We start from the raw sequence: 82297 nt of genomic DNA, 5'->3' as shown, positions 1-82297 counted from the left end.
ACCCCGCCATCCCCCCCCCCGCCGAGAGGTATTCCCCCAAGGCCCCGGAAAAAATCAAGGCCCCGTAGGAAATGGCCCGAATCACGCCGATTAACCCCGTCACCAACCCGGCGGTAATACTGGGGATCAAAATATTCGGTTGGAGGGTGGGAAAGGGGGCAGCGGTTTGGGTTTGGGGGAGGGAAGGGGAGGTCATGGTTTGGGGGAGGGGGGGTAGAGCCAGCGATCGCACCAGGCCGTCAACCAGGGCATGACGGGATAGGCCATTAGGGCAGAAACAAACGTGACGGAAATCAGCAGTGCGAGGCGGGGAGGCAGAAAACGAAAGAAGGGATCAATCACCTGACCCGCCAGCAAAATTAAGGGATACACCGCCACCACCCCGATAATCACCTTTTTGTAATAGGCGGGCTGAGGCCCGTTGTAGGGGTGATGGCGATGGAGATTAAACCAAATTTCTAAGCCTTGGGGCTGGTCTTGGTAGATGCGATCCATAATGAGGGGGCGCGATCGCTCCACCCAAGTCTGATAGGTGTCAGACTGCATCCATTGCCGCAGGTGGTCATAGCTGGCAAATTTGACAATCACCACATATTCCGGATAGTGGGAATCGCGGGGGCGAATAATATCCACCCCTAAAAACCCCGGTGCATTCCGTGCGGCGCTATTAATGCCCTTGCTCCAAATTTCATATTCTGGAATGCGATCGCGCTCGACAATCTCCGCAATCACCAGAGTGACAGGACTAGGGTCAGAAGCGTCAGAGACCATGGATTCCAGGGTAAAGGAGGGATGAGAGAGGCGATCGCGGCAGATTGAGCAATGGTACAGGATTGCGAATTCCCTCTCCCCATTTTACCCGCCTCTGCCCATCGCAACGCTATACAGGCTACAGAAGATTGGGCTATACTGAGTGACCAATCCGCCGCCGTTTGCTTGAATCATGCACAACTTTTTGCCCACCGCTTACCTGCAAGGCCAGTTCGTCCCCTTCAAAGACGCAAACATCTCCATTGCCACCCATGCCCTCCACTACGGAACCGGGGCCTTCGGCGGCCTGCGGGGCTTACCGGATCCCAACAACCCCCGGCAAATTCTCCTCTTTCGCCTCGATCGCCACTGCCAACGCCTCAGCCAAAGCGCCAAATTTCTCCACTTCGATCTCCCCGCCGCCAAAATTGAGCAGGTGATCACCGAATTTGTTCAAAAAAATCATCCCACCGTCCCCTTTTATATCCGCCCCCTCGTCTACACCTCCGACCTCGGCATTGCCCCCCGTCTCCACAACATCGAAAAAGACTTTTTCGTCTACGGCTTAGAACTGGGCGATTACCTCTCCCCCGATGGCGTGACCTGCCGGATCAGTTCTTGGTATCGCCAGGAAGACCGCAGCCTCCCCCTCCGGGGCAAAATCAGCGGCGCTTATATCACCTCTTCGTTAGCGAAAACCGAGGCGGTGGAATCTGGCTTTGATGAAGCCATTTTAATGAATTCCCAAGGCAAAGTCTGCGAAGCCTCCGGAATGAATATTTTCCTGATCCGTAACGGTCAACTGATCACCCCCAGCTACGATCAAGACATCCTCGAAGGCATCACCCGCGCCAGCGTGATCACTTTGGCTCAGGATATGGGTTTAACAGTGATTGAGCGCCAAGTGGATAAATCGGAGCTATTCATCGCCGATGAAGTGTTTCTCAGTGGTACCGCTGCCAAAATTGCCCCCATCAAACAAATCGAAAACTACCACCTTCCGGTAGAAAAACCAATTACGCAAAAACTGCAAGCCAAGTTAATCGCCATCACCGAAAACCGTGATTCTGATTATCAAGATTGGGTCTTTAAAATTCCCCTTTAAATTTACAACCCTACTCAGGCGATCGCAATTTCTCCACCCATGGGGTACAGTCTACTAAAGCCAATCCCCCTTTATTAATTCAGTAATCGATCACGAATCAACATAGGGGCGAAAAATTTTTCGCCCCTATTCATTATCTTTCAGATGATCAGTCACAAACCGATGAGCATCAATAATCGCGTTTTAACTTTTGATTTTATGCGGGCTTTAGGGATTATTATTATCCTTTTACATCACTTACCCGAATATACTTTCAATTACTACAATCTTAACTTTTTGGGAATTCCCCTCAATCTCTCCCCTCTCAATGAACTTAATCGTTATTTAGGATTGGGTTTATTTATTTTTCTATCGGGCTACTTACTCAATCTTAAAAAACCTAGATTTAATACTCTTGAATCGGCAAAAACTTTTTTACAAAAACGGTTTATGCGTATTTTTCCCCTCTATTATCTTGCACTACTTTTCTTTTTCTATATCCATGATTTTTGGAACCCTCTTCATATTGGCATTTATCTTTTAGGACTTCAAGGAATTATCAATGCACCGATTCCATCACCATTGCCCACATTATGGTTTATCGGCTTACTGGTTGCTTATTACAGTTTTTTCGTCCTCTTAATGGCTAAAAAATGGACAGAAACTCAACAAATTATCTTGGCTTTATCTAGTGGAATCGGCATCTTTATCATTAATCAATTTTTCCCAGTCGCCGACTTTCGATTAATTTTGTATATTTGGGTATTTCTTTTAGGTATTTACAGCGCAGAGTACAATATCTTTCAAACCAAAGTTTGGCTTAAATTCGGCGGATTAACCGTTCCGCTATTTGTAAGCACATTACTGATCCTTTTTCACATTGAATCTCAACAATCCATCGTGATTGAGTATTTACCTGGGTATCTACTGATTAATTTTTTAATGGTGACGTTTATTTTAAGCCTTTATTATTGCGCTGAACGCTTTTGTCAAAAATTTCAACTACCACCCTGGGTAATGTCAATATCCTATAGTTCCTATTGTGTTTACCTGTTCCACCGCCCCTTACTTTGGTTCATGGATGGTCTATTACATAAAGTTTTGGGAGACAACAATGAGCGATTAATTTTTTCATTACTGTTGACCGTAGGTATAGGCATTATTTTTATTGCTGCTCATTTACTGCAAAGCATTTATGATTCCTACGGTTTACCCTACCTCTCCGGGAAAAAGTAGGGGCGAAAAATTTTTCGCCCCTCCGCCTATTAATTTCGCAACCGGATTCCATATTAATTACTTTAAATGATCCTCAGGTTCATAGAGATGAATGCCGGAATTAGGCATGATGCCTTGATCGCTGGGGGGTTGCCAATGGTGTACAAAAGAACCCCAAGGGGTTGCGAGTTTGGGTTGAGGTTCTAGGGTAATTTGGATCATTCCACAGGGGCGAAATTCCTCCTGATTCTCAAGCCCTTGGGAAGAATTTTCAACCAACACATGGTGAAATTGGGGCAGGGTGGGAAATCTTGATCGACTCAAGGCCCAAAAGGGATATTCCCAATCATCTTCTCCGAGTTTTAAGCCCAGGCGATCGCACCCCTGCCCCGCCAAATAATCCATCGTTTCTTGATAAGCATGGCGATAGGGTAACATCATGAAATATTGCCCCTCGCGGGGGATGTTAAAAATATTTTGGCTGGAAAAAACGGGTTTGGTATCACTCCAAAATAGCCACAAGCTGGAAAAGATGAGCAAAAACATCGCCACAAAGAAAGAGAGACGTGGCTGAACATAGGCTTCTAGGGCAGAGCCGATGAGGGGGGCGATCGCCACAAACAAGGGCAGATGTAAACGACTATGCCAGACCTGCCATTGTAGCAATCCTGAAAACAGCACAAAGCTACCCACAATCCCCAAACCATAGCGGATCATCTGCCAAGCAATCCGACGATCATTGAGCGATTTACCACAACTGATCTTAAACAGTAATAGGCTGAAAATTGTGAGGATTAAATACAAATGGAGGGGGTTGCCAGCGTCAGCCTCGGAGGTAGAAAAATGTGTCGTAAATGGAGAGCCTTGCCAGTTGAGCCGGGGATCATCGGCAGAAATGCCTAAAATGTGGTGTAATGCGGTGATTAATTGATTAACGAGGGGTACGGTGTTATAGGAAATGGGCAAATGCAAAGCAATATTCTTACTGAAATTTGATAAAACCGCGATGGGTGTGGATAGACTATTGATTAATTGATGGTCTCCTGTCGCAAAGGGAGAACCAAACAGTTGCCAATTGCGGAGATAGTGGCCCCCAGGAATCAGTAAAGGCAAGCCTGCAAATAAGCCCAGGGGAGTCGCTAAACTGCGCCGATGTTTCCACAATAATGCCAAAATCCAAGGCAGGGCAAAAAGATAACCCGTACTTTTAGTGAGGAATAGGAAACCAAGGCTAGCACTGAGCTTGAGTAAAATTCTCGCGGTGGGCCGAGGTTGTCGCCCAATAATCAGCGTGAAATAAATCACACACAGGAGCCAAAAACCACAAAGATAATCATTTTTGGTGCTCGTAGCTTGGAGGATGCCCATGGGCAGCGTGGCGGCAAAGACAACGCTGTAAAGTTGTCCTTTTAAACCGGCTCCTAACTGGTGGGCAATTAAAGAAATGGCGATGAAACTGCCTACCATGCTGCCCCATTGAACAAAATTGAGCAGAAAATCCCCCCCACCCAAAGCATAGAGGTGGAGCATGGCGTATTCTGCGCCGGGAGCTTGATAGAGTTGCCGTAAATTAGCGGTGGGGTAGTGGGCTAAACTGTCCTGCTGGAGCCAGTGCATGATCCGGGGCAGGTGGTAGCTCATGGAATCCCAGGTATTGGGAGGGGCAACCCCGGCAATCACCGCCAGCATGAGCGCAATCAGAGCCACGCCACCGAGCAACACCTGATCCTCTAGCCGCCAACCCCGGAATGGGAGGGGAAATCGCAGGAGAAACCCCCGATTTTGCCAACCATAACCGATCAATCCCAACAGAAAGAGGCCCCAAGCTGCGGCAATACCTCCCCTATTCAGTTGATGGATCAGGCTTAACCCTTCTGTTGTTAGCACCAACCAAGCCCAAACCCAAAGGGCCAGATCAAGGCTAGCCTGCCGCCAAGCTCTCACCCCTACAACGCCCCGGCCGCTGTGGTATCCAAAATCCCAGAGCCTAAATAGGTGGTGAGGTTGAGGGTTTGGATGATCGGTTCACTGCTCGCCCCTTGGGGATAATCAATCACCGTGACCGCCCCATTGCCCTGCTTAATCGCCCAAATATCCTGAGGTGCTAACCCTAACAACGCACAGAGAATACATTTATTCACGGCATCATGGGCCACCACGAGGAGCGTTTTCGCCTCCCCGCTACTGTAGCGCTCCACCATCGCATCCCAGGCGGTCATCACCCGATCCCACACCTGTTGGAGATTTTCCCCCTCTGGCATTTGCACGGTTGCCGGGGCGGTTTTCCATTGGGCCAGCAAACCTGGATAGGCCGCCTCAATTTCCGTTTCTAACTTGCCTTCCCATAAACCATGGCCAATTTCACAAAACTGCGGCTCTAAGGCTAATGCAACGCCGGGATGGTGTTCAAGAATAATCTCGGCGGTTTCCTTGGGGCGGAGCATCGGGCTGCTCACCGCTGCGTCAATCTGTACGGTTTTTAAATAATCGGCGGCTTTACCCCCTTGGGCGCGGCCGTTGTCATTGAGGGGAATATCTTGAATCCCTTGGAAACGACCCTCACGATTCCAATCCGTTTCCCCATGGCGCACAAGGAGGATGCGGAGTTGATTGTGGGGGGGGCGGGGGTCGGGGAGGACAATACCCATGTGGGAGAGTTGATTGAGGGATTCCGCTTGGACGGGATCCCCCCAGCCACCGCTGAAGTTGAGGATATTAATGCAGCAGTTGGACTGTTGAATGGATTGATAACGGGCTGCATCCATGCCTAGGGCGCTCATGATTAGGCAGCGATTGATGCCATTGTGGGCGACGATCAGCACTGTTTCCCCTTGATGTTTTTGGAGGAGGGTTTGCCAAAAGCTTTGGGATTGGGTGTAGAGCGATCGCACCGGATAATGAGCCTCCCCATTGACCATCATCGAAAATTCACCGGGGCGATCGTGCCATTGTCGATAGCCTTCCGGGTCTTGGGCCAAAACCGCTTCCCGGCTCAAACCTTCCCAGAGCGGTAGATCGACTTCAAGGAGTTGAGGAGAAGGCGTGCGGGGACAATCGAGGTGGAGATGTGTAGCGATGATCTCAGCGGTTTGGGCAGCCCGTTGGAGGGGGCTATGGTAGAGAGCAGCAATGTCCACCCCTCCCAACGCCGCCGCCACCCGTGCCGCTTGCACTTTGCCCTTTTCCGTCAAGACCGAATCATCACACCGCCCTTGAATGCGTTTTTGAGCATTGTAGGTACTCTGCCCATGGCGCACAATAATCACTCGTGTCGTCACGCTCCCTTCTCCCTCATCGTTACTTTAAGGCGTTCATTTGAAAATTTGAGTTGGCAATGTTGGCAATGTTGGCAATAAAGAGGGGAGCGATCGGTGATAGCGTACCTATCACCCGCTCCCCTTCGGGGTTTACCGGACTTTAAACCCTACACGCCCACCGCGCTTTTCACCGTGGCAGTCAATTCACCCGAAGCATACTTCTTGGCGAAATCATCCAGGGTGATTTGCTTGATCTTGGTGGCATTACCCGCTGCACCAAACTGTTGATAGCGCTCAGAGCACACTTGTTTCATGTACTTGATCGAGGGCTTCATGAAGTGGCGGGGGTCAAAGTTGGACGGATCTTTCATCGCCGCTTCGCGGATCGCCGCCGTGATAGCTAAACGGTTATCGGTGTCAATGTTCACCTTCCGCACGCCGCTCTTGATCCCTTTTTGGATTTCCTCAACGGGAACACCATAGGTTTCAGGAATCTTACCGCCGTATTGGTTGATCATGTCTAACCACTCTTGGGGAACGGAGGAAGACCCGTGCATCACCAAATGAGTGTTGGGCAGACGGCTGTGGATTTCTTCAATGCGGCTGATGGCCAACACTTCGCCCGTGGGTTTGCGGGTGAACTTATAAGCACCGTGGCTGGTACCAATGGCAACCGCTAAGGCATCCACTTGGGTTTGCTCCACAAAGGCCACCGCTTCATCGGGATCGGTGAGCAATTGGTCTTTGCTGAGAGTCCCTTCAAAGCCGTGACCATCTTCCGCTTCACCGGCTCCGGTTTCCAAAGAACCGAGACAACCCAGTTCCCCTTCCACACTGGCCCCAACAGAGTGAGCCACTTTCACCACTTCAGCAGTCACACTGACGTTGTATTCAAAGCTAGCGGGGGTTTTCGCATCAGCTTCGAGGGAACCATCCATCATCACACTGGTGAAACCATTGCGAATCGCAGAGTAGCAAGTTGCCGGGCTGTTGCCGTGGTCTTGGTGCATCACCACGGGGATATGAGGATAGGTTTCCACCGCTGCCAAGACGAGGTGACGCAGGAAGTTTTCCCCCGCGTAGCTGCGGGCACCACGGGACGCTTGCAGAATCACGGGGCTGTTGGTTTCATCTGCCGCTTGCATGATCGACAGAATTTGCTCCATGTTGTTGACGTTGTATGCCGGAATACCATAGCCGTTTTCAGCGGCGTGATCCAACAGTAGCCGCATGGGTACGAGCGCCATAAATGATCCTCCTATCGTTTTTCTTTATGTAAAAATCGCGTTTGCTTCTCACGCTGAACGCAATTATGAACGGAATCTTAAGTTAGTTTACCAGAGGATCAAATCTTTTTGCCAAGACGGCGAGAAGAATCGCCTAATCGTTAAAAATGGGTCGCCTGGGACTCGAACCCAGAACAAATCGGTTAAAAGCCGAGTACTCTACCATTGAGCTAGCGACCCATGGGGGTGTTGTGTTTTTAACGCACGATTATTAAAGATAGCAAGATATCTTGAGCCTGTCAACCCCTTTCCCCCTGACCAATTAAATTTTCCGTGGCATACTGAAAACAGGCTGTTTAGCGGCGTGGGATCCGCGCTACTTTAACCCATTGCCCCCACCATCCCACCATGGTTAAAACGAAAAAAAAGGGGAAAGGGAAAGCATCGCAACCCCATGCTCCCACCCTCACCCCCAAAGAAATTGCCGCCCAAAAACGCGCCGCCAAAGCAGCCCGCCAGAAGATCATCCAGGTGAATGGAGCCTGCATCGGGTTCTTACTGCTCATCGGTCTCCCCCTGATGCTGATCAATGAAAAAATCGGTTTGGCCTTAGGGGCTGGTGTGCCGGTCATGTACTGGTCTTATATGTTCCCCCGCTCGGCTCTCTGGCTGTTCCTGCTGTATATGCCCTTTAGCGGTACGGTGATTTATCAGCTTGTGGGGGGCAATGCCCTATTTAACCTCGCAAAAGATGCTTTCTTTATCCCCGCTTGTGTTGCTCTGATTCAAGAATGCAAACGGGAAAAGAAGCCAATTTTCGTCAATAAAGAATTAATTCCCGCCCTCGGTTTGCTCACCCTCTGCGCCACCCTGACGCTCTTGGTGGTCAATGGGTCGATGCAGTTTGTTCTCCCCTTGTGTGCCAATCTGCCCAACGATGGCCAGGGAGTCCTCTGTAAAGATGGTCAACCCTTGCTCCAGGGGGTTTTGGGGTTAAAAGTCTTGATGGGCTATATTCCCCTCGTTTTTTGTGCTTTCTATTTTGTCCGCAATAAAAAGCAACTGCTTTGGTTGTGCCGCATTCACCTCCTCCTTGCCTTACTCTGCTGTGGCTTGGGCCTGGTGCAATATCGGATGCTCCTCAGTGGAGCCTGTGAGGGAACCCGCAATGAAGTGGGGGATGCGCTGTTTAAAGCCAGTGTGGAAGCAAAATGTTTGGTGGGGGGTTCCCTCGGCTATAGCCCTTCTCAAAATTTTGTCCGCCTGCCGGGAACGTTTGCCTCCCCTTGGCATTGGGCTTGGTTTCTGATTTCCAACAGTGCGATTACGTTTACGACGGCTTTTTGTGATACTTCGCTGTGGTGGCGGTTGGGGGGGTTGGTGGGGATGGCGTTGGTGTTTTTTAATGCGGTGATTTGTGGCCAGCGGATTGCTTTGGCTCTTGTGCCGGTGGTGACGATCGCCCTCTTGATCCTGACGGGTCAGGTGGCGAACTTAAAGCGCTTTCTACCCATTGGGGTGGGGTTAGGGGTGGTGTTAATGGTGGTGATGGCGCAACATCCGGAGATTATCCAGGAGCGCATTGAGAGTTTTCAAAGCCGGGCGGAAGCTGCCCCCCCTGAAGAGTTTATTCTTGGGCAATTTGAATGGGCGATGAAAGAGCAACGGGGGTTTTTGGGCCGGGGTTTGGGCAAAGCCACTAATTCCACCCGTGTTTTTGGGGCTACGGCTTTGACGGAAACCTTTCACCCGAAACTCCTCTACGAAATGGGCTATCCGGGGATGCTCGCCTTTATTGCCCTCACCAGCAACATTAGTTGGGTGGCCTTTAAGGTGATGCGATCGCTCAAAACCCCCAGCGTCCGTAACTTCGCCTCTAGTTTTTGGGTGTTTATCCTGATCATTAGTTTTTTCCCCTACTGGTATCCCCTCGATACCGATCCGGTGGCGGTGTATTACTGGCTCTTTATCGGGGTTCTCTTTGCCCTCCCCAATATTGATGCCCAAGAGCAGGAGCAACTCAAAGCCGCAGAAGCGGAGGAGTTAGCGAGTAAGAAGGGCAAGCGAAGGCGACCCTAAGCAAACCTTAGCAAAATTTTTCCCGTCGGTATCAGGAATCAGGGCGGATCAGCTTGAAGCCTATCCTCCTGTGGGTTTTTTTGGGGAACAGTGGGGAGGGCAATCGGTACGCGATCGCGGCTCGCCCTCAAACCACCCCAAGTGTTGAGAGCTTTCAAATTTTAAGGAGCAATGCTGTGGCGTTACCTTCGATCTCGGTGATTATTCCCACCTATGGCCGTGAAGGCCCTTTAAAAAATTCGATCGCCGATGTCCTCAAGCAGGATTACCCCGACTTTGAAGTGATCGTCGTGGATCAAACCCAACAGCATACGCCCCGAGTAGAAGCCTATTTGCGTCAGCAGGCAAATTTGGGGAACATTCGCTGGTTTTGCGTGCGGTGGGCCAATTTACCGGGGGCGCGGAACTATGGGGTACGACGGGCGAAGGGCGATATTCTCCTGTTCATTGATGACGATGTACAAATTCCCCCTGACTATTTAGCGGCCCATGCCCGTAACTATCAACGGCTGGCGGTGGGGGCAGTGGCGGGGCGGGTGTTTGATCGCATGAAATTAGCCGATGCCAAACCAGGGTTAGAAATTGAGGATTTACCCCCAGAGGCGAGCGATCCCGGCATTGCTTGGTATCACTTGGATTTAGTCCATACCGTCAAACCCCAGCGGGTGATTTCGGCTAGGGGTTGTAATATGTCCTATCGTCGGGAAATTTTCACGAAATATAATATTTGGTTTGATGAGCGGTTCCGGGGATCGGCGGTGCGGGAAGAATCGGATTTTTGCCTGCGGATTCGCAAAACCGGCTATCAAATTTGGTACGATCCCGAGGCTTCTCTGGTGCATTTGGGAGAAGAAACCGGCGGTTGCCACGATATCACGACGCGATCGCTCCAATACCAAGTGACGTTTTATCACAATCACTTTTTAATGGCGCAAAAAAACCTCACCTTTGATGAACAACGGCGGCTCTATGTCAAGTTGTTTGATTGTCATGTGCTGGGCCATCCCCCCTGTTATAAAAGCGGTTCCCCGCTCAAAGTGTTTGTGCGGGGCATTTTTTATGGGATCGGTTTCCTCGATGCGTTGAAAACACGGTTGAAAGAATTGTTCAACCCTGGCCAGATTTATACCCAACTGGATCATGAACTCACGAGTCAGGAGGGGGCGATCGTCTCTTAAGTTTTGAATCAAGGCCACTCCTCCCCTCCCATCGCTTTTAGCCTACAATCCCGCTCTAAAATTGAGGGCCGTAAGGGCGAAAAATTTTTCGCCCCTACTTCCCACTTCCCACTCCCCACTTCCCCAATGCGCATCCTCATCGCCAGCCACTCCTACATCGTTGATCTCAATTGCGAAAAATTGCGGCAACTGGCGCAACTCGATCCCCAGAATCAAGTGATGGTGGTGGTTCCGCAAACTTGGCAACCGGGGGGTGTGCAAAATCGCACCATTAACGCCCCCCCTTGGCAAGATGGCAACTTTCAGCGGTTGCCGGTGGCAAATGTTAGCAACAACAACCAAGCGATGCTAATGTTTGGTTGGCCAATTGTGAACATTTTGCGGCAATTTCAACCGGATATTATTCAAGTGGAGCAGGGGGCAAAATCCCTTGCCTATGCCCAACTGATTACGTTGAGCAGATTACTCAGACTCAGGGCAAAACATTGCCTGTTTACCTGGTGGAATTTACCCTATGAAAATAAATTTCCGATTAATTGGCTCGAACGATATAACCTTGCCCATACCGATGGTTTAATTGCGGGCAATCAGGATGGGGTGGATATTTTGCGCGACCATGGTTATCAAAAATCTGCCCTTGTGATGCCCCAATTGGGGGTAGATGAAACGCTGTTTAAACCCCAGCCTCAGCCGGAGTTGCGATCGCAACTCCAGATCAACCCTGAGCAATTTGTCGTCGGGTTTGTGGGGCGGTTTGTGGCGGAAAAGGGGATTTTAACGCTCTTGGATGCCTTGGCGGGGTTGCGGGATCAGGATTGGATTTTGCTGTTGTTGGGGCGGGGGGAATTGCAAGCCACAATCCAAACCAGGGCGGCGGAATTGGGGATGTCTGAACGCCTCCGCTGGGTGGAATCTGTCCCCCATGATCAAGTGCCGGACTATATCAACGCGATGAATTGCCTGGTGTTGCCTTCGGAAACAACACAACAGGTAAAAACCTTAACGGCGGTGGGCTGGAAAGAGCAATTCGGCCATGTGCTGATTGAGGCGATGGCCTGCGCTGTGCCGGTGATTGGCTCCGATTCGGGGGAAATTCCCCATGTGATTGATGAGGCGAGGTTGATTTTCCCGGAAGGAAATAGCAGGGAATTGGGCGATCGCCTCCGCACCCTGATCACTGCTCCCGATACCGCCAAAACCCTAGGGCAACAAGGCTATCACCGCGCCCTCACCCACTACACGAACCGCGCTCTCGCTGAAAAGCAATTGCTGTTTTATCAACAATTGTAGAGGCGAAACAATTTTCGCCCCTACCTCGTTACTTAGCTCTGGCGAGTAATGCCATCCCGGAGGCTCTGCCTCCTCCATCTCGGGGGGGGCAGAGTCGGCCTATGCCATGGCACGGGGTACAGTTATGGCAAAAGATAGGGTTTTCTCGGCAACTTTTATAAAATCATAAAAAGCCTTTATTGCTCATGGATCAATCGAGATATTACCTCGCCTCGAATTTAGCTTGGCTACTGTTCAGCCTGCCGCTACCAGTTGCCAGTCAGCCCCTCCCCCCCCAAACGCCAGAACCCCCCTCGCCTATTCCTCCTAACACTATCCCTTTACCCGCGCCTCCTGCTTTAGAGAAACCTTCTGAACCGTTGGATTCTCCCAGGGCGCAATGTGTGGTGAATACAGCCACGAATCCCCAAACTTTGTTAGGCCCCATCCCCACTGATCAAACCGTGATGACTGGCTCGGAACATCGGCAAACCCTGCCACCGTTGCAGTTTGTGGGCAATCGCGTTTTTAGTAACCAGGAACTTCAGGCTGTTCTTGGGGCGGATCTTGTTGGCGCGGAGGAATACAGTTTTTTGGATCTTTTGCCCCTCGCTCAAAAAATTACCACCCATTACAATGAAGCGGGCTATATCAATAGCTACGCGACGATTCCCCCTCAGGTGGTGGATGAGCGGGCGGGGTTGGTGATCTTGGTTATCGAGGGGGGGCTGGGAACGATCCATCTTTATTCCCCTCAGGGGGGGCGGTTGGGGAAACGCTATTTGTGCGATCGCCTGATCGGGGCGGCCCGTCCCCTGCGCCTCAGTCACCTTTTGGATGCCCTGCGGCAGTTACAGCTTGATCCCCTGATTGGTGAAATTCAGGCGGAACTGGTTCCCACAGCCCGCCCGGAACAACATGATCTCCATCTAACGATCCGGGAAGCCCCTAGTTTTACTGCCAGGTTTGGCCTCGATAATGCCCGCCCGACGAGCATCGGTACTTACCGCCGCCAAATTCAACTGACGGAGGGGAATTTATTGGGGTGGGGCGATCGCCTCACCTTCTTGTTTAGCCAAACCGACGGCAGCACCAACTTTGATGGCAGCTATAGCCTCCCCCTCAATCCCCAAAATGGCCGCCTCACATTCAGCCTCGGTGAGGGGAAAAGCAAAGTGATTGAACCGCCCTTTGATGCCCTCGATCTACGGGGGGAATCTCGCTCCTGGGATCTCACTTGGCAGCAACCGATTCCCTTAGGGAGAGTCACGACTTCCCCCAACCTCACCCCCGCTACCCAGCGGGAACTGGCCCTAAGTCTCAGCCTCAACCACCGCCAAAGCCAAACCTCGATTTTAGGGTTTGATTTTCCCCTTTCCCCCGGAGCCGATGCCCAAGGGCGTTTAGCGGTGTCTCGCCTCAGTTTTGGCCAGGAATGGACGCAGCGGGGCGATCGCGATTATTTACAATTGCGATCGCACTTCAGCCTTGGCCTCAATGCCTTTAACGCCACGATCAACCCCACCGGCCCCGATTCGCGCTTTTTCCATTGGCAGGGCCAAGGGGTTTGGCTCCACCGTTTCCCCCATCAGGGGCAATTGTTGGTGAATGGTCGGCTGCAATGGAGCGATCGCCCCCTTTTGGGAGCGGAACAAATCACCCTCGGCGGCCTTGGTGCTGTCCGGGGCTATCGTCAGGATTTGCTCAGTCAGGATCAAGGGGCGTTTTTTTCGGTGGAATATCAGCATCCCCTGATCGGCAAATTTAACCACCCTGGCGGCATTGTCCGCATTGCCCCCTTTTTCGACTGGGGGCGGGTGTGGCCAGCCTCAAGCGCAACGGGTCAAACGGGGGCAACCTTGGCATCCGTGGGCCTGGGGCTATTGTGGACAATCCCCCAAGGTTTTGATCTGGGCCTCTATTGGGGTCTACCCTTAACATTTCAGGATCAAGGGAGTAGTCAACGTTACCGCAACGCCACATTTCAGGAAAATGGCTTTCACCTCTTCCTTCAATCCACCCTTGAGTTTTGAACAATTGCCACAATTCACGATCTAGACAGCGAAAATTTGGTGGAGGGCGAAAAATTTTTGTGCCTCCGGCAGGCTTACGCCAACGCCCCTACGGAATCCTGAATTAAACCCATTCCCCATTCCCCAAGCTACGATATTCCTACCCCTTACCCCTCTATCCATGCTGGAAACCCTCCAAACTCAGCTTTATACCCTCTCCCAATACGCCAATCAATTGGTCACAGCCCAATTGGATCACATCACGATCTTGAGTGTGTCGCTGATTTTTTTAGCGGGACTCTTAACAAGCCTCACCCCTTGTATGCTCTCCATGTTGCCGATTACGATCGCCTATATTGGCGGCTATGAATCCCAAGGGCGAGGAGTGGCGTTGGTGCAATCGGCTTGGTTTGCCCTGGGGTTGGCGACGACGTTGGCGGGGTTGGGGATAGCGGCGGCGGGTTTGGGGCGGGTTTATGGCCAGGTGGGGGTGGGGTTGCCTTTGGCGGTGAGTGCGATCGCCATTCTCATGGGTTTAAATTTACTGGAAATTATCCCCCTGCGCTGGCCCAATTGGGGCGGGGGGGCTTGGATTGGGGAGCATCTGCCGACGGGGGTGCGATCGTACCTCTTGGGGCTAACGTTTGGCTTAGTAGCCTCTCCCTGTAGCACGCCGGTTTTAGCCACATTATTAGCTTGGGTAGGGAGTCGGCAAAATTTAGCCCTGGGTGCAGTGTTGTTGTTAGCCTATGCCTTGGGTTATGTGTTGCCGTTGGTGTTAGCGGGAACGTTCACCGGGACGGTGAAGCAATTGCTCAGTTTACGGCGGTGGTCGGGGTGGATTAATCCGGTAAGCGGTGTGGTTTTAATTGGTTTTGGCGTGTTTTCGCTGTTATCCCGTTTGGTTTAAGCCTCAGCCGCGAGACGATGGCGGGGGATGCTATGGGTGAGAAAATCCTTGGCTAGAAATGTATTGGGAAAAATTGCTTGGGCTTCGGTCAAGAGATCCCCCAATTGAATCGGGTTGCCGGGGGCATAGCGGGGGCTGAAATGGGTGAGGATTAATTGCTGTACTTGGGCGAGGTAGGCCACTTGGGCGGCCATGGTGGAAGTGGAATGGAGGCGATCGAAGGCCATCTGAGCATCCTCATGGGCAAAGGTAGCCTCATGGATCAACACATCGGCCCCTTTGGCCAGTTCCACGGCATTGTCACAAAACACAGTATCAGTACAGTAGACCATGCTCCGCCCCGTTTCCGGCAGATCACACAAATCCGCACCATTAATCCGGCGGCCATCTTCGAGGGTGACGGTTTTGCCCTGTTTTAATGCGCCGTAGAGGGGGCCGGGGGGAATGCCGAGGGCGGTGGCCTCCTCAACCCGAAACCGGCCCGGGCGGTCTTTTTCCGCCAGTCGGTAGCCGTGGGCAGGGATACGATGGGTTAACAGAGCGCAGGTGACTTGAAATTCTGCATCTTCATAAACTAGCCCTGGTGTAACTGGATGGACATTCACCCGCCGGCCAATATCCATATAGGAATATTTGCTGGCGGTGGCAATGTAGTCCTTTAAACCGGGGGGGCCGTAAATGTCGATGGTTTGGCCCGTACCGGCCAGGCCACAACTGGCGATTAAACCCATCAGGCCATAGATGTGATCCCCATGCATATGGGTGATGAAGATGCGGCGGATTTGGGAGGGGCGGATATCGCTGCGCAGGAGTTGGTGCTGTGTGCCTTCGCCACAGTCAAAGAGCCACACCTCGGCCCGTTGGGGCAGACGAACGGCAACGCTAGAAACATTGCGCGATCGCGTCGGCACACCGGAACTGGTTCCTAAAAAGGTTACATCCACAAGCTTGAGTCTATCTTTGAGCGCAATAGTCCCATCATCCCCTGATCCTTCCCTCTTCGACAAGACTGCTGACAGTGGGGGGGAGTTGGGTTAAAATCACATTGATGTCAACGATACATCTTTGCATCTGCCCATTGTCTGAATTTTTCTCCCTAAATATGCGGAGAGCCGATGTGCTTTTTGCTACCGGCTCTTTTTCAGAAAATCGCCAAATTTGCGGTCTTTTTTTTTGGTGAGAGCTTTTAAAATAGAGTTGTTAGGATTTTTTAACAAAGTTCACAAAATCTTCCTGCTCCCCCCCACGAATCATGTTACAGCGAGCACTTACCCCTAACCCCCTCTTTCGCCCGACACAGGTTCTCAACCAACTGCGGAGCGGTCAAGTTTTTTATGTCAAGGCAAGGAAGGGCAATGGCATGATTATTTGCCATCCTCATTATGCGGAAGTGGTGGGCCCCGGTGCGCTGGTGGGGGGGGTGGTGGATTTGGACTGTGCGCGTTTAATCCCGTTGGGGAATGTGGCCCTCACCTATCCTGAAAATTTCCAGCGCAAGTATCAAGCGTTTCATGCCCGGAGTCAGTGGATTGAAGCGACGCGCAAGGCGGTGGATTGTCCCGTTCCGCTCAAGCGGGGGCGGCGGATTGTGGTGATGATGCAGCAATATTTTGGGGGGCGGGCGATCGCCGAAATTCCCGACGAAGTATTAGGTAATATTGTCGGCGTTTTTCCTCAAACTATCGCTATGGCCCGCCAGAGTCTTCGCCGCAGCCAACGCCCTGCCCCGCCGGCCCCCCGGCCCCTGGCAACCAATAATATTCGATAAGCATAAATACTCACTTTGAAAAGTGTCTTTGTGATAAAGATCACGCCAACATTTTTCCGCAATTTCTGCCTGTGGGGAAGGCCCCCTTCCCCCTATAATACTCAGTTAATGATGCTGTAATTCAGACTATTTCCGGTCTGGAGGAAAAACGTAATGGGAAAAACCTTGGTCAATAGGACTCACCTGTTGGTGCAAGATGATATTGAGTATATTCTTGCCGAGCAGCCCAAACCTGTCCAAGAACGCTTTCGATCCTGTAATTTAATCCCGGATCTCCTCGCTTACGTTTTAAGCCGGATTCCCAATCTCTACGCTGTTTGTGAAGAGAATGAACCTTTGGGTTTTTCGCCCATTACCCACGAATCCGCCCAACGAAAACTCCAACGAGAAGCACTGATTTATCAGGGGATTTATTGTGTCCTGGAAAAAAGTCACTCACCCCAAATCTCAGAACCTGCTCAGAATCAAATTGCCCAATCTCCCCACCGTGTCTACGGGAAAAAACTCTTATAGAATCCTCAAGGGTTAAGATAGGGAGCCGTTGGCTCCCCATTTTTTAGGGGTTTAAGCGAGGCATGGGGGCTAACTGGCGGTTGCGGGTTTTTGGCTGGCGGGACGGGGTGTATTGAGGGAGAGTTGGTTCGTATTTGCTTCTTCTTCTAAAGGCACAAATTCGATGTGATTTAAGAGGGTGGTGACGAAGGCGAACACCAAAAAGGGCAACGACAGCACCACAATAATCCCCATGGTTAGAAAGGCATAGGCTTGGCGGGTACTGCTCCAGATGGCGAGGGTGGTGGCCAGGGAGATAAAAATGACAATGAGCCAAATAATAATTTGGCCATAAATATCACCAAAGGTGAGGGTGCATCGCATCCGGTAGACTTGTTGTTCGTTATCCATGGAACTCCTATATGAGGTGAAGGCTTGGCCGATTAAACCCTATTGTGAGGCGATCATCCCCGATTTTAAAGGGCTTTTAAGATCATTTTACATTCAGTCAAAACTGAAATGGCTCGCTCTGCACATCTAGGGGGGTTTAGGCAACCACAAGTCGCCATTCATGGAGTTCGTAGCGAACGCATTGATGGAGGATCAGGGGGTCTTGGGCGGCGATCGCCTCTGCTTCAGCGCGGGATTTAGCCCAAAACAGGAGCATTCCCCCCCCGTATTCTGCCCAGTAGCCGGTTTTGGCCTGATGGCCTTGGGCGATTAACTGCTCAACGTAGGCGCGATGGGCGGGAACGTATTGATCGAAGGTGGGGCGATCGACGATTCCCTGTTCAATTTTGACAAACCAAGGCATAGGAGGATGGGTAATTTCGGCATATTCCCATCATACCCAAGGGGGGGATGGGGTGCGTCAGTTGTGATGCTGTTGGTTTTTGTCATGCTGCGAATAGACTTTCGGGGTAGCGTTGATCTGTGTAGAGGCGTTGGCGTAAGCCTGCCGGAGGCACAAAAATTTTTCGCCCCCATGCCAATTAATGCGATGACTCATTTTCTAGTTGATAAAGTTTTTTAAACCAAGTCACAAATTTTTGAGCATCAGGATTTTGCGGCGTGAGGATGCGCTGTTTGATAGCTTGATGGAGTTGCCGCCCTGGGGGATTTTGCCAAGCCAACCAACTGTAAATTTTGGCTTTATCCTCATGCACTGCTTTAAATTTCGCTCCTTTTGTTTGGGCTTCACGGGTTACAGTTTGGGCAAATTGCCACAGTTCTTCGGCTGTGGAGGGAATCATATAAGCGATGAAGGTTTCTAGCATCCCGCATATTTTGTTATCGGGCATCATCCAAATTCCAAAACGAATGCCTTGAGCAGTTATGTGAATCAAGCCTTCTTCTGGTAAAGATTTGGGTAAATCTGGAATATTATTTAAGCTTGCATTTCTAATACTTTGCCAGCGTTCTTCGGGGTTCTCATCAGCATCAATGATGATCCCTAATGCCAAAAGTCCAGAAGCTTGTAACCAGGTAGCAATCAGGTCTGGATTCACTAAATTATCATAACCGTTGCAGGGATCAATGAAAACGACGGGTTGTTTTGCTTTTACCCACGGCACACCATTGGCTTCGATCAATTTGGGAATAATGCGAAGATCTTCTACTCCCTCGACAAGCAGGATTTTAGAGTGGTTTTTGTTGATCATTTAGCGCACCTCAATATCATGTTCAGTAGCAATAATGATCTGTTTTTCGGTAAAGACAACGCTGTGATTTTTTTCCTTTTCAATGCGGTGAATGATAATGTTAGACTCAGTGGATTTTTCATGATCAGCAATGGTGGCAAGGCTTCGCCAGCAATCATTGTTATGGGTTGTAGCGAAAACTTGAACATTGAGGCGTTTAGCAGTTTCGCTCATTAATCGCCACATATCCGACATTGTACTATAGTGCAATCCAGTATCAATTTCATCTACCAATAGAACGCCATTTCGAGCATTAACCATGGCTAATGTGAGTCCTAGCATTCGCCAGATCCCATCTCCCATGCTACCGATGGGAATGCGTTCATCACTATCTTTGAGTTTAGCAACAAAACGAGTGGTTAAACCAGATTGATCTGGATTTGCAGAAACAAGAGATGCAATTCTATCAATGTTCGGCTCAACAATCTGTAATGCTGCTGTGATGATTGTTTCTTCAGGAGTCAAAACAATATCATTGAAAAATTCGACCATTTTTTCGGTTGTCAATGTGGAGGATGTTAGCCACTGGATAATGGTATTCAATTGCTGAAGGTTTGGATCGATTTCTCTAAAGTGTTTAAGGGGTAAGCTTGTGGAGGTTAATGGTATTTCAAAATGGTGTTGGCTTCCTAGCCAATCAATGGATAAAATTAAATCTTGAAATTCTTCAAATAAGTTAAGTTGTGGTGATGATTCTACAAGAAAATGAATAGCTTCTTGCTGATCCTGACTATTAGCGGATATTGAAAAATAGCTATTTTTATGGATTTGATGACCATGAAAAAGATGGCGAATATCTAATTCTCGACGGTTGTTTCGTCGCTCATTTAGGATATATTCGCCACGGTTGAGCATAATTTGCCGGAGTGGTTCGAGGTTGGATCGAGATTTAAGCAGTTGAATGGCTTCAAGGATGGAGGTTTTGCCGCTGTTATTTTTGCCGACGAGTAGGTTAATTTGACCCAGTTGTTGAAGCTCGAAGTTTTGGAAGCAGCGAAAGTTTTCAATTGTGAGTGATTTAAGCATGGGGGATTATTTGGGAAGTTGGTGGGTTTTGCGGGCGGACTTTAGGTGTTATTACATATACTCCTCAAAGTCTTCGAGGGGATCGTCGAAGTCGTCGGGTAAGGGTAAAACAAATGTGCCTTTAAGTATGCCCGATCTGCGTTTTTTTTGATGACCATCGACGGGGTTAGATTTTGAGTGGTTTTCTAGGAGTTGGCGGGCATGGTTTAAGATTTCTTGTTTTAAGGGTTCGGGGAGTTTGGTAAAGATTCGGAAAAGTTCGGTTTCGAGGTTCATGGGTTTTGGGGGTTATTCGGTGGGCATGGTTTGGATGATTTCCATGGTGCGGAGGCTGACGGTGCAGACGCGCTGGAGGAGGTCAATAACTTGGGTTTTGTAGTCGGAGAATTTGTAGGTGTTGAAGAGTTGGGCGATGGTGGGGTCTTTGGGTTTCTTTTCTTTGTATTGATCGAGGATCCATTCGAGGGCGGAGCGGTTGCCGAGTTTGTAGGCCCAGGCGAGGGGGGGGATGTTGTGGAGTTGGGTGTTTTCATCAATTGTAATGATGTGGGTGGTTTTGTCGGCTTTGAGTTTGGGTTTGGGGTTGGGTTTGGTGGCGGTTTGGATTTGGGGGAGGGGGTGGGGTTGGGTGGTTTCGTAGTTGAGGTGTAGTTCCATGAGGGTTTGGCCCCAGGTTGTCCATTGATGGAAGTTGGGGTAGAGGGGGAGGCGGGGAAATTCGCGTTTGAGGTTGAGTTCGTATTTGGTGCGGTAGGTGGGATGGTGGAGGATGGCGTAGGTGTAGTGAAAGATGTTTTCTTTGGTGATCGTGGGGTCGTTGTAGTGGGTTTGAATTTGGTTTAGGCCCCAATCGGTGATGTTGTCGATCCGGTTGCTGTTTTTGTCGTAACGGTAAAGGGGGAGGCATTGAGTAGTTCCATTCCCAAATTTTAGACTTGCTAAGTCAAATATAAGGTCTGAGCCTAAACAAGCAAAGTCAGGATTTCCCACATTGATGGCGATTGAAATGTTAAATTTTTCTACATGAAAAATATCAAACCATTGATAAGTTCTCGCGTTTAAATATTTATTGAAATAAATAAAGCGTTTACTAAATGGTCGATATTGTGATCTTACAATACATGAACAATCAAAATATATTTTGATTCCCCTTTTTAAATATTTAACTAAGTCGTCATCCCACTTGATATCTAGTTTTTCTTTCGTGCTATTTCCGAGATTGCTTTGATAAACCTCGACAAAATATTTCATTCGCTCAATTAAAGCATCTTTTGAAAAATCATAAACCCATTCATCGCGTTGAGTTTTGACACCTGATGAGAAAAGCTGAAAAATTGCCTCCTCAGATTTCCCCGATTTAACTTGCTTATCAATCAACGGTAAAAGCTCATCAAAATCATTATCCGTTAAATTAATCCAATTCGCCTTCTGATCCGGCGTAATGTGGTCAAACGGAATATCTTCAAACCTTGTCCGTTCAAACCATTCAAGCTTTTCCTCTTTGGTTTGCTCATCCTGCAACGTAAAATAAAAAATCTTCGCCTTTTTCATACCCATATCCTTTCCACTGGATAAGCATCAAACGCTTGATCTTTACTGACCACAGGCCATGATCGATTCATTGCTTGAGAAATAATCATTCGATCAAAAGGATCTCTATGGCCAGTCAAGTAAAACGGTAGGCTGGATTGTTGAATTGTATCTTCAATAGAAATCGATAGCAATTGTAAATCTGTTGCCAGAAAAATCGCTTCAATTTGATCAAAATCACAATTCAAGAAAACTTTTTGCCTTTGTAATTTAATGCCAATCTCCCAAAAACTCGCAATACTGACAAAAATATTATCTGTTGCCACAATTCTTTCTTTAACAGAATTTGGCAGATTTAAATTATCCTCCACTAGCCAAATAAAAACATGAGTATCTAGCAAAATTGTACTCATTACATATATTCCTCAAAATCTTCAAGGGGATCATCAAAATCATCTGGCAATGGTAAAACAAAAGTTCCTTTCATGCAACCAACCAAACGGCGTTCCTTCGGCTTCTCCACTTCAAGATTAGTTTTTGAATGCTTTTCAAGCAAATACTCGATATAATTCAAAGCCTCCTCTTTTAGCGGTTCCGGCATTTTCATAAGAGCCTGTAGAATTTTTGCATCTACATTGATCGATTCTTTGACTGCTTCCATCACTTTTTTTCCTTGCGATTACGCACTAAAAACATTACAGCAATTCCGGCTTGAATACCAAAAACATTATTCTTTGTACCGGAAATTTTCGGATTATTCCTCACATCGGATTGCGTATCGACAATGTACACATAATCAAAATCACGCTCCAGACATTTACGGAAACCATCAAAAGTTTTGGAATTGATAAATGAGCGATTCGTGATAAACGCAATCAAGCCCTTTTCACCTAGGCGATCCGATGCCCAGCGGAAAAAGCGCGTGTACATATCATAAACCACAATTTGATTTTGTGCCGTCCCCTCCTTAATGTAAGAATCCTTGATCGCCTTGTCAATCTCCTTGTAAAACCGATTCGCATTGCGTTGATTAAAATTTTCCTGATGGGCATTATAGGGCGGATTACCAATGATTACCGAAATTTTCTTATCATTTTGATTCTGAATCCGTGCCGTATTCTGTACACTCATCGCAAACAAATCAAACTGCTTTCCCCCAAACCCACAATGATCCAACGTATCCACCAAACAAATATTCTTAAACTCCTCATAAGTTCCCATCTTTTGAGCATAGGTAAACTCAATATTCAAATTCGCAATGTAATAAGGCAAAATTGCCAACTCATTACAATGAATCTCATGCTTATACTTATGCTCCAACTTATCCGCCGGTAAATACTCAATCAACTCCGTCACATAAGTACCCGTCCCCGTACAAGGATCCAAAATCTCCACCCCCGGATCACTCAACAACTTCCCAAAATGCTCATACACCAAATGATCCGCACCCTCAATCATAAACCGCACAATCTCATTCGGCGTATAAACAATCCCCAACCGATCCGCCGCCTTCGGATTATAAGCCCTGTAAAAATTCTCATAAATCGCCTTCAAAAACTTCTGCTTCTCATGGTGATTGACAATATTTTCCGACTTCCGCCGGATCACCGCATAATAATGCTCAATCCCCCGTAACGTATTCCGCCGCGTCGCCCCCGTAAAAAACGTCTCAATAATCGCCAACAACTCCCGCGCAATATTATTCTCCCGGTGAAACTGCGACTCATGGAAAATATTACTAAAAATATCCTCCGTCAAAATATGCTGAATCAACATCTCATGAACATCAAAAACCTCAATCTCCGGATTAATCGACTGACGACAAACCGCCAAAAACCCATCCCGCCGCTCCCGAAACGCCTCATTTTCCCCCTCCTGCTCCCCAATCATCCCCCGCAACACCTCCAAAATGTGGGGAATATCCTCCTTAAACTGCGTAATCGCCGCCCGAAAATCCCGCACCTCCGGCCGCTCATAATCGACAAACACATTCAACACATGATCCAACCCCTCCGCATCCCCCATCGAGACCCGCGCCACCTCCTGGCCATGCTGAATCAAAACCGCCGTCTGCGAATCCTCAAACAAAATATTTTCATCGGGATAACCCTTCTCAAACTTCTTCTCAATCTCTAAATCCAAATTATCGTATTGATCCTTACTCTCCCACCAACCATGCTCCAACCGAATCGCATCCTTAACCGTCCCATCCGGGAAAACCGTCGTATTTAACCGCGTCTTATAATCCAACTCCGGAATTAATAAATAATTGCGCGGCCGACAATAATCATTCAACAACCGCTCAAACGCATTGCGAATACTCGTCTCCTTGCGAGAACCCCCATAGCGCATGATTTTCTCAAGCTCCGCTTGATATTGCGTCACCAGCAACCGAGACATAGCGTTACTCCTGGATTGTGAAATTGCATGATCATCCCCATTATGCCTGGAGAGAGAAGAAAGAGGATAGAGCAGTGAGAAGAGAGTTCAGTGAATTATTCTTCCTCACTCCTCAACCCTCACTCCTGGCACCAAGGACAGCTACCATTAAAATCAATACGATTGAGGATCCACCTGAACCATGGGTGAACTGTTAGTGGGCCGGTATGAATTGCGGGAACCTTTGAGCCAAGGGGGTTTTGGGCAAACCTATCTCGCCCTGGATCATCACCTCCCCGGTCTGCCCCCCTGTGTCGTCAAACAACTGCACCCCGAACTCCACGACGGGAGTCGCCCCAGTAATGCCCTGCGCTTGTTTGAACAGGAAGCACAGATTCTCTACCAATTGGGAGATCATCCCCAAATTCCCCGCCTCTTGGCTCACTTTGAAGCGGCGGGACGGTTCTATCTCGTTCAGGACTACATTGAGGGCAACACCCTAGAGAGAGAACTGGGGCAACCTTGGCCCGCTTCAGCAGTGGAAACGATGGTCAGGGAGGTTTTAACGGTTCTGGCCTTTGTCCATGATCAAGGGGTGATTCATCGCGACCTGAAACCCAGTAACTTGATGCGACGACGGCAGGACGGGCGATTGATGCTGATTGACTTTGGTGCGGTGAAGGCCTTCACACCCCAACGCAACATTACGATTGGCATCGGTACGCCGGGTTATATGCCCGCCGAACAACAGGCGGGACAACCGCAATATAGTAGCGATCTTTTTGCTTTGGGGATGATTGCCCTTGAAGCCCTGACGGGGACAAGACCCGATCGCCTCTCCCCCGCTCAACGCTTGCCCCTCCTGGAATCCTTACCCTTGGGGGAACCCTTGGCCACGGTGCTAAAACGGTGCATCCAAATCCAGGGGGGCGATCGCTATCCCAACGCCGCCACCGCCCTCGCATCCCTCACCGGCACGACCCCACCCCCCCACCGCGATACCCCCACAATCCCCATGTCCGCCCTCGCCGTCACCACCCAATCCCCCCCGCGCCCCCCAGTGAGCCAAGACCGCAACCGCGAGATTTTGCTCAATAAGGTGCGGAATTTTTGGGTGAAAGGGGTATTGGAGCGATCGCTCCATGGCCGCGTTCTGTTGGAATTGGGCCTGAGGGAAGAAAGCAAAGCCCTCGCCCGGCCTTGGGGCGTGGTGTGGCAGGGGGCCGAAAGGGAGGAAAGGCTGATTACCGGGGAAAGCGTCGCGGATCGGTTCGCCCAATTGGGAACGGGGCGGACGCTGTTGATTTTAGGAGAGCCGGGAGCGGGGAAAACAACGACATTATTAGAACTGGCGCGGGATCTCCTCGATCAAGCCGCAACCCATCCCCAAGCCCTGATCCCCGTCGTCCTCAACCTCTCCTCCTGGCGGGGCAAGCAAACCCTAGGGGCTTGGGTGATTCAGGAATTACAACGGCAATATCAAGTTGCCCCCTCCATTGGCCGGGATTGGGTGAAAAATCAAGCCCTGCTGTTATTGCTCGATGGTTTGGATGAGGTGCGGGCGGAGGTGCGATCGCCCTGTGTCGCTGCCATTAACCAATTCATCACCGATTATGGTCAAACGGAATTAGTCGTCTGTTGCCGCGTCACCGATTATTTCAACTTGGGGGAACGGCTACGACTCCAAGCAGCGGTCAGTCTCCAACCCCTCACATTGCCCCAAATTCGCCAATACCTCCAAGGCTACGGCGCAGGGCTAACGGTGGTGAGTGATTGGCTCGAAACCGATCCCGCCTTGCAGGCCCTAGCCCAATCCCCCCTGATGCTCAGTATTATCACCCTCGCCTACCGAGATCTCCCCGCTGAACATTTCCAACAGCGCGGCCTCGATGCCACAACCCTACGCACCGATCTCTTCAACACCTATATTGAACGGATGCTCAACCGCCATAGCGGACGCTTACCCTATAGCCCCCAACGGCTCCGCTACAGTTTGGCCCGCCTCGCCCGGCAAATGCAAAGGGATTCACAAACCGTCTTTTTCATTGAACAGATGCAGCCGACCTGGTGCGATCCGCGCCAGCGTACCCATCGCCCCTGGAAACGGTGGGCCTATACCTTGGGGGTGGGATTATTGGGGACGGCGATCGCCGGGTTAGGAGCCGGGGTCAACTTGGGCCTGTTGATCAGCCCTGCCGCTGGCGTGAATGCCGCCATTATCCTCGGCATCGGCGGCGGCTTCACCCTCGCCTTCACGTTCGGGCTACGGGAGCATCCCATCGAACCCGTCGATCTGATCCGGTGGTCTAGTCGCAAAGCCAAAGCGAATCTCAAACTCGGCTTACAAATTGGCCTTTTAGTGATGATTTTATCAATGTTTGCCTATGTCATTTTTGGCTTTACCCTCGGTTGGACGCGCACAGTTTGGGAAACCTTTCTTTATGGATTATGTGGCTTGGGTACAGGGATTATCTATATTTTATTACAGGGATTATCCGGGGGTAGTATTCCCACCAGCACCATCCCCAATCAAGGCATTTTCCAATCCCTCCGCTACACCGCCTTTTTTGCCCTCATTGGTGTTGTCACCCTCACGATTGTTGCCGGATTTTTAGGCTTACCCCTGTTGGTAGGGGTAACGGTGGGGTTAATTTTCGGCTGGGCTTCTCCCGCCGGAATTGCCTGTTTACAGCATTTTATGTTACGCCTTCTCCTCTATCTTGATGGCTCCCTCCCCTGGAATTTAGCCCAATTTCTTGACACCGCCACCCGCTTAATTTTGCTGCAAAAAGTCGGTGGTGGCTACATTTTTATCCACCGCCTCCTCCTCGAACATTTCGCCACAATAATCTCAAATAATCGGACATAAGTGAAGCTGACATCTTCCTTGAGGATCTAATGCTTAAAACAGCAATTTCGCTTGACAATACACAGTAAAAATGTCAACCTGCGGAAAGTGAGTTAAACTGGCTTAATACTTGATTGTATAATTTTTTATACTGCTGAGATTGTTGGGTTAAACCATACTTTGTTTCTGCTAATTGACGACAGTTTTGCGACATTTTTTGCATTAGACTAGGACTACTTAACAAATCCAAAATACCTTGAGTAAACTGTTCTACATTTTCCGGCTCTGCCAGGTATCCCGTTATCCCTGATTGAATTAACTCTCCCACACCCCCAACATCAAAAGAGATCGCGGGAGTAGCGCAGGCTAAACTTTCTTGTAAAACAAGCGGTAAATTATCGGCACGGGTAGGAAATAGGGTTAAATCAGCAGATGAATAACTTAATGCTTTGAGTCGATCACTTTCTAAATAGCCCAGATTTAAAACTGTAATCCCCACCCGTTGAGTAATTTGATTACCAGAATTACCGAATGTAATCAAGATAGTTTCTTGCTTAAAACTGTTGGGTAAGTGATGCAGAGCTTTGAGTAATAAATCTCCACCTTTACGGCGATAAGTTAGATTTTCTACACCAAATAACAGGACATTTTTATAGTGATTAATTCCTAAGGCAGTACGGGCAAGAGCAGTAGAAATTGGCTGATATACTTCCAAGTCAATGCCATAGGGAATCACTGCAATAGAACAGTGTTTTAAGAGACTTTGCTTGACTTGTTCACCTAACCAATGACTAGGGGTAACAATGGTTAAATTAGACCGCTGATATAGCCATTGCTTCAGTTTCCATTCCCAATTGGTGTTATCTCGGCTAATTTCAGGATATTCTTGGGGATAGGGACAATGACCACAGCCGATCTGCCAGCGATCGCAATCATAACTATAGGCACAATGTCCCGTCAAACTCCACATATCGTGAAGCGTCCACACCGCAGGCTTTTCACGGGTGAGATGAGGGAGCGCTAAATAATTGAAATAGCCGGTGTGAAGGTTATGAAAATTAAGAATCTCAGCCTGTTTATAAAATTGATGATTGGGGATTTCAAAACTGCTGATGATGTTAAGATAATTAAGGCTAAATCGTCGATTAATACGAGATAATTGGTTTTCTATCTTGAGACGACGAGATACCGTAGCAATGCGATCGCCCCCCAGCTTGGCCTCCCCGACCAATAAACGAGAATCTACCCCCCCCTGCAACAAACCTTGATGGAGACGATAAGCTGCAATACCAGCTCCTCCCATGATATCCGATTGATTAATATGTAGAACTTTGACCATGATATCACTTATATTTTCCTGTAGTTTTTCAGTTTCGATAGTAATTTTTTCCCTGTTTCTAGGGGGTGTTTGAGCCAATACTGGAGGCGAAGAGAAGCAGGGTTTACAAAATTTTGATATTTTTGACGAAAGTTATAAGCTTTTTGAGAGCGTTGTTCCAGACGACGCAATTTTTCCCAATCTAAGGCAATGTCAGCAACTTTTTGATAAATAGCGCCATGACCTCCTGCACATTCTCCGAGGTACTTAAGCCCCATTTGGTTTGCAAATTGATTGAAGGTATAATGTAAATGAAAGGTTGTAGGAATATGACATTTTATCACGGGAAGAAAACAATTGGCAAGGATTAACCATCCTTGATTGCGCACCTGTGAAATCATCTCAGCAAGCAATTTTAATGGATCATCTGTATGCTCTAAAACATCAGTACTAATTAAGCAATCATATGTTTCCCGACAATACTCAATAAATTGAATCTGCGGGAAAATTTGGGATTTTTGCATAAAATAAGGATGGGGATAGGGTTCATAAATATCTACTCGCTGCTGGGGATTCACTTGGATAATGAAGCGAGCAATTACACCACTTCCTCCTCCAAAGTCCAAAATTCTGGTAATGTCAGAATTTTGCCCTACCCAATCAGCGATGGCATTACGATGTTGCACAGAAACAGGGTCGGTTTCTGTAAATAACCCATTCAGTAACCAGATCGGATGTTGATAAAATGCTTTGAGATTCTCTGCATCTAAAAACCTATTGTCACAACCTAATTCATCCCAAACTTGATCCATGAGATACCAAATATCAGTTAATTCTAAAGGACGATGGGAAATTTTTTGTAACAAATCATTTAAAGTATGCTGTTCTTCAGCGGAAAAATTTCTAAAATCAAAGTCTACCATGGTTTTGTTGCATTATTTTTGAGTATTACGCTATAGCGGTTTTTCAAATAATGAGATGCATTTTAGCGCCAATCGGTCTCTTTGGGAGATGAGGAATTAAACATTGACTTGCCATTCACAAAATGTAGCAAATACACAGCCTCTATCAACATCTTCATTATACATAGAAAAATCCGAACCAAAATCTAAAATTGTAAATGCACACACATCCGAAATGCTTTCAAGATGACGCACATTGGGAACATGAAGATATAAACCAAAATGATAAGAATTCGGCTGTAAAAAGTTGGAAGGAATCCGAAAGATTAAATCAAATTCTTCTATTTTTAATCCGATTTTATCTAATGGGTATTCTGATGTCAAAATCTTTCGCCCTTGTCGATCACTTAAAACCAAGCAAAAGTTAGTATTCCTAACCCAACTTAATGCCCTGATTCGACTTTTTAAACAAATAGCTTCATTGTGTGCGAATTGTTTTTGAGGTTCTCCCAACTCATTAACCGTTTCAGCACTAAAAATATAAACTTCCTTGTTTGTCAAAGAAGATTGAGACATAAAACAATTACTACCCCCTTTGTTTAAGGATTCAAGATAAGCATTGATAATATTTTGAGGTGAACCTTGTTGAATTAAAACTCCATGATGCAACCAGAATGCATGGTTACACAGTTGATTAATCATTCCCATTTGATGGCTGACAAAAATCACGGTTCTGCCATCTTTACCCACGGTTTCCATTTTACCTAGACATTTTTTCTGGAATTCCGCATCTCCTACCGCTAAAACTTCATCGATTACTAAAATTTCTGGTTCTAAATGGGCAGCAACAGCAAAGGCTAAACGCACATACATTCCAGAAGAATAGCGTTTAACGGGAGTGTCTAGGAATTTTTCAATTTCAGCAAAGGCAACAATTTCATCAAATTTTCGCTCGATTTCTCGGCGAGTCATGCCTAAAATTGAACCATTTAAATAGATATTTTCTCGTCCAGTCAGTTCAGGATGAAATCCAGTCCCCACTTCTAATAAACTCGCGACTCTACCCTTGAGCGTAATTCGTCCGGTAGTGGGTTCGGTGATGCGGCTGAGGATTTTCAGGAGGGTAGATTTTCCGGCTCCGTTACGGCCAACAATACCAACGCGATCGCCTTGTTGAATCTCACAGGATAAATCCTGTAGGGCCCAAAACTCCTCAATTTCAGGATGAGCAATCCTTTGCCGGGGATGTAACAGTCGTTTCCTCCACTGTTTAACGCCATTAGCCATCGCATACCGTAACGCATAGTGATCGCGATCCGGCCGATGGTTCAGCAGATACTTTTTACCCAGATTTTCCACACGAATGGCAAAGTTGGACATTGGGTTAACGGTCAAGAGCCATAATTTTTCTCCTCTATGATATCGGTAAATGCTCCTTCTGTCTGATGTATTGTCCTCACCCTCTTGGGGAAGGGAGTTTAGGGTGAGAACTATACCTCACTAGTGCTAAAATGTGATATATGAATTCACCGAATCAGCTGTGATAGTGAGCAATCACCTTTTTGCCCACACCGGCCCACGGGGCGATCGCCGCTCCTCAAGGCTCACCCATCAACTCAACATCCTCATAAATCAACCCCAGAGGACAGCGAAAATTGATACTGCTTAGTTCTAACTCGGCATCCGCTCCCTCCTCAGGATAAGCCGTTAACTCCCACTTGCCCGCTGCATTTTTGGCATAACGATCAATTTTTACCTCCGTGGCATCAATTAAAATATACTCGGTTAATGTGGAAATTTGGCGATAAAATTGAAACTTTTTAGAATAATCAAATGCTGCGGTACTGGGTGACAACACCTCAACAATTAAGCAAGGATAACAAATTGCTTCAATGGCGTGGCGATCGCGCTGATCACAACTCACCACCACATCGGGATAAAAATAGGGGCCTTGTTCGGAAACTTTAACTTTGGCATCGGACATTCTGACTTTGCAACCTTTGTCCCGTAAAAAAGGCCGCAGTAAGCTCGTTAAATTGACAGCAATATCATTATGGGGTAATGTCGCGCCGGTCATTGCATACACCTCACCCTGAATATATTCATGCTTTGCGGGTTGCTCGGCTTCCCAAGCCAGATACTCTGCTACCGTCATTCCAGCCGATTGAACCTGTGCAATCATCATCCTTCTCCCGCTAGAGCAAACTTACTGCTGATGATCCTACCAAAAATTGAGAGATTCCATTTTTTCAGTATATTTTAGTGACGAGTACTGCCCTCACCCACCAAAGCATCCCGGAGTAAAAAATCGAAGGCGCGGCGCATATATGCTTCAATGCCTTCATCTTCGGGCTGAAACAAAATTAAACGGTAGAGTAATCCTGTCATTAAATCGCAGATCATCGCCAGATCGAGATCTTGGGTCAGTTCCCCCCGTGCTTTGGCGCGATCGAAAATCACCGACACGGCCCGACGACGGGGTAGCATATATTTTTGCCAATAAATTTCGGCAAATTGGGGACTCGAAGAGGCCAAACTAATGATCATCGCGAGGGTTTGTCGCCCCAAGGGAGAGAGATCCGTTTCGACAAAATGTTGATGCATGAGATCTAAATCGCTGCGGATCGCCCCGGTATCAGGAACCACCAACTCCGGGCGGTGATGCTCGATCGCCACGGCGATTAATTCTTCCTTATGGCGATAACGGCGGTAAATCGTCGTTTTGCCCACACCGGCCCGCTGGGCGATCGCCTCTATACTCAAACCGGCATAACCCACTTCCCCCAATAAATCTAGAGTTGCCTGCAAAATAAACTGATCCAGTTCAGGATCACGGGGGCGGCCGGGGGGGGTTGGGGTCATTGACGGAGAGGTTTAGATACGGTACGGTATCGTAATTAACATCATAGTTTTTTCCGCAGCGCGAATCGCCCCTTTAAGGATTAGAAGAGAGGAAAAAGCAGAGGGGAAAGAGCAAATTTAGACCTCACTCCTCACTTCCTACTTCTCACTCCCTATTTCCCACTTGTCCATCCCCTAGGGTGTTGTTTATGACCAATTCCGATCTGGCCCATCAGCCTCTACCGCCTCCCCAGCGGGGTATCCGTTGGGTCGCTCTCATTACTGCTGCTCTCCTGCTCACGGGCCTGGGCATCGGCTGGCGATGGTGGGCAGGACGTAAACCGATGCCCACGGCGATGGGTCAACCCCAAGGCCAGGGGTTGCCGGTGCAGTTGGAAACTGTGACCCGTGACACGATTGTGGACTCTACGGATTTTGTTGGCTCTTTGGAGGCGGCTCAGGTGGTGGAGGTGCGGCCGGAGGTGACGGGGCGGGTGCAGCGGCTTTTTGTACGGGCGGGCGATCGCCTCGCTGCCGGTGCGCCGATTGCGGAATTGAAACCCGATCGCGCTGAGGCCAATTTAGCCAGTGTGATTGCCAGTATTAACGCGGCCCGGGCCTTTGAGAGTAATGCGCGATCGCAATTAGCGGCCCTCGAAGCCGATCGCATTGCCCTGATTGCGGAGGTGGAGTTAGAGAATGAAAACTATAAACGGGTGGAATTTTTGGTGAAAGAAGGGGTGTTTACGGCCCAACAGTTGGATCAGGTGGGGCGCGATCGCCAAGTGGCCCAAGCCAATTTAAAAGCAATGGAACAGCGAATCATCGCTGCCCGCGCCGCCGTCCAGGAGGCCCAAGCCGGCCTCAACGCCGCCCAAGCCAACGCCAACCGCGCCACCATCGAATTGGCGGAAACCGTGATTACCGCCCCCTTTGCCGGTGTGGTGGGGGATATTAAGGTTAATCCGGGGGATGTGGTGCGGGATACCGATACCCTCACGACCCTCACCCAAAACCAAATCCTCGACCTGCGGGTCTCGATCCCCATTGAAAAAGCGCCAGAGTTGCAAATTGGCCAGGTTGTAGAACTTACCACCGAAGAAGGCAACATCCTCAACACCGGCCAAATTAGCTTTATTGACCCCAACGTCAACCCCAACCAACAAACCCTCCTGGCCAAGGCCACCTTTGCCAATGGCGGCGAATTCCTGCGCAATGGCCAGTTTGTGCGAGCGCGGCTAATTTGGCGCACCGATCCCGGCATTTTAGTCCCCACCGTCGCCATTACCCGCATGGCCGGCGAACCCTTTGTCTTTGTAGCGGAAGCTCCAGGGCCAGAGGATGAAGTCCCCCCCGGTACAGAGCGCATTGCCCGTCAAAGGCCCGTCACATTAGGACGCTTACAGGGCGATCGCTACCACATCATTTCCGGTCTAGAACCCGGCATGGAAATCGTCGTTTCCGGCATCCTCAACCTCACCGACGGTGCGCCGATCATGCCCATGCCCGATGCCTCGATCACTGCCCCCTAAATTTAAGGCAAAAGGCAAAAGGCAAAAGGCAAACAGAAATTTATCGTACTTCCCACTCCCCACTTCGTACTTCCCACTCCCTACTTCTCTTATGTTCGCCGAAACCTTCATTAAACGTCCGGTAGTGGCGATTGTTTGTGCGGTGATTATCGTCCTCCTCGGTGCGGTGATTATTCCGACGCTACCCATTGCCCAATACCCGCAGATCGCGCCGCCCCAGGTGCAAGTCAGCGCCAACTACACCGGAGCTAGTGCCGAAGTGGTGGAAAATACGGTGACGAATATTTTGGAGCAGGAAATTAACGGCATTGAAGGGATTCGCTATATTTCTTCCTCCAGTAGTAACAATGGCAACAGCACGATCAATGTCACGTTTGAAGGCGATCGCAAAATTGATTTAGCCGCCATTGATATCCAAAACCGCATTTCTACGGTTCAAGCCCGCCTCCCCGATGTGGTGCAGCGTACTGGTGTGAGTGTCACCAAACAATCCAGCGGTTTTTTGATGGCTTTGGGCCTCTATTCCCCTGGAGGAACCTATAATCCAGCCTTTTTGAGCAACTATGCTGATCTCTACATTGCGGAGGCTTTGAAGCGGATTAAGGGGGTGGCGGGAATTGAGATTTTTGGGGAACGCCGTTATGCGATGCGCCTTTGGGTGGATCCCCAGCGGTTAGCCAGTCGGGGCTTGACGATTCAGGATGTGGTCAATGCCGTGCGGGAGCAAAATGTTCAGGTGGGGGCGGGGCGTTTGGGCCAACCGCCTAATGATGGCCAACAGCAGTATCAACTCGATCTCGAAGCCTTTAGCCGGTTTACGTCGGTGGAAGAGTTTGAAAAATTGGTGTTGGCGACGAATCCTGAGAATGGCAATCTTGTGCAGTTTGATGAGGTGGGCCGGGTGGAATTGGGGGCCCAGGACTACAGCACAACGCTCCATTTTCGGGGCAATACGGCGGCGGGGTTAGGGGTTTCGCAATTGCCGGGGAGTAATGCCTTAGAGGTGGCGGCGGCGGTGAAGGCGGAAATGGCCCGCTTGGCGGCGCAGTTTCCGCCGGATTTGGAGTATGCCATTGGCTTTGATACGACGGCTTTTGTGGAAGCCTCGATGACCGAGGTGGTGAATACGCTGATTGTCTCCATTGCCCTCGTCGTCTTGATCATCTTCGTCTTTTTACAGGATTGGCGCACCACCTTAATCCCAGCCCTGACGATCCCCACCTCGTTAATCGGCACCTTTATCTTTGTGCGGGCCTTTGACTTTTCCATCAATACCCTCACCCTCTTTGGTTTGACCCTCGCCACGGGGATGGTGGTGGATGATGCCATTATTGTTGTCGAAAATATTTTTCGGCTGATCCAAACCCAAAATATGCGACCGATGGAGGCGGCGATCGCCTCGATGCGGGAACTGACCGGGGCTGTAGTGGCCACCTCCTTGGTGTTAATGGCGGTGTTTATTCCCGTGGCCTTTTTTCCCGGCTCCACGGGCGCACTCTATCGTCAATTCGCCCTCACCATTGCCTTTTCCATCGCCGTTTCCACATTCCTCGCCCTCACCTTTACCCCCGCCATTTCTGCCCTGTTGTTACGCTCCGGCCAGCGCCCCCCCTGGATCCTGCGGGGCTTCTTTAACGTTGTGAACTGGGTTCTGGACAATTCCCAACAGCAATATGGGCGATCGCTCCGCACCCTGATGCGGTTCCGGCTCCTGATCGTGGGGGTGTTTATCGTCGCCTTGGGCGCAACGGGGGTAATGTTTACCCTTGTGCCTTCGGGGTTTCTCCCGGAGGAAGATCAGGGCTATTTTGTCACCTTGATTCAAGCCCCTGAAGGGGTTTCGCTCAACTACACCAATGATGTAGTCTCCAAAGTAGAAGCAGAATTGTTGAAAATTCCCGAAGTAGAAGCCACCTTTGCCGTTGCCGGGTTTAGCTTCACCGGCAGCAGTGCCAACAATGGGATTATTTTCGCCCCCCTTAAGCCCTGGGCAGAACGGCAAGGGCCAGGGCAATCGGTGCAGGCGATTATTGGCCAACTGTTTCCGAAATTCATGGCCATCACCGAGGCGCGGGTTTTGCCCCTCAATTTGCCCCCGATCCAAGGCTTGGGAACCTTTGGGGGTTTTGCCTTTCAACTCCAAGACCGGCGGGGGGTGAACGACCTGAATACCTTGATGCAAACGGCTTGGCAGATGATTGGCCAAGCCAACCAAACCGCCGGCCTCCAACAGGTGTTTACCACCTTTGCCGCCAGTACCCCCAAGCTAGATATTCAAATCAATCGCGGTGCAGCGAAGGCAATGCAAGTGCCAATTGATGACCTATTGCAAACCTTGCAAACATCCGTTGCTTCTCAATATGTCAACGACTTTACCCTAGGACAACGGAATTACCGGGTTTATGTCCAAGCCGATCAGAACTTTCGCGCCCATCCCGATGATTTAGACCGGTTTTATGTGCGATCGCAAACGGGCCGCCTATTTACCGTCGGCAGCCTCGTCAACGTTCAGCCCAGCACCGGAGCGCAAACCATCAACCATTTCAACCTTCACCGCTCCATTGAAATTACCGGCTCCGCTGCTCCGGGGCAAAGTTCAGGGGAGGCCATTACCCAAATGAGCGAAATTGCCGCCCAAATTCTCCCCCCCGGCTTTGGTTATGAATGGTCTGGCACATCCGCTGAAGAAGTGGAATCCGGAGGGCAAGCTCCTTGGATCTTTGGCTTGGGGTTAGTGTTTGTTTTCTTGGTTTTAGCAGCCCAGTATGAAAACTTTTTCGACCCTTTTATCATCATGCTCGCTGTTCCTTTAGCGATTTTGGGGGCATTATTAGCCCAATCAGCGCGGGGCTTAATTAATGATGTTTACTGTCAGGTTGGACTAGTGATGTTGATCGGATTAGCCAGTAAAAATTCGATCCTGATCGTCGAATTTGCCAACCAATTACGGGCTGAAGGGATGTCCCTGATCAATGCCACCATTGAAGCCTCCCAGGAACGACTCCGGCCCATTTTAATGACCGCCATCTCTACCCTCTGTGGAATTTTCCCCCTCGTGATTGCCACCGGAGCCGGGGCCGGTAGTCGTCAATCTTTAGGAACAGCGGTTTTTGGCGGAATGTTTGTGGCCACGTTTTTAACGCTGTTTATGGTTCCCGTCTTGTATGTGGTGGTGATGTCATTACAGGCCCGCTTATTTCCCACCTATGCCGCGCCCCCAGCCTCTAAATTTGAGCATCATTAACCCTGGCGGCAGAGCCGCCGTAAGCCCGTGCCACGGCAGAGCCATGGCACGAGGACAAATATTTGCTTCATAACAATTACTGAAAAATGAAAAATAACTATTTTCGCTGTCCCTGTTTGCGCTTAACCCCAAACCCATAAACATATAAATCAGCGACAGCATAGCCATAACGCTTTTTATTCCTTCTTTCAGCGATTAAGCCAATTTGCTGCAATCTTTTTAAGAAGCTTTCAAAAGTCCAATGAGATTGATTAGCAATAATATCTCGACATAGCGGCTCTAACTCTTCTCTATTAAATAAAGAACTTAATTCATTCATGCGCTTAAAAAATGCTTCAAATTCTGGATGCTCATTTTTGATCGCATCACACCGCTCCTGAGAAGCAGCTTCCAAACCCTTAGTTAAAGAGTTCCAACCTAATAAACGATTGTGAGCTATATTTTTGGTTGATGCTGCTAATTCTACCTCTCTGGCTGTATTCAGTAAAATATTTAAAGAACGCGGATAAGTGTTGTTACTGGCATCAGTTAACCGGGAATACACCCATTGAGACACATAAGCATTTTTGCCCTTTTCAACCTTCAAACCCCATAACGGTGCTAATGCTTGACGTAAAGCTTCTTCAGGGGCTTCATCAATTTCATTATCTGCCAGAGGTAAGACGCGGTTAGAAAGCATTTTAAAATCGATAGACCCGCTAATCGCTAAACGATAAGCTAAACGTAAAAAATCGATTTTTCCCCACTGCAATAACAAAGTACGGGCTTCACCAAAGTGACTTTTATTCGTAAAAATTAAATTACTCCAGATATCTTCTCGTAAAAATATTTTAAAGCGAATATGATATAACCCTTGATTATTGAGATCATAAATTAGACGCATCAGCCCACCCAAGGCTGCTTGTTGCCAAGGACTATTTTCTTGAATATCCTGATCTAAATCATCATAAAGTAACCAGATTTTTCGTGCAAGTTTACCCAATGACTGATCATAGTAACTTAAAACATCTCGACAACAGGAATTTAAAGCTTCATCTGTGACAAATTCAACCAGCTTATGAGTATGTTTTGCTTCCCAAATATTGTACTGATCTAGAGAAAAGTTGTATTTTAATCGAGACAGCAAACTTTTAAATTTAGCCTGCTTTAAGATTTCCATGAATTCAGGAATTGAACGATAAATCTGAATAACAGCGTAAGCCCGCCATAACGATAACCAATCTTTTTGATGTTCATCAAGCTTTTGGTGAATTTGAGCAAAAACATCACCTGTAGGTCTAAATTGATCACTATTGCCATGGCCTGACAATAGGGTTATATTTTCTAGCCGACCCCGCGCATACTTTTCAGCATTTTGACGATGCTGAGTAAATAAGGTGTAGAGCGTTGACTTACCTGTCCCTTTTCGCCCTCGAATCACCCAAACAGCATCATCTAAGCAGCGCTCAAAATCAGTTGTCTTTTGAAAAATTTTATCAAAATCATTGTCTAAAATACTAGCAGCATCACGTTCTGAAAAGGACAAAGATCTGACTAAATTTAAACGGTTAGATGTAGTAATGAGTGCGTCAGCTTCTAAAACACTACTTTTTTCTAGTAAGTAATTAGCAATGGGAGCATAGTAAGGCAAAGCAGTCTCAACTGGAAATTGAGTAACACCTGCGATATTCGGATGATAAGGAATTTGAATCAATTCTTGTTGTTGATCATTAGTTAATGCTAAAGATTTTTTTATATTTTCAACCAAATTAGTACCAATGATACCTTCAGGAACAGGAGATAACACTAATTTAACATCAGCACGACTCAGTTCATTTAAGGTGTTTTTAATAAAACGAACACCTTCAGCATTTTGTTCACTAGGATATAAGACGATAAAAATATCATCTGCCAGCCCTAACAACGTGAAACCGCCCCATTCATTAAGTCCTGTGCGTGCGTCAATCAGCATGATATCAGGTTGAAACTGCTCCCAAAGTTCCCGCTCAAACTGCAACCATGGATCATCAGTTTTATCAAAAAGGTGTGTGGTCGTCAACAGCGATAATCGCTGCACATATCGCCGCCCAATATTTCCGGCAGGTACAACAAACAAAGGACGTTTAGAATGTGAATCGGTCACGCTATAGATAATGCCTTTGTCGCCTCCTAACTCAACTTGAGGTTGATGATCTTCATTGAAAAAACAAGTTTGACGTTCCCATAAATAATCGACTAAACCTACTTTTGAAGTGACTTTTTGAGCAGGGAGTAAAGTATGTAAGCCAGGTGCTTCAACATCCATATCAACAATAACAACTCGCTTGCCAGAACGGATGAGTTGAAAAGCAGTTTGGATCAATGCCGTAGTTCTGCCAACTCCCCCTTTATAAGAATAAAATACGACACGCTTGATCCGATGACTGTTTTTTTCAGAAAAAGTTTTGCCCGATGCTAACATATCCACAGCTTTTTGCCATGATGTCGGAATATCATTGTTTGTATCTGATAGTGCTATGCCCTGCTCGACTGCTTCATCAGGATTGTATAATTCAATGATACCAGCGGATAAACCAGCTTTTTGAATTAAGGGTTCAACCTCTTGCAATCGCTCTGCTCTACTCTTTCCATTAAACTTTTCTGAAATAATGGTTAACAAAACAAAACCACCATCTCCAACATCGAGTTGAAAATTATTGGAGAATGTATTTTTGAGTTCTTTTCGTAATGTTGAGGCATTCATTATATATTCACCTCATTCTTTTCTAGCCAACCATGAACATAGTCAAAGCTCTTTTTCCACTCATCTCGCTGAACAGATGATGCCTGAGCTATATACCGTAAACCGATATAATCAACGTTGCTTGCACCGAGAGGGTGACTAATGCGGCTTAGATGCTCTAGGAATTGTCTATTAGACTTTGCTAATTGGTATAAGTGTGGCATATGGCGTAGGGCTGTTATTAAACCATGTTCTGGATTTTTTATCTGCTGATCAAACATAGAGTCTTTTTCTCTACGACTCTTTTGATTCCATTCACTAATTTGATGATAGACAGTGAGCAATGCCTTGAGACGACACTCAATACTGATGCCTCCTAAATGTAAAGCTGCTATATTGTGATCTTTTAGCTTCAGTAAAACTTCAGCGTCTTTTTTTCTTTCCAAGCATACAACAGCAAAATCTTCCATAGCCTACCCAGATACTACAAACGCAAGAAGCCATAAGCTTTTATAATTATAGCGTTTTCGCGATTCATGGGAACTTTACTTCCCCTTTTTTGCGCCGAAGGTGCATCTCCACAGGGGATTGAGGGGCATCTCTGTACCCCATGGCTCCAAAATTCCTATAATTTAACAAAAATCAGAGTTTTTTGAGGATTGCTATGCCAGTGATCACGAGAGGAGGATCGCTCTAAGCAAACAGGCTTAATTGTTCATAGGGTTGAGGGAGATCAATCACGCCATCATTTTGGCTCTGGGCTTCCCCGCTGATCCCTTCTGGGGGTACTGTATCCCGTTGTAACCAGGTGGTGAAGACTGCACCTCGGCTATCTTGGGGGGCTGCAATTTGGTAAACCCGGATGCGTTTGGTGCGGCTGCGTTTGGTTTTGCCAGGGATTAACACCCCCTCGCATTTGACACAATTCACGCCATAGCCCAATTTTTCTAAACAGCGGCGGATAATTAAAATCGGGCTGGCATTTTTGGGGATGCCAATGCCGAGGGCGGCTTTAATAAAGGTGCGGTTGGCGATCGCCACCCCCTGCATCGCCACCAAATCCGGATCCGTATTGCGTAATAAGCGATCGCCTTGAGCCAGTAACCGCCCAATCCCCAACAGATCCAACACCCCAATTTTCGCCCCCAATTGCGAGCGGTTAAAATCCGGGGCAAAAATTGCCCCATCCCCCTGCAAAATCATCGCTTGGGCTAACTGAGCATCCCGTTCCGTGAGATGGGCGCGGCCTACGGTCAAGTAATAATGCAAGCGCAGTTGCGGATACCAATCCTGATCATCTCGCTCCACCAATTCCGGCGTAACGGTTAGGCCGTACCGTTGGGCTAGATCATACTTGCGGACTTGGCGGCGTTGTTCGGGGGTTTTGACCAGTTGTTTTTTGAGGGGTTTGTAGTCCGCTTCTGTGAGATCAGCGGCGGCGGCGATCGCCTCACATTCCTCGCTATAGTTGCGATCGCGCACCTCTGCAATGGCCGCCCCTAAGGAAGGAGATTCCTCCACCTCAACAGAGGGAGCGAGGGCTACCGCCTCCGCCATGGGGAGGATGTGATGGCCCTCCCGTTGCAGGCCGAGTAAGACTTGATCCCGATAGTGAGCCATGGCCGCATTGACCCGCACCGCGAATTGCGCCCAACAGAGCAGCGATTCCGCCTGAAATCCCGTTTCCACATCATCCAACGTCATCAGATCCGACTGTTGCAGGAGGCGAATATTCACCTGGGTAAGCCGTTGGCCCGAATCCAGCAATGAGGCAATGGAGGTGGAACCATTGCCAACGGTATTAAACCCAAAGGGAGCCACCCAAAGATAACGGGGCAAATTTTCCCGCACCCGGCTCAGGGCCTGACGGACGGAGTTTTCCGCCTGCACGCCTTGGGCGATCGCCCACACCGACGTAAAATGTCCCCGCAAATCAATACTCACCCCCGTTTCTAAACAGGGGCTAGTCAACACCACATCATATTGAGCCAGCACCTGATCGAGATCCCCCATAGCCGTTGCCGCTGGATGGGTGGCATCGGCCAAGGATTCAGAATCAAGGCGAAGAATGTTCAAATCCGGGAACTGTTGCCGTAAATAAGACTCCAAGTTGGACGTTCCCCATTGACTTTTCACCTTTTGGGCCGAAAGGCAGACAAAAGGCCGGCCCCCATGGCGGATATGTTCCTCTAAATCCCCCAGGAGGCGATCGGGGTTGGGGTCGGGGTAATGGTGGACTTGCCAGGCTTCCGTGGTGGGTTGCCAATGGTTTTCGACAATCCAGGGGGTCAGTTCCACCCCCGCTAGGGCCATCAGGTAATCCAGAGACACATCACTAAGATCCGCATCCGCCACATAAACTTGACCCTGACCCCCTAACACGTTCTGCATCAAGGTTTTGAGAGATTTTAAAATCGCGACGCGGTTGCCTTGGCAGGTGCTGGAGTTGAGGCCATGCCAGAGGACTTGCTCCACTTCATCAAGGATCACCACACCATCGCGCCAATCGGCGGCGTTAAAGCTGGCTCTGGCGTTGGGGTGGAGGGAATCAATACAAAGGCCATAACCGAGGTTAGGGGTTAGTGATGAGGGGTTAGGGGTTAGTTGGGTTTTCTTGCTATCCACTACCCCACTACCCACTACCCCACTACCCACTACCCCACTACCCACTACCCCACTAACCACTACCCCACTACCCACTACCCCACTACCCACTACCCCACTACCCACTACCCCACTACCCACTACCCCACTACCCACTACCCCACTGTATTGGAGGCCGAACCGTTGACAGAGGGCTTCGACGAGGCGCACCCGATGACCGATCACCAGTACCCATTTTTGTTGGGCGATCGCCTCCTTGACAATCCTTTCCAAAAGCTGGGTTTTCCCCGTCCCCTTGGGGGATTTCAAGCCGATCAGCCGCGCTTCGGGGGGGATGGCCAGGGGGGGCAGATAGCGATCATTCAGGGTAATCTGGGCGGGGTATGTGAGTTGGGTGAACGTCGTCGCCTTCCAACTTTCAAAGGGCAAAGCTTGGCCATAGGCGGCCTCAAAAGCGGCGATCCCCCCTTGGGCAATCAAATCATCCACCCCTTTACCCTGATGATGATCCCAAGTCACCACCCGCACCTCACAATTTTGTTGCCGCAATAGATAGGCGGTTTGGCGAATCGCCCCATTCACCGCTTGGATCGTTTTCGGTTTGCGGTCTTGGTCGAAAACGATGTAGATGGGGCGATTTTGGGCTAAATGGGCGAGTTGGGGAATGAGGCGCGATCGCCCGATCCGTTCCCCCGCTGCATTGCGGGGCGTGCGATAGCCGCCATTCACCCCCGGCAGGGCAATGGCCGCAAACCCAGCGGTGAGCAAGGCCCCCGCTTTTTTGGCCCCTTCGGTTAAACAGAGGGGAATTTCCGGATGAGCCGCCAACCATTGCCAAAAACCATTCTCCGTTGGAGAGGCTACGCCAACAGCGTCCTGGGAGGGGGGATCGTAGGGCTGATCATAGCGCTGGGCGATCCCTTCGGCGAGGCGATGGGGAACCCGCAGCGCAAATACGCCGGTTTCCGCTTGGGGGGGATGTTCATATTTAATCACCTTGCGCTGATCCGCCGTTTTCCGAGGCGCAACGGGTTTAAAACAGCCCCATAGATCCTCTTTCCCCGTGAGTAGGTCAATCCCCGAACACCACCAGCCCCCTTCCTCAATGTGTTGATAGCGGCTGAGGATGCGATCGCGCAGTCGGCCATCATTGCGGCGGGGCAGCGTTTCCGCATACAGGAGATAATCGTAGGAACTGCTACCCGCGAGGGGACGGACATTTAGTCCCGTTAATTCAGCATCAACCCCACTAGCGGCCCATTCTTGTAGGTGATTCATGATGCGTCAACTCCCTCGATAGCAATGCGGATTTTAATCCTACGCTATATCTGGCGTTTACAACGCATTTTTTAGAAAAAAACACTAAATGTAGAGTAAGTTTCGTTTGATGAGACCATAGAGAGGAGGGCGATCGCCCCAGGTTTGACCCGTGGCGGTTGGGTTGAGGCCAAACATCCCGGCGCTAGTCGCTACACCCGATCCCCAGGGATGGGTTGTGTTAGTCTAGCTTATTTTCTAACCTACCTTGCAAAAAAGGGAGGCTAGGGGTTGCGCCGGCCTCACGGGGTTTGGCAGTGCAGCAATTCTCATTATGAGCATGGTCTTCGCTGAAGCACTTGTTTTTGAACACTTTAATCGCCCGAAACTCCCATTCTGCTGTCCAAAGAATCGGGATCGAAAGCTTCAGAATTTCATGAATCTAGGACATACGTTCTAAAATGAGAATTGCTCTTGGCAGTAGGCTATCATTAGATCTGAATCGGTAAAAGTTGTAAAATTTCTGGTATCCAGTCGAGTCAACTTTCCCAAATTTTCTGAAGACCCAATAAAACTGAGTCGCCAAGCCTTTGAGGATCATCGATGTTAAACAATATTGAACTCAGAAACTTTGGCCCCATTCATCAACTTGAATGTAACAATCTCGGCCAGATCAACCTGATCATTGGTCGCAACGGCACGGGCAAAACCATCTTGCTAAAATCCCTCTACAGTGCCATGCGAACTGTCGAAGCCTACCAGCGAGGTCACGAGCCTCGCACCGCAGCGGAAATTTTAGCCGATAAGCTGTATTGGACATTTGAAGCTGAAAAAATTGGTGATTTAGTGAGCAAAGGGGCTGATCTTCCTTTACGGTTTAAATTCTGTCTTGATGATTGCCTATTTTTCTATGAATTTGGCAAAGATACCACCAGAAATATTTCTAAATTAGAAAATCACATCCCTAGCCGCAACAGTAACTCGATTTATTTACCTACTAAGGAAGTTTTATCCCTACATCAAAATATTTTACAATCCCGTGACATCTATAAAACCTTTGGATTTGATGATACCTATTTAGACCTAGCCCGCGCTCTGCAACAACCTAGAATGAGAGGCAAAAATTATCAAGAATTTGCTCATTCCCGCGCCCAACTTAAAGATATGCTTGATGGCAGAGTGGAGTATGATCAAAAATCAGGACGTTGGCAATTTAAAAAAGGGAATCAAAAATTTGCCATTGGTGTCACCGCAGAAGGCATTAAGAAAATTGCCATCTTAGATACTCTGCTGGGCAATCGTTATCTTGATCCCCAATCGATTGTCTTTATCGATGAACCAGAATCAGCATTACATCCCATCGCAATTTCTCAATTCCTTGATATTATTGTCATGTTGGCAGAAGTCGGTATTCAATTTTTTCTTGCGAGTCACTCCTACTTTGTGATCAAAAAACTATATCTTGCGGCCCAGCAGCGGCAAAATCTATCCATTGTGATCCTTTCTGCTGACGAGTCTAGCAGCGGTGAGCAGTGGGATATTGCCAACTTAAGGGAGGGCTTACCCACGAATCCCATTATTGACGAATCGATCCGCCTCTACCGAGAAGAAGTGAAACTTGTCCTAGAATGACCACAGAACCGATCATTGAATCTGGCATGACTTTTGGCCCCTATCCAGAGGGTTACTGCTTCCATATTGAAAAAAGTAAAATCTACAAAAAGATTCAAAAAGATGTCAAAATAGCTGAATTTTTGCTCTATCGTGTCAACAAAAAAGATCAGCCCATGGTGTGGATTATTGAAGCAAAATCCAGTTCACCAAAACCCACGACTCAGCCAAATTTTGATCATTTCATTCAAGAAATCAAAGAAAAGCTTTTTAATACGCTCTTTTTGTGTATTGCGATTAAATCAAAGCGTCATGATCCATTCACTGAAAATCCTGAATTCTTCAATAATATAGATCTTGAAAAAACGAGTTTTCGTCTCATCCTGATTATTAAACACCATAAAGACGAGTGGCTAGCACCGCTAAAGGACGATATTGAAAAGGTACTAATAAAACCCATTATCAAATATTTGGAATTTACCATCCTTGCGCCTATCGCTTTCTGTTCTCAACGATGCCCTTGCTAAAGAGCAGGGCATTATCCAATAGCTCCCTTTTTTAAGCGGTGTTTTTTGCGTGACTTTGAGAAATGCGATCGCCCTTACGCCAAACTCAAAACCCCAATAATCACATACTTCCCATAGAACTTCGTGCGCGTGCCGTAGGCTTCCACGCTGACGAGGCGGCGATCCTTGCGCTGGCCTTGGAATTGGCAGGCTAACACGGGGTTAAACCCTTGGAAACATTGCTGCATCTGTTCGGCAACTTGGTGATAGTTTACCGTTGCCACCAACTTTAAAATTGATTCTAAAATCACCAACTCCCCAAACTCATAGCCGAAAATCTGGGCTACTCTGGGGTTGGCGTAGAGGAACTTACCACTGTCGGCAATGATGAAAATTCCCGTTTGGGAGAGGTCTTTGCCTTCATCCTCTGGGTTTTGCTCATTGCCGCCTTTGTTCTCCTGCTTTTGATGCTCCAACATATAGAGCCGGGCATTGTCCAGGGCTAGGGCCATTTGGGTGGCGCACATTTCCATTAATTCCGCGAGGGCGGGGGTGAAATGTTGGGGTTCGGGGTGGGTGAGAGTGAGGATGCCAAGGAGGACTTTACCCCGCAGGATGGGGACGCAGAGGGCGGAGCCGACGATGTAGGGTTGGTTGGGGAGGGTCATCCACCGTTCATCGGTGCGGGTGTCGTCGATGCGGCCCGTTTGGCGATGGCGGACGACCCAACCGGCAAGGCCATCGTTGAGGACTTTACCAATCAGATCGTCTCGCTGTTCACGGATGGTTGCCCCCCGTGCGAGGATGCTTTCGGTGACAGCACCGTTCCCATCGAGGAGGAAGAGGCTACTTTCTTCAGCGGATGTGAGTTTGACGGAAACTTTGATCGTTTGCAGGAGCATGGAGCGCAGCATCAGGCGACCTGTGGCGGCTCTGCCCATGGAAACGAGCGATCGCACCAGTTGATCCTGGGCATCAAAGGCCAGCTTAACTTTGTTGAGATGCTCTGATTCTTGCCTGAGCCGCTCTACTTCTTGGATGAGTTCTTCTTTTGAGAGTTCAGACAAGGTGCGATCGCTCATCGGCCCATTCCCCTATGGTGTTTAACTTGCATGATTGGGAGAGGACGGCCCCCGCGTTGATCCGAGCTTGACAACATTTTAAATCCGACGCAATTCTGCCTATAACTTGGCTTGATATTCTTCCAAAGCATCCATCAAATCCACCTGACAATGGACGGGCAACAAATCCAAGAGGGGAATTTCCCGCTGGCCACCACCGATTTTGACGGGGATTTTGGCCAAAATATCGGTGACTTGCTCCTCCTTCACGGGCCCCTTGAGTAAGAGCGGATAAAGCTGTTGGGCAACGGTGGCATGGAGTTTGGCATCGTTGAGATAAAGATGCCATTTGGCAATGTCGATATAGGCCGCGCCGCCGATGACACTGGCCAGGGCTTCGATTTCGGCGGTGGGGTTGGAGTTAGGCATCGGAGTTGAGGGAGTAATCGGCGATCGCCGCAATATAAATCAAATGGGCTAATAACACTAAAGCCCAAACCCCTGTCACCCATTTTGCCCAAGGCCAAGCCGCTTGGCGCAGTTCATAGAAAAACCACAGGCCGGAGTTGCTGGCTAAAAATCCCGCCACATGGACAGCAAAGGTCATCCGATCATCAAGGCGGCGGTATTCAGGATCGGTTTGACGATCGGGTTTACGGGGCCAACGGGGAGGCATGGGAGATTTTGAGCATGATAAAACTAGACCCCTAGTGTAGCGCGATTTGGGGCGGGATTTGCTCAATTACTGGGAGGGGCTTCCGTGGAGTTGGCGGGAGCATTAGGGCGGATCGCCTCTGCCGCCGTCATTCCCTCCCCTTGGAAGCCAAAAAACCAGAGGGCTGCCGCTGCTTCCCCTTGGGTGACAGGGCGTTTGGGTTGGAATAATTTCGTATAACCAAAGGCGCGGCGCAAATTGGCGCGATCGCCATTGTCATAATCCACCAACAACGGCGCGAAGGTCTGGGGATCAATTTGATCCCGATCCTGAAAGCCCCAAGTTTGCTCCACCGCTGCCAAAGTTCCCTCCGGCAATGTACCCCGCCGGTCTAAAGGCACTTTCCATTGAATCAACATTTCCCGCGTCAAGGGGGCATCAGGTTGAAATAGCGTTTGCGTCCCCCCATTGAGCCGTGAAGGAATCACCCCCGCCTCTGCTAACCCCTGAATCATCGGGAAATCTGGATGAGTTACCGGCACATCACTAAATAAGGGTGTACTCACCGCCGCAGCGGGGCGAATCTGCTGGGTGGGGCGGTCTACATAAAAACGGTTATAGGTTTCAAACAGCCAGCGGGCAAAGGTACGGCGGGGAATGGTTTCATTCAAGGCCAGATCCGCCGGGATCGTCCCCAACGTGATTAAATCCTGGGCCCAAGGGCCGAGTTCTGAGGTTGCTGCGGGGCTAGGGGTGGGTTCCGGGCTAGGTTCTGGGCTAGGTTCTGGGCTAGGTTCTGGGCTAGGTTCTGGACGCGGGCGGGGTGTTGGGGTGGGTGGGGCTGGCTCCTCTAATAGTTGGGGATCGGGGGCAAACCAGCGTTGAGCGGTCGGATCACCCGCACAGGCCGTTAACCCTCCCCCCATCAGGAGGAAGGGGAACAATCCCCAGAGTAAGACCCGTTTACAGATCTGTGCCAAGGGTGCTATTGGGGGCAGGAGTGTAGATTTCACGGGGAAAATCTTCTGCATTAATACAGGTGGCGATCGCATTTTGCGGCTCCAACGTCAATTGGCCACTCAACCCCACTACACAAGCGGAATAGCGCAGGGGCAAGAGGCTACGGCGACAGTGATCGAGGGTGGATAATGCCACTTCATCGAGGGTTGTCCCCTCCGTCAGTTTCGGCACAAGCACATCACGATGAATATCCACCACACATTGCGCCAACTCCACCGGCCGCCGCACCCGGAAGCAGGAATACAGGGCATTTTGAGCCGATACCGGCGTGAGCGTATCAATGCCCACCACACAGTTAGAAAGATCCGTCGGCTCCAACGCCATGGCACAGGCGGCTTTCGTCTGCTCCACCCCTAACCCAACACGAATCAGATCCGCCGCACATTGTTGGAATTCCAAGGATTGATATTCCCGACGATAGCGGGAGGGGGTTCGGGCTGTGGCATCCAGGCTAATCAGGGGAAAAACCAGGATCGTACTCAGGGCTAAAGTGCGTTTGAGAAAACCTTGCATGGTACGGCGATCGCAGGATAAGAAGGGCCACCCTCCAGTAAAGCATAATTACCCCCTTTGGGGAGGGAAGGATTGAGGAGTGAGAAGTGAGAAGTGAGAAGAAAATCTCAATTCCACTCTCTCCTCTCTTCTCTATCCTCTTTGCTTCCCAAAGAACCTAGGAACACAAAGAAACATTCGTGCCGCCCTCTTGGCCCCCCGAAATCCAACCGGCAAAAGGCACAGAAATCCGTAACCAGAGGCGACTTTCCGCATCCATGACAGTTTCCCCTGTCAACGTCATCTTCATGCCCTGATTTAAACCCCCCACACGCGGCTCTGCCCCCACCGCTGGCCGGGGGCGCACCGCCAATTCTAAATTGGCCTGACGACACATCCCAGCAGTGAGATTAGTCAGGGTTGGGTGTTGGGTAAAGGTGGGCCGGGTGGCAATGGGCGTACAGAGGGTGAGGTGACGGGCGATCACAAACCCCGCCACCGGCTCACTAATAGGAACCCAGCCATTACTCCCTACGCCGGTAATTTTCACCTTCGTTTCTGGGGCCAACGTTGCCAGAGTTTGACTGGTTGCCGATACCGAAGCCTCAGACAGGACATCCACGGTGCGATTGGTTTGGCGACAGTTGGGATCAGTGGCACTCACCGCCGCGAGGGTCAGGCTGGGCGCTGGTTGTGTCAGGGTTTCGGCCAAGGTTGCCGAGGAAAAACTACTGGATATTAACAGGGCGATCAATGCAGCTTGCGTGTTCATAAAATTATCTAGACAACAAAATTTCTGCCTCTAGATTAACCCGCAAGTTTGATTTTCAGGGTTTTCAGTCTGAGGATTATCGAGAACTCCTCCTCGCGTTGCTGGCAGAAAATGGCAAAATGGCCCTGAAGAGGTGGAGAATCACAGCTATGGCTCAATCCGTTGCATTTTTAGGTTTGGGGGTAATGGGGGGGTATATGGCGGCCAACTTGGCCAAAGCCGGTTATGCCGTCCAAGGTTGGAATCGCACACCCGGACGGCCAGGGGAGGCAATTTCCGCCGCCGCCGGAGTCACCCTCGCCCCCACTCTAGCCGCCGCTGTCGAAAATGCCGGGGTGGTGATCACCTGTTTGGGGGATGTGCCGGATGTGGAAGCGGTTTTGATTGAGCAGGTGGCTCCTTTGGTTACACCGGGAACGCTGATCATCGATACCAGCACGATTGGCTCGGCAGCGGCACGGGATCTGGGTGCAACGTTAGCGGCTCAGGGTTTGCGTTTCCTCGATGCGCCGGTTTCGGGGGGGGATATGGGGGCGAAACAGGGGACATTAACGATTATGGTGGGGGGCAGTGCGGCGGATTTTGAGGCAGCTTCCCCTTATTTAGGGGCGATGGGCAAAACCATCACCCATTGTGGCCCGGTGGGCAGTGGTCAAGGGGTGAAGATGTGCAATCAAATTTTGGTGTCGATGAATTTGATCGGGATTTGTGAGGCGATGTTGTTAGCTGAAGCGCAGGGGATTGATCCGCAGTTGGTGGTGGATGTGTGCAATCAGGGGGCAGCGGCTTCTTGGGCGTTGGGGAATTTGGGGATGAAGGTGGCCCAAGGGGATTTTGCGCCGGGGTTTATGGTGAAGCATATTTTAAAAGATTTACGTTTGGTGAAGGAGATTGCGGCGGCCCATGCCCAGGAGTTACCGGGAACGCTCTATGCGGATCAGTTATTTCAGGATGTGGCGGCGTTGGGGGGTTTGGAGCAGGGAACCCAAGCGATGATCCGCGCCTACCGGGAGGGTTGAGGGGTGATCGCCTCTAGGGTTTGCAAGGTTGGATCGCTTAATCCCAATAGTTGCGCCCCTAAATGTTTGAGGGTTTGCAGATAGGCGATCGCCTCCTCTGTAATCATTTCCCCCGGCATTAACACCGGAATCCCCGGCGGGTAGGCACAGATTAACGCGCCGCTGGCTTTGCCCAGGGCTTCGGCAAGGGGAAACGCCCGCCGGGGGGCAAAACTGGCGGCACGGGGGGAAAGGATCAGGGGGGGTAAGGGAGGCAACGGTTGGGGGGGGAGAATGGGCAAGGTTCCCGTGGCTTCTGTGCTTAAGGCTTGAAACACTTGAATTAATCGTTGCAAATCCTCCCGCCGACTCCCCAACGTGACGATAAACATTAAATGCCGCTCTAGGGGCAATTCCGCCATCACGCCCCGCGCCATTAACTCCTCATCTAAATCAAACCCATCCCGCCCCAATCCTGCCACAAATACCGTTAAGCGGGTGGGATCAAGAGAGCTAAAGCCTGGCTCAGGGATGGCTGGGGGTTCAAGAAGTGTCACGTTGGGAATTTGGGCCAATTCCCCCGCCGCCCATCGAGCCAGTTTTAGGGTTTTGGCCATGAGCATTGAACCCTCTTCGGCCATCTGCTGCCGCGCTCCATCCAGGGAGGCTAAGAGGAGCGAGTTGGGGCTAGTGGATTGCACCATGGCCAGACATTGCGCCACCCGCTGCCAAGGGAGGCGATCGCCCTGGCCATGGAGCATTGCTGCTTGACTCAACGCCCCTAACACCTTATGGGTAGACTGCACCACCAAATCCGCCCCCAAACTCAGGGCTGAGGGGGGGAGATCGGGGTGAAAACCAAAATGGGGGCCGTGGGCTTCATCGACTAATAACGGGATGCCCTGGCCATGGGCAACCTGGGCAATGGCGGCTAAATCCGTACAAATGCCGTGGTAGGTGGGATAAACCACCAACACCGCCCGCGCATCGGGATGGATGGCGAGGGCTGCCGCCACCGCCGCCGCCGTGATCCCATAGGCTAAATCCTGCTCCGCCCCATAGACCGGATGAATAAACACCGGCCAAGCCCCCGCCAAAATTAGCCCGTTAATAATTGAACTGTGGACATTGCGGGGCAGGATGATTTTGCCCCCCTCGCCACAGGTGGCCAAAATCGCCGCCAACAGGCCGCCACTGGAGCCATTGACCAAAAACCAGGTGCGATCGGCTCCAAAGGTTTGGGCTGCTAAGGCTTGAGCAGAAGCAATCGCCCCCTCCTCCCCCGCTAAATTACCAATCGTGGGCAACTCTGGAAAATCATAGGCCGCTGCTGTTCCCAACAGCGGTTTTAATCCTGCTGGTAGCCCCACACCGCGCCGATGGCCAGGGGTATAAAAGGGGGCATGATCCCACCGGGCCGCCGCTTTTAACGCCGCAATTAACGGCCCCTCCTCAGTCATCTAAGCCGAAAAAATCATAATGCTACCGGAATAGCAGGACACCCACACCTCACCCCGCTCCGCATCGTAGGTAATGCCAATGGGTTTATCATTGACGCTCACGGTTTGCATCACGTCCATCGTGGCGGTGCGCACCTTCGTCATCGTGTTGGAGTGGTAATTGACGACATAGAGGAATTCCCCGGTTTCGGAAAGGATCATGCTGCGGGGAGCGTTGCCGGTTCTGGCCTTGGCGATGACTTTACCGCTGGCCAGATCGATTTTAGCGACTTGGCTTTCCCCGTTGAGACTGCTGTAGAGGTAGCGGCCTGTGGGATCTAGGTTGAGGTGACGGGGCGATCGCCCCACATCCCGAATCCAACCCACCTCAAACGTCCCTAAATTCACCTTGGCAATATGTTGGGAACCCATCACCGCAATATAGGCGGTTTCTGAACGGGCATCGACAACAATCCCCCGGGGATAACGGCCCAACTTCACCCGCTTAATTTCCCGCCCTTGGTTCACATCCACGACACTCAGATCATCAGTACACCAGTTTGTCACCAATACATAGCGATCGTCCGGGGTCGTGGCCACAAATTTCGGCACCGAGCCGACGCGAATCACCTGCTCAATGGCAAAGTTTTGGGTATTGATGCGATAGAGAAAACTGCTATCTGTCCCTTGGGTGGGGGTACATTGATCGCTACCAGGATGATTAAACCCCGTCCCATACATTTGATAATTCGACACCCAAGCATATTGGCCACTGTGGGAAAAACTCGCCTCCACGGGGGAGCCGCGATAGATCCCCGCATATTGGGGATAGCCATATTTTTGCAGATCAACAGTATCAGCAATGGTTTTCACGAGGTTATAGTTGCGATCGTAAACCGTGATGCTGTGGTTATACATCATGTTTTGAGCGAAAAATAGCCCCTGGCCCGAGTGGACAATCGATTTCGGGGCAATATCGCCATAGATGGTTTTACGGTGGGCCATCTCACGGCTGGGAGCCGTGGCGTTAAAGGTTTGGGGTTCTCCGGTAAAGGAGGTTTGCCGGAATGTGGCGGGGGTGGCTCGGTTCGGGGGAACGGTATCAGCGGTAAACCGTTGGCTGCCGTTACTAAAGGACACCGCTAGGCCAATATTGGGCTGTTCCTCGGCCATTTGAGCAATGAACCGCTGACTCGCACGAGCAAAGGGGGTGGCAATGGCCGCTTGGCTCGAAATGGTCTGGGGTCGGGTGGCTGCCTCCCAATCAGCATCGGGGCCAGGGGGTTGAGGCTTAAGGGTAGTCGTCGGGGCTAGGGCTTCCTCTAAACCACTGCCTCCGGTGGTAAACCCCTCCATTTGAAAAGGGGAATTGGCTTCAGGGTTGGCGGTTTCGGCAGCATTGGCGGCTTGGGCCGCCGGAGTTTCTCCTTGGCCCCCCGCTGCAATCTGACGACGGGTTTCAGGCCCCACCACGCCATCAGCGGTTAAGCCATTGGCCTGTTGAAAAGCTTTAACAGCAGTTTCGGTGAGGGTTCCGTAGTAGCCGCTGGTGGGGCCTTGGAAGTAACCCAGTTGTTGTAACTGTTCTTGGATTTGGCGCACCTGGCTATTGTTTTGGCCATATTTGAGCAGGCCTTCGCTCTCCGGGTTGAGGGGGGTGTTGATCGTATTTTTGGCGGCTTCCCCTCCGTAGAGACTGGCTTGGGTGGCGGGGCCGGCAATGCCATCGGCATCGAGTTGATTGACCTGTTGGAATTGTTGGACGGCTTCGGCGGTAATCGGACCGTAATAGCCGGTGATCGGGCCGTTGAAGTAGCCTTTGGTTTTCAGCGTGGTTTGTAGGGTTTCTACTTCAGAGCCGCGATCGCCCGTCTTTAAAGCCAAGGCCATATTCTGCAAGCTCAAACTAAACAAGCCAATGGCCAACAACAGCCACGCCATTGAAGCGAGGCGCAACTGTGCAGAGCGGAGAAAATTGGGCAGCGAAATCGCACCGCAGGGGGGATCGGTGTCAGCCTCAAACACTAAGCTGTAATAGAGGTAGGACAAAGATTCCATAGGGACAGGCTTGGCAGTTTAGGCCATCCTACATCGGGGTTTTCCCTTACGTCCACTGTTTCAATCTGTGGGGAAAAATAAGTTTACAGCCCTTGATAAATGGGTCAAATTTACTAATACAAATTAACCAAAAAATTGCCCTACAAAACTAATATTTAAATACTAAAGTATTAACCAAGGGGGTTATATCGATTCTCGAAAGTGGAGAAACAGATTAAATGCTGAGTAAACAGAAACCGGGTTTCTGTGAGGAGGCTAGGGCAGAATGAGCAGGTGCAAGAAACCCGGTTTCTAGGCTGGGTAAACAGAAACCGAGTTTCTGTGAGGAGGCTAGGGCAGAATGAGCAGATGCAAGAAACCCGGTTTCTAGGCTGGGTAAACAGAAACCGAGTTTCTGTGAGGAGGCTAGGACAGAATGAGCAGATGCAAGAAACCCGGTTTCTAGGCTTGATCCGAGTTGCGTCAAAAACTCTTCATACGCCTGTGACGGCTCTGTGATATCCCCCTCCTACATTAAAGACAAGTAGGGATTACGTGAACTGAACACAACCTCTCACACCCTCCCACCGTTACAGTTCACGACTGACCTTGGACATCATAACAACACCCATAGGAGGGGGGAGGCGTTCCCCCTCTTTTTTTTATCCCACTTCTCCACTGCTCTATTGTTTACCTGGATCAAACCACCATGACCTCATCCTTAACCCCCACAGACCAAGCCGCCGTCACCCAACCTGCCCGCCATCCCTCTGCTTGGAGTCAATTCGCGAAACATCTCTCGTTACTGGCCATGGGGGCGGGCCTCGCTTTAGGGGGGCATTATCTCTATAACAACATCCACAGCCGTGGGGTATCGCAGGGAACTTCGACGGCTACCCTCAACCCCATTGCCCCCCCAGAAGATCCGAAAAATTTTGTTGCTGCGGTGGTGCAACGTACCGGGGATGCGGTGGTGCGCATTGATGCAACGCGCACAGTACAAACCCAAGTGCCGCCCCAATTTAATAACCCCTTTTTCCGTCAGTTTGTGCCGGAGTTGCCCAATGAACAGGTGCAACAGGGTTCCGGTTCCGGCTTCATTACCACCACTGACGGAACAATTCTCACCAATGCCCATGTGATTGAGGGGGCGGATCAGGTACAGGTAACGCTTAAAGATGGGCGGACGTTTACGGGGGAAGTGGTGGGGACGGATCCCGTTACGGATGTGGCGGTGGTGAAGATTGAGGCGACGGACTTGCCGACGGTGGCTTTTGGGGATTCGGAACGGTTGCAATCGGGGGAATGGGCGATCGCCATTGGCAACCCCTTAGGCTTAGATAACACGGTGACAACGGGGATTATTAGCGGCACAGGCCGCAGTAGTTCCCAGGTGGGGGTTCCGGATAAACGGGTGAATTTTATTCAAACCGATGCGGCGATTAATCCGGGCAATTCCGGCGGCCCGTTGCTCAATAGTGAGGGGGAGGTGATTGGCATTAATACGGCGATCATCCGCAATGCCCAAGGGTTGGGCTTTGCCATTCCCATTAACCAAGCCAAGCAAATTGCAGATCAATTGATTGCGACGGGTCGGGCGGATCATGCTTTCTTGGGTATCCAAATGGCTCCCCTCACACCGGAATTGCGGGAATTGGCCCGCACCCAAGGGGGGTTAGAGATTGCCACGGAAACAGGGGTGATTATTCTGCGGGTGATTCCCAATTCCCCGGCCCAACAAGCGGGCCTCCAAGAAGGGGATGTGATCACGCAAATTGCAGGGGAACCTGTGAGCGATCCGACGAAGGTACAGGATCGCATTGCTGAAAGGGCGGTGGGCGATCGCCTCTCGTTGCAAATTGAACGCAATGGCGAACTCCGCGATCTCAACGTCACCATCGGCCGCCTCAACCCGTAGGGGCAAAAAATCTTTTGCCCTCCCATAACCCGTAGGGGCGAAAAATCTTTCGCCCTCCCATACGAAAAACCTTTCGCCCTCCCCCATCATGGGAGGATAATTTCTGCAAAACTGGTGGCGGTTGGATGACGGGTGCTCCCCACCGTTTCCCCCCGCACCAATTGCACCGTTTGGAATCCGGCCCCTTGGGCAGCATCGAGTTCCGCTTCCACATCGGAGAGAAAGAGTAAATGGGCGGGGGGAATGCCCATGGTAGTGGCAATGGTTTGATAGGAAGTCACCTCTTTTTTAGAACCGACGGCGAGATCAAAATACCAATCAAAATAGGGGGTTAAATCCCCCGCTGTGGAATAGCTAAAGAGTAGTTTTTGCGCGGCAACTGAGCCAGAGGAATAGATGCCTAACTTCACCCCTTGGGCTTGCCATTGGGCTAATTGCGGGGGAACATCGGCGTAAATATGGCCTTGAAAATCGCCGTTTTGATAACCCTGTTGCCAGATGATCCCCTGTAATGCTTTGAGGGGGGCAATTTTGCGATCGGCCACAGACCATTGATGGAGCGTGGCGATCGCCCCCGCTAAATCCACCCGTTGCCCCTCCTCCTGCTCGACAATGGCCTGGACTTCCTCAAGAATCGCTAAAATTTCCGGTTGATGAGTGCGATCGCCCAGTTGGGGTAATTGCTCCCGAAAATAGGGGAAAAGAATGTTAAACACAAAATCAATCGCCGTTGTTGTGCCTTCAATATCGGTAATAATGCCTTGAATCATGGGTTTAGGAAAAAAGGGAACTAACGGGTGAGTAAATAAGCGAGGGTTTGACTGTGACGGCTGAGGGTATGACTGCTATACCAACGGTGGGCGCGATCGGCAATATATTGGGCAGTGGGGAGGGAAATTTGGGTATCGGTGAGGGCTGACCAGTAATGGAGATCGGGATAAAGGCCATCGGTGATTTCTGTACCTTTTTGCGCCAAAATGGGCAGCAATCCATGGGCGCAATAGGCGGCATAAACACCGGATTTCCCCAAATATTGCGGCGGAATAAAACTAATAAATCCCGCCATTGATTCACTCATTAGCTGGCTAATTTCCACCGATGGAATCACACCCATGACAGTAATTTCTACCCCTGGCAAGGGGGGGACAGGCATCCCAATAGGCACACCAATATCATAGAGTTCTTTGATTTTTAACACTTGGCAGGCATGGGCGAGGGCCTGGTAATCCCGCTGATACACCAGACGGCGGCTATTGGGATGGCCAAAGACCATTAACCGGGGGGGGCGATCGCCCAAAAGTTTCACCGCTTGCGGCTCCCCCACATTGCTACAGACTGGCAGCGTATAAATGGGGGTGGTGTGGCGTTGGCGCAGTTGGCGCAGGAGGCGGGCGTATTGGTTACGGCTGGTGAGGGCGCGATCGCTCCCCTGAATTAACCGGCTAGCCAGATATCGCTGTCCCGGCGCAAGCCAAAAGGAACTACTCCAAGGAGGCCCATGATCATAGGCATAAACCTCATGAAACATCGTCACCCAACGGCATTGACTGCGGCGATGCCAATAATCCAACCCCTGCCACAGCCACCAGGGGAAACCCCGCTTGGCGTAACCATAACCTTCGTAATGAAGCAACACCGGATCATTGCCCAACTGTGCCACCAAGCCCACCCGACTGCGTTCTAAAATCGCCTTGACCGTAAACCCCTCTAATTCAGCCTCTCCCTGCCATTGGGGATTACCAATCACAAAATCTGTGATTAACCCAAAATCCGCCCGGAGCTTGCGGGCCAAAGCCAAGGAAAAGTCCCCTAAACCGTTAATGGCTGGGGGTAAGGTGGGGACAATTTGGGTGATGTGTTGGGAACCCATGGGCAGCCAAAAAGATCAGGGCGATGGGGATAATCTCGCCCTATCTTAGCCCCTTGCGTTAACCGCGACGCACATTAAAACAACACCATTCCCCCCGCTTCCATAAAGTCGCGATAATCCAGCCATGGGCTTCCAGGACATCAGAAACCTCCTGAGCCTGCTCCAACAAAATGCCACTGAGGATCGCCCAGCCCTTGGGTTTCACCAATTGGGCCATGGTGGGGATCATCTTCATGATCACATCCGCCAAGATATTGCACACCAAGCCATCGACTTGGCCGCCCACCAAATCCATCACCCCTTCAATGCCCATCTGTTCTGCCCGGAGGTGTTCCGGGGCAATTTGGTTCAGTTCCCGATTGGCACAGGTAGCTTGAATGGCCATGACATCGGTATCAATGGCATAGACATGACCCGCCCCCAACAGCAACGCCCCAATGGACAAAATCCCCGAACCGCAACCAATATCCGCTAACACCACATCGGGGGTGCATTGGCTCTCGCGCATTTCCAGGGATTCTAAACAAAGTTGGGTGGTGGGGTGGGTTCCTGTGCCGAAGGCTGCACCGGGATCGAGGCGGAGGACGATGCGATCGCCCTCCGGTGGGGTCAGCCAAGCGGGGCAGATCACAAAGCGATCGCCCACATCTTGAATTTCCCAATGCTCTTTCCAACTACTGGCCCAATCCTCTTCGTTGATCAGTTCCCAAGTGAGGTTAGGTTGGGGGAGTTCAGCGGCGATCGCATCCTGTTGCAACCACAGGGTCAGGGCCGATAAATCCAGCACCGTGATCGTAATTTCCGGCACATAGGCCCGCACCCGCAACCCTTCCGGGCGATGATCCGAGGCCATCCCCTGACAGCCAAACTGCTCCAAACGCCAGAAGATCAAATCCTCTGCTTTGGGGTCTGCAATAATCTGTAATTCCCACCAGCGGTTAGCCATGGATGGTTTTCCTCATGCGTTGAACTTGCGGTTAAAGGGCGTAGGTGGAGGATCCCCCCTGCCCCCCTTAAAAAGGGGGGTTCTGAGTTCAACCCCCTTTTTAAGGGGGTCGGCGTAGCCGGGGGAATCGCCTATAGCGTCACCGTATAGGCATCTTCAATGCCCGGAATACTGGTAATTTCCGCCAATAACCCCTCCGGTAAAGGATCATCCAAACTCAACGCCATCACCGCATTGCCCCGGACAATTTTCCGTCCCACCTGCATACTGGCAATGTTGACATTAAAATTGCCCAACATCGAGCCAATTTGCCCGATAATCCCCGGCATATCCCGGTGAAGCGTAAACAACATATGGCCACTGGGGGGCAGATTGAGCGGGAAACCATCCAGGTTCGTGACCCGAATTTCCCCATCGGATTGCAGCACCCCCGTCACCGAATGCTCCCCAAGGGAACCATGCACCGATAAATGCAACGCCCCGGAATAGTCCGATACGGACGCATCCTTCGTTTCCGTGACATGAATGCCCCGCTCTTTGGCCTCAATAGCCGCGTTAACATAGTTCACCCGTTCGCGCAAAGCCTGGGAAAGCAACCCCTTGAGGGAAGCCACCACAATCGGCTGACTTTGGGCCGTGGCCAAATCCCCTTGGAGGCGCACATTGAAGCGATCGACCCGACCGCCGGCCAATTGCCCCACCAAATTCCCCAAGGTTTCCGCCAATTGCAGATAAGGCTTGAGTTTTTCCATCACGCTCGGAGTCAACCCCGGAATATTCACCGCCGATCGCGCCGGTAAACCCAGCAACACATCGCGGATCTGCTCCGCCACATCAATGGCCACATTCACCTGCGCCTCAGCCGTAGAAGCCCCCAAATGGGGGGTTAATACCACCTGTTCATCGAGTTCCCGCAGGGGAGATTCCGGCAGCGGTTCCGTGGCGAACACATCAAGGGCAGCCCCGGCAATTTGCCCTGATTTCAGCGCATTGTATAACGCCTCTTCATCGACAATGCCCCCCCGTGAGCAGTTAATAATCCGCGTCGTCGGCTTCATCTTCGCCAAAGCTTCCGCGTTGATCAGATTTGCAGTTTCCGGGGTTTTGGGGACATGGAGCGTAATATAGTCCGCTTCCCGGAAAATATAATCAAGATCGACGAGGCGACAACCCAACTGATCCGCCCGTTCAGCGGAAATAAAGGGATCATAGGCGATCAAATTCATGCCCAACGCCTTACCCACCGTGGCCACATGGGAGCCAATTTTCCCCAACCCCACGACACCCAATGTTTTCTTATAGACCTCCGCCCCAACAAAGCGTTTCCGTTCCCAGCCGCCATTTTTCAGAGACATATGGGCGGCGGGGATATGGCGGGAGAGGGAAAGCATCATCGCTAAAGCGTGTTCAGCAGCAGCAGTGGTGTTGCCTTCAGGGGAGTTAACGACGACAATACCGCGACGGGTGGCGGCGGGGATATCGACATTATCCACGCCAACGCCGGCCCGGCCGATGATTTTTAACTGGGTTCCCGCTTCAATCACGGCTTGGGTGACTTTTGTGCCGGAGCGGATCATCAGGGCATCATATTCAGGCATAATCGCCACCAGTTCCTCTGGGGGTAGGCCCGTTTTAACGTCAACCTTGGCCACCTGGGAGAGAATATCAATACCGACTTGATCAATGGGATCAGAAACTAAAACCTTAGCCATAGTGCAGAACTCTAGGAAAATCTGTAACGCTTGAACCGTGTGCAGTGACCATTGTATCGGTAAATGAGGGGCCACCGTTAGCCCTGGGGGCGATCGCTGTCCTTGATGATCAGGGAAGCCGATCCGCGTTAGTGTCCCTATCGCCCCCCATCCTTAAACGGGGTTAATGGGCAATCTCTCGTCATGGGGGAATTTTTTGCGCCCCTCTGGGATCACCCCAAAAAAAACCGGGCATGGCCCGGTTTAAATGTGTTAAAGGAAGAGATGATCGTGAGTTGAGGGCAATTAGAAGCGATAGCCTAAACCTGCTTGGAAACTGAGTGCATCAGCCGTGCTGTTTTCATAGGCATTGATCCCCCATTTACCATCGGTATAGACCATGAAGTTTTCGCCAATGGCAGATTCTGCACCTAACGTTACAACCGCAGCATTGCGATTCCCTAAGGGGCTGGGTTGACCTTGAGATTCTACGAAGGAATAGCCTGCACCGAGGTAAAGGTTCGTATTTTGGGCAATACCGAGATCGTAGGAAACCATGGGCATAATTGCACTGGTTTCTTTCCCGAACAAAATTGCACCTCGCACAGAAACCGGCGTATTTTCAATTTGGTAGCGACCTTGGATGTTCCCGCCTAAGTTAGCCGCATCGCCATTTTGGCCGCCATTGGTGACGTTAGTCGAGACCCCTGCGCCAATATAGGCGGCATCTGTACCCCGTTGTGTAGATTGGGCTTGGGCCAAGTCACTAGAGAGGAGAATAGAGGTAACAGCAGCGAGCAGAGCGGTGGAATGGAAGAGAATGCTTTTCATGGGTTGGATCTCCAGAGCGGTTGGGATTAACTTTCAAATCCTGATGGATTCGAGATAGCTACAATGACCAGTAGGCCAAGGTAAGGTTCCGCAAATCGTCTATTCACCGGCCACTTTTAGAACTGGTACAAATTATCGGCTCATTCCCCTCTTTCACGCTATTTTAAAATAGCTTCCTGATCTAAAAAAACATTCTTAAAGGTTCCTTTATCAACATTTTTTTGGTTTTTCAATCATTAGTAATCTAAACTTAGCGGGTTCAAAAATTGCTCCCCTTCCTCTATGATGGGGCAAAAATTGAGGTTACGCCGTGATTGTTGGCATTGTGGGTTTGGGATTAATCGGTGGCTCTTTGGGGCTGGAGTTGCGATCGCAAGGTTATCGCGTTTTAGGCGTATCCCGTAAAGCCGCTACCTGTGAACGGGCGATGGCACGGGGGGCAGTAGATGGGGCGGCGGTGGATTATGGCATTCTGGCTTCGGCGGATCTGGTGTTCCTCTGTCCTCCCATTGGGGCGATTCCCGCTACCCTCACTCAACTGCTGCCCCACCTTCAGCCCCAGGCGATCCTAACGGATGTGGGATCGGTCAAAGCAAGCATTGTCGAGGCGATCGCCCCCCTTTGGCCCCGGTTTATTGGTGGCCATCCCATGGCGGGTACAGCGGATCAAGGCATTGAAGCAGCCCATTTGGGGCTGTTTCGTGATGCCCCCTATATTCTCACCCCCACCGCCACCACGCCCCCGGACTGTGTAGCGGCAATGACGGCAATCATTCAAGCTCTCGGTAGCCATCTCTACACCTGTAGCCCCGCTGACCATGATCAAGCCGTTGCCGCCATTTCCCATGTACCCGTTTTCGTGAGCGCGGCCCTGATTGCCAATTGTGAGCAGGAACCTGATCCCCAGGTGCGAAAACTCGCCCAAGCCTTTGCCAGTTCCGGGTTTCGAGATACAAGCCGCGTGGGGGGAGGCAATCCAGAATTGGGGCGAATGATGGCACAATACAATGCAACGGCCTTGGGGCGATCGCTCCGCGCCTACCGCGATCGCCTCGACCACCTGATCACCCAATTAGAACAGCAAGATTGGGATCATCTTGAAGCCTTCTTTACCACCACCGCCGCCGCCCGCCCTGCCTATGTTGCCCCCCACAGTCCTCCATCTCCTCCAACTCACCAGCCCGGCCCTGCCGGTGGGGGCCTATAGCTATTCCGAAGGGTTAGAAGCTCTCGTCAATGGGGGGCAAATAACCAACGGGGAAGCCCTACGGGGTTGGCTCGTTCAACAGTTGCGCCATGGCTCGATTCGTATTGATGGAGCGATCTTATTGCGCACCTATGCCGCTGCCCAAGGGGGGGATCACGCTCAAGTTAACCATTGGAATCAATGGTTAGGGGCGATGCGCGAAACCAGCGAATTGCGGCAATCCAGTCAACAAATGGGGCGATCGCTCCTCAAACTGTTTGCCGAAATCGCACCGGATGCCCCGGATTGGCTTGCGGTGTTAAATGATCCTTGCCAATGGGCGATCGCCTTTGCCCTCACCGCTTCCCATTGGCAAATCCCCCCCGACTTAACGCTGTTAGCCTATCTGCAAACCTGGGCCACCCATAGCCTCAATGCCGGGGTGAAGTTAATTCCCTTGGGTCAAACCGAAGGGCAACAGCTTTTACACAGCTTAGGGGCAGAATTGAGCCAAGCCAGGGAAGCCATAACCCAACTTGAGGATCAAGATCTCGACAGTTGCGGCTGGGGTCTGGCGATCGCCAGCATGGCCCACGAAACCCAATACACCCGCCTCTTCCGCAGTTAACTCCCATCATCCAACAACACTTGATGAATACTTTCCACCAGTTTTTCAATAAAATCAACGGCATCCCCGACAAGAATTTTATCAATATTCCATCGGTCGCCAATATTATGAGTTGGATTTATATCAGCTTCATGGGCAATTTTATTCCTGCGGTCAACAATTAAATTGAGTTGCTGCTTAATCTCTTTTGGCTCTTGATCCATCAAAATTGACACTTGATTCCATAGTTGCCGATCTGAGATGCATCTGATGGCATCAGCAATTTTATCTGCCTGCTGAAAACTTTGATAACTCAGGCGTTCCCTGATTTCATTTTCTAACCAATCAGTATGATTGAGCCGATTGAGAATGCTACTGGAGATGACGGGGATCAAAGCTGAAATTGTGTGAGATGTCTCAAGAAACTCATAGCCTTGGGCTTGTTGAATCTCAGCTTCAAGCCAAGCAGCGAGATCAATAGCAGTCAACCGATCTTGACGCGCACCGCCTAAGGATACTTGAAATCGTGAAAATGCGGACTGAGTTGTATTTGCTGAGGGTCTAGGTTCAGAACGTTGGCCGCGATGAATGGCTAACATTCCTAACGTCACTACTTCATGGACATAATAATCCAACGCACTGACGGCAAGAACGAGCGCAGCGCGTAACATATCCGACACATCCAGCGCATCAGTAGCTTGGGCTTTAACGGAATTGTGCAGAGCAATAAGGTCACGAACACGACCGATGCTGATGCGAAATTGGTCAAGCGCTGACTGCATGGGCGGAGCTTGTGGAACTGAGTGCAATAATTTTGTCTGCCAAATCTGAAAAGGTTTTCCGAAACTCTTCCTGTTTTTTCTGATTTGCCTTTAGAATTACACCTGTTTGCTTAAGCTGTTGAGGAGTTAAAGCATAAACTGGGGTTCGATGTTCTTGAGACAGAGCAATTAAACTATTGAAGTTAGAAATTTTTGCCAGAGAAAGGCTATCGTTAATCTCCTGATCCCGGTACATTTGATCAGGTAGCATCATATTACTGCGCTGCAATGTGGGAATGAGCTTTTCACTGACAGCTTTCTCAATCTTTTCAATCCAGGTTTGAAAAGCAACCGTCTCTTTGCCTCGAATAATACGATAGTTTTGGACAATGATCCCCAGAAAGCGCAGATTAATATCCGGAAAAGGGTAATTAGCTTCTCTTAAAATTGGCATTGAACTGGCTGACTTTGCCCAAGCATACCATCTTGGCAATACTTTAACTAAGGAATCAATGGCCATCACTGAAAAAAAATCAGCGGTAGTCGGAACTAAAAAAAAGTCACTGATCATCAGTAAGTTTTGATTGATAGAGCCTAAACTAGGACTCATATCAATCAAAATATAGTCTGCATTAAACTTAGCTGCTGTTTTTTCAAGTAAATCATTAATGGAACCGGGTAAGTTCTTCAGAGTGTGAATAGAGCCACTGAGTTCCTGAGCAATACCTAATGTTACTTCATACTCAGCAAGACCAACATGACCCGGCAATAAAAATAAATCATCTCGACCTTGAATCGGGATACAATCGACAGCTTTAATCGCTCTCGGCTGTGATTCAAAAGCTGGAGCTAAACCCGTTTTTATATTTGAAGATGTGTTATAAATTTCTTGAATGCGAGCTTCATCATCTTCAGTTTCTTCACCCAATGCCATACCTGTCAGGTTACATTGGGGATCACTGTCAACCAGAATTACTTTTTTCCCTTTCGAGGCCAGCATCCAGCCTAGGTTAAAAGTAGTTGTCGTCTTGCTCACCCCACCCTTGTGGTTAAATAAGGCAATTTTTTGAACCATTACACCAAGCCCTGTTTTTACAATCGAGATTACTGGCTATTGAGAACAGATGTTAAAAAGATCAGCAATCCTTTCGACCTCGATTATAGCGTGAAATTTTTCTAAGCGAAACCCACAGGAATTTGTGCAGCATCTACCCTCTTCACGGGAAAGCGGTATCCTTAGCAGTGAGGAATGATTTATTTATCTCGATTAAGTTTGTTATGACCATCGCTCCGCTCTCCTGGACAGAACTCGCCACCCTCACGGACTTTAACCCCGATCCCATCAACGGCCCCACTAACCCCCAAGCCCGACTCCGACTCTTCGGCCAACCGGAAAGCGCCGTCCGCGTCACCCTCTACCGCGATAACCATGCCTGGTGTCCCTACTGCCAAAAAGTTTGGCTCTGGTTAGAGGAAAAGCAAATCCCCTACCGGATTAAAAAAGTGACGATGTTTTGCTATGGAGATAAGGAGCGGTGGTACAAGCAGATTGTGCCGTCGGGAATGTTGCCTGCCCTTGAATTAGATGGCCGGGTGATTACTGAAAGTGATGATATTTTGCTGGCTTTAGAACAGGCTTTTGGCCCCTTGGTTTGGGGCATGGAAGATCCCAAGGTGATTCCCCTGCGGCGTTTAGAGCGGCAGTTGTTCCGGGTTTGGTGTCGGTGGCTCTGTTCCCCCACACGCACTTTAGATCGGGATCAAGTGCTGCGGGAACAGTTTGAGGTGGTGGTTGCCCATGTGGAAACGGTCCTTGCCCAAACGCCCGGCCCCTACTTTTTGCCAGAATTTAGTACGGCGGATGTGGTGTTTACGCCCTATGTGGAGCGGATGAATGCCAGTTTGTACTATTACAAGGGCTATTCGTTGCGGGAGGTGAATCCTCACTTGGGGGCTTGGTTTGATGGGCTGGAAAGTCGTGCGACCTATCGGGGTACTCAAAGCGATTTTCACACCCATGCCCATGATTTACCGCCGCAAATGGGGGGCTGTTATGGCAATGGTACGGCGGCGGCGTTGGCGAATCAGGGGCGGGTGAATGGGGGGCCTTGGTTGGGGTTGCCGGATGTGGTTTATCCGGAGCCGGAAGATTCGCGCCAGGAGGCGTTATACCGGGTTTTGAAGCATCGGGAGACGTTGATTGCAGTGAATCCTTTGGAAAATGCTTTGTTTGATACGGCGTTGCGCTGTGGGTTAACGCAGATGATGACGGGGGAGGATTGCCCGCCGCCTGCGGGGTCTGATCCGGGGTTGCGGTATTTGCGCGATCGCATTAGTGTCCCCCGTGATATGTCCATCTATGCGGCGAAAAGGCTGCGGGCGGCTCTAGAGGTGACGGCGGCCCTAGTGGGGAATTCCCCCGGCCCCGCAATTCCCACCCAACACCGCCGCGATCAAAGCCCCATCCCCTTTGCCCATGCTTAGGGTTTTGGCTCTGGACTGTCTAGCACGTTCTGCCAAGCTTGGAGCGTGGCGATCAATTCCGCTTCACTGGGGCGGGGGTTGGGTTTGAGCAAGGCTTGCAGAGCTTGGGGGGATTTGCCCTGAGCGATCCAAGCGGCTCGCAGTTCCTCCGGGGTCATGGGGGTGGGGCCAAAGCCGAGGCTTTCCTGAAGTTGTCGGGTTGCCTCTGGGGTGAGAATGTCAAGGGCAAAGCGGTGCTGCTCGGCTTTGCTCAACACAGCAGCGAGGGCTTCGATATAGGCTTGGCTGTTGTTTTCGGGGGGAACGGGGGGAATTTGCACCGGCCCAAAACGACGATTAAGGGCGGCGATCGCCACCAACCCCAAAATCCCCCCCTGAATCGCCATGGGTAACAGGGGGGTTCGGGCGAAATAGGCCCAAATATTGTCGGGGGTCTCCTCTGTATCAGCAGGATCGGGATCACGATAGCCATGGAGATATTCATCCACCCACACCGGCCGAGCGGTGAAATCCAGGGTTTCCCCCAATTCCTCCCCCGGTTGGAGAGCTAAATGGGCTAAGAGTTGGAAGTTAGCGGGGTGATCTTGATAGGCATTGGCAGCTAAAAAGGGGGTGCTAACCGCAATAATTTCCCCCTCGCCCCGTTGTTCTCGCCACACCACCGCCCCAAAGCGATCGCCCCACAGCTTATTTTCCTCCCCCAACCGACGGCGGCGCGTCTCCACCCGCCCCAATCCCCAAGGGGTCATGATCGCGCTACGAAATTTCGCCCCCGTCACCGGCTGGTTCACCCCCACCGCAATCAGCGTATTGCCCTCCCGCACCCATGTATCTAACTCCCAATCCTCACTTAAAGAACGGGGATGGCTATAGATTTGGATCAAAACACTGCCTTCCGGCTGCTCCAGTTCAGTTGCTGGCCGTCGCCACCGGCTGATCGTCGCCCCTTGGGTTTCCATCCAGCTATACCAAGCCCCATAACCACTAGGGCCACGGGTATAAGTAGAGCCGATGTGATCAGGAACTTGGGCGGGGGCCAGGAGCAGCCCCACCAGGAGAAAGAGACCGAGGGCAACAGCCCCCACAATTTGCCAACGCTTAAAACGATTCATTACCAATTTTCATGAGAATGTGGGGGCGAATTCCTGAAGGATGTAGGGGCGAAAAATTTTTCGCCCCCACGCAAATTAGGCTTCTCACTACTGATTCACAACTCCCCATAGGCCCGCCAACACTGCTCAAATAATTGATCATTAGGTAACGTTTCCCCAAATCGTAAACCTTGGTGCATCGTCAACAACGTTAGATAGGGTTCAGGGCGGGGCAAACTTTGAATCGCTGCAACATATTCGCCATCGGTGCGGCTGGGGAGATGGGGGGCAATGCCGCGATCGTGGAGGGTTTGCAGCATCCCCCCATAGAGACAGAGGCAAGCCTGTTGAAAATTGCCTTGGCGGTAGTAGGTTTGAGCTTGCGATCGCCATTCCTCCGCCGTATATTGCTGGGTTTTATCGAGATCTGTGGGGGGGCGGTGGGTACGGTTTTGGTATTGTTGCCAATAGGGGTGGAGCGATCGCCACAACACCCAAACCCCCCAAAGGGTTAAAGCCCCAATGCCGCCCCAAGCCACCACCCGCCCCAATATCCCCCAGGGCAGTTCCGTGAGCCAATTCGGCACATCAGGATCATCAGGGACTGGAGCCTGCTGCATTTGCCAAGCCCACCACTCGGCAACCTGCTGTTGCACCTGCCCCCACCGCCACCCTAAACCATCTTTGGCAAATTCACTCATGCTCCGATGATCAACTGTTGATTCAGAATATCGCTATCCTAAACGAAAAAATGCCAGCATAAGGCTGGCGGTGGATAGAATGTTGAGAGGTTGGAGGGCGAAAAATTTTTCGCCCCTACGGCTAAAGAATTGTAGCCTACCCTAACTTAGGGGTGAACCTTAAGAATTCACGGTTTCCTTCACCAGCTTATCCCAGCCTAAATCCTTGAGATTATTATTCCGGCGGAGAGGACGGGTTGCCAATTCCAAAATATCGCGGGCATTGGTAAAACCGTGGATTTGGGCAAAGGTAAACTCTACCGACCATTTCGTATTAATCCCCCGTGCTTCCAAAGGATTAGCGTGGGCCATCCCGGTAATCACAAGATCCGGCTGTAACTCATCAATGCGCTGCAATTGATTGTAATTATCTGGTTTTTCAACAATGCGCGGCAGCGGTACACCCATTTCATTACAGGTTTTTTCCAGGAGATCTAATTCCGCTTTTTGGTAGCGTTTATCCATGTAGGGAATGCCAATTTCCGGGCAGGTCATGCCGCAACGGATGAGGAACCGGGCTAGGGAAATTTCTAATAAATTATCCCCCATGAAAAACACCGATTTACCCCGGACTAACTCTAAATAATCCTCAAGGCTTTCCCAAATTTTTGCCTCCCGTTCCGCTAAACCTTGGGGTTCAATATTAAACACCGAGCAAATTTTTTCAATCCAAGCCCGTGTGCCATCGGGGCCAATGGGGAAGGGTGCGCCAATTAACTTGGTTTTGCGACGGCGCATTAACGTTGTAGCGGTACGGGAAAGGAAAGGATTCACACCACAGGTGTAGTAACCCTCTTCAATCACCGGCAATTCTGTATAACGTTTGGCGGGCAACCAGCCGGAAACTTTAATCCCCTGTTTTTTCAATTCTAGGGTTAAGTTTGTGACCACGGGATCGGGGAGAGAGCCAAATAAGACTAAGGGAGGATGATCGTGATATTCAGAATCCGATTGGGTGACTTCTTCTTTTTGACGGCCAAAGTTGAGCAGTTTTTGAATGGCGTTGCGCTCTTCTTTATCTTCGGCTTTGACCTCTGCACCCGTGGGGCAACGTTGGGCCATGGCGGCGAGGACGGTATCTTCCCCTTGGGTAAAGGCATAGTCAAGACCATTGGCACGGGCAACAACGATGGGAATGCCTAATTCTGCCTCAAGTTTGGGGGCGATGCCCTCCATATCCATTTTAATAATTTCGGTGGTGCAGGTGCCGATCCACACGATGACGCTGGGATTGCGATCGCGCTTAATTTGTTCGCATAACCGTTTCAATTCTTCGTAATCATTTAATTGTGCCGAAATATCCGCTTCTTCTAATTCCGCCATCGCATAGCGGGGTTCAGCAAAAATCATCACCCCCATGGCATTTTGGAGGAAATAACCACAGGTTTTTGTCCCCACAACGAGGAAAAAACTATCCTCGATTTTCTGATATAGCCAAGCAACGCAGCTAATCGGGCAGAAGGTATGGTAATTGCCGGTTTCGCATTCAAAGTTTAAAGCACTGGGTTGTTCTTGAGCGACGGTCATGGGGTTAGCTCCTGAAGGTAAAAGTGGGAAGTGGGAAGAATAGTAAGTTGTGGCATGATCCCCCCCAGCCCCCCGTAAAAAGGGGGGGAAGAGTAGGGTGGGCATTGCCCACCGAATTTTGATGTTTGGGTGGCATGATCCCCCCCGGCCCCCCTTAAAAAGGGGGGGGAAGAGTGGGGCGGGGTTGGGTTTGCCAACTAAACCATCATCAAATCCAGTTCAGCAGTTTTTTGGGGCGCGTCAGCAGGGGGATTAAGGTAGTAATCGGAGAGGAGGGCGAAGAGATCGCGGTCTTGGGCATCGTTGGGGACTACGCCTTCGGGATTGGCGAGGATCTGATCCGCAATGCTCAGGTAGTAATCGCAGACATAGTTCAGGGAAGGATCCCGCTCGGCCATTTCAAAGAGCGTTTTGCCTTTGACGCGGGAAACCCGGATATCTTCAATCAGGGGCAACACTTCCAAGACGGGCATCGGCACGGCTTCAATATATTTCTCAATCAGATCCCGCTTGGAGGTGCGGTTGCCGATTAATCCCGCGAGGCGGAGGGGATGGGTGCGGGCTTTTTCTCGGACGGAGGCGGCGATGCGGTTGGCGGCAAAGAGGGCATCAAAGCCGTTGTCTGTGACGATCATGCAATAATCGGAATAATTCAAGGGCGCAGCAAAACCGCCGCAAACCACATCACCCAACACATCAAAGAGGATCACGTCGTACTCATCAAAGGCGTTGAGTTCTTTTAAGAGTTTGACGGTTTCCCCGACGACATAGCCGCCGCAACCGGCTCCGGCGGGGGGGCCACCGGCTTCGACGCAATCCACGCCGCCATAGCCTTTGTAGATCACATCTTCGGGCCAGATGTCTTCGTAGTGGAAATCTTTTTCTTGGAGCGTGTCGATGATCGTGGGGATGAGGAAGCCGGTGAGGGTAAAGGTGCTGTCGTGTTTGGGGTCACAGCCGATTTGTAAGACCTTTTTGCCCCGTTTGGCGAGGGCAACGGAGATGTTGCAACTGGTGGTGGATTTGCCGATGCCGCCTTTGCCGTATACCGAAAGTCTCATGGGGTGTTCCTCTTGTGATCGATGGGGGTTCGTTGCGTTGTTGTTTTGCATTATTGACGAATTATTCGGGGCTGGGAAGGGGGGGCAATTTTGAAAATCGCGGTTAATCGACGTAATTCAGGGTTTACAAGATTAAAAAGCTTTTTTCTCGATGAGAATTTCTAAAAATCTTATTTTTCGTTATTTTTCTAGTTTTAGAAAACTCTTTTCAATAAAAGGTGACAATGGCAAAATGTACGTCAACTAAACCAACTCTCCTGTTGTTTAAAGTATTAATACTTAGCAAAAATGAATGGATCAAGGGGAAGCGATCGCCCCCCAACCCTATAACCAGCAAGATCCTGACCAAAATTACGCTTAAAAGGTCGGCCCGTGATCCCCACGGAAAATCTCCCCCCAAAGCCCCGCAATTATCCCTTGGGTAAATATTGGTTAATTTTTTCCCGTTTTCCCGTTACAGAGGCATGGTGAGGGGATTCAGGGTTAATCAGGCGATGAGATCCCCTCACCCCAAACCCTCTCTTCAGGTGGGTGAGGAGCTTTGAAAGACTTGAGGTTTGCGATCCTAACACCCCACCTATGGCAGATTAGGGACAGAATCCTTGCTCACTCCTGCCATGACCCGACCCCAATCCGAATCCATTGCCCGATCGCTCTTTTTCACGCTCCTAGGGCTGACGGCGTTTGTGTATCTGCTGCGGGGGCTGAGTTGGCTGTCGTTTTTGCCCGGTGGCATCCTCTGGTTATTGCTCCTGAGTGCGATCGCCTCCGGTATTTTTTACGCCATTGAGCGCACCCGCCGCTTTTAATTCCCGTCAAAATTCTTGAAAAATCCCATCGCCATGCTAGGGATCTCTAGCTGTGCCGTAAACTGGGAAAGAGATATGAGAGAGAAGGTGATTATGGATTCCGCCGCGCTGTGGCAACGCTATCAAGATTGGTTGTATGTTCACGCCGACCTCGGCCTGTACCTCGATATCAGCCGGATGCGCTTTGATGACTTTTTCCTCAAGGCGATGCTGCCCAAGTTTGACCAAGCTTTTCAAGCCATGGATGCGTTAGAAGCGGGGGCGATCGCCAATCCTGATGAAGACCGCATGGTGGGCCATTACTGGCTCCGCAACCCCGATCTAGCCCCTACTCCCGAACTCAAAACCGCGATTACCGATACATTGGGGGCGATCGCCACTTTTACCACCGCCATCCATAGCGGCCAAATCAAACCCCCCCACGCCCCCAAATTTACCGATATTCTCTCCATCGGTATTGGCGGCTCTGCCCTCGGCCCCCAATTCGTGGCCCAGGCCCTCGCCCCCGTTGATGCGCCCCTCAACCTCCATTTCATCGACAACACCGACCCCGCTGGCATTGAGCGCATCCTAGCAACCTTGGGCGATCGCCTCTCTAGCACCCTCGTCCTCGTCATCTCCAAATCCGGCGGCACACCGGAAACCCGCAACGGCATGGTGGAAATCCAAGCCGCCTACCAAGCCAAGGGCCTGGATTTTCCCCGCTATGCCGTGGCAATTACCGGGGAAGGATCTAAACTGGAGGCGATCGCCCATCGTGAACAATGGCTCACCACCTTTCCCATGTATGACTGGATCGGCGGGCGCACCTCCGAAATGTCCGCCGTCGGCCTAGTGGCCGCCGCCCTCCAAGGCATTGATATCACCGCCTTCCTCCAAGGCGCGAAGGTGATGGACGATGCCACCCGCAGCGCAGATTTACGCCAAAACCCCGCTGCCCTCCTCGCCTTTGCCTGGTATTTTGCGGGTAATGGCAAGGGGGCAAAAGATATGGTGATTTTGCCCTATAAAGACGGCCTTGCCCTGTTCAGCCGCTACCTACAACAGTTGGTGATGGAATCTTTAGGGAAAGAAAAAGACCTCGATGGCGAAACCGTTTACCAAGGCATTGCCGTCTATGGCAACAAAGGCTCCACGGATCAACACGCCTACGTCCAACAACTGCGGGAAGGTGTACCTAACTTCTTTGCCACGTTTATCGAAGTGTTAGCCGATGGCGGCCAAAGCGTCGAAGTGGAGCCGGGGATTACCAGCGGGGATTATCTATCCGGATTGCTTCAAGGGACAAGGGAAGCCCTTTATGAAAATAAACGAGATTCGATCACGATTACCGTTGAGCGAGTTGATGCTGCTACTGTGGGGGCGCTCATTGCCCTTTACGAGCGGGCGGTGGGCTTCTATGCCAGTTTGGTAAACGTCAATGCTTACCATCAACCGGGGGTAGAAGCCGGGAAAAAAGCAGCGGCTTCTGTGTTGGCTCTGCAAAATCAGGTTGTGCAAGTGTTACAACAACAAAAAGAACCTATGTCCATCAATGATCTAGCCACGGCGGTACAACAACCGGGCGAAATCGAAACAATCTACAAGATTTTACGCCACCTCAACGCCAACGATCGCAGCCTGTCCGTTGTGGGCAGTTTTGCCGATCCCCAAACGTTAAAGGTGGCTTGGCAGGTATAAACATCGTGGGAGGTAGCAATACCATGCCCTTGCTGATTTTGGTGGCTGATGATAATGCGGGGATTCGCCAGGCGATCGCGGATTCCTTGGAGTTTGGCGGCTATAGCGTCATTCCGGCGGTGGATGGAGCGGAGGCTTTGGAAAAGGTCAACGCCTACCATCCCCATTTGATTGTGGCGGATATTAGAATGCCCCGGCTTAATGGCTATGAATTTGTCAAAAAGGTGCGCCAACGGCCGGAATATCGTCTGATTCCGGTGATTTTCCTAACCGAGTGCAATGAAACGAGCGATCGCATTCAGGGCTATCGCGTCGGCTGTGATGCCTATTTACCCAAGCCCTTTGAAATGGATGAATTGCTGGCGGTGGTGCGGGGCCTGTTGGAGCGGGCGCAAATTGTCCAAAATGAAATCCGCTTTCCCCAGCCCGGCACACCAGCCATCCCCCTCAATTCCCCCGCCCCTGCTCTGGACATTGACGAGGCGGCCCGGTTGGCGAATATTGAAGAACTCACCGACCGGGAGCAACAGGTGTTGCAACTCCTAGCCCATGGGTTATCCAACAGCGATATAGGCAAAACCCTCCACCTCAGCCCCCGCACGATTGAGAAGTACGTCAGCAATCTCTTGCGGAAAACCCAAACCAATAACCGGGCGAACCTGTCCCGGTTTGCTGTGGAGAATCGGTTATTGTCTTAGGTTGGGGAATGGGGAATGGGCAATGGGCAATGGGCAATGGAATTTGTAGGGGCGAAAAATTTTTCGCCCTCCCCTATTTCCCTCTCCCACCTTTGGGAGAGGGGCTGGGGTGAGGGCAATTTAACCCAGGGGGCCGGTGAGGATGATGTCGGCGATCGCCCCCGTTACATCACTGGGTACTTCCTGGGCAAGCTGTTGATACCAACTTTCCGTAGCGGCGGGATCTTTGCCGTAGATTGTGCCGGTGCGTTTGCGGGCCTTGAGAACCAGATCGGCGGTGCGTTGTTTGCGGGCATTTTCGTAGCGTTGGAGGGCATCGGGGACGCTGATCGTTGTGGTGACAAGGTAGCGGGTGAGGATGACGGCATCTTCCAAAGCTTGACAAGCCCCCTGGCCGAGGGTGGGGGTGGTGGCATGGCCCGCATCCCCCAAAAGGGCAACGCGACCCCGCACGAGGCGATCAAGGGGATCTAAATCGCCAATTTCGAGGCGGTTGGTTTCTAAGGGGTTTAAATGTTTGATTAAATTTTGAACAGGTTCCGCCCAACCTTGAAATAGGTTTGCTAATTCCTCCCGACGGTCAGCGGGGGCGACGGTAGTCCCTTGGGCCATGGGTGCGCCAAAGAAGAAATAGAAGCGATCGCCCCCCACCGGCATCATTGAGGCCCGCTTGTTTTCCCCCACATAGATCACCCAACTATGCCCAGAGGGGAGATCTTCACTAAAGGGAACCAAGCCGTTCCAGTTCACATAATCGGCATAGCGCGGCCCCACGGGTTTACCCACCACATACTCCCGCACCGTGGAATGCACGCCATCCGCCCCGATGATCAGATCTGCGGCTACCGCTCGACCATCATCAAGATGGGCGATCGCCCCCCCATCATTTTCCTCCACCCCCACACAGCGCACCCCCAACTCCAAATCTTCCGGCCCAAAAGCATCCCGGAGCATCTGCTGTAAATCCGTGCGGGAAACGGGGTAGGGGCGTTGGCCCACCTGTTGGATCAGGGGTTGGAGATCAATGGAATTGAGCAATTCCCCCTGATGGGTGCGGTATTCCATCCAATCCATTTGCCCCCCAAGGGCGGCTAAACGTTCCCCTAAACCCAATTGGTTTAACACTTTCACCCCGTTCGACCAGAGGGAAATCCCGGCTCCGGCGGGGCGCAGTTCACGGGTACGCTCAAACACCTTAACCCGATAACCCGCTTGGCGCAGCGCAATCCCGGTAGAAAGGCCGCCAATGCCGGCCCCGATAATCACGACATTGAGATCATACATATTTATTCTTTAAATAATCTGCAAAAAAGGCGATCGCCCTCCACTATACCCACCCGCGCCCCCCGGAACAGCGTCCCGCGATACCACAAAATTCTCCCCAGGGAGAGCGATGGGGTGGAACTTCAGAATCTTCCTCAACTTCTCTAAGCCAGCCCCCAGGAAATATAGGACAATCAAAAAGCCATAGCTCTCAGGGGCAAGCCATAGGAGATTGATGATGACGCTCAACCGAACTTTAACCTTGACAACACTGGCCACTACAGCCCTTACCGTGGTGGTTGGAACCTCCATTGCCCAAACCTCCCTCTTTGGTCAAGAAGAAATTGCCAATCAGGGGGCCTTAGGGGCGATCGCCACCCCCTTCGGCGGCAATCAATATAGTTTGATTGTTATGGAGCAACTTCCCAACCGTCAACAATGTTGGGGCGAAAGTGGAACCAACCCCATTGTGGTTAACCCCCTTTGGAATACCTTCGATTTCACCGGCAGTTGTCGCCGCAATGCCGACAGTAACGGGTATTCCGTCCGCATTAATGGGGAAGATTTCGGCTTGGAATACCTGCTGCGCATTGTCGAACGCAATGGGGAATTAATGCTGGTGGGAACGCCCCGCGTCGGCAGTCGCCCCGGCCTACGGGAAATTCTCATCGGTCGTACCGGCGGCATTAGCCCCGGCAATGCCCATAAATTCACCCTCGTACCCGGTTGGCGCTTTACCCGCCGTACCTATCAAGGCCAAGTTTTAGGGCATATCTATTTCACCAGTGATGGAACCGTCACCACACCGCCCACCCCAACACCTACACCTACACCTACCCCGACTCCAACCCCAACCCCAACCCCCACACCAACCCCAACACCTCCTCCCATCCGCACGTTCCCCGATATTTCCAACGACATCTATCGCCAGCAAATTGAAGCCGCGCTCCAAGTCGGTTTTATCGCTGGTTTCTTTGAAGACAACACCTTCCGCCCCTTAACACCCCTCACCCGTGAGCAGGTGGTTTCCATGGTGCTCGATGCCTTGGGTGCAATTCCCAACGTCAACCCCAACGCCCCTGCCCAAGTCAGCACCGCACCCTTCCCCGATGTGGCCGCGAATCGCTGGAGTGCGGCGAAAATTCAATGGGCAAGAACCAGCGGCATTGTCAGCGGCTATCCCGATGGCAATTTCCGCCCAGCACAGCCGGTGACGCGAGCAGAGTTGATGGTGATCATGAAAAAAGCGGCGGAATACGGCAAAGCCCGCCGGGGTCAACCCATTGCCCTCACTCAAACCCAAACCCCTGTGACATTCACCGATACCACCAACCATTGGGCCCAGGGTTTAATTCGGGAAATGTCCGGTTATTGTGGCGTGGCCAGTCCGGTGAATGAGCAGGGTACGCAATTTATGCCCAATAGTTCTGCCCTGCGGAACTATGCGGCGGCAGCAACGCTACGGATGTATAACTGTGTCCGCGAAAACCGTTAATCGGCATTGATGGGCGTAGGGGCGAAAAGTTTTTCGCCCCTACTGATCGTGATTTTTCTTAACAAAAATTTTGCCTCACAAAGATCTGTAAAGTCTTCTTGCAATTGGCTCTCAGAGCAAAAGTTTAGGGTTGAATGAAGGTACGCCCTGCTTATCACTGATTTCAACAAACCCACCATGGCTAAACAAATCTCACAACTAACCCAACTGATTTGGGATTATTACCGGGAAAACTGGGCAGATTTGGAGCGGTTGCGCTGTTTGGGCCGTTGTGATGTGTTTCGCCGTTGGGGGGTGCTGCATATTCGCTGCTACCATCCCCGCGATGTGGAGGCGGTGGTGCGATCGCGCTCCTTAATTGCCGTACCCTTAGCCAAGTTGCGCATTGTCCAAAAGGTGAAGATTTTGCAAGCGCGGGCTGAGGTGATGTCCTTTAAAATTGGTGCAGATATGCAACTCGCTTAATCGATTCCCTTGGGTGCATCTCAGTTTGAAGATTTGCCCTCCTCCCTCCTCGGGAGCAGGAGCTTAGGGGACAGAAACATCAGACGGCTAATGGATAGAAGGGGCAACCCGGAGCCAATGGATTAAAACAAACCCTCATGGCCAATCCCTGAACGCTAACCATCAGGGTCTTCAGAAAATGGGGTGAAATGGGTTCGATTGGATAGTGGATCAGGGGTATCTCACGTTTGCAGATGTTTCAGGGAGCCAACCCTTAAAGACTCTCACCCCATCAGACTGCGCCTGCCATCCTTCCCAAGGAGGGGAAGTTACCCCATTCCCCTCTTTTGGAATTGTGCTTGTAGGCCGAGTTGAAGGCTGTATTATTTTAGATGTTGAAGACCCAACATCAAATCATTAGGTTGTATCATCAGGATTTTATTTGTGAACTATACTAGGATTGTATCCAGGAAGCTGCTATGCATGACCCACTGACCCCACAGAATTCAAAAAGCATTTGGAATACCCTCAAGCTCAAAAACCAAATGCTTTTAGGTTACACAATTCCCGTTGCAGTATTTGCGAGTTCAACACTGATTGTTTACAACAATGCAAGCCGCGTTTTTGATGCCTTTTCTCAAGTAGAAACTGTTCAAGACTCTATTATTGAGGTGGACAAAATGGCATTGGCGGGTAGTAATATGGTTGCCAATGTGCGGGCTTATATGGTTAGCCAAGATCGGGAATTTGTACAACTGTATGAGCAGAATTGGATGAGATTTCAGGATGCTAGTCAAAAATTGGAATTAATTGTTAAAAATCCTGAACAATTGGATCGTTTTCGCAAAATGAATGATATTGGTGAACGATACAATAGTTATGCCCAAACTCAAATTAACTTAATTGAACGTAATCAACTAGAGGAATCGTTAAAGCTATTTCTCGAAGGGGGTGGCAAACAGTTTTTGTTGGACTTTTTAGAATTGAATACCCAGTTCAATGAAAACGAAACAAGTCAACTTGCTCTTGAAAATCAAGAAGCCAGAAAAACTTTGCAGAATGCTGTAAACTTTTTGATTCTTGGCGCAGTATTTTCCGCAGGTTCAGGGATTTTCATTGCTTGGATTATTGCTTCATTGGTGAGTAAAAAAATTGGTCAAGCCATTGAAGAGATTACAAATTCCTCCCAAGATATTAGTGTTGCTGTTGATCAACAGGAAAATCTAACGAGTAATCAGGTGGTTTCTGTCGAAGAAACAAGCAAAACTATGGATGATTTAGAAATTTCCGCTAAACAAGCGAGTCAGCAGGCTGAAACCTCTGCTTCTGGTGCGAATCAAGCTCTATCTTTGGTTAATAGCGGGAATCGTCTTGTGGAAGAAACCTTAGGAGAAATGGGAAATACTCGCAATAAGGTTGAAGCACTTGCCGAGCAGATTAATCGTTTAAGTGAACAAATTAATCAAATTGGTAATATTTCCCAGTTAGTGGGAGATATTGCTAATCAAACGAATCTTTTAGCCTTGAATGCTGCGGTGGAAGCAGTGCGTTCTGGAGAACATGGCCGGGGGTTTTCAGTGGTGGCTACGGAAATTCGTAAGCTTGCCGATGAAAGTCAAAAGTCTGCCCATCAAATTAGCACATTGGTTCATGAGATTAAGCAGGCGACTGCATCGACGGTGATGGTAACGGATGAGGGAATTCAAAGTTTAGGGAAAACGGTTAATTTGGCACAAAAAACGGCTAAGGCTTTTAATGATGTTTCTGAGCAAATCAATACCATTGTGATCAACTCAGAGCAAATTACAGTTAATTCTCAACAGCAAGCTTTGGCAATTCGACAGGTTGTGATTGCTACCAATAGTATTAATGAGAATGCTCAAGACAGCAGTAGTGGGATGAACCAGATTAAAGAAGGTGTACACAAACTCAATAATGCAGCCTTTGATCTCAAGGCGATTGTTGAGTGAGTTATAGCTCACATTCCGCAGATACAGCTTGTTCACTCATTGCCTAAGACGTACCCTCACCCTAAATCCCTCTCCCAGAGCGGGAGAGGGACTTTGAGATCGTTTTGTCTAACTGGTGAAAGGGCTGTATAAGATCAATGATGCTAGTGAATGGTGCGTCAGGCACAATTAAACCACCAACATCATCATTGATCCAGTCTGACGCACCCTACGATTGAATCGTAGGGTGCGTCAGAGCGGTTAATCTATGAGGCAAAAGAGCAGCGTCACGGCTGACGCACCATCCAAGGCGGGGAATGGGAAAAAATTCCTTTGGAGGGGTGGGGGGTGGTTGCTTCACTGAGATGCACTTTGGAGGCGAGGGGAATTCTGGGCTGAGATTGGGTTTGATGTTGTTTGATGGGGGATTGATGGGGGATTGATGGGCAGGGGGGCGATCGCCCCAGGGCTAATGACAGGATCGATCACATCTGGAGCAAGGGCTTAGTATATTAGTGGCAAGTATCAGGGTAGTGGCTGATTGCCCTTTTCCTGGAACGTCATCGGCAATCCGTGAGAGTGTGATACATGGCGAGTCACAAAGTCCTCATTTTAGATGGAGACAGCGTTGTTAGAACCAAACTGCGACAACTGTTGCCCCCTGGCAACTACGAAATCGCAGAAGCAAGTGATGGAGCAGCGGGCCTGGCCCTGATTCATCAAGAGCGCGGTCGGATTCGCTTTGTCCTGCTCAATGCTGGCTTGGCGAAAATCGGCGGCTGGGATTTAGTCAGTCAACTCAAAGCAGAGCCGGATTTACAGAACATCCCCATGGTGGTGATGCGTAGCTCTTCACGGGATGCGCCGGATCTGAGCAATCCCACCTATCGCGATGTGGAGGTGTTAGATAAGCCCTTCACCCGTAAACAATTAAAGTATGCCGTGAAGACGGCGATTAAAAAATCGCGGGCCAACGCTGCCGCCGAGCGGAAGTTTAGCCATAACCGCGATCGCCTTGAGGATCGCCTTGATTTGGAGGTTGTGCCGCCGCTGCCACCGGAGCCGGCCGTTGATACGCCGCCCGCCCCGAATCCGGCTGCGACCTCTGCCGAACTGGAAACCATTTTTGAGCAATACCAAGAACAAACCGATCACCCTGGCTCAAACCTCTTAGATGTGGATTTTCCCTTTGCTGATGGGTTTGATCTGCCGGAAGAGTTTCAACTGAGTGCAGATTTAAGTGAACTGCCTTCGGAAGGGGAGCAGCCGCCCTTTGACCCAACCTCTGGGTTTACTCGTCCGTTGGTGCGGGAAGCACCGCCGGAGGTGGCCACTTCCCTCGATCGCTATACCACCTCTGAGGAGGACTATGCCGAAGATGAGTTACCGGCTGAACAGGATGAGGCACAATGGGATTTAGCCTTTAATTTGGAACTGGGGGATCTGGCGGCTCTGGAGACGGAGGGGGGAGAGCCTGCTCCTTTAGAGATTGTTCTCGATCCAGAGGAATTAGAGGCAGTTTCCCCAGAGCCACCCCATTTTGTTAATGCTGGGATTATGTCCGCGCCGCCGATGGGGGAATTTTGGGAGGATGAGCCGTTGGCGGATTTGCCCCCAACCCTTTCCCCCCTGGAGAGCGAGCCAGCCCCTGAACCGATAGCCATGCCGGTGGCTCTGCCGGAGTTTGATCCAGAGGCGATCGCCGCTGAACCCCTAGAAAACCTCCTTGATCAAGCCCTAGCCAACAGCGACGAGGATCTATCCGCCTTTTTAACCACCACCGCCCTTCATCCGCCCCCAGTGGATCCCCTCCCTTGGCCCACTGAGGAAACCCCCGCCTCGGCTCCTCCGCTCGATAACCCCCCCCTAGATGAGGCCGTTGATCCCTTCACCGATCCTCTAGAGAATTCATTTTTCTTAGATCCTCCAGCTCCCCCCGCCGATGCGATGGATCTAGCCCAACCCCTCGATCCCCTAGAGGATGCCTTCTCCCTTGCCGATGCGGCCAACCACGACCCGCTTCCCCCTGAAGATCAGCCCATTTCCTTCAACCCCAATGCCTTTTGGGGTACAGATTTGACCCCCACAGCCCCGCCGGATCTAGTCCCCACACCAGAACCGGACTTTGATCCCTTTGGGTTTGCTGAGGATCCGGAACCCACGCCGGAGGCCGAACCCCTCAACCTTCAGGGGGAGGAGGAAATGGGCGAGGAGGACGCTAACGCGGAGCAGGACGCTAACGCGGAGCACACCCCCATCGCTGATTTAGCCGCAGCGGTGGATTTTGCCGATCCCGCTTTTGATCTAGATTTAGGGGATTTTAGCAGCGAGGATCTGAATTTTGATCTCGATGTTAGCCATTGGTCAGAGATGACCCATGAGCCAGCCCCCCATGAGCCGAATCCCTTCAGGGATACTGATCCCCATCCGTTTTTTAGTGATACGGAAACCATTGAGGATGATCTACCGCCGGAGGAGCCAGAAAATACCGTGCTGGCGGATAAGCGTCAAGTTCATCCCCAGCCGGAGCAGCGGTTTTCTCCCCTGGAATTTCCCTCAGAGGAGCCAGAAAATACCGTACTGGCGGATAAGCGCAACCCCCCAGCAGAGCCAGAATATACGGTTTTAGAGGATAAACAAGCGGTTAACCTGGATGATTTTCCCCGCTTCTCCTTTGCGGATCCCAACCCGAAGCCGACGCTCTTGCAAGAGGGGATGGTGACGCTGTTGGGGTTTGAAGAGGTGCAAATGCGCTTTGAGAGTACGTTGGAATCAGAACGGATCGCGGCGTTGCGGGATGCGATCCATTATGGTGATCCGGGCTATCAGTTGATTTTTAAGGCAATTCGGGAAGAAATGGGAGCAGTGCAGCAGGCCGCCGAGCAGTTGGTGATTGAGCATTTCCGCAAAGCTCAATATGCCCGGCCACCAGCCCAACAGGCTTGGCTGGAGATGGAATGTTTAACGGTGATGACGGGCCATTCCCATTGGGTGCAGACGGTGGCGATCGCCCCCGACAACCGTACCTTAATCAGCGGCAGCAAAGACAGCACGATCAAAACCTGGGATCTCCTCACCGGGCGGCAAAATGGCACGATTACCGGCCATGCCTCCTCTGTCCTTTCCATTGCCCTCAGTCCGGAGGGGGACAAAATTATCAGCAGCAGCACCGACAACACGATCCGCATTTGGGAGTTACAAACCGGCAACCTGCTACAAACAATCAGCGGTGATGCCCACCATAAAATCTATGTGGTGGCCCTCAGTCCTGACGGCAAGCTGATTATTAGCGCCAGTGCGGATCAAACCGCGAAACCCCACTTTGAATCGGGCTTAGAGGGGTTATTGAGTTACATTCCTTCTAAAACCACCTCCCCGATCCTTTCCTTGATTCAGTTTTTCCGCCGCAGCCGAGAAATTAAGCTGTGGGATCTTCCCAGTGGGCGGGTGAAGGGCAGTTTATTGGGTTATTCCAAGGGAGTCACGGATTTAGCGATTACGCCCAAGGGGGATAAGGTGGTGAGCGGCAGCCG

The 82297-nt window shown here is 50.4% G+C and carries 69 protein-coding genes and 1 tRNA gene (1 of these 70 cut by a window edge); 26 read left to right on the top strand and 44 right to left on the bottom strand.

What is annotated here, in order from left to right:
- A partial coding sequence (locus VB712_RS15760) for a hypothetical protein (protein ID WP_323256418.1) occupies positions 1-196 on the bottom strand: 196 nt, incomplete at its 3' end.
- Positions 193-771 carry an antibiotic biosynthesis monooxygenase gene (locus VB712_RS15755; RefSeq protein ID WP_323256415.1) on the bottom strand — a complete coding sequence of 193 codons (579 nt, stop codon included), beginning with the start codon at positions 769-771 and terminating at the stop codon, positions 193-195. The genes VB712_RS15755 and VB712_RS15760, both read right to left, overlap by 4 nt.
- Positions 772-943: 172 nt before the next feature.
- Between VB712_RS15755 and VB712_RS15750 the strand changes: the two genes are divergently transcribed.
- Together VB712_RS15750 and VB712_RS15745 are read left to right on the top strand one after the other, a co-directional pair.
- The gene (locus VB712_RS15750) at positions 944-1855 is read left to right on the top strand and encodes a branched-chain amino acid transaminase (RefSeq protein ID WP_323256412.1); all 912 of its coding nucleotides are present in this window, start codon (positions 944-946) and stop codon (positions 1853-1855) included.
- Between the two features lie 162 nt (positions 1856-2017).
- Complete coding sequence (locus tag VB712_RS15745) at positions 2018-3070, top strand: acyltransferase (RefSeq protein ID WP_323256410.1); 1053 nt, start codon at positions 2018-2020, stop codon at positions 3068-3070.
- 57 nt (positions 3071-3127) lie between these two features.
- Here VB712_RS15745 and VB712_RS15740 read toward each other — a convergent pair whose 3' ends face one another.
- The 4 genes from VB712_RS15740 to VB712_RS15725 all read right to left on the bottom strand — a co-directional run bounded on the left by VB712_RS15740 (position 3128) and on the right by VB712_RS15725 (position 7772).
- Positions 3128-4993 (bottom strand): hypothetical protein, encoded by a 1866-nt coding sequence (locus tag VB712_RS15740; protein ID WP_323256408.1) that lies wholly within the window; start codon positions 4991-4993, stop codon positions 3128-3130.
- 2 nt (positions 4994-4995) lie between these two features.
- Positions 4996-6327, bottom strand: a complete 1332-nt coding sequence (locus tag VB712_RS15735; protein WP_323256405.1) for a histidine phosphatase family protein — start codon at positions 6325-6327, stop codon at positions 4996-4998.
- Between the two features lie 146 nt (positions 6328-6473).
- Positions 6474-7553, bottom strand: a complete 1080-nt coding sequence (gene fba / locus VB712_RS15730) for a class II fructose-bisphosphate aldolase (protein ID WP_323256403.1) — start codon at positions 7551-7553, stop codon at positions 6474-6476.
- A 147-nt stretch (positions 7554-7700) separates the two neighbouring features.
- A tRNA-Lys gene (locus VB712_RS15725) sits at positions 7701-7772 on the bottom strand.
- 168 nt (positions 7773-7940) lie between these two features.
- Between VB712_RS15725 and hpsL the strand changes: the two genes are divergently transcribed.
- The 5 genes from hpsL to VB712_RS15700 all read left to right on the top strand — a co-directional run bounded on the left by hpsL (position 7941) and on the right by VB712_RS15700 (position 14980).
- Entirely contained in the window at positions 7941-9611 is a 1671-nt protein-coding gene (gene hpsL / locus VB712_RS15720; RefSeq protein ID WP_323256401.1) for a hormogonium polysaccharide biosynthesis protein HpsL, read from the top strand.
- A gap of 176 nt (positions 9612-9787) precedes the next feature.
- Positions 9788-10789, top strand: a complete 1002-nt coding sequence (hpsN, locus tag VB712_RS15715; RefSeq protein ID WP_323256399.1) for a hormogonium polysaccharide biosynthesis glycosyltransferase HpsN — start codon at positions 9788-9790, stop codon at positions 10787-10789.
- Between the two features lie 126 nt (positions 10790-10915).
- Positions 10916-12079, top strand: coding sequence for a hormogonium polysaccharide biosynthesis glycosyltransferase HpsO (hpsO, locus tag VB712_RS15710; RefSeq protein WP_323256397.1), 1164 nt, complete (start codon positions 10916-10918; stop codon positions 12077-12079).
- Positions 12080-12264: 185 nt separating this feature from the next.
- Positions 12265-14091 (top strand): ShlB/FhaC/HecB family hemolysin secretion/activation protein, encoded by a 1827-nt coding sequence (locus VB712_RS15705; protein ID WP_323256395.1) that lies wholly within the window; start codon positions 12265-12267, stop codon positions 14089-14091.
- 160 nt (positions 14092-14251) lie between these two features.
- Positions 14252-14980 carry a cytochrome c biogenesis protein CcdA gene (locus VB712_RS15700; RefSeq protein ID WP_323256393.1) on the top strand — a complete coding sequence of 243 codons (729 nt, stop codon included), beginning with the start codon at positions 14252-14254 and terminating at the stop codon, positions 14978-14980.
- Here the strand turns inward: VB712_RS15700 and VB712_RS15695 are convergent.
- Positions 14977-15924, bottom strand: a complete 948-nt coding sequence (locus VB712_RS15695; protein WP_323256391.1) for a ribonuclease Z — start codon at positions 15922-15924, stop codon at positions 14977-14979. The two genes, VB712_RS15700 and VB712_RS15695, sit on opposite strands and share 4 nt — an antisense overlap.
- A 308-nt stretch (positions 15925-16232) precedes the next feature.
- Between VB712_RS15695 and VB712_RS15690 the strand changes: the two genes are divergently transcribed.
- Together VB712_RS15690 and VB712_RS15685 are read left to right on the top strand one after the other, a co-directional pair.
- Positions 16233-16748, top strand: a complete 516-nt coding sequence (locus tag VB712_RS15690; protein ID WP_323256389.1) for a hypothetical protein — start codon at positions 16233-16235, stop codon at positions 16746-16748.
- Between the two features lie 153 nt (positions 16749-16901).
- Positions 16902-17261 carry a hypothetical protein gene (locus VB712_RS15685; RefSeq protein ID WP_323256387.1) on the top strand — a complete coding sequence of 120 codons (360 nt, stop codon included), beginning with the start codon at positions 16902-16904 and terminating at the stop codon, positions 17259-17261.
- 69 nt (positions 17262-17330) lie between these two features.
- On the opposite strand, the gene VB712_RS15680 is transcribed toward VB712_RS15685, so the two are convergent.
- The 9 genes from VB712_RS15680 to VB712_RS15640 all read right to left on the bottom strand — a co-directional run bounded on the left by VB712_RS15680 (position 17331) and on the right by VB712_RS15640 (position 23896).
- Positions 17331-17651, bottom strand: coding sequence for a hypothetical protein (locus tag VB712_RS15680; protein WP_323256385.1), 321 nt, complete (start codon positions 17649-17651; stop codon positions 17331-17333).
- A gap of 136 nt (positions 17652-17787) precedes the next feature.
- Positions 17788-18054: a YciI family protein gene (locus VB712_RS15675; protein WP_323256383.1), complete on the bottom strand. Its 267-nt coding sequence runs from the start codon at positions 18052-18054 to the stop codon at positions 17788-17790.
- A gap of 178 nt (positions 18055-18232) precedes the next feature.
- On the bottom strand, positions 18233-18901 hold the full coding sequence (locus tag VB712_RS15670) for a DUF3226 domain-containing protein (protein ID WP_323256381.1): 669 nt from the start codon (positions 18899-18901) through the stop codon (positions 18233-18235).
- Entirely contained in the window at positions 18902-19966 is a 1065-nt protein-coding gene (locus VB712_RS15665; protein WP_323256379.1) for an AAA family ATPase, read from the bottom strand. It abuts the gene before it with no gap.
- Between the two features lie 51 nt (positions 19967-20017).
- Entirely contained in the window at positions 20018-20242 is a 225-nt protein-coding gene (locus VB712_RS15660; RefSeq protein ID WP_323256377.1) for a DUF2281 domain-containing protein, read from the bottom strand.
- Between the two features lie 12 nt (positions 20243-20254).
- Positions 20255-21523, bottom strand: a complete 1269-nt coding sequence (locus VB712_RS15655; protein ID WP_323256375.1) for a type ISP restriction/modification enzyme — start codon at positions 21521-21523, stop codon at positions 20255-20257.
- Positions 21514-21909: a type II toxin-antitoxin system VapC family toxin gene (locus VB712_RS15650; protein ID WP_323256373.1), complete on the bottom strand. Its 396-nt coding sequence runs from the start codon at positions 21907-21909 to the stop codon at positions 21514-21516. The genes VB712_RS15655 and VB712_RS15650 overlap by 10 nt, the downstream gene beginning before the upstream one ends.
- Positions 21909-22157, bottom strand: coding sequence for a DUF2281 domain-containing protein (locus tag VB712_RS15645; protein ID WP_323256371.1), 249 nt, complete (start codon positions 22155-22157; stop codon positions 21909-21911). The genes VB712_RS15650 and VB712_RS15645 overlap by 1 nt, the downstream gene beginning before the upstream one ends.
- Complete coding sequence (locus VB712_RS15640) at positions 22157-23896, bottom strand: N-6 DNA methylase (RefSeq protein WP_323256369.1); 1740 nt, start codon at positions 23894-23896, stop codon at positions 22157-22159. The genes VB712_RS15645 and VB712_RS15640 overlap by 1 nt, the downstream gene beginning before the upstream one ends.
- 181 nt (positions 23897-24077) lie before the next feature.
- On the opposite strand from VB712_RS15640, the gene VB712_RS15635 reads away from it, so the two are divergent.
- Positions 24078-26744, top strand: coding sequence for a protein kinase domain-containing protein (locus tag VB712_RS15635; RefSeq protein WP_323256367.1), 2667 nt, complete (start codon positions 24078-24080; stop codon positions 26742-26744).
- A gap of 73 nt (positions 26745-26817) precedes the next feature.
- Here VB712_RS15635 and VB712_RS15630 read toward each other — a convergent pair whose 3' ends face one another.
- The 5 genes from VB712_RS15630 to VB712_RS15610 all read right to left on the bottom strand — a co-directional run bounded on the left by VB712_RS15630 (position 26818) and on the right by VB712_RS15610 (position 31805).
- Entirely contained in the window at positions 26818-28062 is a 1245-nt protein-coding gene (locus VB712_RS15630) for a glycosyltransferase family 4 protein (protein WP_416236367.1), read from the bottom strand.
- An 8-nt stretch (positions 28063-28070) separates the two neighbouring features.
- Positions 28071-28964 carry a methyltransferase domain-containing protein gene (locus VB712_RS15625; RefSeq protein ID WP_323256363.1) on the bottom strand — a complete coding sequence of 298 codons (894 nt, stop codon included), beginning with the start codon at positions 28962-28964 and terminating at the stop codon, positions 28071-28073.
- Positions 28965-29060: 96 nt separating this feature from the next.
- Positions 29061-30323, bottom strand: a complete 1263-nt coding sequence (locus VB712_RS15620) for an ABC transporter ATP-binding protein (protein WP_323256361.1) — start codon at positions 30321-30323, stop codon at positions 29061-29063.
- A gap of 217 nt (positions 30324-30540) precedes the next feature.
- Positions 30541-31125, bottom strand: coding sequence for a Uma2 family endonuclease (locus tag VB712_RS15615; RefSeq protein WP_323256359.1), 585 nt, complete (start codon positions 31123-31125; stop codon positions 30541-30543).
- A gap of 77 nt (positions 31126-31202) precedes the next feature.
- Positions 31203-31805: a TetR/AcrR family transcriptional regulator gene (locus tag VB712_RS15610; protein ID WP_323256357.1), complete on the bottom strand. Its 603-nt coding sequence runs from the start codon at positions 31803-31805 to the stop codon at positions 31203-31205.
- 188 nt (positions 31806-31993) lie between these two features.
- Between VB712_RS15610 and VB712_RS15605 the strand changes: the two genes are divergently transcribed.
- Both VB712_RS15605 and VB712_RS15600 read left to right on the top strand, forming a co-directional pair.
- Positions 31994-33316 carry an efflux RND transporter periplasmic adaptor subunit gene (locus VB712_RS15605; RefSeq protein ID WP_323256355.1) on the top strand — a complete coding sequence of 441 codons (1323 nt, stop codon included), beginning with the start codon at positions 31994-31996 and terminating at the stop codon, positions 33314-33316.
- A 91-nt stretch (positions 33317-33407) separates the two neighbouring features.
- A complete protein-coding gene (locus VB712_RS15600) occupies positions 33408-36560 on the top strand; it encodes an efflux RND transporter permease subunit (RefSeq protein ID WP_323256353.1) in 3153 nt (1050 codons plus the stop codon).
- A gap of 97 nt (positions 36561-36657) precedes the next feature.
- Here the strand turns inward: VB712_RS15600 and VB712_RS15595 are convergent, their stop codons facing one another.
- From VB712_RS15595 to VB712_RS15585, 3 genes are all read right to left on the bottom strand, one after another.
- Positions 36658-39282 carry a MinD/ParA family ATP-binding protein gene (locus VB712_RS15595; protein WP_323256351.1) on the bottom strand — a complete coding sequence of 875 codons (2625 nt, stop codon included), beginning with the start codon at positions 39280-39282 and terminating at the stop codon, positions 36658-36660.
- Positions 39282-39731, bottom strand: a complete 450-nt coding sequence (locus tag VB712_RS15590) for a hypothetical protein (protein ID WP_323256349.1) — start codon at positions 39729-39731, stop codon at positions 39282-39284. Before VB712_RS15590 ends, VB712_RS15595 begins: the two co-directional genes overlap by 1 nt.
- A 223-nt stretch (positions 39732-39954) precedes the next feature.
- Positions 39955-43143 (bottom strand): plasmid replication protein, CyRepA1 family, encoded by a 3189-nt coding sequence (locus VB712_RS15585; protein ID WP_323256347.1) that lies wholly within the window; start codon positions 43141-43143, stop codon positions 39955-39957.
- 582 nt (positions 43144-43725) lie between these two features.
- Here VB712_RS15585 and VB712_RS15580 point away from each other — a divergent pair.
- Positions 43726-44754 (top strand): AAA family ATPase, encoded by a 1029-nt coding sequence (locus tag VB712_RS15580; RefSeq protein ID WP_416236363.1) that lies wholly within the window; start codon positions 43726-43728, stop codon positions 44752-44754.
- The gene (locus VB712_RS15575; protein ID WP_323256343.1) at positions 44751-45260 is read left to right on the top strand and encodes a hypothetical protein; all 510 of its coding nucleotides are present in this window, start codon (positions 44751-44753) and stop codon (positions 45258-45260) included. The genes VB712_RS15580 and VB712_RS15575 overlap by 4 nt, the downstream gene beginning before the upstream one ends.
- Before the next feature lie 74 nt (positions 45261-45334).
- Here the strand turns inward: VB712_RS15575 and VB712_RS15570 are convergent, their stop codons facing one another.
- The 6 genes from VB712_RS15570 to VB712_RS15545 all read right to left on the bottom strand — a co-directional run bounded on the left by VB712_RS15570 (position 45335) and on the right by VB712_RS15545 (position 49239).
- Positions 45335-46306, bottom strand: coding sequence for a GAF domain-containing protein (locus VB712_RS15570; protein WP_323256341.1), 972 nt, complete (start codon positions 46304-46306; stop codon positions 45335-45337).
- A 114-nt stretch (positions 46307-46420) separates the two neighbouring features.
- Positions 46421-46729: a DUF3181 family protein gene (locus tag VB712_RS15565; RefSeq protein ID WP_323256339.1), complete on the bottom strand. Its 309-nt coding sequence runs from the start codon at positions 46727-46729 to the stop codon at positions 46421-46423.
- Positions 46722-46976: a hypothetical protein gene (locus VB712_RS15560; RefSeq protein WP_323256337.1), complete on the bottom strand. Its 255-nt coding sequence runs from the start codon at positions 46974-46976 to the stop codon at positions 46722-46724. Before VB712_RS15560 ends, VB712_RS15565 begins: the two co-directional genes overlap by 8 nt.
- A 62-nt stretch (positions 46977-47038) precedes the next feature.
- Positions 47039-47935 carry an S-layer homology domain-containing protein gene (locus VB712_RS15555; RefSeq protein ID WP_323256335.1) on the bottom strand — a complete coding sequence of 299 codons (897 nt, stop codon included), beginning with the start codon at positions 47933-47935 and terminating at the stop codon, positions 47039-47041.
- Positions 47919-48488, bottom strand: a complete 570-nt coding sequence (locus tag VB712_RS15550) for a hypothetical protein (RefSeq protein WP_323256333.1) — start codon at positions 48486-48488, stop codon at positions 47919-47921. Before VB712_RS15550 ends, VB712_RS15555 begins: the two co-directional genes overlap by 17 nt.
- Before the next feature lie 157 nt (positions 48489-48645).
- Complete coding sequence (locus VB712_RS15545; protein WP_323256331.1) at positions 48646-49239, bottom strand: hypothetical protein; 594 nt, start codon at positions 49237-49239, stop codon at positions 48646-48648.
- A gap of 149 nt (positions 49240-49388) precedes the next feature.
- Between VB712_RS15545 and VB712_RS15540 the strand changes: the two genes are divergently transcribed.
- Positions 49389-50258 carry an NAD(P)-dependent oxidoreductase gene (locus VB712_RS15540; protein WP_323256329.1) on the top strand — a complete coding sequence of 290 codons (870 nt, stop codon included), beginning with the start codon at positions 49389-49391 and terminating at the stop codon, positions 50256-50258.
- On the opposite strand, the gene VB712_RS15535 is transcribed toward VB712_RS15540, so the two are convergent.
- Positions 50243-51697: an aminotransferase class I/II-fold pyridoxal phosphate-dependent enzyme gene (locus tag VB712_RS15535; protein WP_323256327.1), complete on the bottom strand. Its 1455-nt coding sequence runs from the start codon at positions 51695-51697 to the stop codon at positions 50243-50245. The two genes, VB712_RS15540 and VB712_RS15535, sit on opposite strands and share 16 nt — an antisense overlap.
- Positions 51698-53734 (bottom strand): peptidoglycan-binding protein, encoded by a 2037-nt coding sequence (locus VB712_RS15530; RefSeq protein ID WP_323256325.1) that lies wholly within the window; start codon positions 53732-53734, stop codon positions 51698-51700. It abuts the gene before it with no gap.
- A 688-nt stretch (positions 53735-54422) separates the two neighbouring features.
- Between VB712_RS15530 and VB712_RS15525 the strand changes: the two genes are divergently transcribed.
- On the top strand, positions 54423-55631 hold the full coding sequence (locus VB712_RS15525) for an HhoA/HhoB/HtrA family serine endopeptidase (RefSeq protein WP_323256323.1): 1209 nt from the start codon (positions 54423-54425) through the stop codon (positions 55629-55631).
- 86 nt (positions 55632-55717) lie between these two features.
- Here VB712_RS15525 and mtnC read toward each other — a convergent pair whose 3' ends face one another.
- From mtnC to VB712_RS15500, 5 genes are all read right to left on the bottom strand, one after another.
- Complete coding sequence (gene mtnC, locus VB712_RS15520) at positions 55718-56401, bottom strand: acireductone synthase (protein WP_323256321.1); 684 nt, start codon at positions 56399-56401, stop codon at positions 55718-55720.
- A gap of 20 nt (positions 56402-56421) precedes the next feature.
- Complete coding sequence (locus VB712_RS15515) at positions 56422-57501, bottom strand: hypothetical protein (RefSeq protein ID WP_323256319.1); 1080 nt, start codon at positions 57499-57501, stop codon at positions 56422-56424.
- Between the two features lie 58 nt (positions 57502-57559).
- The gene (prmA, locus tag VB712_RS15510) at positions 57560-58447 is read right to left on the bottom strand and encodes a 50S ribosomal protein L11 methyltransferase (protein ID WP_323256317.1); all 888 of its coding nucleotides are present in this window, start codon (positions 58445-58447) and stop codon (positions 57560-57562) included.
- 131 nt (positions 58448-58578) lie between these two features.
- On the bottom strand, positions 58579-60159 hold the full coding sequence (serA, locus tag VB712_RS15505; RefSeq protein ID WP_323256315.1) for a phosphoglycerate dehydrogenase: 1581 nt from the start codon (positions 60157-60159) through the stop codon (positions 58579-58581).
- A gap of 285 nt (positions 60160-60444) precedes the next feature.
- Positions 60445-60969 (bottom strand): outer membrane beta-barrel protein, encoded by a 525-nt coding sequence (locus VB712_RS15500; RefSeq protein ID WP_323256313.1) that lies wholly within the window; start codon positions 60967-60969, stop codon positions 60445-60447.
- Between the two features lie 310 nt (positions 60970-61279).
- On the opposite strand from VB712_RS15500, the gene VB712_RS15495 reads away from it, so the two are divergent.
- Positions 61280-62176, top strand: a complete 897-nt coding sequence (locus VB712_RS15495; protein WP_323256311.1) for a prephenate/arogenate dehydrogenase — start codon at positions 61280-61282, stop codon at positions 62174-62176.
- A complete protein-coding gene (locus VB712_RS15490) occupies positions 62109-62783 on the top strand; it encodes an urease accessory protein UreF (protein WP_323256309.1) in 675 nt (224 codons plus the stop codon). The genes VB712_RS15495 and VB712_RS15490 overlap by 68 nt, the downstream gene beginning before the upstream one ends.
- Here the strand turns inward: VB712_RS15490 and VB712_RS15485 are convergent.
- Entirely contained in the window at positions 62780-63544 is a 765-nt protein-coding gene (locus tag VB712_RS15485; protein ID WP_323256307.1) for a HEPN domain-containing protein, read from the bottom strand. The genes VB712_RS15490 and VB712_RS15485 overlap by 4 nt on opposite strands.
- On the bottom strand, positions 63528-64598 hold the full coding sequence (locus tag VB712_RS15480) for a ParA family protein (protein WP_323256305.1): 1071 nt from the start codon (positions 64596-64598) through the stop codon (positions 63528-63530). The genes VB712_RS15485 and VB712_RS15480 overlap by 17 nt, the downstream gene beginning before the upstream one ends.
- 203 nt (positions 64599-64801) lie before the next feature.
- Between VB712_RS15480 and VB712_RS15475 the strand changes: the two genes are divergently transcribed.
- Positions 64802-66007 (top strand): glutathione S-transferase family protein, encoded by a 1206-nt coding sequence (locus VB712_RS15475; RefSeq protein ID WP_323256302.1) that lies wholly within the window; start codon positions 64802-64804, stop codon positions 66005-66007.
- Here the strand turns inward: VB712_RS15475 and VB712_RS15470 are convergent.
- The 4 genes from VB712_RS15470 to bchL all read right to left on the bottom strand — a co-directional run bounded on the left by VB712_RS15470 (position 66004) and on the right by bchL (position 70426).
- On the bottom strand, positions 66004-67119 hold the full coding sequence (locus tag VB712_RS15470) for a DUF4350 domain-containing protein (protein WP_323256300.1): 1116 nt from the start codon (positions 67117-67119) through the stop codon (positions 66004-66006). The two genes, VB712_RS15475 and VB712_RS15470, sit on opposite strands and share 4 nt — an antisense overlap.
- A 95-nt stretch (positions 67120-67214) precedes the next feature.
- Positions 67215-67799 (bottom strand): DUF4129 domain-containing protein, encoded by a 585-nt coding sequence (locus VB712_RS15465; protein ID WP_323256298.1) that lies wholly within the window; start codon positions 67797-67799, stop codon positions 67215-67217.
- Between the two features lie 159 nt (positions 67800-67958).
- Positions 67959-69365, bottom strand: a complete 1407-nt coding sequence (locus VB712_RS15460) for a ferredoxin:protochlorophyllide reductase (ATP-dependent) subunit N (RefSeq protein WP_323256296.1) — start codon at positions 69363-69365, stop codon at positions 67959-67961.
- Between the two features lie 197 nt (positions 69366-69562).
- Positions 69563-70426 (bottom strand): ferredoxin:protochlorophyllide reductase (ATP-dependent) iron-sulfur ATP-binding protein, encoded by an 864-nt coding sequence (bchL, locus tag VB712_RS15455; RefSeq protein ID WP_323256294.1) that lies wholly within the window; start codon positions 70424-70426, stop codon positions 69563-69565.
- A gap of 617 nt (positions 70427-71043) precedes the next feature.
- On the opposite strand from bchL, the gene VB712_RS15450 reads away from it, so the two are divergent.
- The 3 genes from VB712_RS15450 (at position 71044) to VB712_RS15440 (ending at position 73613) form a co-directional block, all read left to right on the top strand.
- Positions 71044-71235 carry a hypothetical protein gene (locus tag VB712_RS15450; RefSeq protein ID WP_323256292.1) on the top strand — a complete coding sequence of 64 codons (192 nt, stop codon included), beginning with the start codon at positions 71044-71046 and terminating at the stop codon, positions 71233-71235.
- Between the two features lie 93 nt (positions 71236-71328).
- Entirely contained in the window at positions 71329-72915 is a 1587-nt protein-coding gene (locus tag VB712_RS15445; protein ID WP_323256290.1) for a glucose-6-phosphate isomerase, read from the top strand.
- Between the two features lie 23 nt (positions 72916-72938).
- Positions 72939-73613 (top strand): response regulator transcription factor, encoded by a 675-nt coding sequence (locus VB712_RS15440; protein WP_323256288.1) that lies wholly within the window; start codon positions 72939-72941, stop codon positions 73611-73613.
- Between the two features lie 120 nt (positions 73614-73733).
- Here the strand turns inward: VB712_RS15440 and hpxO are convergent, their stop codons facing one another.
- Positions 73734-74897, bottom strand: coding sequence for an FAD-dependent urate hydroxylase HpxO (gene hpxO, locus VB712_RS15435; RefSeq protein WP_323256286.1), 1164 nt, complete (start codon positions 74895-74897; stop codon positions 73734-73736).
- Positions 74898-75114: 217 nt separating this feature from the next.
- On the opposite strand from hpxO, the gene VB712_RS15430 reads away from it, so the two are divergent.
- The 4 genes from VB712_RS15430 to VB712_RS15415 form a co-directional block, all read left to right on the top strand.
- Positions 75115-76371 carry a DUF3747 domain-containing protein gene (locus tag VB712_RS15430; RefSeq protein WP_323256284.1) on the top strand — a complete coding sequence of 419 codons (1257 nt, stop codon included), beginning with the start codon at positions 75115-75117 and terminating at the stop codon, positions 76369-76371.
- A gap of 177 nt (positions 76372-76548) precedes the next feature.
- Entirely contained in the window at positions 76549-76836 is a 288-nt protein-coding gene (locus tag VB712_RS15425) for a hypothetical protein (protein WP_323256282.1), read from the top strand.
- A gap of 458 nt (positions 76837-77294) precedes the next feature.
- Entirely contained in the window at positions 77295-78785 is a 1491-nt protein-coding gene (locus tag VB712_RS15420; protein ID WP_323256280.1) for a methyl-accepting chemotaxis protein, read from the top strand.
- A 567-nt stretch (positions 78786-79352) separates the two neighbouring features.
- On the top strand, positions 79353-82297 hold the 5' portion of the coding sequence (locus VB712_RS15415; protein WP_323256278.1) for a response regulator. 412 nt of this gene lie beyond the right edge of the window; 2945 of the gene's 3357 nt are visible here — the first part of the coding sequence; the start codon lies at positions 79353-79355; its stop codon lies off the right edge, out of view.

The sequence above is a fragment of the Spirulina sp. CCNP1310 genome, assembly GCF_034932185.1.
Lineage (GTDB): Bacteria > Cyanobacteriota > Cyanobacteriia > Cyanobacteriales > Spirulinaceae > Spirulina.
The sequence above is the reverse complement of the archived record's forward strand: the minus strand, read 5'-3'. Positions and strand labels throughout refer to the sequence as shown.

Excerpts from the sequence above, each read along its gene's own strand:
- VB712_RS15635 (WP_323256367.1), top strand. The coding sequence starts at position 24,078 with ATGGGTGAACTGTTAGTGGGCCGGTATGAATTGCGGGAACCTTTGAGC.
- hpsO (WP_323256397.1), top strand. The coding sequence starts at position 10,916 with ATGCGCATCCTCATCGCCAGCCACTCCTACATCGTTGATCTCAATTGC.
- VB712_RS15425 (WP_323256282.1), top strand. The coding sequence starts at position 76,549 with ATGGCTAAACAAATCTCACAACTAACCCAACTGATTTGGGATTATTAC.
- VB712_RS15585 (WP_323256347.1), bottom strand. The coding sequence starts at position 43,143 with ATGAATCACCTACAAGAATGGGCCGCTAGTGGGGTTGATGCTGAATTA.
- fba (WP_323256403.1), bottom strand. The coding sequence starts at position 7,553 with ATGGCGCTCGTACCCATGCGGCTACTGTTGGATCACGCCGCTGAAAAC.
- VB712_RS15565 (WP_323256339.1), bottom strand. The coding sequence starts at position 46,729 with ATGCCTAACTCCAACCCCACCGCCGAAATCGAAGCCCTGGCCAGTGTC.
- VB712_RS15705 (WP_323256395.1), top strand. The coding sequence starts at position 12,265 with ATGGATCAATCGAGATATTACCTCGCCTCGAATTTAGCTTGGCTACTG.
- VB712_RS15745 (WP_323256410.1), top strand. The coding sequence starts at position 2,018 with ATGAGCATCAATAATCGCGTTTTAACTTTTGATTTTATGCGGGCTTTA.
- VB712_RS15580 (WP_416236363.1), top strand. The coding sequence starts at position 43,726 with ATGTTAAACAATATTGAACTCAGAAACTTTGGCCCCATTCATCAACTT.
- VB712_RS15440 (WP_323256288.1), top strand. The coding sequence starts at position 72,939 with ATGCCCTTGCTGATTTTGGTGGCTGATGATAATGCGGGGATTCGCCAG.
- VB712_RS15650 (WP_323256373.1), bottom strand. The coding sequence starts at position 21,909 with ATGAGTACAATTTTGCTAGATACTCATGTTTTTATTTGGCTAGTGGAG.
- VB712_RS15525 (WP_323256323.1), top strand. The coding sequence starts at position 54,423 with ATGACCTCATCCTTAACCCCCACAGACCAAGCCGCCGTCACCCAACCT.
- VB712_RS15485 (WP_323256307.1), bottom strand. The coding sequence starts at position 63,544 with ATGCAGTCAGCGCTTGACCAATTTCGCATCAGCATCGGTCGTGTTCGT.
- VB712_RS15655 (WP_323256375.1), bottom strand. The coding sequence starts at position 21,523 with ATGGGTATGAAAAAGGCGAAGATTTTTTATTTTACGTTGCAGGATGAG.
- VB712_RS15420 (WP_323256280.1), top strand. The coding sequence starts at position 77,295 with ATGCATGACCCACTGACCCCACAGAATTCAAAAAGCATTTGGAATACC.
- VB712_RS15480 (WP_323256305.1), bottom strand. The coding sequence starts at position 64,598 with ATGGTTCAAAAAATTGCCTTATTTAACCACAAGGGTGGGGTGAGCAAG.
- VB712_RS15500 (WP_323256313.1), bottom strand. The coding sequence starts at position 60,969 with ATGAAAAGCATTCTCTTCCATTCCACCGCTCTGCTCGCTGCTGTTACC.
- VB712_RS15445 (WP_323256290.1), top strand. The coding sequence starts at position 71,329 with ATGGATTCCGCCGCGCTGTGGCAACGCTATCAAGATTGGTTGTATGTT.
- VB712_RS15665 (WP_323256379.1), bottom strand. The coding sequence starts at position 19,966 with ATGCTTAAATCACTCACAATTGAAAACTTTCGCTGCTTCCAAAACTTC.
- VB712_RS15540 (WP_323256329.1), top strand. The coding sequence starts at position 49,389 with ATGGCTCAATCCGTTGCATTTTTAGGTTTGGGGGTAATGGGGGGGTAT.
- VB712_RS15610 (WP_323256357.1), bottom strand. The coding sequence starts at position 31,805 with ATGACCCCAACCCCCCCCGGCCGCCCCCGTGATCCTGAACTGGATCAG.
- VB712_RS15450 (WP_323256292.1), top strand. The coding sequence starts at position 71,044 with ATGACCCGACCCCAATCCGAATCCATTGCCCGATCGCTCTTTTTCACG.
- VB712_RS15640 (WP_323256369.1), bottom strand. The coding sequence starts at position 23,896 with ATGTCTCGGTTGCTGGTGACGCAATATCAAGCGGAGCTTGAGAAAATC.
- VB712_RS15750 (WP_323256412.1), top strand. The coding sequence starts at position 944 with ATGCACAACTTTTTGCCCACCGCTTACCTGCAAGGCCAGTTCGTCCCC.
- VB712_RS15595 (WP_323256351.1), bottom strand. The coding sequence starts at position 39,282 with ATGAATGCCTCAACATTACGAAAAGAACTCAAAAATACATTCTCCAAT.
- VB712_RS15685 (WP_323256387.1), top strand. The coding sequence starts at position 16,902 with ATGGGAAAAACCTTGGTCAATAGGACTCACCTGTTGGTGCAAGATGAT.
- VB712_RS15680 (WP_323256385.1), bottom strand. The coding sequence starts at position 17,651 with ATGGATAACGAACAACAAGTCTACCGGATGCGATGCACCCTCACCTTT.
- VB712_RS15690 (WP_323256389.1), top strand. The coding sequence starts at position 16,233 with ATGTTACAGCGAGCACTTACCCCTAACCCCCTCTTTCGCCCGACACAG.
- VB712_RS15600 (WP_323256353.1), top strand. The coding sequence starts at position 33,408 with ATGTTCGCCGAAACCTTCATTAAACGTCCGGTAGTGGCGATTGTTTGT.
- VB712_RS15475 (WP_323256302.1), top strand. The coding sequence starts at position 64,802 with ATGACCATCGCTCCGCTCTCCTGGACAGAACTCGCCACCCTCACGGAC.
- prmA (WP_323256317.1), bottom strand. The coding sequence starts at position 58,447 with ATGGCTAACCGCTGGTGGGAATTACAGATTATTGCAGACCCCAAAGCA.
- VB712_RS15515 (WP_323256319.1), bottom strand. The coding sequence starts at position 57,501 with ATGGGTTCCCAACACATCACCCAAATTGTCCCCACCTTACCCCCAGCC.
- VB712_RS15590 (WP_323256349.1), bottom strand. The coding sequence starts at position 39,731 with ATGGAAGATTTTGCTGTTGTATGCTTGGAAAGAAAAAAAGACGCTGAA.
- mtnC (WP_323256321.1), bottom strand. The coding sequence starts at position 56,401 with ATGATTCAAGGCATTATTACCGATATTGAAGGCACAACAACGGCGATT.
- VB712_RS15700 (WP_323256393.1), top strand. The coding sequence starts at position 14,252 with ATGCTGGAAACCCTCCAAACTCAGCTTTATACCCTCTCCCAATACGCC.
- VB712_RS15430 (WP_323256284.1), top strand. The coding sequence starts at position 75,115 with ATGACGCTCAACCGAACTTTAACCTTGACAACACTGGCCACTACAGCC.
- serA (WP_323256315.1), bottom strand. The coding sequence starts at position 60,159 with ATGGCTAAGGTTTTAGTTTCTGATCCCATTGATCAAGTCGGTATTGAT.
- VB712_RS15490 (WP_323256309.1), top strand. The coding sequence starts at position 62,109 with ATGTTGCCCCCCACAGTCCTCCATCTCCTCCAACTCACCAGCCCGGCC.
- VB712_RS15660 (WP_323256377.1), bottom strand. The coding sequence starts at position 20,242 with ATGAACCTCGAAACCGAACTTTTCCGAATCTTTACCAAACTCCCCGAA.
- VB712_RS15460 (WP_323256296.1), bottom strand. The coding sequence starts at position 69,365 with ATGACCGTCGCTCAAGAACAACCCAGTGCTTTAAACTTTGAATGCGAA.
- bchL (WP_323256294.1), bottom strand. The coding sequence starts at position 70,426 with ATGAGACTTTCGGTATACGGCAAAGGCGGCATCGGCAAATCCACCACC.
- VB712_RS15560 (WP_323256337.1), bottom strand. The coding sequence starts at position 46,976 with ATGCCTCCCCGTTGGCCCCGTAAACCCGATCGTCAAACCGATCCTGAA.
- VB712_RS15630 (WP_416236367.1), bottom strand. The coding sequence starts at position 28,062 with ATGGTCAAAGTTCTACATATTAATCAATCGGATATCATGGGAGGAGCT.
- VB712_RS15550 (WP_323256333.1), bottom strand. The coding sequence starts at position 48,488 with ATGCAAGGTTTTCTCAAACGCACTTTAGCCCTGAGTACGATCCTGGTT.
- VB712_RS15670 (WP_323256381.1), bottom strand. The coding sequence starts at position 18,901 with ATGATCAACAAAAACCACTCTAAAATCCTGCTTGTCGAGGGAGTAGAA.
- VB712_RS15755 (WP_323256415.1), bottom strand. The coding sequence starts at position 771 with ATGGTCTCTGACGCTTCTGACCCTAGTCCTGTCACTCTGGTGATTGCG.
- VB712_RS15605 (WP_323256355.1), top strand. The coding sequence starts at position 31,994 with ATGACCAATTCCGATCTGGCCCATCAGCCTCTACCGCCTCCCCAGCGG.
- VB712_RS15535 (WP_323256327.1), bottom strand. The coding sequence starts at position 51,697 with ATGACTGAGGAGGGGCCGTTAATTGCGGCGTTAAAAGCGGCGGCCCGG.
- VB712_RS15675 (WP_323256383.1), bottom strand. The coding sequence starts at position 18,054 with ATGCCTTGGTTTGTCAAAATTGAACAGGGAATCGTCGATCGCCCCACC.
- VB712_RS15620 (WP_323256361.1), bottom strand. The coding sequence starts at position 30,323 with ATGTCCAACTTTGCCATTCGTGTGGAAAATCTGGGTAAAAAGTATCTG.
- VB712_RS15545 (WP_323256331.1), bottom strand. The coding sequence starts at position 49,239 with ATGAACACGCAAGCTGCATTGATCGCCCTGTTAATATCCAGTAGTTTT.
- hpsL (WP_323256401.1), top strand. The coding sequence starts at position 7,941 with ATGGTTAAAACGAAAAAAAAGGGGAAAGGGAAAGCATCGCAACCCCAT.
- VB712_RS15470 (WP_323256300.1), bottom strand. The coding sequence starts at position 67,119 with ATGAATCGTTTTAAGCGTTGGCAAATTGTGGGGGCTGTTGCCCTCGGT.
- VB712_RS15625 (WP_323256363.1), bottom strand. The coding sequence starts at position 28,964 with ATGGTAGACTTTGATTTTAGAAATTTTTCCGCTGAAGAACAGCATACT.
- VB712_RS15615 (WP_323256359.1), bottom strand. The coding sequence starts at position 31,125 with ATGATTGCACAGGTTCAATCGGCTGGAATGACGGTAGCAGAGTATCTG.
- VB712_RS15465 (WP_323256298.1), bottom strand. The coding sequence starts at position 67,799 with ATGAGTGAATTTGCCAAAGATGGTTTAGGGTGGCGGTGGGGGCAGGTG.
- VB712_RS15530 (WP_323256325.1), bottom strand. The coding sequence starts at position 53,734 with ATGGAATCTTTGTCCTACCTCTATTACAGCTTAGTGTTTGAGGCTGAC.
- VB712_RS15645 (WP_323256371.1), bottom strand. The coding sequence starts at position 22,157 with ATGGAAGCAGTCAAAGAATCGATCAATGTAGATGCAAAAATTCTACAG.
- hpxO (WP_323256286.1), bottom strand. The coding sequence starts at position 74,897 with ATGTATGATCTCAATGTCGTGATTATCGGGGCCGGCATTGGCGGCCTT.
- VB712_RS15575 (WP_323256343.1), top strand. The coding sequence starts at position 44,751 with ATGACCACAGAACCGATCATTGAATCTGGCATGACTTTTGGCCCCTAT.